The organism is Chryseobacterium gossypii, assembly GCF_041361455.1.
In the GTDB taxonomy this organism is placed as follows: domain Bacteria; phylum Bacteroidota; class Bacteroidia; order Flavobacteriales; family Weeksellaceae; genus Chryseobacterium; species Chryseobacterium gossypii.
Window position 1 is genome coordinate 1 of record NZ_JBGCUR010000014.1, and the last position, 81,591, is coordinate 81,591.

79 protein-coding genes and 1 tRNA gene are annotated in these 81,591 nt (G+C 39.8%); 51 read left to right on the top strand and 29 right to left on the bottom strand.

Annotation, left to right across the window (positions count from 1 at the left end; genetic code table 11):
• Nucleotides 1-352: 352 nt before the first annotated feature.
• Nucleotides 353-426, bottom strand: a tRNA-Ile gene (locus ABMQ40_RS09240).
• Between the two features lie 62 nt (nt 427-488).
• Nucleotides 489-887, bottom strand: a complete 399-nt coding sequence (gene mce, locus ABMQ40_RS09245; RefSeq protein ID WP_370898831.1) for a methylmalonyl-CoA epimerase — start codon at nt 885-887, stop codon at nt 489-491.
• Nucleotides 888-977: 90 nt separating this feature from the next.
• Between mce and rbfA the strand changes: the two genes are divergently transcribed.
• The 8 genes from rbfA to ABMQ40_RS09285 all read left to right on the top strand — a co-directional run bounded on the left by rbfA (nt 978) and on the right by ABMQ40_RS09285 (nt 9,128).
• Entirely contained in the window at nt 978-1,337 is a 360-nt protein-coding gene (gene rbfA, locus ABMQ40_RS09250) for a 30S ribosome-binding factor RbfA (RefSeq protein WP_370898833.1), read from the top strand.
• A gap of 2 nt (nt 1,338-1,339) precedes the next feature.
• Nucleotides 1,340-2,545, top strand: coding sequence for an ABC transporter permease (locus tag ABMQ40_RS09255; protein ID WP_370898835.1), 1,206 nt, complete (start codon nt 1,340-1,342; stop codon nt 2,543-2,545).
• A gap of 49 nt (nt 2,546-2,594) precedes the next feature.
• Entirely contained in the window at nt 2,595-4,373 is a 1,779-nt protein-coding gene (locus ABMQ40_RS09260; RefSeq protein WP_370898837.1) for an endonuclease, read from the top strand.
• A gap of 61 nt (nt 4,374-4,434) precedes the next feature.
• Nucleotides 4,435-5,172, top strand: a complete 738-nt coding sequence (locus ABMQ40_RS09265; protein ID WP_370898839.1) for a shikimate dehydrogenase family protein — start codon at nt 4,435-4,437, stop codon at nt 5,170-5,172.
• 73 nt (nt 5,173-5,245) lie between these two features.
• A complete protein-coding gene (locus ABMQ40_RS09270; RefSeq protein ID WP_370898842.1) occupies nt 5,246-7,051 on the top strand; it encodes a DUF349 domain-containing protein in 1,806 nt (601 codons plus the stop codon).
• A gap of 61 nt (nt 7,052-7,112) precedes the next feature.
• Nucleotides 7,113-8,138, top strand: coding sequence for a bifunctional diaminohydroxyphosphoribosylaminopyrimidine deaminase/5-amino-6-(5-phosphoribosylamino)uracil reductase RibD (gene ribD / locus ABMQ40_RS09275; protein WP_370898844.1), 1,026 nt, complete (start codon nt 7,113-7,115; stop codon nt 8,136-8,138).
• A gap of 131 nt (nt 8,139-8,269) precedes the next feature.
• The gene (locus tag ABMQ40_RS09280; protein ID WP_370898845.1) at nt 8,270-8,416 is read left to right on the top strand and encodes a hypothetical protein; all 147 of its coding nucleotides are present in this window, start codon (nt 8,270-8,272) and stop codon (nt 8,414-8,416) included.
• Nucleotides 8,417-8,522: 106 nt separating this feature from the next.
• The gene (locus tag ABMQ40_RS09285; RefSeq protein WP_503128619.1) at nt 8,523-9,128 is read left to right on the top strand and encodes an IMPACT family protein; all 606 of its coding nucleotides are present in this window, start codon (nt 8,523-8,525) and stop codon (nt 9,126-9,128) included.
• Nucleotide 9,129: 1 nt separating this feature from the next.
• Here the strand turns inward: ABMQ40_RS09285 and ABMQ40_RS09290 are convergent, their stop codons facing one another.
• Nucleotides 9,130-9,840 carry a zinc metallopeptidase gene (locus tag ABMQ40_RS09290; protein ID WP_370898849.1) on the bottom strand — a complete coding sequence of 237 codons (711 nt, stop codon included), beginning with the start codon at nt 9,838-9,840 and terminating at the stop codon, nt 9,130-9,132.
• 107 nt (nt 9,841-9,947) lie between these two features.
• Here ABMQ40_RS09290 and ABMQ40_RS09295 point away from each other — a divergent pair, with 107 nt between their 5' ends.
• The 18 genes from ABMQ40_RS09295 to ABMQ40_RS09380 all read left to right on the top strand — a co-directional run bounded on the left by ABMQ40_RS09295 (nt 9,948) and on the right by ABMQ40_RS09380 (nt 28,020).
• On the top strand, nt 9,948-11,084 hold the full coding sequence (locus tag ABMQ40_RS09295; protein ID WP_370898851.1) for a GNAT family N-acetyltransferase: 1,137 nt from the start codon (nt 9,948-9,950) through the stop codon (nt 11,082-11,084).
• A 79-nt stretch (nt 11,085-11,163) separates the two neighbouring features.
• Entirely contained in the window at nt 11,164-11,340 is a 177-nt protein-coding gene (locus ABMQ40_RS09300; RefSeq protein ID WP_370898853.1) for a hypothetical protein, read from the top strand.
• 121 nt (nt 11,341-11,461) lie between these two features.
• Complete coding sequence (locus ABMQ40_RS09305) at nt 11,462-11,833, top strand: NADH-quinone oxidoreductase subunit A (protein WP_370898855.1); 372 nt, start codon at nt 11,462-11,464, stop codon at nt 11,831-11,833.
• 109 nt (nt 11,834-11,942) lie between these two features.
• Nucleotides 11,943-12,503: an NADH-quinone oxidoreductase subunit B gene (locus ABMQ40_RS09310; RefSeq protein ID WP_370898857.1), complete on the top strand. Its 561-nt coding sequence runs from the start codon at nt 11,943-11,945 to the stop codon at nt 12,501-12,503.
• 6 nt (nt 12,504-12,509) lie between these two features.
• Nucleotides 12,510-13,004 carry an NADH-quinone oxidoreductase subunit C gene (locus tag ABMQ40_RS09315; protein ID WP_370898859.1) on the top strand — a complete coding sequence of 165 codons (495 nt, stop codon included), beginning with the start codon at nt 12,510-12,512 and terminating at the stop codon, nt 13,002-13,004.
• Between the two features lie 65 nt (nt 13,005-13,069).
• A complete protein-coding gene (nuoD, locus tag ABMQ40_RS09320) occupies nt 13,070-14,293 on the top strand; it encodes an NADH dehydrogenase (quinone) subunit D (RefSeq protein ID WP_370898861.1) in 1,224 nt (407 codons plus the stop codon).
• A 114-nt stretch (nt 14,294-14,407) separates the two neighbouring features.
• Nucleotides 14,408-14,917, top strand: a complete 510-nt coding sequence (locus ABMQ40_RS09325) for an NADH-quinone oxidoreductase subunit NuoE family protein (RefSeq protein ID WP_370898863.1) — start codon at nt 14,408-14,410, stop codon at nt 14,915-14,917.
• Nucleotides 14,918-14,929: 12 nt separating this feature from the next.
• A complete protein-coding gene (gene nuoF, locus ABMQ40_RS09330; RefSeq protein WP_370898865.1) occupies nt 14,930-16,282 on the top strand; it encodes an NADH-quinone oxidoreductase subunit NuoF in 1,353 nt (450 codons plus the stop codon).
• A 46-nt stretch (nt 16,283-16,328) separates the two neighbouring features.
• Nucleotides 16,329-17,132 carry a hypothetical protein gene (locus ABMQ40_RS09335; RefSeq protein ID WP_370898867.1) on the top strand — a complete coding sequence of 268 codons (804 nt, stop codon included), beginning with the start codon at nt 16,329-16,331 and terminating at the stop codon, nt 17,130-17,132.
• 43 nt (nt 17,133-17,175) lie between these two features.
• On the top strand, nt 17,176-18,174 hold the full coding sequence (locus ABMQ40_RS09340) for an NADH-quinone oxidoreductase subunit G (RefSeq protein WP_370898869.1): 999 nt from the start codon (nt 17,176-17,178) through the stop codon (nt 18,172-18,174).
• An 80-nt stretch (nt 18,175-18,254) separates the two neighbouring features.
• Entirely contained in the window at nt 18,255-19,316 is a 1,062-nt protein-coding gene (nuoH, locus tag ABMQ40_RS09345; protein WP_370898871.1) for an NADH-quinone oxidoreductase subunit NuoH, read from the top strand.
• Between the two features lie 131 nt (nt 19,317-19,447).
• Nucleotides 19,448-20,002: a NuoI/complex I 23 kDa subunit family protein gene (locus ABMQ40_RS09350; protein ID WP_370898873.1), complete on the top strand. Its 555-nt coding sequence runs from the start codon at nt 19,448-19,450 to the stop codon at nt 20,000-20,002.
• Nucleotides 20,002-20,499, top strand: coding sequence for an NADH-quinone oxidoreductase subunit J family protein (locus ABMQ40_RS09355; protein WP_370898875.1), 498 nt, complete (start codon nt 20,002-20,004; stop codon nt 20,497-20,499). Before ABMQ40_RS09350 ends, ABMQ40_RS09355 begins: the two co-directional genes overlap by 1 nt.
• 4 nt (nt 20,500-20,503) lie before the next feature.
• A complete protein-coding gene (gene nuoK / locus ABMQ40_RS09360; protein ID WP_184191816.1) occupies nt 20,504-20,833 on the top strand; it encodes an NADH-quinone oxidoreductase subunit NuoK in 330 nt (109 codons plus the stop codon).
• 3 nt (nt 20,834-20,836) lie between these two features.
• On the top strand, nt 20,837-22,750 hold the full coding sequence (gene nuoL / locus ABMQ40_RS09365) for an NADH-quinone oxidoreductase subunit L (protein ID WP_370898877.1): 1,914 nt from the start codon (nt 20,837-20,839) through the stop codon (nt 22,748-22,750).
• A 2-nt stretch (nt 22,751-22,752) separates the two neighbouring features.
• The gene (locus tag ABMQ40_RS09370) at nt 22,753-24,246 is read left to right on the top strand and encodes a complex I subunit 4 family protein (RefSeq protein WP_370898879.1); all 1,494 of its coding nucleotides are present in this window, start codon (nt 22,753-22,755) and stop codon (nt 24,244-24,246) included.
• Nucleotides 24,247-24,263: 17 nt separating this feature from the next.
• Complete coding sequence (locus tag ABMQ40_RS09375; RefSeq protein ID WP_370898881.1) at nt 24,264-25,643, top strand: NADH-quinone oxidoreductase subunit N; 1,380 nt, start codon at nt 24,264-24,266, stop codon at nt 25,641-25,643.
• Between the two features lie 73 nt (nt 25,644-25,716).
• Complete coding sequence (locus ABMQ40_RS09380; RefSeq protein WP_370898883.1) at nt 25,717-28,020, top strand: GAF domain-containing protein; 2,304 nt, start codon at nt 25,717-25,719, stop codon at nt 28,018-28,020.
• Nucleotides 28,021-28,102: 82 nt separating this feature from the next.
• Here ABMQ40_RS09380 and ABMQ40_RS09385 read toward each other — a convergent pair whose 3' ends face one another.
• Nucleotides 28,103-29,260: a Pycsar system effector family protein gene (locus tag ABMQ40_RS09385; RefSeq protein WP_370898885.1), complete on the bottom strand. Its 1,158-nt coding sequence runs from the start codon at nt 29,258-29,260 to the stop codon at nt 28,103-28,105.
• A 26-nt stretch (nt 29,261-29,286) separates the two neighbouring features.
• Here ABMQ40_RS09385 and ABMQ40_RS09390 point away from each other — a divergent pair, with 26 nt between their 5' ends.
• The gene (locus tag ABMQ40_RS09390; protein WP_370898887.1) at nt 29,287-33,003 is read left to right on the top strand and encodes a metallophosphoesterase; all 3,717 of its coding nucleotides are present in this window, start codon (nt 29,287-29,289) and stop codon (nt 33,001-33,003) included.
• Nucleotides 33,004-33,064: 61 nt separating this feature from the next.
• Here the strand turns inward: ABMQ40_RS09390 and ABMQ40_RS09395 are convergent, their stop codons facing one another.
• The 6 genes from ABMQ40_RS09395 to ruvX form a co-directional block, all read right to left on the bottom strand.
• Nucleotides 33,065-33,628 carry a hypothetical protein gene (locus ABMQ40_RS09395; protein WP_370898889.1) on the bottom strand — a complete coding sequence of 188 codons (564 nt, stop codon included), beginning with the start codon at nt 33,626-33,628 and terminating at the stop codon, nt 33,065-33,067.
• Nucleotides 33,629-33,874: 246 nt separating this feature from the next.
• The gene (locus ABMQ40_RS09400; protein WP_370898891.1) at nt 33,875-34,756 is read right to left on the bottom strand and encodes a hypothetical protein; all 882 of its coding nucleotides are present in this window, start codon (nt 34,754-34,756) and stop codon (nt 33,875-33,877) included.
• Nucleotides 34,753-35,529 (bottom strand): nucleoside triphosphate pyrophosphohydrolase, encoded by a 777-nt coding sequence (gene mazG, locus ABMQ40_RS09405; RefSeq protein ID WP_370898893.1) that lies wholly within the window; start codon nt 35,527-35,529, stop codon nt 34,753-34,755. The genes ABMQ40_RS09400 and mazG overlap by 4 nt, the downstream gene beginning before the upstream one ends.
• A 118-nt stretch (nt 35,530-35,647) precedes the next feature.
• The gene (locus ABMQ40_RS09410; protein ID WP_370898895.1) at nt 35,648-36,208 is read right to left on the bottom strand and encodes a DUF5606 family protein; all 561 of its coding nucleotides are present in this window, start codon (nt 36,206-36,208) and stop codon (nt 35,648-35,650) included.
• Between the two features lie 76 nt (nt 36,209-36,284).
• Nucleotides 36,285-36,857, bottom strand: a complete 573-nt coding sequence (gene def, locus ABMQ40_RS09415; protein ID WP_370898897.1) for a peptide deformylase — start codon at nt 36,855-36,857, stop codon at nt 36,285-36,287.
• Nucleotides 36,854-37,270: a Holliday junction resolvase RuvX gene (gene ruvX, locus ABMQ40_RS09420; RefSeq protein ID WP_370898899.1), complete on the bottom strand. Its 417-nt coding sequence runs from the start codon at nt 37,268-37,270 to the stop codon at nt 36,854-36,856. Before ruvX ends, def begins: the two co-directional genes overlap by 4 nt.
• A gap of 113 nt (nt 37,271-37,383) precedes the next feature.
• Between ruvX and ABMQ40_RS09425 the strand changes: the two genes are divergently transcribed.
• Nucleotides 37,384-37,860 carry a SixA phosphatase family protein gene (locus ABMQ40_RS09425; RefSeq protein ID WP_370898901.1) on the top strand — a complete coding sequence of 159 codons (477 nt, stop codon included), beginning with the start codon at nt 37,384-37,386 and terminating at the stop codon, nt 37,858-37,860.
• Between the two features lie 183 nt (nt 37,861-38,043).
• On the opposite strand, the gene ABMQ40_RS09430 is transcribed toward ABMQ40_RS09425, so the two are convergent.
• A complete protein-coding gene (locus tag ABMQ40_RS09430) occupies nt 38,044-39,588 on the bottom strand; it encodes a serine hydrolase (RefSeq protein ID WP_370898903.1) in 1,545 nt (514 codons plus the stop codon).
• Nucleotides 39,589-39,788: 200 nt separating this feature from the next.
• On the opposite strand from ABMQ40_RS09430, the gene ABMQ40_RS09435 reads away from it, so the two are divergent.
• The 4 genes from ABMQ40_RS09435 (at nt 39,789) to ABMQ40_RS09450 (ending at nt 42,213) form a co-directional block, all read left to right on the top strand.
• The gene (locus tag ABMQ40_RS09435) at nt 39,789-40,289 is read left to right on the top strand and encodes a metallophosphoesterase family protein (protein ID WP_370898905.1); all 501 of its coding nucleotides are present in this window, start codon (nt 39,789-39,791) and stop codon (nt 40,287-40,289) included.
• A 66-nt stretch (nt 40,290-40,355) separates the two neighbouring features.
• Nucleotides 40,356-40,850 (top strand): DUF8465 domain-containing protein, encoded by a 495-nt coding sequence (locus tag ABMQ40_RS09440; protein WP_370898907.1) that lies wholly within the window; start codon nt 40,356-40,358, stop codon nt 40,848-40,850.
• 18 nt (nt 40,851-40,868) lie between these two features.
• Nucleotides 40,869-41,594: a DUF3822 family protein gene (locus tag ABMQ40_RS09445; RefSeq protein WP_370898909.1), complete on the top strand. Its 726-nt coding sequence runs from the start codon at nt 40,869-40,871 to the stop codon at nt 41,592-41,594.
• A 43-nt stretch (nt 41,595-41,637) separates the two neighbouring features.
• Nucleotides 41,638-42,213 (top strand): RsmD family RNA methyltransferase, encoded by a 576-nt coding sequence (locus tag ABMQ40_RS09450; RefSeq protein ID WP_370898911.1) that lies wholly within the window; start codon nt 41,638-41,640, stop codon nt 42,211-42,213.
• A 144-nt stretch (nt 42,214-42,357) separates the two neighbouring features.
• On the opposite strand, the gene murI is transcribed toward ABMQ40_RS09450, so the two are convergent.
• The 5 genes from murI to ABMQ40_RS09475 all read right to left on the bottom strand — a co-directional run bounded on the left by murI (nt 42,358) and on the right by ABMQ40_RS09475 (nt 47,657).
• Nucleotides 42,358-43,188: a glutamate racemase gene (murI, locus tag ABMQ40_RS09455; RefSeq protein ID WP_370898913.1), complete on the bottom strand. Its 831-nt coding sequence runs from the start codon at nt 43,186-43,188 to the stop codon at nt 42,358-42,360.
• 58 nt (nt 43,189-43,246) lie between these two features.
• Entirely contained in the window at nt 43,247-44,371 is a 1,125-nt protein-coding gene (gene hemW / locus ABMQ40_RS09460; RefSeq protein ID WP_370898915.1) for a radical SAM family heme chaperone HemW, read from the bottom strand.
• A 54-nt stretch (nt 44,372-44,425) separates the two neighbouring features.
• Nucleotides 44,426-45,376 carry a PorP/SprF family type IX secretion system membrane protein gene (locus ABMQ40_RS09465; RefSeq protein WP_370898917.1) on the bottom strand — a complete coding sequence of 317 codons (951 nt, stop codon included), beginning with the start codon at nt 45,374-45,376 and terminating at the stop codon, nt 44,426-44,428.
• Nucleotides 45,377-45,427: 51 nt separating this feature from the next.
• On the bottom strand, nt 45,428-46,492 hold the full coding sequence (locus tag ABMQ40_RS09470; RefSeq protein WP_370898919.1) for an RluA family pseudouridine synthase: 1,065 nt from the start codon (nt 46,490-46,492) through the stop codon (nt 45,428-45,430).
• A gap of 73 nt (nt 46,493-46,565) precedes the next feature.
• Entirely contained in the window at nt 46,566-47,657 is a 1,092-nt protein-coding gene (locus ABMQ40_RS09475; RefSeq protein ID WP_370898921.1) for a PASTA domain-containing protein, read from the bottom strand.
• Between the two features lie 159 nt (nt 47,658-47,816).
• Between ABMQ40_RS09475 and ABMQ40_RS09480 the strand changes: the two genes are divergently transcribed.
• From ABMQ40_RS09480 to ABMQ40_RS09490, 3 genes are all read left to right on the top strand, one after another.
• Nucleotides 47,817-48,809: a D-alanine--D-alanine ligase gene (locus ABMQ40_RS09480; RefSeq protein WP_370898923.1), complete on the top strand. Its 993-nt coding sequence runs from the start codon at nt 47,817-47,819 to the stop codon at nt 48,807-48,809.
• A gap of 72 nt (nt 48,810-48,881) precedes the next feature.
• Entirely contained in the window at nt 48,882-49,346 is a 465-nt protein-coding gene (gene coaD, locus ABMQ40_RS09485) for a pantetheine-phosphate adenylyltransferase (protein ID WP_370898925.1), read from the top strand.
• Nucleotides 49,347-49,547: 201 nt separating this feature from the next.
• Nucleotides 49,548-50,180 carry a trimeric intracellular cation channel family protein gene (locus ABMQ40_RS09490; protein ID WP_370898927.1) on the top strand — a complete coding sequence of 211 codons (633 nt, stop codon included), beginning with the start codon at nt 49,548-49,550 and terminating at the stop codon, nt 50,178-50,180.
• A 51-nt stretch (nt 50,181-50,231) separates the two neighbouring features.
• Here the strand turns inward: ABMQ40_RS09490 and ABMQ40_RS09495 are convergent, their stop codons facing one another.
• Both ABMQ40_RS09495 and ABMQ40_RS09500 read right to left on the bottom strand, forming a co-directional pair.
• Nucleotides 50,232-50,801, bottom strand: coding sequence for a DUF2892 domain-containing protein (locus tag ABMQ40_RS09495; protein ID WP_370898929.1), 570 nt, complete (start codon nt 50,799-50,801; stop codon nt 50,232-50,234).
• 73 nt (nt 50,802-50,874) lie between these two features.
• Complete coding sequence (locus ABMQ40_RS09500; protein WP_370898931.1) at nt 50,875-51,369, bottom strand: dihydrofolate reductase; 495 nt, start codon at nt 51,367-51,369, stop codon at nt 50,875-50,877.
• Between the two features lie 73 nt (nt 51,370-51,442).
• Between ABMQ40_RS09500 and ABMQ40_RS09505 the strand changes: the two genes are divergently transcribed.
• The 5 genes from ABMQ40_RS09505 to ABMQ40_RS09525 all read left to right on the top strand — a co-directional run bounded on the left by ABMQ40_RS09505 (nt 51,443) and on the right by ABMQ40_RS09525 (nt 55,912).
• Nucleotides 51,443-52,051: a LemA family protein gene (locus ABMQ40_RS09505; protein WP_370898933.1), complete on the top strand. Its 609-nt coding sequence runs from the start codon at nt 51,443-51,445 to the stop codon at nt 52,049-52,051.
• On the top strand, nt 52,051-52,479 hold the full coding sequence (locus tag ABMQ40_RS09510; protein WP_370898935.1) for a TPM domain-containing protein: 429 nt from the start codon (nt 52,051-52,053) through the stop codon (nt 52,477-52,479). Before ABMQ40_RS09505 ends, ABMQ40_RS09510 begins: the two co-directional genes overlap by 1 nt.
• Nucleotides 52,460-53,269 carry a TPM domain-containing protein gene (locus ABMQ40_RS09515; RefSeq protein WP_370898937.1) on the top strand — a complete coding sequence of 270 codons (810 nt, stop codon included), beginning with the start codon at nt 52,460-52,462 and terminating at the stop codon, nt 53,267-53,269. The genes ABMQ40_RS09510 and ABMQ40_RS09515 overlap by 20 nt, the downstream gene beginning before the upstream one ends.
• Before the next feature lie 235 nt (nt 53,270-53,504).
• Nucleotides 53,505-54,023, top strand: a complete 519-nt coding sequence (locus ABMQ40_RS09520) for an NAD(P)H-dependent oxidoreductase (protein WP_370898939.1) — start codon at nt 53,505-53,507, stop codon at nt 54,021-54,023.
• Between the two features lie 2 nt (nt 54,024-54,025).
• Entirely contained in the window at nt 54,026-55,912 is a 1,887-nt protein-coding gene (locus ABMQ40_RS09525; protein ID WP_370898941.1) for a monovalent cation:proton antiporter-2 (CPA2) family protein, read from the top strand.
• Here ABMQ40_RS09525 and ABMQ40_RS09530 read toward each other — a convergent pair whose 3' ends face one another.
• Nucleotides 55,913-56,725: a head GIN domain-containing protein gene (locus ABMQ40_RS09530; RefSeq protein ID WP_370898943.1), complete on the bottom strand. Its 813-nt coding sequence runs from the start codon at nt 56,723-56,725 to the stop codon at nt 55,913-55,915. It abuts the gene before it with no gap.
• A 225-nt stretch (nt 56,726-56,950) separates the two neighbouring features.
• Here ABMQ40_RS09530 and ABMQ40_RS09535 point away from each other — a divergent pair, with 225 nt between their 5' ends.
• The 3 genes from ABMQ40_RS09535 to ABMQ40_RS09545 all read left to right on the top strand — a co-directional run bounded on the left by ABMQ40_RS09535 (nt 56,951) and on the right by ABMQ40_RS09545 (nt 60,082).
• Nucleotides 56,951-57,310, top strand: coding sequence for an SPW repeat domain-containing protein (locus ABMQ40_RS09535; protein ID WP_370898945.1), 360 nt, complete (start codon nt 56,951-56,953; stop codon nt 57,308-57,310).
• A gap of 134 nt (nt 57,311-57,444) precedes the next feature.
• Nucleotides 57,445-59,583, top strand: coding sequence for a M3 family metallopeptidase (locus ABMQ40_RS09540; protein ID WP_370898947.1), 2,139 nt, complete (start codon nt 57,445-57,447; stop codon nt 59,581-59,583).
• A 121-nt stretch (nt 59,584-59,704) separates the two neighbouring features.
• A complete protein-coding gene (locus ABMQ40_RS09545) occupies nt 59,705-60,082 on the top strand; it encodes a YchJ family protein (RefSeq protein ID WP_370898949.1) in 378 nt (125 codons plus the stop codon).
• A 19-nt stretch (nt 60,083-60,101) separates the two neighbouring features.
• Here ABMQ40_RS09545 and ABMQ40_RS09550 read toward each other — a convergent pair whose 3' ends face one another.
• Entirely contained in the window at nt 60,102-60,344 is a 243-nt protein-coding gene (locus ABMQ40_RS09550; protein ID WP_370898951.1) for a VF530 family protein, read from the bottom strand.
• Nucleotides 60,345-60,650: 306 nt separating this feature from the next.
• Nucleotides 60,651-61,676 (bottom strand): LLM class flavin-dependent oxidoreductase, encoded by a 1,026-nt coding sequence (locus tag ABMQ40_RS09555; protein ID WP_370898953.1) that lies wholly within the window; start codon nt 61,674-61,676, stop codon nt 60,651-60,653.
• Nucleotides 61,677-61,824: 148 nt separating this feature from the next.
• Between ABMQ40_RS09555 and ABMQ40_RS09560 the strand changes: the two genes are divergently transcribed.
• Nucleotides 61,825-62,631 carry a hypothetical protein gene (locus tag ABMQ40_RS09560; RefSeq protein ID WP_370898955.1) on the top strand — a complete coding sequence of 269 codons (807 nt, stop codon included), beginning with the start codon at nt 61,825-61,827 and terminating at the stop codon, nt 62,629-62,631.
• Between the two features lie 133 nt (nt 62,632-62,764).
• On the opposite strand, the gene ABMQ40_RS09565 is transcribed toward ABMQ40_RS09560, so the two are convergent.
• Entirely contained in the window at nt 62,765-64,903 is a 2,139-nt protein-coding gene (locus tag ABMQ40_RS09565; RefSeq protein ID WP_370898957.1) for a S9 family peptidase, read from the bottom strand.
• A gap of 245 nt (nt 64,904-65,148) precedes the next feature.
• On the opposite strand from ABMQ40_RS09565, the gene ABMQ40_RS09570 reads away from it, so the two are divergent.
• The 3 genes from ABMQ40_RS09570 (at nt 65,149) to ABMQ40_RS09580 (ending at nt 67,771) form a co-directional block, all read left to right on the top strand.
• Nucleotides 65,149-65,661, top strand: coding sequence for a YceI family protein (locus tag ABMQ40_RS09570; RefSeq protein WP_370898959.1), 513 nt, complete (start codon nt 65,149-65,151; stop codon nt 65,659-65,661).
• 67 nt (nt 65,662-65,728) lie between these two features.
• A complete protein-coding gene (gene ygiD / locus ABMQ40_RS09575; protein WP_370898961.1) occupies nt 65,729-66,556 on the top strand; it encodes a 4,5-DOPA-extradiol-dioxygenase in 828 nt (275 codons plus the stop codon).
• A 51-nt stretch (nt 66,557-66,607) separates the two neighbouring features.
• Nucleotides 66,608-67,771, top strand: a complete 1,164-nt coding sequence (locus ABMQ40_RS09580) for a carboxypeptidase-like regulatory domain-containing protein (protein WP_370898963.1) — start codon at nt 66,608-66,610, stop codon at nt 67,769-67,771.
• A 66-nt stretch (nt 67,772-67,837) separates the two neighbouring features.
• Here ABMQ40_RS09580 and ABMQ40_RS09585 read toward each other — a convergent pair whose 3' ends face one another.
• On the bottom strand, nt 67,838-68,284 hold the full coding sequence (locus ABMQ40_RS09585; RefSeq protein WP_370898965.1) for a GNAT family N-acetyltransferase: 447 nt from the start codon (nt 68,282-68,284) through the stop codon (nt 67,838-67,840).
• 106 nt (nt 68,285-68,390) lie between these two features.
• Nucleotides 68,391-69,881 carry a histidine ammonia-lyase gene (gene hutH / locus ABMQ40_RS09590; protein WP_370898967.1) on the bottom strand — a complete coding sequence of 497 codons (1,491 nt, stop codon included), beginning with the start codon at nt 69,879-69,881 and terminating at the stop codon, nt 68,391-68,393.
• Between the two features lie 223 nt (nt 69,882-70,104).
• Between hutH and uvrC the strand changes: the two genes are divergently transcribed.
• Both uvrC and ABMQ40_RS09600 read left to right on the top strand, forming a co-directional pair.
• Nucleotides 70,105-71,895, top strand: a complete 1,791-nt coding sequence (uvrC, locus tag ABMQ40_RS09595; RefSeq protein ID WP_370898969.1) for an excinuclease ABC subunit UvrC — start codon at nt 70,105-70,107, stop codon at nt 71,893-71,895.
• A gap of 133 nt (nt 71,896-72,028) precedes the next feature.
• Nucleotides 72,029-72,817 (top strand): T9SS type A sorting domain-containing protein, encoded by a 789-nt coding sequence (locus tag ABMQ40_RS09600; protein ID WP_370898971.1) that lies wholly within the window; start codon nt 72,029-72,031, stop codon nt 72,815-72,817.
• Nucleotides 72,818-72,896: 79 nt separating this feature from the next.
• Here ABMQ40_RS09600 and ABMQ40_RS09605 read toward each other — a convergent pair whose 3' ends face one another.
• From ABMQ40_RS09605 to ABMQ40_RS09615, 3 genes are read right to left on the bottom strand one after another with little or no spacing between them, the layout of a single operon-like run.
• Nucleotides 72,897-73,640, bottom strand: a complete 744-nt coding sequence (locus ABMQ40_RS09605) for a hypothetical protein (RefSeq protein WP_370898973.1) — start codon at nt 73,638-73,640, stop codon at nt 72,897-72,899.
• A gap of 11 nt (nt 73,641-73,651) precedes the next feature.
• Nucleotides 73,652-74,731, bottom strand: coding sequence for a putative type IX sorting system protein PorV2 (locus ABMQ40_RS09610; protein ID WP_503128620.1), 1,080 nt, complete (start codon nt 74,729-74,731; stop codon nt 73,652-73,654).
• A gap of 15 nt (nt 74,732-74,746) precedes the next feature.
• Nucleotides 74,747-75,625: a DMT family transporter gene (locus ABMQ40_RS09615; protein ID WP_370898977.1), complete on the bottom strand. Its 879-nt coding sequence runs from the start codon at nt 75,623-75,625 to the stop codon at nt 74,747-74,749.
• Between the two features lie 95 nt (nt 75,626-75,720).
• On the opposite strand from ABMQ40_RS09615, the gene ABMQ40_RS09620 reads away from it, so the two are divergent.
• Complete coding sequence (locus tag ABMQ40_RS09620; RefSeq protein ID WP_370898979.1) at nt 75,721-76,533, top strand: TerC family protein; 813 nt, start codon at nt 75,721-75,723, stop codon at nt 76,531-76,533.
• Nucleotides 76,534-76,784: 251 nt separating this feature from the next.
• Nucleotides 76,785-78,413: an acyl-CoA carboxylase subunit beta gene (locus ABMQ40_RS09625; protein ID WP_370898981.1), complete on the top strand. Its 1,629-nt coding sequence runs from the start codon at nt 76,785-76,787 to the stop codon at nt 78,411-78,413.
• An 87-nt stretch (nt 78,414-78,500) separates the two neighbouring features.
• Here ABMQ40_RS09625 and ABMQ40_RS09630 read toward each other — a convergent pair whose 3' ends face one another.
• Both ABMQ40_RS09630 and ABMQ40_RS09635 read right to left on the bottom strand, forming a co-directional pair.
• Nucleotides 78,501-79,952, bottom strand: a complete 1,452-nt coding sequence (locus ABMQ40_RS09630; protein WP_370898983.1) for an AAA family ATPase — start codon at nt 79,950-79,952, stop codon at nt 78,501-78,503.
• A gap of 54 nt (nt 79,953-80,006) precedes the next feature.
• Nucleotides 80,007-81,128 (bottom strand): vWA domain-containing protein, encoded by a 1,122-nt coding sequence (locus ABMQ40_RS09635; RefSeq protein WP_370898985.1) that lies wholly within the window; start codon nt 81,126-81,128, stop codon nt 80,007-80,009.
• Between the last annotated feature and the right edge of the window lie 463 nt (nt 81,129-81,591).

Sequence of the window (81,591 nt, forward strand, 5' to 3'; positions counted from 1 at the left end):
ATCCTTTTTTGCATAGTTTAAACTATTTAATCCATTGTTTAAATAAGTACCAATTCAAATTCTCTGATTATTTACATTCCAATATTTCGGGTTGATTTTTTGTGTAGTGGAAATTTTTGACCTTTTCCATTTAGACTAACAGTAACAAAGATTAGTGACTCTTTTGTCGAGTCAGGTTCTTTTAAATAGAAATTAATTTTCATAATAATTACATTTAGGGACACTAAAAGAGACACTAATATAATTGGACAATCTTAAAAGTAAATATACAAAAAAACCTCGTATTACTTATGAATACAAGGATTTTACGTTTAACTGTGTTCAGTTGTTTTTAACTGTTTTCAGTTGTATGTGGTCCCACCTGGGCTCGAACCAGGGACCACCTGATTATGAGTCAGGTGCTCTAACCAACTGAGCTATAGGACCTCAAAATTTGGTTGAATTTTGTGACTGCAAAAATAGCAAAATTTATTTCACTACAAAATTTTTTATCGCTTTTCTTGACAAAGTTCTACCAGCACTCCATTCGTAGATTTAGGATGGAGGAATACAACCAGTTTGTTATCAGCACCTTCTTTCGGATCTTCGGAAATAAACTGGAAGCCTTCTTTTTTTAATCGTTCTATCTCTTCAGAAATATTTTCCACCCCAAAAGCCAGATGATGAATACCTTCGCCTTTCTTATCTATAAATTTTGAAATGGCGCTCTCAGGATTACTGGCCTCCAACAGTTCTATTTTGCTTTCCCCGGTTGCGTAGAATGAGGTGACTACCCCTTCTCTTTCCACGGTTTCCTTTTTATAGGATTCCTTTCCCAAAAGCTTCGTAAAAAGTTCATCGGAAATCCCCAAAGATTTCACGGCAATGCCGATATGTTCTAACTTCATAAATAAAAAAATATAATTAATTCATAAATTTGATACCAGACTCAAATTTCAAATAGCAATTCAAACAAAAGTACTAAATTTGCAGAACTTATGGAAAGTAACAGACAAAGAAAAGTAGCACAGATTATACAGGAAGATTTTGCGGAACTTTTCCGCAAACAGGCCGCAGACAGCAAACAAAGTATTTTAATAACTGTTTCGGATGTAAAGGTTACTGCCGATTTAGGAATTGCTAAAATTTATCTGAGTATTTTTCCTCAGGAATTCCGTTCTGCCATTATGAAGGAGATTGAAGAAAACAAGGCCCAGTACAGAAACTTTCTCGGCCAGAAGATGGCCAAGCAGGTCCGTGTGATCCCTCAGCTTAACTTTTACCTGGATACTACCCTTGACGATGTGGAAAAACTTGACAGAGAACTAAGAGGCGAAGGCGATAATCCTGTTTTATAACTTTGGAAAACATTGCATTTTACATAGCATCAAGATACCTTTTAGCTAAAAAAGGTAGTACTGCCGTCACCTTTATTACGTGGCTGGCCGTTGGGGCAATGACGGTGGCCGTCACGGCAATGTTTGTCATTATTTCCGTCTTTTCAGGCCTTGAAGATTTAAATAAGGAATTAATTTCCAACCTTCATGCCGATCTCACCATTAAAAGCACCTCAGGAAAAACATTAAAGGATTTCAATAAAATAGCTGCTGTTTTAAAAAGCAATAAAGAGATCAGCAGCTTTTCCCGCGTTATTGAAGAAAAAGTATACATCAGCTACAACGGAAAAGGGGATATCGCTTATCTGAGAGGAGTAGACTCTGCATATATAAGGGTAAACCCTATTGACAAGGATGTTTTTTACGGAGCATATCCCGGCTTTGAATATTCCAATGAAGTTTTAATGGAAAATTCCCTGGATAACCGTTTATCGATTCCGGTAGCTTCAGATAAGGGTTTCGCAACGGTTTTCATGCCTAAACCAGGTACGGGGATCATCAATAAAGAAGAAGACATCTACAATAAAAAGGATATTCTTGTTACAGGAATATTTCCGGGAAAAGATCAGTTAGACAACTATATCATCGCTCCCATCGAGCTTACGGAAGAGCTGCTGAACCTTCCCAGGAAATCAGCCTACCAGATTGTCATTAAACTAAATAATCCGGAAAATGCGGATAATGTAAAGCAACAGCTTCTGACCTCATTGGGAAAAAATGTTGAAATAAAAACCAAAGAAGAAGAAAATGCCGCTTTCTGGAAAATGATCAATACCGAAAAATTATTCATCTATCTGATCTTTGCCCTGGTCATCTTCATTACCACTTTCAACCTGGCCGGTGCGATCATTATCCTGCAGCTTGACAAAAAAGAACAGGCAAGATCCCTCATCTCCTTAGGGCTGCCTTTAAGCCAGCTGAGAAAAATATATTTCTATACAGGAGTTTTAATTGTGACCTCCGGGATCATTTCGGGACTTATCCTGGGAACGGCATTATGCTATTTCCAGCAATACACTGAATTTTTCAAAGCTAATGAAACATTGCCGTTCCCGGTAAGAATCGTAGGTAAAAACTACCTTATTGTTGCCCTCACCGCTTCTGTTTTCGGGCTTGCCATTTCATGGTTTTTCTCAAAAATAAGCAAGGAATATATTACTAAAAATTAACACTGCTCATTTTCATTTTTTTTTACCTTTATCGCCCAATTTTTTTAAAATGAAGCGAATTTTACTTATTATTTTACTAAGCTTTACATGTTTTGATGTATTTGCCCAGATCCCTGCGGGATATTATGACGGAACGGCAGGCCTTACAGGTGCAGCCCTGAAAACGAAACTGAAACAGATCATCACCAATGGACATATCGACCATGGCTATGGCGGATTGTGGAACGGCTACCTGACAACGGACGTAGACAACTTTTATGAAAATGACGGGACCGTTTTAGATATGTATTCCGAAAACCCGGCCGGGGCAGATCCTTATAATTTTACTCCCGGAAACAATCAGTGTGGGAATTACAGTAACGAAGGCGACTGCTATAACAGGGAACATATTGTACCCCAGAGCCTGTTCAACAGCAATTCTCCGATGGTGGCAGACATCCATTTCATCAGACCTACAGATGGTAAGGTGAACGGAATGAGATCCAACTACCCTTACGGTAAAGTCGGAACCCCAACATTCACCTCACTGAACGGATCAAAGCTTGGAAATTCCATTTCTCCCGGATATACGGGAACCGTTTTTGAGCCGATCGATGCTTTTAAAGGCGATATAGCCAGGATGATCTTCTATTTCGTGACAAGGTATGAATCCCAATTATCTGGCTTTGGAACAGGATATATGCTTGGAGGCTCTTCCTTTCCGGGTTTACAGCAATGGGAACTCAATCAGCTGCTTGAGTGGAATACGCTTGATCCCGTGTCCCCTGAGGAGATCGCCAGAAATAACGCATCGTATCTATATCAGGGAAACAGAAACCCTTATATTGATCATCCGGAATACGTTACCCTGGTGTGGGGAGCACCGGTGGTAGATACCGAAGCACCCACCGCAGCTACCAATCTGATATCTACTGGTGCCACATCCAACTCCATTTCTCTAAGCTGGACTGTCGCTACAGACAATATCGGGATTAGCGGTTATGACGTCTATGTCAACGGAACTTTCTATACAACTGTTCCCGGGACTACGGCAACCGTTTCCGGGTTAGCACCGTCTACAACATACAGCTTTTATGTGATCGCTAAGGATGCCGCAGGAAACGCTTCCCCGCAAAGCAACACCGTTTCGGGAACAACCCTCGCAGGACAGGTAGGCGGAAGCTGTGGTGCAGAAGATTTTGAGAGCATCACCGTCATTCAGAACTCTTATGGAAACAGATCATGGACAAACAATAATATTACCTGGACGGCAACTGACGCCAGAACTGACCTGACAATTAACGGAAAAGCCATAACCATAAGAAACGGAAATCTTACCAGCTCAGCAATTTCAGGAGGTATTCAAAGCCTGACCTTAACAACCCAGATGAAATTCACTTCAGGGACTCCAAGCCACCTGAACCTTGAGATCAACGGCTCCGTTGTGGGGACCGTGCCTTATGACTTTAATGTCAATACGGTAACAATCAGCAATATCAATATCAGCGGAAATATCGTAATCAAATTGATCAACCCTACATCTGGCAACAGGGTGGCTATTGATGACCTCAGTTGGACATGCTACAGCAGCACCCTGGGAACCGCTGAAACCACAAAAACAAAAGCCTTTAGCATTTACCCGAATCCGGTCCGAAACAACGAGATTTCCGTAAAAGGTGAAAACCTGGGCAACATACCAAAAGCTGAAATTTATGACCTGTCCGGAAAACTGATCGAAACGATTACAAACCCTTTTAAAACATCCAATAAAATCAATCTTAAAGGGCTTATCAAAGGAACTTATATCCTTAACACCGACAGATTCTCCACAAAGTTCATCGTAGAATAAAACTTTAAAAATATTTTACATTAAAGATCGATTTATTCGGTCTTTTTTTTATTTTTGATACATGGATTCCAATAAAAAACTAGGTTTGATAGGAAGAAATATTTCATATTCCTTCTCAAAAAAATTTTTTGATGACAAGTTCCAAAAGCTAATGCTTAAGGACTTTTCCTATAACATTTTTGACCTGAATGAAATTGCCGAAGTTGAAGATCTTTTTTCCACACCCGGGCTCCTGGGCTTCAATGTTACCATCCCTTATAAAGAGAAGATCATTGATTACCTTGATGAGCTGAGTGATGAAGCCGGGAAAATAGGAGCTGTCAACTGCGTTTTGATTCAAAACGGTAAAAAAACAGGATATAACACCGATGCTTTTGGCTTCGAGAAAACTTTGCTCCTTCATAAAAAGCCCCACCAGGATTCGGCTTTGATTTTGGGAAAGGGAGGCGCCGCAAAAGCTGTAAAATACGTTCTGGATAAAAATGGCATCCCTTCAGAAACAGTTTCGAGAAATTCTGAGATCAATTTTGAGAACCTGGATAAAAAAACCGTTCTGGATCATAAGATCATCGTTCAATGCACCCCGGTGGGAACATTCCCGAATGTGGAAGATTGTCTTGATTTTCCTTTTGAGGGAATTACCCCGGAACATCTGATCATTGACCTGATCTATAACCCAAACTATACACAATTCATTATTAATGCTTCAAAAAAAGGAGCGAAAACTGCAAACGGTTATTATATGTTTGAACAGCAAGCAGAAAAAGCTTGGGAAATTTGGAATTTTCAAAAAAATTGACATAAATTAGTACTTTAATTGGCATTTTGCTATATTTAAAAGATATTAACGCCACTCACATAAAAGATTTGCTATGACTACAGAAAACAACCTTTCTGAAAACGAAGAAAAGAAAAATTCTACCGAAGAATCTCAAAAGGAAACATCAGAAAAGGCCGTTCCTCATGATAATCCGCAGGAAGAAGATGCCGAACATCTAGAGGATGAAGTGATAAATAATGACATTTCCCTGGCTGATGCTTTAAAGGAAATGGAAAAGATCATTAATGCTCCTAATGCGGGTGAGAATTTTAAAAAATTCAATCAACTGAAGGAAAAAGCAAGTCATCACATCCATGATGAGGTGGAAGACAAAAAGCATGAGTATGTAGAAGCCGGAAACCCTCCTGAGAACTTCAGCTATGAGCACCCTTCACAGGCCAGGCTTTCCGCATTGGTCAATATCTTTAAAGAGAAGCACGAGGCTTTCCAGAAAAGTCAGGAAGAAGAACAGAGAAAAAACCTGGAACACCGCCAAAACATCATCGAGAGGCTTAAAAATCTTTATACCAATTCTGAACCGGGAACCAACCTCTTCAAATCCATCCGTGAGATAAAAGAAGACTGGTCAAAGGCCGGACAGGTTGCAAAATCCGAATTTAAGATCCTTAACAACAACTATTTCCATCATCTGAACCAATTCTATCAGATGCTGGATTTAAACAAGGAATTCCTGGAGCAGGAATACAGCCACAACCTTGAAAAAAGATACCATATCATTGCCAGGGCTAAAGAGCTGGAAAATGAGCCTGTTATTCAGAAAGCTTTGAATGAGCTGCAGTATCTTCATAAGCTGTGGAAGGAAGAGGCAGAACCCGTTGCAGAAGAATTTCGTGAAAAGACCTGGGAAGAGTTTAAGGAGATCTCCAACAAAATCCATGAAAGAAAATCTGAACTTTCCGCAGCGATAGAGGCTGAGCAAAATGCCAACCTTGAAAAGAAGAATCAGATCATTGCCGAAATTAAAAAGCTCACAGAACCTTCTGAAACACCCAACCATAATTATTGGCAAAATGCAATCAGAAGAGTTGAAGATCTGCGTTCAGAATTCTTAAAAACCGGAAGTGTTCCCAGAAAGCTGTCTAACCAGAACTGGAATGATTTTAAAACAACCCTCAGAGCTTTCAATACCACTAAGAACAGTTATTATAAATCCTTAAAAGGGTCTCAACAGACCAATCTTGAAGAGAAACTGAAGCTTATCCAGACAGCAAAGGACAATATGAATAATGAGGACTGGGATATCGCTGTTCCCCTGTTCAAAAAATTACAGGAAGACTGGAAAAAAATCGGGCATGTTCCGAAAAGCATGACCAATAAAATCTGGGATGAATTCCGGGATGCCTGCAATGCCTTTTTTAATAATTACAGGGAGAAAAGCAATGTATCCACTGATAACTGGAAAGAGAATTATAAGCAGAAAAAAGCACTTCTTGACGAGCTGAAAACGGTTACCGATGAAGAAGGAAGCATAGAAAGGATCGAGGCCATAAAAACTGCATGGAATAATATCGGAAAAGTTCCCAGAGACAAAATTTCCATCAACTCCGAGTTCAACAAGACCCTGAGGGAAAAACTAAAGCTGAACAAGATCAATGAACTTGAGCTGAAAGAAGAAGGCTTATCGGAAAACCAGCTTACAGACAAAGCGAGAAAGATCAAGAGTCAGATCTCTGATTTAGAGGCCGAAATTGTAAAACTGGAAAATAACCTGGCCTTTTTCAACAATCCGTCAAGAGAAAATCCTCTGTTGAGAGATACCTACAATACCATTGATGACAAAAAAGCTCATCTTGAAGCATTAAAACAAAATCTTCACAGCATTATCTCTGGAGAATAAATAATTTAAGAACCTTTAAAGGGCGGAGCAAAGAAATTTGGCTTCGCTTTTTTCTTTCAGTATGCAAGACGAATTATATATAAAAAGATGTATCGAGCTGGCCCAAAAAGCTTTAGGCAAAACCTATCCTAACCCTCTAGTAGGAAGCGTGATCGTTCATAACGGAAAAATCATCGGTGAAGGATACCACCATAAAGCCGGGGAAAACCATGCGGAGATCAATGCCATCAACAATGTAAAGGATAAATCATTGATCCCCGAGTCTACCATTTATGTCTCACTGGAGCCCTGCGCACATTATGGAAAAACCCCGCCTTGCGCCTTAAAAATCAAAGAACTGGGATTCAAAAAAGTAGTTATCGGTGCCATGGATTCTCATGATAAGGTAAACGGAAAAGGAAAAAAAATCATTCAGGATGCGGGGATTGAAGTTGTTTCAGGCATTCTGGAAAAAGAGTGCATCGAGCTGAATAAAAGATTCTTTACCTATCATGAAAAGAAAAGGCCTTATATCCTGCTGAAGTGGGCGGAATCCGGAGACGGATTTATAGACAAAGATTTCAGGCCCGTTCAAATCTCAAATCCCCTGGTCAATCAGTTTGTTCACCAGCTAAGGGCGGATGAACATGCCATTCTGGTAGGCACACAAACCGCCCTGAATGATAATCCGGGCCTTACCGTAAGAAATGTTCAGGGGACAAATCCCGTAAGGATTTTGATCGATTTTGACTTAAAAGTCCCTCAGGACTTCACCATTTATAATGAAGCATCAACTACCTTGGTCTTTAATAGCATTAAAGAAGGAACTAAAAATAATATCCGGTTCATCAGGATCGAAAAGGACAATTTTCTGCCGGACTTAATGGATGCTTTATACAGGGAGCAGATACAATCCGTAATTATTGAAGGAGGAAGTTTTACCTTACAGCAATTCATCAATGAGGGCCTGTGGGATGAAGCCATTGTGATAAAAAATAAGGATCTGAAACTTGGGAACGGTACAAAAGCGCCTGAACTGGATCATAAGATCTTTAAGACCGAAGATTTCAGGGATAATTCCATCGCCTTTTATATAGCCAATTCATAAAACTAAAAATTTTCCCGGCCTTATCAGAATTTTTAAATATTTTTATTAATTTAGTATATATTTTAGAACATCAACAAAGGTTTTAAAATATCTAAACTAAATACTAAAATACTATGAAAAATTCAAAGAAAATGAAAACTCTGACAAGAGAAGATCTGAAGAAAATTTCCGGTGCTGTAAAAGCTCCGTGGGTAGAAGACGGCTGTCCGTGGCCGCTATGCATGAATCAATTTGGAAGATGCTCCGCTTTTGCATGCGGTGGCGTCGAGCAGATTTAAAAACATATTGGTAAAACAGTAAAGAGCTTTCGGGCTCTTTTTTTATTTCAACCAGATATGGTTAATGAATCGTAAAACGTATTTTTGCAGATATAAAGCCGTAACAGTGACCTTCGAATATAAAACCATAGAAAAACCTGTAGAAAATACATTACTAAAAGAAAAAGGAAGCAAATTCATAGGTTTTGCCTATCCTGTGCATAATGATGAAGAGCTTAAGAATGCTTTGGAAAAAGTCAGGATGGAACATCCTAAGGCCACCCATCATTGTTATGCTTTCAGAATGGGCTTACATGGGGAAAATTACCGGGCCAATGATGACGGGGAACCATCCGGAAGTGCAGGGCTGCCCATTTATAATCAACTGCTGGCCAATGATATCACCAATGTGTTACTTATTGTCGTCCGATATTACGGCGGAACCAAATTAGGCGTTTCCGGATTGGTAAAAGCATATAAGGAATCTGCCAAAATCACGCTGGAGGAAGCCCATATCATCACCAAAGAATTGGAAACAAAAATAGAGATACGGTTCAGTTTCAATCAACAAAACACGATCTTCACCCTGTTGTCTAAATTTGATGCCAGGGTACTGAATTTCGATGCTGATGAGAATTGTGTTCTGTCGGCATCTTTACGAACTGCTCAAAAAGAAAGCATCTCGGAAAAATTATCCGAGATGCAGCATATTTCTTTTGAATTTAAAGATTAGATCAATCTCTTCTTCCGCCCAATAATAAGGAGCCCCAATAAAGGAGCTGGGCCAGTGAACCGATAGCCGCTACCACGTAAGTTCTTGCTGCCCATTTCAGGCTATCCTTTACCCCTGCATACTCTTCCGTAGTCACGGTACCTGTATCTTTCAGCCATTTCATAGCCCTGTTGCTTGCATCATATTCCACAGGAAGAGTGATAAAGGCAAAAAGTGTTGTCACGGCAAACATAGCCACCCCTATCGCTAAAACCGTCGTATTCCCGTTAGGATCCTCAATAGTCCTGGTTGCTGCCATTACGGCGAGCCCTGCCAGGATCACAAACTGCATCAGGTTGGAGCTTATATTCACAACCGGAACCAGTTTGGAACGAAGCTGTAACATCGAATAGCCTACGGCATGTTGCACGGCATGGCCACATTCATGGGCGGCTACTGCCGCAGCCGCAGCATTCCTTTGCATATAGACCCCTTCTGATAAGTTTACAGTTTTATCTGCGGGATTATAATGATCCGTCAGCTGTCCCGGAACCGAGATCACCTGAACATCGTTAATACCGTTATCTCTCAACATTTTTTCCGCAACTTCTTTTCCGGAAAGTCCATTTTTAAGATGGACATTGGAATAATATTCAAATTTCGATTTCAACCTCCATGAAACATACCAGCTGGCCAGCATCGAAATAATAATTATGATATAATAACCTGTCATTTTTACTGAAAATTTTAGTGTATATTTTTAACCTTATGATGTAAAAACTGTGCCAAAGTATAATATTTAATTATTTATATTTGCTCCCTAATTACCCTCATAAAGACATGTCAAAAGTTTCAGTTATTGAAGTAAGAACAGCTGATCAGTTAAAACAGTTTGTAAAGCTTCCGATGGATTTATACAAAAACAATCCATACTATGTTCCTTCTTTCATAAATGATGAAATCAATATTTGGAATCCTGCCGAGAATCCGGCATTACAATATTCAGAATCAAAGCAGTTCCTTGCCTTTAAAGACAATAAAATTGTCGGAAGAATCGCGGTGATCATCAATCATAAAGAAGAAAAGGAATTAGGGATCAGAAAAGTACGCTTCGGATGGATAGATTTTATTGATGACGAAGAGGTTTCCCGGGCCCTGATCCAAAAAGCCATTGAATACGCGAAAGAAAAAAACATTGACAAAATTGAAGGCCCCATGGGTTTTACCAACCTTGACAAAGCCGGAATGCTTATAATGGGTTTTGATAAACTGGCCACCATGATCGGGATCTACAATCATGATTACTATCCTAAGCATCTCGAAAAGCTGGGAATGGTAAAAGAAAAAGAGTGGGTAGAATTTGAAATCGTATTCCCGGAATCATTACCGGATAAGATCATTAAATTCAATGAGCTGATCACACAAAAATACCAGCTTAAAGTTTTAAAGTTTAAAACCAAGGAAGAAATCCTGCAATATGTGGATCCCATGTTCGACCTCCTGGATGAGACGTACAAGCATCTTTCCACCTATACTCCCATTTCCGAGGAGCAGCGCAGAACATACAAAGAAAAGTATTTCAAACTAATTGACAAGGATTTCATTGTCTGCATCACGGATGCCGGCAATAATCTTATTTCCTTTGCCATCACGATGCCTTCTTACTCAAAAGCGTTGCAGAAATCAAAAGGAAAGCTTCTTCCGTTCGGGTGGTGGCATTTCCTGAAAGCCGGCAGAAAGAATGACAGGGCCAATTTTTACCTGATCGGGATACATCCTGACTTTCAGCGAAGGGGTGTTACTTCCATCATTTTCAAGGAGATCTTTGACACCTTCAAGAAGAAGGGAGTAAAATTTCTGGAAACCAATCCGGAACTGGAAGAAAATAAAAGCATTCAGCTTCTGTGGCAGGACTACAACCCTGTAAACCATAAGAGAAGAAGAACTTACTCACTGACAGTAGGTGGGAACGATTAAAAGCCGAGTTTAGTTATAAGTTATAGTTATAATTCATTACTCATATTCCTTTTTCCCCGCTTATTCCTATCTTTACAGCATGAAACCGCAATTAATCATTTTTGCCATTTTAATCGCAGGATTTATCGTTTATAATTTCTTCTTTCGGATCGAGGATGACAGGATCAATACAGTCATTAATATTCTGTATGCAAGTATCCTTTTTGGATATATTGCGTTCATGGCCCTGTCTCTCCTTAAAAAAATGAAGAAATAGGCGTTATTTTTATTAATTCTAAATTATACATTTTCCCCAATTTAATCATATTTTAAAGGTGATAAATTTCATGCTTTCTTGTTTATTCTGTAAATTTGCAAATTGAGATAATAATGCAAAAATGAATTTACCTGAAAGTTATATTCCAATCCTTATACAAGCTGGGGTGGCTGTTGCTTTTGTAGCCGTTTCATTGCTTGGCGCCCACTTTTTAGGCCCGAAACAGAAAAAAGGAAATTCTGTAAAGAACCAGAGCTGGGAATGTGGGGTTCCTGTTGAAGGAAATGCAAGAACACCGTTCTCGATTAAATATTTCCTAACCGCAGTGTTGTTTGTACTTTTTGATATTGAAATCGTATTTTTTTATCCATACGCTGTAAACTTCAGAGAATTTGGGATCCAGGGATTCCTTGCTGTGCTTACATTCGTTGCCATTTTCTTTGTAGCCTTCTTTTATGTTTGGAAACGCGGCGCATTAGATTGGGATAAATAAAGAAATTATAACAATTTTAAATTACAAATTTTGGATGCTGCATTTTGGATTAAATCAATTTTCAAAAGCTAACATCTAAAATTTAAAATCAAATTTAACCATCTTCAAGATGTCAGATAAAAAACCAGTAATAAGAACAGATGCACCTGCTCCCGAAGGATTTGAAGGAGAAGGATTTTTCGCAACGAAACTGAGCAGTGTAATCGGGATGGCCAGAAAATATTCTCTTTGGCCACTACCCTTTGCCACCTCTTGTTGCGGTATCGAGTTTATGGCTACCCTGAACCCTACGTATGATGCTTCCAGATTTGGTATGGAAAGGAACTCTTTCTCACCAAGACAGGCAGATATGCTGATGGTTTGCGGAACTATATCCAAGAAATTAGGACCTGTCCTAAAAGAAGTTTACACCCAGATGGCTGAGCCGAAATGGGTGGTTGCAGTTGGAGCTTGCGCTTCCAGCGGTGGTATTTTTGATACTTATTCCGTACTGCAGGGAATCGATAAGATCATTCCGGTAGATGTATACGTTCCCGGATGTCCTCCGAGACCTGAGCAGATCATTGAAGGAGTAATGCAGGTTCAGGCTCTAGCAGAAAGCGAAAGCATCAGAAGAAGAGATATGCCTGAATATCAGAAACTATTGGATTCTTACAACATAAGCAACTAAAACGGAATGACGAACGAATTTGTATTAGAAGCAATCATAAGAGAATTTCCGGAATCTGTAATTGCCAGCTCGGAGCCTTACGGAATGCTGACTGTTGAAGTTAGAAAAGAAGATCTTAAAAAGATCGTTCATTACCTCAAAGATTCATCTCTCGAGATCAACTTCCTTACCGATATTTGCGGAATCCATTACCCGGAATTCCCGGATAAGGAAATAGGTGTTATCTATCATCTGCATAATATGATGACCAATTTCCGTATCCGTCTGAAAATTTTCATGTCAAGAGATGATATTGAGGTAGATTCTCTTGTGGATTTATATGCCGGGGCCAACTGGATGGAAAGGGAAACCTATGATTTCTACGGGATTAAATTTAAAGGCCATCCGGATCTGAGGCCTATCCTCAATATGGAAGATCTGGGCTACCACCCGATGCTGAAGGAATATCGTCTTGAAGATGGCACCAGAACGGATAAGGACGATAGCATGTTCGGAAGATAAAATATAAATGATGATGGATAATTGATCCCATATCAATTATCACTATCAATTATCTACTAAATATTATGAAAGATAACTCATTATCTAATATACTTAACCAGTACGAAAGTAAGGAGCAGATTGACGGACAATTATATACCCTCAATCTGGGACCCACCCACCCCGCTACTCACGGGATTTTCCAGAATATCTTAACAATGGATGGGGAAAGGATCCTTCATGCTGAACAGACGGTAGGATATATCCACAGAGCATTTGAAAAAATTTCTGAAAGAAGGAATTATGCTCAGATCACTACCCTTACAGATCGTATGAATTACTGTTCTGCTCCTATCAACAACTTAGGCTGGCATATGACAGTGGAGAAACTTATCGGGATAGAAGTTCCTAAACGTGTAGATTACATGCGTGTGATCCTTATGGAATTGGCAAGGATCGGTGATCATCTGATCTGCAATGGTGTAACAGGAATGGACTCCGGAGCAATCACCGGTCTTACCTATATGTTCATAGAAAGAGAACGTATCTATGACATGTATGAGCAGATCTGTGGTGCCAGAATGACTACCAATATGGGAAGAATAGGAGGCTTTGAAAGAGATTTCACTCCAAAATTCCACGAGCTGATCAAGGATTTCCTGAAAACCTTCCCGCCTAGATATCAGGAGTTCTGTAATCTTCTGGAGAGAAACAGAATCTTCATGGACAGAACCATAGGTGCAGGGGCTATTTCTGCTGAAAGAGCCTTAAGTTACGGATTTACAGGCCCGAATTTAAGAGCCACAGGAGTAGACTATGACGTGAGAGTCGCGCAACCGTATTCTTCTTACCAGGATTTTGATTTCATCATTCCTGTAGGAACCTCCGGAGATACTTACGACCGTTTCATGGTTCGTCAGCAGGAGGTTTGGGAATCCATTAAAATCATCAAACAGGCCTACGAAAATCTTCCGGAAGGAGATTTCCATGCTGATGTTCCGGATTTTTATCTGCCGGAAAAAGCTGATGTATACAGCAAAATGGAAGCCCTGATCTATCATTTCAAAATCGTGATGGGAGAAACCGATGTTCCTAAAGGAGAAGTTTACCATGCTGTAGAAGGAGGAAACGGAGAATTAGGTTTCTACCTGGTGAGTGATGGTGGAAGAAGCCCTTACAGACTGCATTTCAGAAGACCATGCTTCATCTATTACCAGGCATACCCGGAAATGATCACCGGATCTGTAATTTCAGATGCGATCGTAACGATGTGCAGTATGAATATCATCGCGGGAGAACTGGACGCATAATTTAGAAAAAAGATGGAAGAATAAAACTTTCATCACCCAATATAAAACGAATTTAGAATAATGAACTTTAGAATCTTTTTTCTTTGTTCTTTAGTCTTTAATCTTAGATAAAAAATGAGCGAAACAATAGCTTTTAAACCGGAAAGTTTAGAACAGGTACAAAAAATTATCGCAAGATATCCTGAAGGAAGACAAAAGTCTGCCCTGATTCCGGTATTGCATTTGGCACAAAAAGAATTCGGAGGATGGCTGGATGTTCCGGTGATGGATTATGTAGCCGGATTACTGGATATCAAGCCGATTGAAGTATACGAAGTAGCTACTTTTTATACGATGTTCAACATGAAGCCGGTAGGTAAATACGTTCTGGAGGTCTGCCGAACGGGGCCTTGCATGGTTCGTGGCAGCGAAAAGATCTTAAACCACATCAGAACGAAGCTGAACATTAAAGACGGAGAAACTACGGAAGATGGCATGTTTACCTTAAAACCTGCCGAATGTCTTGGGGCCTGCGGATATGCACCAATGATGCAGCTGGGAAAATTCTTTCATGAAAATTTAACGATAGAAAAAGTGGATGAGATCCTTGATCTTTGCAGACAGGGACAAATTGCTTTGGATTAATTAAAATATACAATGAGTAAAAAACTTTTACTTAAAGACGCACATATAGAGGGCATCCGCTACTTTGAGACCTACCGTAGACAGGGAGGGTACACAGCAGCTGAGAAAGCCTTGAAAATGACACCTGACGAAATTCTGGAAGAAGTAAAAACTTCAGGACTTCGAGGACGTGGTGGTGCAGGTTTCCCGACAGGAATGAAATGGAGTTTCCTTGCCAAGCCTGAAGGAATCCCGAGACACCTTGTGGTAAATGCCGATGAATCTGAGCCGGGAACTTTCAAAGACAGATACCTGATGGAATATATTCCCCATTTGTTGATCGAGGGGATGCTCATTTCATCATATTGCTTAGGTTCAAATACCTCCTATATTTACATTCGTGGAGAATATTCATGGATCCCTGATATTCTGGAGCAGGCGATTGACGAAGCCAAAGCTGCGGGATTTTTAGGAAAAAATATCCTGGGGACCGGTTTTGATCTGGAGATTTACGTCCAGAGAGGTGCCGGGGCATATATCTGCGGTGAAGAGACCGCACTGCTTGAATCCCTTGAAGGAAAAAGAGGAAATCCAAGATTAAAGCCACCGTTCCCTGCCGTAAAAGGGCTTTGGGAAAGGCCTACAGTGGTAAATAATGTTGAATCCATCGCTGCGGTAGTTCCTATCATTGATATTTCAGGTGCAGAATATGCTAAAATCGGGGTTGGAAGATCTACAGGGACAAAACTGATCTCTGCCTGCGGGAATATCAACAAACCGGGAGTATACGAAATTGATATGACGATCACCGTTGAGGAGTTCATCTATTCCGATGAATACTGCGGAGGGATCCCGAACGGGAAAAGGCTAAAAGCATGTATCCCCGGAGGCAGCTCAGTGCCTATCGTACCGGCCAATTTATTGCTCAAAACCGTAAATGGTGAGCCAAGATATATGAATTATGAATCCTTAGCAGACGGTGGTTTTGCAACCGGAACCATGATGGGTTCAGGAGGATTCATCGTTTTAGATGAAGATCAGTGTATCGTAGAACATACCATGACTTTGGCGAGATTTTACAATCACGAAAGTTGCGGACAATGTACGCCTTGCCGGGAGGGGACTGGCTGGATGTACAAAATTTTAAAGAAAATTGAAAACGGGCAGGGGAAAATGGAGGATATTGATCTGCTTTGGGATATCCAGAGAAAGATCGAGGGGAATACCATTTGTCCATTAGGGGATGCTGCAGCTTGGCCTGTTGCTGCGGCGATACGTCATTTTAGGGATGAATTTGAGTGGCACGTAAAAAATCCGGAATTGTGCTTGACACAAAATTATGGTTTGGCTCATTATGCCGACCCTATTCCGGCGCCTTCAATGTAGTTCCTGGTTTAAAAAAGTACAAGTCAAATTGAAAAAAAAATTTTTATTGCTGTTTTTATTAGCAGCAACCTTGAGCGTTAAGGCTCAAAGAGAAGCGTTCAAAAAAGGTTCAGTAATGGTATTTTGGGGATGGAACAGAGGCTGGTATTCTGATTCTGACATTCATTTTTATGGTCAGGATTATAATTTCACCTTGAATAATGTGTCTGCACATGACAGGCCAACTCCCATACGGAACTTTAATCATTATATAGACCCTACGAAGATTTCTATTCCACAGGTGAACTATAATGTCACTTACTTCATTAAGGATAATTTAGGACTTTCCTTTGGAATAGATCATATGAAGTATGTAATGGATCAAAACCAGGTGGTTGATTTCAACGGTTATATCAATGACCCGAAATATGCCGCTATGGTCCATAATGGTAAAGTAGATCTTAGTGACGGAGAGTTTTTAAAATATGAGCATACCAACGGTTTGAATTATCTTAACTTTGGGATCCAGCAATACCAACACATTCTTAACAAGAATAAGTTTGATATATTCTGGGGCTATGGTTTAGGAACCGGAGTTTTGATCCCTAAAACCGATGCTACACTGATGGGAAAAGCGGAAAGTGATCATTTCCATCTGGCAGGATTCGGTCTGGATGCAAGAACAAGTGTTAACGTGGTATTATGGAATCACATTGTTGCCAAAGCCGACCTGAAGTATGGATACATCAATTTACCGAGCGTGAGGACCACCCAGGAGAATGTAAAAATTGATAAGGCCATACAGGATTTCACGTTTTGTGAACTTGTATTTGGGATCGGATATACATTTAATACAAAAAAGTATAATTAAAATAGCTTAGTTGCTTTAAAAGCATAAGCAAAAAGCATAGAATATGAGCGAAGAGGTTAAAAAATTCAAAATAACTATAGACGGACAAACTACCGAAGTTTTGCCCGGAACTTCCATTCTGGAAGCGGCAAGACAAATCGGTGGTAAATCTGTTCCTCCTGCAATGTGCTATTACAGCAAGCTGGAAACCAGCGGAGGAAGATGCAGAACCTGCCTGGTGGAAGTTTCCAAAGGATCTGATGCGGATCCCCGTCCTATGCCTAAATTAGTGGCAAGCTGCCGAACTAATGTAATGGATGGTATGGAAGTGAAAAATCTTACTTCCGAAAAAGCTCAGGAAGGCAGGAAAGCGGTTACCGAGTTTCTGCTGGTTAATCACCCTTTGGATTGCCCTATCTGTGATCAGGCCGGCGAATGCCACCTTCAGGATCTGGGATACGAGCACGGCGTTGCCAATACGAGAACTGAGTTTGAAAGAAACACCTATGATGCAGACGATCTTGGTCCGAACATCAAACTGAATATGGACCGTTGTATTCTTTGCGCAAGATGTGTCATTACTGCAAATCAGCTCACAGAGAAAAGGGAACACGGGATCTTGTTCAGAGGGGATCATGCCGAGATCTCAACTTATCTTAATAAAGCATTGGATAATGATTTCATAGGCAATATCATCGATGTTTGCCCGGTAGGAGCCTTAACGGACAGAACAGCCCGCTTTGCCAGCAGGGTCTGGTTTACAAATCCTATGAATGCTACCTGCAACTGTGATAAATGTTCAGGAAAAGCTGTTCTTTGGATGAAGGGAGATGAAATCATCAGGGTTACCGCAAGAAAAGACCAGTGGGGCGAAGTGGAAGAGTTTATCTGCGATACCTGCCGTTTCCACAGAAAAGATCTGAAGTACTGGAATATCGAAGGGCCTAGACATATCGACAGACATTCGGTGATCTCGCTGAATCATTATGAAAAGCCTAAAGACGAGCTCAGGGTTTTGGATAATCCGATGGCAAAGGAGATCAGTGAAAAAGACGAAAAATAATTTTAATTAAAAGACATCAGATCTCAGACATTAGACCGCGTTTGCTAATATCTGATTCTCATATCTAATATAATAACAAAATGGATTTAATAATATTTAAACTTATACTTGTATTAGCGCTTTTCCTGCTGTCATTAACAGTAGCGGCCTACTCTACCTGGGCAGAAAGAAAAGTGGCTGCCGTTATGCAGGACAGGATCGGGCCAAACAGAGCCGGGCCATTCGCAATACTACAACCACTGGCTGATGGTGGTAAATTCTTTTTCAAGGAAGACTTTACTCCTGCCAATGCGGAAAAATTCCTCTTTGTATTAGGGCCGGCGCTGGTGATGTTCATATCACTGATCACCGGAGCGGTCATTCCATGGGGTAAAAGTTTAAATATCGGCGGCACTTCTTTTGACCTTCAGGTAGCCAATATTGACGTGGGGGTACTTTATATCATCGGAATGGCTTCCATTGGGGTTTACGGAATTATGATCGGAGGCTGGGCATCCAACAATAAATATTCGTTAATCGGAGCTATCCGTGCCTCTTCTCAGATGATCTCCTACGAACTGGCCATGGGATTGGCCCTGCTTTCTATCATCATGATGACAGGAAGCCTGGATCTGAAGGTGATTTCTGAAAATCAGGCCACAGGAAAGCTTTGGGGGCTTATCCATATCGACGGGATGAACTGGAATATCTTCTATCAGCCCATCGCATTCCTTGTATTCATCGTAGCCGCTTTGGCTGAAACCAACAGGCATCCTTTCGATTTACCGGAATGTGAATCTGAGCTGGTAACCGGATATTCCACTGAATATTCTTCAATGAAACTGGGGCTGTATATGTTCGGGGAATATGTGAATATGTTTATTTCAAATGCATTCATGGTTGTTCTTTTCTTTGGTGGATACAATTACCCGGGAATTGAATGGGTAACTCAAAACTGGGGTGAAAATACCGCAGGTATTCTGAGCATTGTGGCATTTTTATTAAAGACAATAATCGGAATCCTGATCTTTATGTGGATCAGATGGACGCTTCCAAGATTCAGATACGACCAGCTTATGCATTTAGGATGGAAAACCTTAATTCCTATGGCATTGGTAAATCTTTTGATTACCGGAGCTGTAATTTTGGCCGTAGGAAATTGATTGGAGAATGAAAGGAGAAGCGAAAGGTAAAACCGGATCCGCTTCCTGTTCAAACATAAAATAGCAAAAAATTAAGATAACAGACAAGATTAGTCTAAATCTAATGTCTAACATCTAACATCTATAATTAAATGAAACTTACAAACAGATCAAAAGTTGTTTCAAATAAAGAAATGACCCTTGCTGAGAAAATCTACCTGCCTGCGATATTCAAGGGTATGGGGATTACATTTAAGCACGCTGTAAAAAATATTGTAAAAGGCCCGCCCACTTACTCCTATCCTGAGGTTCAGAAGCCTCGGGCAAAGGTATGGAGAGGCCTTCATGTACTGAAAAGAGATGAAGAAGGCAGGGAAAGATGTACGGCTTGCGGACTGTGTGCCGTGGCGTGTCCCGCAGAAGCCATTACCATGACCGCCGCTGAAAGAACCAAAGAGGAAAAGCATCTTTACAGGGAAGAAAAATATGCCGCAGTATATGAGATCAATATGCTGAGATGCATTTTCTGCGGAATGTGTGAGGAAGCCTGTCCTAAATCCGCCATCTATCTTACGGACAGACTGGTGGATGTAGAGACCAACAGAGGCTCTTTTATCTATGGAAAAGATAAATTGGTAGAGAAAATAAACGAAAGGATTGATATCACAGCTAGACAATCCGAGAAACAAAGAAATGCGGTAAAATAATGGATCAGTTTTTATTTTTCTTGGTGGCGTTTTTAGCAGTTGCAAGTGCCGTTTATTTCGTATTTGCACGAAATCCTTTATATGCTATATTGTCATTAATTGTCACGATGTTTTCAATCGCCGGAATGTATATCCTTTTAAACGCACAGTTCCTGGCGATCATCCAGATTATAGTTTATGCAGGAGCGATCATGGTATTGTTCCTGTATATCCTGATGATGCTTAACCTTAATAAGGGAGACGAAAGTAAGAAGAACAATACTTTAAAATTTGTTGGGGTTTTTACGGCCGGTCTTTTATTGATCGGGGTTCTGGGAGTATTCAGAGGCGTACAGGAAAACCACATCGTTGTTGAAAATGTTGACCGTGGTGTTGGCCTTACAAAGAATCTGGGAAGACTTTTGTTTAATGAATATGTTTTACCGTTTGAACTTGCTTCCATCCTCATTTTGGCAGGTATTGTAGGTGCGGTATTAATCGGTAAAAAAGATCTATAAAATTATGGGAGAAGTAAATACATTTATACAAAGCATCCCTTTGGAGTACTTTATCATCCTCTCTTCAGTATTGTTCTGTCTGGGAGTTTTAGGAGTGCTGCTAAGAAAAAATGCTATTGTAATTTTAGGTTGTGTAGAGCTTATGCTGAATTCTGTAAACCTTTTATTGGCTGCCTTTTCGGCATACAAAGGAAACGGTGACGGACAACTTCTGGTTTTCTTCATTATGGTGGTTGCTGCCGCAGAAGTGGCAGTAGGTCTGGCAATTATTGCTATGCTGTATAGAAATACCCGTTCTGTAGATGTAAGTATATTTAATAAATTAAGAGGATAAGGAATGGAAAATTTAGTGTATGCAATAGTACTTTTACCACTTTTAGGGTTTCTTATTAACGGTTTATTCGGGAAAAATCTTCCAAAAATATTGGTGGGTGGCCTCGCTACGGCAGTAGTTTTCGGATCTTTCTGTATTGCCGTAAGCCTTTTTATGAATTTTGATTCTGAAAGCCAGCCCGTAATCGTAAAGGCTTTTGAATGGTTCAGGGTAAATGGTGTTCAGATCAATTTCGGATTCCAGATCGATCAGCTATCATTGATGATGATCATGATCATTACCGGAATCGGGTCTCTGATTCATCTGTACTCCATAGGATATATGAGCCACGATAAAGGTTTTTACAAGTTTTTCACTTACCTGAACCTTTTTATCTTCTCCATGCTGCTCCTGGTAATGGGAAGCAATTACCTGATCCTGTTTATCGGATGGGAAGGCGTAGGGCTTTGCTCTTACCTGTTGATCGGATTCTGGTATACCAATGAAGAATATGGCAAGGCGGCAAGAAAAGCCTTCATTATGAACAGAATTGGTGACCTGGCTTTGCTGATCGGTATTTTTACCATTGCTGCCCAGACCAATGCCGTAGACTATATTTCTGTAGCACAGAATGCATCAAAATTTGAATTGGACGGAACCGTGATCATTTTTATCACAGCGAGCTTATTTATCGGTGCCACCGGTAAATCCGCTCAGGTTCCTTTATATACCTGGCTACCGGACGCAATGGCCGGGCCTACACCCGTATCAGCGCTCATCCACGCAGCAACAATGGTTACCGCAGGTATTTATCTGGTAGTAAGATCCAATTTCTTATTTACCCTGGCACCTACCGTTCAGGGAGGAATTTTATTCATTGGATTCTTGACTGCCGCTCTGGCCGGATTCTATGCGCTCCGTCAGAATGACATCAAAAAAGTATTGGCCTACTCTACCGTTTCCCAGCTTGGGTTTATGTTCATTGCTTTAGGCCTTGGCGCTTATACAACGGCTATGTTCCATGTAATGACCCATGCTTTCTTTAAAGCTTTATTGTTCCTGGGTGCAGGTTCTGTGATTCATGCCATGAGTGGTGAGCAGGATATGCGATTCATGGGCGGCCTTAAAAAGGTGATCCCGGTTACCCACGCAACCTTCCTTATCGGAACTTTGGCTATTTCCGGATTTCCTTTGCTTTCCGGGATGATCTCCAAAGACGAGATATTGGTGGCCGCTTTTGCCAAAAACCCTGTTTACTGGGTAATGTTATTTATTTTGGCTGCGGTAACGGCAACATACATGTTCAGATTGTATTATCTGACTTTCCACGGAGAGTTCAGAGGTACCGAGGAGCAAAAACATCATTTGCATGAAAGCCCGGCCAATATGACACTTCCACTGATCGTACTGGCTATTCTTTCTGTAATAGGAGGTTTCATCAATCTTCCCCACTTCATCGGCCACGGACATTACGCCAGGTTAATGGAATGGCTGAAGCCGGTACTTACCGATGAGAGCTTCAAACAAATGGAAGCAACACTTTCAGGAGTTGAATTTAATACTGAAATGATCCTTCTGGCAGCTACGGTGATCATGTTCTTCGCCGTATGGTTCATCGTTAAAAATACGTATGTAAACAAGAAGAAGAGAGCCGTTGCAGAAGAAAACTATACGGGATGGGAAAAGCTTTCTGCCAGAAAATTATATGTAGACGAACTTTACAATGCGATTATTGTAAAAACTGTTGAAGGATTAGGACGCGGAGGAAAAATGTTTGATAAGGGTATATTGGACCGCTTTGTGGATTTTGTGGGTGATGGTGCTGAAGACAGCGGAAGGTCCATGAAACGCATCCAAAACGGAAATGTGGAAAATTACATCCTTATCATGTCTTTAGCTGTGGGAATTATATTAATTGTTAACTTTTTATTACAATAATAATGTCGTATTTACTATTAACATTATTACTTTTACCTCTTGTAGGTTCGGGATTAGTTTTTGCCTGGAAGAATAATTCCAGCAAATATTTGGCGCTAGGAATTGCATTGATACAGATGCTGCTCACTTTTTATGCACTTTCGGATTTTAATTTTGCTCCGACGGTAGACAGTGTGTTGCAGTATGAAATCAATTATCCATGGTCTCAATATATCAAAAGCTCCCTTCATTTCGGGATTGACGGAATGAGCATGCTGCTTTTGCTGCTGACCAACATTTTAACGCCAATCATCATTTTATCTTCTTTCAATGAGAATGTAAGCTACAGAAATTCTTTCTACGGATTGATTCTGTTGATGCAATTCGGGCTCGTAGGGGTTTTCACCTCTCTGGACGGATTATTATTCTACATTTTCTGGGAAGTAACTCTGATACCGATTTGGTTCATTGCCGGACTTTGGGGACAGGAAAATAAAAGGTTGGAATTTACTACGAAATTCTTCGTATATACATTTGTGGGGTCATTGTTTATGCTGGCAGGATTGATCTATGTTTACAATCATTCTGCATCATTTGCCTTAACTGACCTGTACAATGCGCAGCTTAATGAAACGCAACAGACAGTGGTATTCTGGTTCATATTCTTTGCCTTTGCAGTGAAATTACCGGTATTCCCATTCCATACATGGCAGCCTGATACTTATACCTACTCTCCTACTCAGGGATCAATGTTGCTATCAGGGATTATGCTTAAGATGGCAGTATATGGAGTAATACGTTACTTATTGCCGGTTACTCCGGTTCCGATCGCAGGGATCTCAGGGCAGATCGTCATTATCCTTGCCATTATAGGAGTAGTTCATGGTGCTTTGATTGCCATCGTGCAGACGGATATGAAAAGAATCATTGCTTACTCTTCTTTCTCCCACGTCGGACTGATCGTTGCAGGTATCTTTGCTTCAGCAGTGATCTCCTTGAGGGGAACATTCAATATTGAAGGAGCTGAAGGGGCTTTGGTACAGACATTTGCTCACGGTATCAACGTAGCCGGTCTGTTCTACTGCTGTGATATTCTGTACAAGAGATTTAAATCAAGAGATATCAGACAGATGGGTGGTTTGGCCAAAGTGGCTCCGAAGTTTGCCATACTCTTTCTGATCATTATACTGGGCTCAATGGGAGTTCCGCTAACCAATGGATTCATCGGGGAGTTTATCCTGCTGAAATCAGTGTATGATTTCAATGGAACCGCAGCCATAATAGCGGGTCTTACCGTGATCTTTGCCGCTGTTTATCTGTTAAGATTTTATGGAAAAGCAATGTTCGGGGAGGGTAATGAAGCGGTATTGAGCACTGCCAGAGATCTATCAGGAGCCGAATTTTCAGTATTGGCAAGCTTGGCGGTCTTCGTGATCCTGCTAGGGATTTTCCCACAACCGGTAATCGAAATGGTGAATAGTTCGTTGAAGTTTATCTACCAATCAATGGTAAGTTAATTTGATATTTTAGAGAAATGAGTGTTTTAATTATTGTTTTCCTAACGGCAGTTATTGCGTTATTTTCAGGAGTTTTTGAACAGGGGAAATTCGCAAGATACATTGGGATTTTGGGATTAATCATCGCATTATATGTAAGCTTTATGCCAGAATGTTCGTTTTTCGAACAATACAGACATATGTATGATTACAGTGCAAATACTGCATTATTCACTAAGATATCAATTGTAACCACTTTATTGCTATTCTTCCTGGGAGGTTTTGCATTCAGCAATCACAGAAGCCACCAGTCTGAATTATATGCATTGATGCTTTTTGCCCTATGTGGGGGGATCATCCTTTTCGGATACCAGAATATGGTTACCCTGTTTTTAGGTGTGGAAATTCTTTCCATTCCTCTCTATGTAATGGCAGGAGCCAATAAAACCGACCTTAGGTCCAACGAAGCTTCGATCAAATATTTCTTGATGGGTGCATTTGCAACCGGCTTCCTGTTATTCGGTATTGCGTTTATCTATGGAAGTGCTGGAAGCTTTGATATTTATAAGATCCATGATTTCGGTACGGCTAACCCTTCCAATGTGATGTTCATCCTGGGAGTTCTGCTGATCCTTTGCGCACTGGCGTTCAAGGTGGCATTAGCGCCTTTCCATATGTGGAGCCCTGATGTTTATTATGGAGCACCTTCGCTGATCACGGCCTTTATGGCAAGCGTTGTAAAGATCTCTGGGTTCTTTGCCCTGTTCAGACTGATGACCATAAGCTTCGCGGGAGTTACCCACGAATGGATTAACGTTCTGGGAGTATTCATAATCATTACATTGCTGCTGGCAAACGTTATGGGTCTTGCCCAGACAAATGCAAAAAGAATGCTGGCCTATTCATCCGTTTCGCATGCAGGATATATCGGATTGGTATTCTTCGGAATGACGAATCTCTCCACCTATAATCTGGCATTTTACCTATTTGCTTATTCCTTATCTACAGTAGGTGTATTCATGTGTCTGATCTGGGTGGAAAAACTAAAAAGAGAAACTTCTTTCGGGGCTTTCAAAGGATTGGCAAAATCTGAACCTCTACTGGCCACAACAGCTGCCATTTCAATGCTTTCTATGGCAGGAGTTCCGCTGACTGCAGGTTTTATGGGTAAATTTGCATTATTCTCACAGGCCATGAACGGCGCTGCATTCCTGGTTCTGATTGCGGTTTTAGGTTCCGCCCTTTCGATCGCTTATTACCTGAGATTAATCATAGCCATGTTCTTTTTCAAGGAAACTACCTTCAAATCCTCAGAAAGAGTTACCCTTACCTATAATATTGTAGCCGCGTTCGTTATTGCTTCAATAATCATTCTCGGAATTTTCCCTGATCTGTTTGCCACACAATTCGGATTATAAAAGCCCGCTAAAATAATATAAGCACAACCGAAAAGTTGTGCTTTTTTTATAACTTTACTTTAAATTTCAGCTTTTGGCAAATCTTTACAAAAAGGACTCCCCATTTCAGGTTTATATTTCATTCAAAAAATATTTGGATGTGCTTGAGCATATCCGCTATAATGACCGTTTGGAATACCGGGTTAACTATGCAGAATCTCTTATCAATAAAACGAAGAACTTCCGGGAACTGAAGGACGGGTTTCAGGATCTCTCATTGCTGGAAAAATATGAAGACCTCATCAAACTCCTTCTGGCGGATCTGTTCCCTACAGGATTAACCAATAATGAGATTAAAGCTGCCAGCAGTCCGCTGTCAAATATCACCTTCAATTATACTGAAAGATTCAAAAATATTCTTAAGGATGCTGGAAAAGATTTTGAAATAGAGCTCCGTAATATTGATGATGACGAGTTCTATGTGTTTTGCTGCTGCCTTATTTTGCAAAGCTATTTCAAAAAGGATATCAAGACCACCCTTCCTTTTTATTATGACATTCCTAATAAGCAGGGGATCATAAAACACTACAAGATCACGGTAAATTCAGATTTTACAGAAATTTATCCTACAGATAAGGCCAAAATCCCCTCCGATGATGTAATAGATATGCTCCTGGAAAACCTGGACGACTTCAAACTATGGAAAAAGTACTTTCCATCCCAATCCTGGGTTTTAAAAGGTTTCAGTATCATTTCCCTTGTCGACTGTACTTCAGAAGTGGCATTGTCTGATTTAAAGTCAAGCATGATACAGATCGATCCGGAAAATCTTTCTCCGGACGGGAATCTGACTGAGATCTTTAAATCTTATTTTGACGTGGCCGAGCTTAATTTCGGTCTAATGCTCTTCAACAAGAAAGACCAGAGACTGGAAAAGATCCCGATCTATGAAAATCTTTTTACCAATCATATCCTGGATTTCTGGATCAATGCCTTTGATGAGGAAACCCGTAAGAACACATTCAATAATCTGAACCACAATTCAAAACCTATTGTGATTTCCAATGTGAATAATCTGGACGAGGAAATAAAAAGGCGGCCCTCTTTCTCCATTCTCAAAGAGAACAATATCAACAGCTTTATGGTAATCCCCATTGTAAAAGATAATGAGCTGCTGGCTATCATGGAATTTACTTCTCCTCTGGCTAACAGCTTCAATGGCTTAAAGCTTAAGAAAATGGAGTTTTTTACCGATATGATTCTTTTCTCACTCAACCGGTTCAATTTTGAGAAAAATTATCAGATTGAAGCTATCATTCAACGGGAATACACTTCGATTCATGACAGTGTAGTCTGGAAATTCAGGAATGAGGCGGAAAAATACTTCAATGCTTCGTTGTCTAAAAAAATATACACCCTAAAGCAGATATCGTTTAAAAATCTTACTCCTCTTTTTGGTTTTTCAGATATCCGTTCTTCTTCAGAAAAGCGGTTCAGCCTGATGCTGGAAGACCTTAACCAGCAGATAGACTGCCTACATGATATTTTCTCCATGATCAATTCGGATTCAGAAAAATATTTACTTGCCCTGGATATTTTTGAGAATGAACTGAACAACGAGATTAAAGCGGATACGGAACAACGGTTCCAAAGACTTTTGAGGGAAGAAATCCATCCCTACCTTCAGGGAAAACTGGAAGTGAAGACCACAAAAGAAATAAAAGCAAAGATCAAAGATTATTTTTCGCAGGTTTTTATTCAAAATGACCTCTTTTACGCTAAAAGGAAAAGCCTTGATGATTCCATTACCCTGGTCAACAGAAAACTCGCGGACATGCTTGATGAGAGCCAGGTAAAAGCCCAGCAGATTTTTCCCCATTATTATGAGAGGTTTAAATCTGATGGTGTGGAGCACAATTTATACATAGGCCATAATATTGCTCCGGATCTGCACTATACCTCAAAAGTGGTTCATAAATTGAGATACTGGCAGCTGAAAACCATCTGCAATATGGAGCGTGAATTTCAAAGCTTTAAGGTAGGTCTTCCGATCCCTTTGGATATCGCCTCACTGATCTTTGTGTATAATGAAAAAATCGACATCCGTTTCCGCATGGATGAAAAACGCTTTGATGTAGACGGAGCCTATAATTCCTATTACGAGATCATAAAGAAAAGGCTGGATAAAGCCCATATAAAAGATTCCACAGAAAGGATCACCTGCCCGGGGAAGATCACCATTGTCTATTTCGGAATGGAGAACCAGAAAGAGTACCTGGAATACATTGCCAAGCTTCAGAAGAAAAATGTTCTTAAGAACGATATTGAATTTTTAAAAGTCGAAGATCTCCAGGGCATCACCGGGCTACTGGCACTGAGGGTATCCCTGGTAGTGTAAATAAGACCAATGGCAGCACAGCCATGCCCGTCATCCGATAAGTACTCTAAACTCTTGTCAAAAGTCCAGACCATGGCAGTAATTAAAGTGACAGAAATGCATACCCAAAGGATAATACGGAAATAATGATTCCTGCCATAAAGATCTTATAGGTAGTGGACAACAGCCTGTACTTCCTGTCCAGAACTTTCCCCAGATAATATAAATCCTTCACCATAGAATCATAAATATAATCCCTGTCTTTGATAAGAACCTTCATGGCGTCGTTATACTCATCAAAGATCATCCTGTTAAAGTTTCCAAAGAATAAAAGATTGACCTTTCTGTCTGCGACATCCTGAGGGGTGAACCTTGCCTTGGTGACGTTGGGCTTCGTGGATAGAATCGCAAAAATAATGGTCAGAACACTTGAAGCCAGCAAAATAAAGCTTGGAATGATCAGATGTGAATTTTTAGGTGTATCCAGTTTGGGAACAAGTACGGAAAGGCATACGGAAATAATGATTGCATTTACCGAAAGAAGAATGTTGGCTTTACTGTCGGCAATATCGCTTAGCCTTGTATGGTTGCTCAAAGTCACCCTGAACAGCGTATCTACGCTTCTGTCCGATTTTTCTTTTTTATTTTCAGAATTGTCTTTTTTCTCCTCTTCTTTTTCCAGCTTTTTCTCGATTTTCCTGATGTTTTTCTTTTTCAGGGGCTCCCAGTTTTCTTTTGCGTATTCGGTGTAGAACTTGTGCTTATTCTTAAGCATATCAAGATTTCCTTCATTCCATTCATCATTGGAAAAACACTTTACGTTGGTAAGCTCCCATTCCTTTCTCAGGGCATCTGAAATATCACTGTAATTATAGCTTGCGAAATGGCTGCAATCTGCATCCTTTGCAATTTTTTCAAGAAGATTCTGCGGCTCATAACCAATTTTGGTTGCCAGAATCAACCGGGCAATATCTTCAATATCATTTTCAGGATAATTTTCGTTCTGTAAAAATCTCGTCATAATTTCAACACCCTTTTCCTCATGATCCTTAGGGCTTTCCACATAACCCGTATCATGAAACCACAGAGCCAGCAGTACTTTTTCCTGATCCTTTTCAGAAACAGGCGTATTTTTCATAATTTCCTCTGCCTTGTTTACTGTATAGGTGGTATGGATAAAATTATGATAAAAATATACAGAAGATAGCTTATCTTTGAATAATGTTTCAACATAATTTTTAGCTTTGTGTAAAATACTCATTCCTGAATTTTTGTTAATGTAAATTTATGAATTTATCCTTTAATACATCCCTAAAAATAATTTCAGCACCGATCAGATTTTTACTGGTTCCGGGACTTTTATATTCTTGTGCAACCTATAACGTTAAAAAGGGTAAAAACTTATCTGAAATAAAAAATTCTGAAATAAAATCTGAAAATAATTTCACGATTTTCCTGATCGGGGATGCCGGGAATGCAGACGAGCCCCATGCGAAGCACACTTTAAGTTTACTTAAGAACAAGCTGGATTCGGCGGATCAAAATTCCATGCTGATTTTACTTGGGGATAACATTTACCCTTCAGGGATGCCGAAGGAAACGGATAAGGAGTATGCCCTGGCCAGGCAAAAGCTGGAAACCCAGCTAGCGATCACAAAAAACTTTAAGGGAAAAACACTCGTAATCCCGGGAAATCATGACTGGTATAACGATCTCGACGGCCTAAAGGCTCAGGAGGAGTTTGTAAAAAGCTATCTGAACAATAAAAAGGCTTTTCTTCCCAAAGGTTCATGCCCGATTGATGATATTAGCCTTACCCCCGATATCAAACTTATCGTTATCGATACGGAATGGGCTTTGGTCAACTGGAACAAATATCCGGGGATCAACAAGAACTGCGATATCAAAACCCGGGAAGATCTTTTTACCGAATTTAAAGATATCATTAATAAAAACCAGGATAAGAAGATCATCGTAGCCCTACACCATCCGGTGGTCAGTAGCGGTACGCACGCGGGATATACGTCCGCAAGATCCCACCTTTTCCCGTTTCAGGGTAAAGTGCCTCTTCCCGGTGTGGCTACCATAGTAAACGTCCTGAGGAGCTCGTCCGGAGCCAATCCTGAGGATATTAATAATCAGCATTATGCAGATCTGGCCAACAGGCTGAAAAGCATCGTCCAGGAAAAGGATAATATTATTTTTGTTTCCGGGCATGACCATAATCTGCAATATCATAAAAACAGGAATATCAGGCAGATCATCAGCGGATCCGGATCAAAAAGAGATCCTTCCACCATAGCGGAGAAAACAGACTTTTCTTATGGCGGAAGCGGTTTTGCCATACTCAATATCAGGAAAGATGAAAGCGCTGATGTGGATTTTTTTTCAACAGAGGGAGGTCAACAAAAAAAGCTGACCCAGATAACAGTCATTGAAAAGCCCAAGGAATTTATAAACAATTACCCGGATACTTTCCCGGCTACAGTTACCTCAACCATATACCCTAAAGAACTAACCGAAAAAGGCAGGGTGTACCGATGGCTCTGGGGTGAGCATTACAGAAAATATTACGGAATCCCTGTTGAAGCGCCTGTTGCCAATATCTCCGAGCTGGATGGAGGCTATATCCCTTTCAGGGAAGGCGGTGGAAACCAATCAAATAGTTTGCGGTTAAAAGCTAAGGATGGGCAGGAATTCGTGATGAGAGGCGTTAAAAAAAGCGCAGTCCGTTTTCTTAATAATATGGCGTTCAAAAAAAATACTTTCGGGAATGAGCTTAAGAATACTTTCCCGGAGAAATTTTTATTGGATTTCTATACAACCAATCACCCCTTCACCCCTTTTTCGGTGGGAAACCTGGCTGATAAGCTCAACATATATCACAGCAATCCAAGGTTATATTATATCCCGAAACAGAAAGCTCTGGGGGTATATAATGAAAACTACGGCGACGAAATGTATATGATTGAAGAACGCTTCTCCTCCGACCCTAAAACGCTGGAGTCCTTCGGCAATGCCAGCGATATTGTTTCCACCGATGATGTTTTAAAAAATCTTACCAAAAACTATAAATATTCCGTAGATAAAGAATCTTACATCAGGGCAAGAATCTTTGATATGCTTATCGGTGACTGGGACCGGCATTCCGATCAGTGGAAATGGGCGGAATATAAAAATGGTGATAAGGTAACTTATAAACCGATACCCCGGGACAGGGATCAGGCTTTCAGCAAATATGACGGCGCCGCATTTAAGATCATTATGAATATCCCGGCTATCCGTCACATGAAAACTTTCAGGGAAGATATCAAAAACGTGAAATGGATGAATATGGAGCCTTATCCATTGGATTTAATATTTCTGAAAGGTTCTGCCAGAGAAGAATGGGTGGCCCAGGCCCAATATATTCAGGAATATCTGACGGATAAGGATATTGATGAAGCTTTCAACAACCTGCCAAAAGAGGTGAAGGATGAAACGATTGCCGATATCCAGGCAAAGCTTAAAGTCCGGAAAACAAAATTACAGGATTATGCATCCGAATATTATGAGGTCTTACAGAAAAAAGTTCCTTTGGCCGGAACGGTGGACCCGGATAAGTTCGTAATCATTAAAAAAGGAAATACCGTTACAGTTCAGCAATATAAATTAGACAAGAACAAACAAAATCCGGAACTGGTTTTTGAAAAAACGTATGCGGATTCTGAGACAAAAGAACTTTGGATTTATGGTCTGGAAGACGATGATATTTACGAGGTTTCCGGAGAAGGTAAACCGAAAATGAATATCAGGCTGATAGGAGGCTACAATCACGACACCTACAATATTGCCAACGGAAGCCGGGTGAAGATTTATGATTTCAGGTCTCAAAAAAATACTTATAATGCGGCTTCCGCAAAGAAAAGGATTTCCGATGATTATGATATCAACACCTATGACTATAAGCATCCGAAATATAATTTTGTTGCAGGCTATCCCAATGCAGATTATAATCCTGATGACGGGGTGATCATTGGTGTCCTGGCCAATTATACGGTAAACAATTTCATCCGGGCACCCTATACCCAAAAGCATAGCTTAAAGGCTAACTTTTATACCGCAACAGCCGGATTCAACCTTATTTACAAAGGAATTTTCAAAAAAGCGATCTCAGGGTGGGATCTCAATCTCGATGCGGCCTATACCACCCCTCGTTTTGCTGAAAATTTCTTTGGCTTATCCAATGAAAGTGAGTATGATAAAGCGGATACGGAAAGAAAATATAACAGAGCAAGGATTTCAAAATTCAGTTTTGCCCCGTCTGTTTCTAAAAAAAGCTGGATGAACCTATCGCATCAGTTTCAGCTGACCTTCGAAAACAATAAGGTGCAGAGAAACGGCAACCGCTTCGTAGATGTTTCCCCGGATGTAAGGCCGGAAGTATTCCAAAGCCAGCAATTTGGAGGAGCCAATTACACATTCAGCTATAAAAACCTCGATAATAATGCTTTTCCTACTTTAGGCATGGAATTTACCGTAAATGCCGACTGGAAAGCTAATCTTACAGATTTCAACAGGAATTTCCTGGCGCTTACCGGAACGCTGGCCTTTGACCACAGAATCGATAAAAAGGGGTATTTTGTATTTGCCAATGCCAGCAATGGTATGTGGATCAATAACAATAATTTCGAATTTTATCAGGCGGCAAGCATAGGAGGTAATAACGGATTGAGGGCGTTCAGAAATGACAGGTTCTCCGGCAAATCTTATTTTACAAATAACTCTGAAATACGATGGGATTTTGGCAGGGTTCCCAACAATATTATTCCTGCCAATATGGGCATTCTGGTAGGCTACGATATCGGCAGGGTGTGGAATGACCATGAAGATTCCCGGAAATGGCATCAGTCAGTGGGTGCCGGATTCTGGTTAAGTATTGTGGAAATGTTCTCCGCCAGACTCAATTATTTTTACGGATCTGATGGCGGAAGGATTTCAGGTGGTGTGGGAATGACTTTTTAGATGTAATGAACTGTACATTTTACATAAAAAACCGCAGAAAGTTCTGCGGTTTTTATTTTTTTTATTGCAATTTCAGGATTACCTGCCCGTCCGAACCATAGGAATAGGTCCATTCTGAATGTCCATTTCCAAGAGGGAACTGTGTATTCTGAAGGTCCTGGACTGTATAATCTATCTTTCGATAATTGTTTTTTGATAAGCTTTTTTCGTAAAAGTTATCATTACATAAATATAATTTTTTAAAAGGATTTTTTGCAGTATCGAAATTTGAATAAAAAGTTGTTGTAAGTTTAGAATCTATACCTCCCGACTTTTCTAATTTTTCGCTTTTAATTAAATTTTGGTTTGAGTCAAAGAAATATGTTGTAAAATATTCCCAGGTATATTTCTTTTCATCTACAATAACCTTGTCTGCCTGGTAAGCGTACGTTTTCTCTGAAAACAGGAAATCTGAACCATCATACAAATACCTGCTTTTAAGCTTTCCGTTCTCCATATTACAGATTTCTTTCTTGGCACCATTATCTGCTATTTCTGAATGCTGAATAGATATCTTATCATTATTGTAAGAAAACAAAGAATATGGGGCTGTCATAAAAATGGTAATGCCCGGAGTTGGTGACATAATTTTACCGGAAGCCTTTTTTAGAAGACCATTTTCATATGAAAATTCGTAATTAAGATGCGGGGCAAGTGAAGAATAGGTTTTAGGAAGTGAAGCTATAAAAACGGAAATTTTTTCTGGTTATAAATCCTGTTCAGCAGCAATTATACTCTCATCATTACTACATGAAAAAAATATTCCTATAATACATAAAAAAGTTTTTTCATAGTTATTTTTCAGTCGCAAAAATACAATTTCCTGCACAACTTACAAAGAAAGCCTATATACATTCCCACCCTCTTTTCCATCCTTTTCATCGGCAATGAGAAGTGTTTTATCATCAAGGAAAACAACCGCTTCTTTTTGGGAATTATGGTTTAAAGAAACTTTCTGAATATTTACTTTGCTGAAATCGTCCGCTGAAAAGCCGGTTAAAACCTGAACATTTTTATGATTTAACAGAACGATTTTATCCTTGGTGCTGTTAATCGCTGCAGAAGTAATCGCGGCATCGCTGTAACCGCCCTGAAGCTTTAATTTACCGATAAGCTTAGCTTCAAAGTCACCTTCCTGATTGGGAATTTTAAAAACCAGGAAAGTACCATCAAAGCCTTTGCTTCTGTTTTTTGTAAAAAGATAAAATTGGCCGTCCATTTCTACAAAAGCTTCACAATCATACAGCCAGTAGGATTTCTTGGGCGGAAATTCCGTCTGTCCTTCATAATGGAATGTTGTGGTCTGGGTAACTTTTGTGGATTTCTGGGAAGCATCTTTTAGATCAACTTTTAAAATCGATAAATCCTGCCGGTCGTTCTCATTATTTCCAAAATCTCCGATATAGATATTTCCCTGAGTATCTGCTGTGATATCTTCCCAGTCGTGGTTTTCCGCGTTTTCCACCAGGACATCGCCAATCAGATTTCCTTTACGATCAAGGCCGTAAATGACATTTTTATTTCCCTGATCTTCGATTCCCCAGATTGTTTTACCATCTTTTGAAAGTGCTATTCCCGAAATTTCCTTCAGTTTTTTAGGCAGCGAAAATTCCGGCCGGATAGGATCTTCTTTTTTCAGTTGTTCATTCTGATTCTTCGGATTGCATCCCATTAACAAAAGGGATACAAGCGTACCAATAATATGCATTTTCATCTGTTTTTATTTAATATTTTCACTTCATCCCACAGAAGATCCATTTCTTCCAGGGGCATCTCCGAAAGCTTCAGGCCTCTTTCATTAGCCAGCCCTTCCATCTGCTGGAATCTGGATATGAATTTCAGATTGGTTCTTTCCAAAGCCGAATCCGGATTGATTCCTGAGATTCTTGCATAGTTGATCAATGAAAAAAATACATCTCCCAGCTCCTGTTCTTTTTTATCCGGATCTGTTTCCGCATGAAATTCGCGGATCTCTTCGTCTACCTTCTTCCAGGCATCTTCCGCATCATGAAATTCAAAGCCAATCCCTTTTACTTTATCCTGTATCCGGAAGGCTTTTACCAGGCTCGGTAGGCTTTTGGGAACTCCTCCCAGGATAGATTTATTTCCTTCCTTCAACTTTAGCTTTTCCCAGTTTTGTTTTACTTCTTCCTCATCCTTTACTTCCGTATCCCCGTAAATATGCGGATGCCGGAAAATCAGTTTTTCATTAAGGGAATTGATCACGTCAGCAATGTCAAAACTTTCTTTTTCAGAACCTATCTTAGCATAAAAAACAAGATGAAGCAGAACGTCTCCCAGTTCTTTTTTGATTTCCTGCAGATCTTCCTGTAAAATAGCATCTGAAAGCTCATAAGTTTCTTCAAGGGTCAGATGACGGAGTGATTGCAGGGTCTGCTTCTGATCCCACGGGCATTTTTCACGCAGATCATCCATTATGTCCAGCAGCCTTCCGAAGGCTTCCAGTTTTTCCTGTTTGGTATTCATAAGATAAAGGGTTCAAAGTAGTACAAATGTAAGGCAAACTTTATTAATTTTCTAATAAGAAAAACCCTGCCGGCGAGAATGCTGGCAAGGCTTTGTTTATCCGGGAATTCAAAATGAATTATCCTTTTTTCGTGTGGGTGCTTTTCGGAGCGGATTTGGCCGCAGAGGTCGCCTTTACTTTTGGAGTCGCAGGCTTTTCAGCTTTAGGGGCTGCTGCTTTTTTAGGAGCTTCCTTTTCTATGCTTACTTCCTCTCTGGCAGGTTCCAATGTTTCAGGCTCAGCCTTTGCAAAGCTCTCAGGAGTAATATATCCTGACTTTTGGAGAATATTATACCATTGCGCCAATTTTTTGATGTCAGAAATATATACTCTTTCCGTATCATAATTAGGAAGGGAGGCCGACATGAACTCTCTCAGCTCGGCATCACCGGATTTATGCGAAATCGTTTCCTTATAATCATGATTTTTTGCAATATTTTCAAAAACTTCGAACAAAGGAACTTCTTTATCAAAAGTAAACATGGCGATATTATCCAGCAAGCTTACCTGGCTGGAGTTTCCTATGCTTACTTTTTTCTTTGTAGTAACATCTTCAATAATAAACCCGTTTCTTAATTGAGAAACTAATTTGTAAAGTCCTGGTTTTCCGGAAATTGAAATTATTTTTTCTAACAGCATAATTTTATTTTTTGTCAATTATACAATCAGCCTTTGGCTTTTTGTTCTTTATTCTATTTATTTAATGTTTAATATTTTATTTTGGAAATCTCATTTTATAATTGATGCTTACGTCACCCTGAGAAATCTTTGTCAGCTTCCCTTTTACCAGCTTTTTTTTCAGTGCACTGAGATGGTCAGTAAACAAGATTCCTTCAATGTGATCATATTCATGCTGAATTACGCGGGCTCTAATATCGGAAAAAGTTTCTGTATGTTTCACAAAATTTTCGTCATAATATTCTATGACTATTGTTCCTTTTCTTTTTACGTCTTCCCTCACATCCGGAATAGAAAGGCAACCTTCATTGAACTTCCATTCTTCCCCCGATTCTTCAAGAATTCTGGCATTAATAAAAACTTTTTTAAACTCTGCCAGCTCATCTCTGATGTCCTCGTAATCTTCATCTTCCGCCAAAGGAGAGATATCCACTATAAACAAACGGATATCCAAACCAATCTGAGGTGCTGCCAATCCTATGCCATTGGCACTGTACATGGTTTCAAACATGTTGTCTATAAGTTCCTGCAAATCCGGATAGTTCTTATCTATATCCTTGCCTACCTTCCTTAAAATAGGATCTCCAAATGCTCTTATCGGTAAAATCATCTTGTTCTTTGTTCTAAAAAATTCTGCAATATAATGGTTGCACTTACTTTATCAATCAAACCTTTCTCTTGTCTTTGTTTTTTATTTTTGCCGCTTTGGGAAATAAAAAACGAAGCCATTTTGGAGGTAAACCTTTCATCGAAGCGGTGAACCGGAAGAGCCGGAAACTCTTTTGTCAACTCTTCAATAAATTTTAAAATATCGGTCTCCACCTCTGAAATATTTCCTTTTAAATCCACAGGGAGTCCTATTACCACCTCATCCACATTATTTTTACTGAAATATTTTTTAAGAAATTCCAGTAAGGATCGGGTCTCCACTGTATCAACACTACTGGCAACAATCTGCATATCATCGGTTGCAGCAATGCCACAACGTGCCTTTCCATAGTCTATTGCAAGGATCTGTCCCATAGGTTTGCAAATTTAGTAAATTTTAATGATTTTATTCCCTACACAGTTTTTTTTCTAAATCATGTTTTATTCCATTATTTTTTTTATAATTTTAATTCTCTAAAAAACGAATTATGAAGAAACTCATTCTCGTAAGACATGCCAAAAGTGACTGGCCGGAAGAAACAGAAGATTTTGACAGACCTTTGGCGGACAAAGGATTGGAAGAAGCCATGAATATGTCCAGATTCATGAAAAATAATAATATTTCCATAGATTATTTTGTTTCCAGCCCGGCAGTTCGCGCACTGAACACATGCAAGATTTTTAATCAGGCATACCAGCTCAGCATTATTACGAATGAGAAGCTTTATAACCCTTCTGAAAATAATTTTCACTCGGTCATTTATGATCTGGATGACAATCATGATTCCGTCGCTTTTTTCTCGCATAACAACGGAATCTCCAATTTTGCCAATTCCATTTCGGAAGATATTTTCCACTTTCCTACCTGCGGAGTCGCAGGCTTTGAAATAGACTGTAATTCCTGGTCTGAATTTGATGGCGCCCGTAAAAAGCTTCTGTTCTTTTATGAGCCTGGGAAAATTTGAACTCAATTTAAAGTTCTTCTTATATCAGAAGAAAGAAAGCTATTTTCCAACTTCAAATCCAGTTATATCCAATAGTAAAAACGTTTGCCGGAGTTTATTAAGCTGCTATATTAGGCAGGCATCACCGCCCACGCAGAATAAATAAAACGGGCCAAAGCCCGTTTTCTATATCTGTCAATAACTCTATTTTCTCCTCAGGTCAAGATCGCCAAAATCAAAGCTGAAATCCGTGACCTCTGATATTGGCTTCAGGGTGGCAGATTGTGCCTTGCCGTTCTCATCATAACTGAAAATAATGTAAGCATCAGCATCATAGCTTCTGTCGTCCCATCTGATGATAAAAGAATTATTGGAATATGGCAGCAGCTCTCCTTTTAATCTCGGAGAGTTGGCACACGATATCCGGTAGACATTTCCCTGCCGGGATATATCAACGTCTCCAAACCAGAGATCGTGGTACTTACCCGTAAACTGTTCGGCTTTCGGCTGCAGGCCTGTCTCCTTTTTGAAAGCTTCTGCCTTTGAAAAAGCTTCTTTTTTCTGTTTCTCAAATTCAGCATTCAATTTTGCCATCCTTTCGCTGTATGTTTTCAGCCAGTTCCTGTCTGCAATTCCAAGATATGAATCCTTTACCGTATTGGTAATGGTATTGAATGCCGTTCCCGATTGCTGATTGGTTAATACAATGATTCCGAGCTTCAGATCCGGGATAAGGGTAAACTGCGTCACAGTCCCGATCAGTCCGCCTGTGTGCTGGATCTGCTTGTATCCTTTGACATCACTTAAGAACCACCCCATCCCATAGCCGTAAAAACTGGTATCATAAGGATTTTTAGGTGCCACCGTATCTGGTATCTGCAAACTCCAAAGCTGCTGGATCTGCTTATCGGACACCAGTTTTTTACCTTCTTTGGTAGTGAAGTTGTTCAGCAGAAATTCTGCCCAGGTGCTCATATCCTTGATATTGCTCATAATCCCGCCGGCTGCATTGGCGGTTTCACTCCAGTCATGCGGAACGGCAATCGCTTTTCCGTCAACAGGAGCATGGGCATCAATTTTATTTGCCACAGCTTTTGCCCTACTGTAGCTTCCGAAACTGGAAGTCATTCCCACCGGCTTCATGATTCTCTGCTCTATAAATTCCGCCCAGCTTAATCCCGAAACTCTGTGAATCACTTCTCCTGCTACGATAAACATAATGTTGTTATAATCCAGGGTAGTTCTGAAAGGATTTTCAGGCTTCAAATACCTTACATTGTGGATAATATCATTTACCGTTAAGCTGCCACCCTCGGGAAAAAACATCAGATCACCCTGTCCGAGGCCTAATCCTGCCCGGTGTGTCACCAGATCTTTAATTGTGACATTTTGAGATACATACGGATCATACATCTGAAACTCAGGTATGTACTTGGAAACCTTGTCATCCCAATCCAGTTTGCCTTCATCCGCCAGAATTGTCAAAGCCGTACAGGTAAAACCCTTGGAGTTTGAAGCAATACCCACCAGGGTATTTTCATCCATAGGTTGTTTTGTGACCAGGGAACGTACCCCGAAACCTTTTGAATAAATAATTTTCCCGTCTTTTACAATTCCAACCGACATGCCCGGAACATCAAAGGTTTTCAGGGTATTCTGAATTAACCCATCCAGCTTTTTTTCTTCAATCTGCGCATTGAATAAAGCAACCACTATAAGAAAAAGGAAAAAGGAAATTTTCTGCTTCATTTTTTTCTAATTTTTTCAAAGGTAATAAATATTGCATGATCCGTTCAGTTATTGCTGAAAACCGTTTATCCACGAATGAATGAGTCCGAAGCAGGACTGCTGATGAATATTAAAAAAGAGATGGGCCAGATTCAGCAAAAAAAGTCTGCAACACGTATCTTTGCAAAATTACCGGATAATAAATTGAAAAAATTCAGACAATGACCAGAATACTACTCCTTTCCGATTCCCATTCCTATATTGATTCCCGCATCTTAGAGTATGCCGGACTAGCAGACGAGATCTGGCATTGTGGGGATTTCGGAAGCATGGATGTTATTGAACAGCTTGAAAAGATCAAACCGCTTAAAGGGGTCTACGGCAATATAGACAATGCTAAGATCCGCTCTGAGTTTCCGGAAGTGAACAGGTTTTTCTGTGAGGATGTTGAGGTTTTGATGATCCATATTGGCGGATATCCGGGAAGGTATTCTCCTTTAGCCAGAAAAGAAATCACCGAGAAAGCTCCTAAACTTTTTATCTCGGGGCATTCCCATATTCTGAAAGTCATGTTTGATGATAAGAACAATCTGCTTCATCTGAACCCCGGAGCCTGTGGCAAACAGGGCTGGCATAAAATGAGGACTATGATGCGTTTTGTGATTGACGGACAGGAAATAAAGGACCTGGAAGTTATTGAATTAGGACCTAAAATGGAATAAGAAGCACTTCCACTTCAGAATTGTTATTAATGTGTAAATTTAATTAAATCCAGGTTTCTGAATACTATGAAAATTGGCGATAAAGTTTCCGTAGTGGATGAAGATTTAAGCGGAGTGGTAACTTCCGTTAAAGGAAATACAGTAGTCTTTAAAGACGGCTATGGGTTTACCCATCAATATCCCAAAGAGAAGCTTGTCCCTAAAAATGCGGATATTTATGAAAACATAAGGATAATAGAAAAAGCTGAGCCCAAAAAGATTGTTTCTAAAAAGCATCAGAAGAATCATCTCGTCCTCGATCTGCATTTCCATAATCTGGTTAAAAATCCTGATGACTACGATAGTTTTGAAAGGCTTTTCATTCAGAAAGAAAAGTTGCTGGAAACACTGGACCTCTGCAGGAAGAATCATCTGAAAAAGCTGGAAATAGTTCACGGAATCGGTGACGGCACCCTTCAAAAGATGGTTTGGGAAGTCCTGGAGAGCCAGACCCGTATCGATTTTTACAATAAGGAGATACTTCATCATCAATCGGGCGCGGTAATGGTAGAATTTCACTAAATTTGCAGCAATTGAAATATGAACGTACTTAATTTACTTTTTACCAAAGACGGATTAATCTATCAAATCGCCCGGAATAAAAGCATTCTGGAAGAAAAGTCTTATTTCGTTACGGAAGAATCTCCGGAGAACTTCATTGCCGATGAGCTTGAAAAAGTTTTAATAAAACAGAGGTTTGATGAAATTTCTGTTGTTTCGGCCCTCAATCATTTCACTTTAATGCCTGAAGGGTTTTCCGAACATGAGGCAGGTTTTGATCTGATAGCATTCAATGCACCTGTTGACAAAGAAAAGGAAGAGCTGATGCTTTCCATCAACAGAAAATACAAAGTGCAGTTTTATTATACTTTTCCAAAGAATTACTACAGAAAAATTAAAGACCTGGCTATTCCGGTACATTTCAATTTTTCAGGGGAAAAGTTCTTAAATTCAATCCACACTAAAAATAATAAGGAGATCCATATTAATCTTTATCATAACCAGTGTGAATTTTTGGCAATTGACAATAAACAGATCATCCTGTACAATAACCTGGATGTAAATTCAGAAGTGGATTTTCTTTATTTCATCATGTTTACTTTGAGTAAAATAGGATTTGGGATTAATGACACGAACTTTTTTGCTTACGGAGAAACCACCGAAAATGAAACTTTTCTCTCCGAATTGCAGAAGTTTGTGAAGCATCTTAAAATTGTATACGATAATATTCCTAATAAAAATTTTATACTGAATCAGGTAGGATAAGAGCAATAGCTCGTCCCGTTTGGTTCCTAACACTAATAAACATATGTACAGAATAATTTCCGGAAGATGGAAGGCAAAAAAAATAGCTGCTCCCAAGAATTTTGATGTAAGGCCTACTACAGACTTTGCCAAGGAAGCTCTATTCAGTATTCTGGAGAATAAGTATGACATGCAGTCTGTCTCCGTATTGGATCTTTTTGCGGGGATCGGCTCCATTTCACTGGAATTTGCTTCAAGAGGATGTCAGGACGTCACTTCTGTAGAAATAAACCCCAAGCATACCGGCTTTATCCATTCTACAGCTTCCGATCTGGATATGGCCTTACAGGTGAATGTACAAAGAGGCGATGTCTTCGATTGGCTGAAAAAGTTCCGGAATAAAAAATCTTTTGAAATTGTATTTGCGGATGCACCTTTTGAAACCGAAGAAAAGAAATACTATGAAATGATCTCTCTGATTCTGAATAATAAGTATTTAAAAGAAAACAGCGTCCTTATAGTGGAGCACCAAAGCCGGCTAAAACTCCAGCATCCCAACTTAACCGACACCAGAAAGTACGGCAATGTAAGCTTCAGTTTTTTTGAAGCAAATAAAGAAGGGGATAATCAGGAACTATAATCTTATATTCCAGATAACCGTCACTTCGAGTAGCGGAACGAAGTGAAGCGTATCGAGAAGTTGCACAATCCGGCTCCAAAATCATGAAGAAAACCGGACTTTACTGATATTATAAAACAGGCTGCCCGATTGAGGCAGCCTGTTTTATAATACTTTTAATTCTAAATCAATACTTTTCCCAAAAATTTTTTTAGATATCCTTTCAAAGTTCTTGGTAAGATCCGAAAGATAGAAATGATAGCTCGGATTCGGATTATTGTCATTTAAAAGGCCATATTTATCCAGGATGATCTTCAGATGATTGGCCACAATATTAGGGGAATCTATCACCCTGACCCTGTTTCCGTAATATTGCCTGATCTCATCAATCAGCAATGGGTAATGGGTACATCCCAGGATTAGGGTTTCGATATTTTTCAGCTTATTATTGCTGAGATAATTGTAGATGATCGCATGGGTAATGGGATGGTTTTTGAAACCTTCTTCAATGGCAGGCACCAGCAGCGGGGTTGCCAGCTCATCAACCTTAATGAATTTATTATGCTTCCGGATGCTTTTTTTATATAATCCGGAATTTACTGTTGCCTTTGTAGCAATTACCCCAATATTATTATGAATCTCATAAGCTACTTTTTCCGCGACAGGATTGATCACATCGATAACGGGCACTTTACCTGCAACGGATTCTACTACTTCATCCAGGGCATTGGCTGTTGCGGTATTGCAGGCAATCACAATGGCCTTACAATTCTGTTCCAACAGGAAATTGGTGATTTTTGTAGAATATTCAATAATGGCTTCTTTTGACTTTTCACCATACGGAAGATGCTTTGTATCCCCAAAGTATATCAGGTCTTCATTGGGAAGAAGTCTTTTTATTTCTTTGGCATTGGTTAAACCACCTACCCCGCTATCAAAAATTCCGATAGGCTGTTTTGGTGAAAGATGCGAATAATCTTGTTTCTTAGTTTTCAAATGAGCTGAAATTTTATACAAAAATAATGAATTTTAATTGATTGATTAAATGCTTCAACTATATCAGGAACAAATCAGAAGCTATCCCGTCAGCCATAAACCAATGCTTTTCAGGGATCTTTAAATGGTCATTTTCAATAAGTAACACTCCTTCCTCCAGTTTAGGTTTTACTTCATTCCGGAAATGCTCAAGGATCCGGTCATTGAACTTAGACTTTAAACTTCCCAGTTCTACGCCCCAGGCTGTCCTCAGCCCGATCATGATCATTTCATTAAACCGGTCCTCCTGAGACAGGATCTCTTCTTCTTTGGCAAGGGAACCGGAGCCCAGCTGTTTCAGGTATTGCTGGTTATTGGCTACATTCCAGCTTCTTGTATCAAAGCCGTTATAAGAATGGGCAGACGGCCCGATCCCTAAATATTCCCTGTATTTCCAATAGGCTGAATTGTGTCTGGAATAGAATCCCGGTTTTGCAAAATTGGAGATCTCATAATGTTCAAACCCTTTGTCTTTCAGGAAATCTGACAGATAGTAAAACTCTCTATTCTGCTCCTCTTCTTTGGGGCCGGAAAGCCTGCCTTTGGCGATCCAGTCATTCAAAGCTGTTTTAGGCTCAACGGTTAAAGCGTAGGACGAAATATGGGGCACTTCCAGGGCAACTGTTTTATTTAAATTCTCTTTCCAGATCTCCAGGTTGGAAGTTGGTGAACCATAGATAAGGTCTATGCTTAAGTTTTCAAATCCCGAATCCTGTGCTCTTTTAATCGATCCTTCCGCTTCCGAAGCATTATGAGCCCGGTTCATCAGTTTCAGATCTTTATCAAAGAAGCTCTGCGTCCCTATTGATAAACGATTCACAGGAGACTGGCTCAATCTCTTCAGAAAATTTTTATCGAGATCATCCGGATTGGCCTCAAGTGTAATCTCGATATCTTTCTCAAAGCTAAAATACTTCAGAACCTCATCTATCAGTGAATCTATTTCATCGGCAGAAAGAATGGAAGGTGTTCCGCCACCGAAGTATAAAGATTGTAATGACCTGTTCTGCAACTCATCTTTTCTTAAAAAGATCTCTTTTTTCATTGCAGCAAGCATTTCATCTTTAAGATTTAAAGAGGTTGAAAAGTGAAAATTGCAGTAACTGCACTTTTGCTTACAGAACGGAATATGGATGTAAATCATAAATAAAAAAAAGCCCTGAAAAATCAGAGCTCAAATTTATTTAATTTTAATGGATTAATATCTATATCCTCTGCGATTAATAAAGTTATCGAAATTATATCCTAATCCGACCATAAAGCTGTTTCCACCATAATCCTGGATATCAGATAACCCGATGTTGTAAGTAGCACCCACCATAAATTTGTTGAATCTTACTTTCACCACAGGAGCGATCTGTAACTGTTGGCTGTCAAATCTGTTTTGAACGGATCTGTAGTTTACCCCAAAAGAGAATGAATTGATATCATTAAAGAAGGTAGCCATTAAGTTATAATCAATGGTTCTTGTGGAATTGGTATTTAGGTTGATCAAGGCAGATGGAGTTAAATACATATTGTCTGCAAAATGCCAGTCGTATCCTAAATTTAAGAAGAATTTGATCGGAGAAGGCTCACGTCCGTTCACGATGGCATCATCATTGGTTAGAGCAATATCATTTACAGAAACCGCTGCGAAGATATTTCTGTAGGTAGCCGCCACCCCGAAGTTGGCATAGGCCATGAAAATATTACTTTCACTTCCCTGTAATAACGGGTCGGAAGCATCTTCGGTATTAATTTTTGAATAATCAAAATTCATATTGTAGAAGCTGACACTTGTACCGAAAGAGAACTGGTCTTTTCTGTCTCCTTCGCTGCTAAGAGGAATAAAATATGAAGCACCAGCTGTAATACCTCCTGCAGAAATAGGCCCGTTACTATCTCTGAAAACAGAAATACCTGCCCCTACTCTATCAAAAATGTTAGCATTGATCCCCACAGATTGTACATTTGGAGATTCGCTGAACTTGGTAAATTGTTGTTGGTAGTTGAGATTTAGCTGAACATAGTCTGTTTTTCCGTATTGTGCTGGGTTGAACAGAAACTCACCATCCAAAAGATATTGTTGATAGTATGGTAGTGTTTCTTGTGCTTTGTATGCATTTGACAAAAGAGCTAAACATACGATAGCATATAGTTTTCTCATAACAAATCTTGATTTCAATTCAACAAATATAAAAAAATTCTCAATATATTTTTAGTTTTCCAAATATTTTCTCCATTTTTTTACAGCATCCGCCATATCTTTAGGCATTGGACTCTCAAAATATAATTCTTTTCTGGTCGTGGGGTGTATAAATCCTAAAGTATGGGCATGAAGGGCATGTCTGGGGAGAATTTCAAAAACATTTTTTATAAACTGCCTGTATTTCGGCAGGTTAACTCCTCTTAGCGCAGTATGGCCTTCATATCTTTCGTCATTAAACAAGGTATGCCCGATATGCTTAAAGTGCGCACGGATCTGGTGCGTTCTTCCCGTTTCCAGCTTGCACTCTACCCACGTCATATACTTAAAACGCTCGATTACCTTATAATGGGTAACGGCATGTTTTCCCTGGCTGCCATCTTCATATACAGACATTTGCATTCTGTTTTTGGGATGCCTTCCGATATGCCCCCTTATCGTCCCTTCATCGTCCTGTAGATTTCCCCACACAAAAGCCCAGTACAGCCTTTTCGTGGTTCTTTCAAAAAACTGTTTGGCCAGAAAGCTCAGGGCAAATTCATTTTTAGCAATCACTAATAATCCGGAAGTATCCTTATCTATCCTGTGGACAAGACCTACCCGGTCCAAATCTGATTTTTCCCCGTTTTTCTCGAAATGGTAAGCCAGAGCGTTGACCAATGTTCCATCCCAGTTGCCGAATCCCGGATGTACAACCATACCTGCCTCTTTATCCACAACCACCAGGTCTTCATCTTCATAAACGATATTAATAGGAATATCTTGTGGAATAATCACATTTTCCCTTGGAGGATGTGTCAACAGCACTGATATCTGATCGCCGGGCTTTACCCGGTAATTCTGCTTTACGGGATTCCCGTTTACAATAACGTTTCCTGCCCGGCAGGTTTGGGAGATCTTATTTCTGGAAGAATTCTGACGGTATATTAATAAGAATTTATCTATTCTTAAAGGCTCCTGTTTGCTGTCAACAGTGATATTAAGATGCTCATACAGCCCTTTATTTTCCTCGTCAATATCCAGATTGACGGGATCCAGCAATCCGTCATCCAAAAAATCCTCGTTATCTTCTGTCATTTTTTTATCTTTTTACACAAAAGGCTTCAACGCTGTTATGTTGAAGCCAGTAATTTTTATGATCGGCAAAGCTCTATTCTACTACTACTTTTTTAGCTTTTGGTTTTTGAGTCTGCTGTGCAGAGGTTGCCATTTTATTTGAGGTATTATTATCACCGGAGCCATTACCGGCAGTATTGCCTGTCCTGGATCTGTTCTCTGTAGCCACCGGCTTTGTGCCTGCTGGCTTAGGAGCATCTGTTTTTGCAGGCGGATCTACAGGCTTCGGAGTATCTTTCTTTGGAACCGTAGAAGGAACAGGCTCATAAACCGGTTCTTTGTAAACAGGCACTTCTTCATACCTTATCGGTGGCAGGCTTGTATCTTCTTTCATTCGATATATAGAATTAAGCTGCTCGATTCTGGCACTTAATTCGGCAGGGGTTTTCTTACTGGCCCACAGATCCATCTGCATACCCTGGTCCCGGATGTCTCCAGCTGCCGGATCCTGATAATAAACGATATCGGATTCATCTTTTCCACCATCTTCGTGCTCTACCAGTCCCACTTCAAATAAGCTTCTGGCAATAACACCCCTTGCTTCTTTTACCGTTAATCCTACTACATTAGGAATTGAAATATTCCTCATCGGGCCAGAGCCTACCACTACATCGATTACTGAAAATCTTGGTACCAGCGATCCTGGTTTTACGGCATTTCCTTTATATAGTATTCTAAGGATAGCATCCTTTTGGATACTCGGCTCAAAAATAGTGTCCCCCACTTTTAAGCCCACCTGGTCCAGCCTCTGGAAAGCAAGCCCCGAATATTTATTGATAACATCAGGGATGGCAACCGGGGCCCAGGATCTCGGGTTAACCATCAGTTGAATAGCTCTTCCGTCTTTTACACGGGAACCTGATGACGGAGACATTTTAAGAACCTGAAAAGATTTATATTTAGGATCATATTTCGCACTGTCCACCTCATATTCCAAACCTGCATCTTCCAATATTTTTACAGCTTCATATACGGATTTGTTCACCACATTGGGAACAGGTATTTCCTGACCATGATTGGTATGATATTCTAACCAACGGAATGTAAGCCAAACCAACCCTATAAAAACACCAATGGCCAATAATAAGTTCAGTAAAACTTTCCAATTGAAAAGTGATTTAAGCATACTTAAAAAATACTATAATTATGACAGCAAATATAATTAATAATTTTAGAATGTGATTTTTATTTAACACATTTCACTTTTGGCTCCAAAATTTCGGATTTTCCCCTATCGCATTATATAAAATGATTAAATTTGCCTCAATTGATACTATATATGGTTATGAGCAAAAAAAGTGTTGCCGTAGTTATGGGAGGCTATTCGGACGAATACGTGGTTTCATTGAAAAGCGGCCAGTTGATCTATGATTCTTTAGACAGGAACTTATATGATGTATATAAAATAGTCATCCTTAAAGACGAATGGTATTTTTTAAGTGATGATGATAAAAAATACCCTATCAACAGAGGGGATTTCTCAGTAACCCTGGAAGACGGCACACTTCTAAAATTTGATGTCTGCTTCAATATTATTCACGGAACACCGGGCGAAAACGGAATTCTTCAGGCTTATTGGGACGCCATCGGGCAGATCTATACCGGATGTAATTTTTATCAAAGCGCCTTAACCTTCAATAAAAAGGACACCCTTGCCGTACTGTCTAAGTATGGCATTCCTTCAGCAAAAAGTGTATACCTTAAAAAAGGAGAAGAGATCAATGCGGATGAAATTGTGGAATATCTTGGTCTCCCGCTCTTTGTAAAGCCGAACCAGTCCGGCTCGTCTTTGGGAATTTCAAAGGTAAAGGAAAAATCAGAGCTTATCCCTGCTACTGAGGTTGCTTTTAAAGAAGATCATGAGATCCTGATTGAAAGCTTTCTGAACGGAATGGAAGTTTCCGTAGGTGTTGTTGATTACAAGGGAGAAACCATTGTTTTAGGAATTACTGAAATTGTACCTAAGAATGAATTTTTTGATTACGAAGCCAAATATGAAGGTGCTTCTGAAGAAATTACACCTGCAAGAATAGATGAGGAAACAAGAATGAGAGTAGAAGAAATTGCCAAAAGAGCCTACAATTCATTAGGTATGAGCGGTTTTTCACGCAGTGAGTATATTCTGATGGATGGCATTCCGTATATGCTGGAAATGAATACAAATCCCGGATTCTCTCCGGCAAGCCTTCTACCTCAGCAAGCAAGGTATTACGGAATTTCCATAACCGATCTTTGCGGAAATGAAGTTGAAAAAGCTTTAGATAAGAAAAGAAATTAGAACTCAGAGATCAGAAGTTAGAATACAGATCCGGGATCATACTTATAACTCATACCTGTAAACTCATACAACATGAAAATTGCTGTTTTCCCGGGATCGTTTGATCCCATCACATTAGGACATTATGATATTATAGAAAGAGCTGCGCCGCTCTTTGACAAACTGATCATCGCCATCGGGCAGAATTCCCAAAAGAAATACATGTTCCCTCTTGAAAAAAGAATGGAATTCATTCAAAATTCAGTAGCAGAGTTTCCTAACGTGGAAGTGGACTATTTTGAAGGTCTGACCGTTGATTACTGCTTTGAAAAAAATGCGCAATTCATCTTACGCGGCCTTAGAAACCCTGCCGATTTTGAATTTGAAAAAGCAATTGCCCATACCAACAGAACCTTGGCCCACAAAAAGCTGGAAACCGTATTTCTGCTGACCTCATCAGGAAAATCTTTCATCAGCAGCAGCATTGTGCGGGAAATCATCAATCATGGCGGTGAGTATGAGTTACTGGTACCGGACTCTGTGAGAGTGGAAAAATAAATAGTAACGAGTGATAAGTATAAATCATGAGTTAAGAGAATAATCTTTATGCATTTTTTATCACAGTACTAACTTTATCTTTATCTACTATATTTAAATCCAAAGTACGGAAGCATTGCAAGTATAAATTCAGACCAATGTTTAAATGGCATAATTTTTTATTACCCATCCCTCATAACTCATTATTTATCCCTCTAAAATATGCATGAACAGTTCAATTTTGCCATAGAAGTACTCGGAACCGTTTCATTTTCAATGTCGGGAAGTTTTGCAGCAATGCAGAAACGCCTGGATCCTTTCGGGGTCCTTATCATTGCCTTTGTAACCTCTGTAGGAGGAGGTACTGTAAGGGATCTGCTGTTGGATATCCCTGTTTTCTGGATGCATGATTTATTAACCTGTGCCGTTATCCTGATCACCAGTATTTTTTCCATGATTTTCAAATCCCTTGAAAAAAACTTTAAGGTTACATTATTTATTTTCGACAGCTTCGGCCTCGGGCTGTTTACCATCATTGGAATCCAGAAGGGGCTGAATGTAAATATCCATCCTCTGATATGTATTGGGCTGGGGACCATTACCGGCTGTTTCGGTGGTATCATCCGGGATATATTGCTTAACAGGATCCCGCTGATTTTCAGAAAAGAGATCTATGCCACCGCGTGCATCGTAGGAGGAGCCGCATTTCTGCTGATGACCCAATTTACTTCATTATCCTATACTTTTGTACAGATCTTTACCATTTTACTGATTGTTGCAATCAGAACATTGGCCGTAAAATACCATTGGCAGATCCCGAAATTTTATGGAAATGACCATAATTCTGAGATATAACTGATCTTAAAAAATAAAAGCCTGAATTGAATTCAGGCTTTTATTTATCTTTTAAAAAAATTTACCGCGCTGCCTCATATTAGGATTATGCATATGCTTTTGCATGGACGGCATCTTCAGCTGATCTTTCATCATTTTGATCTGGTCCGTCATCATTCCGGCGCTGTCAAGTCTTTTTGCTTCTTCCAGCAATTTCTGTCCTTCCTGTTTTCTTCCTTTTGATATGGCTGCTGCTGCAAGATTCAGAGTAGCCATCGCCCTGTCATGCTTCATATTCAAACCATATTCCAGTGCTTTCTTCATTAAAGGTTCTACTTTTGTCGGATGCTCCTGGGCCAGAGTTAGCCCCTGTAAATAGTGAAAATATCCGTATTGGGATCTATGCAGCTGAGCCTGATAATTGTTGATCCCTTTTAGCCATTCCGCTGCTTTTTCCATATTTTGCTTTCTAAGCTGCCAGAACGCCAGAAGGATATATTCATTTTTAAAGAAAAGTAAAATAGGCACTGATGCCAGCAGGAAAATCACGATACCCCAACCCAGATTCCGGGTAAAGATCATCATATAAAGTCCTGTGAGTATAAGAACTGCCGCAATTACAATTTTTACGTACTTATTCATGAGTAAGATTTAGAAGTGCAAAGATAAAGAATTTAGAGGTTAGAAGCTAGAGACCAGAAGCCAGATTTTGAGACTACTCGCTCTTTATTCTTTCATAAGTCTGAAAGCAGAAACCGTATTGATTTTTTTCATCTTTTTCGTGACAGGTTTCATCTGTTTTCATCCAGACTTTTTCATCAATAGCCGGAAAGAACGTATCTGCCTCCAGATCCGCTTTCACCCGTGTAATTTCAAGTTTGTCGGCAATATCCATTGTCTGCTCGTAAATATTTCCTCCCCCGATAATAAAGATATCCTCATCGATCTTTTTCGCAAACTTTACGGCTTCCTTAATACTTCCCACAATTAGAATCCCTTCCTCGAACCAGTCTTCCTGCCTTGAGACAACAATATTGGTACGGTTAGGAAGAGGTTTACCTATGCTCTCATAGGTCTTTCTTCCCATAATGACCGGATGTCCTGAAGTAATATCTTTGAAGTGTTTCAAATCTTTGGGAAGATGCCAAAGTAACTGGTTGTTAAAACCAATTTCATTCTTCTCTCCCATTGCTACCACCATTGTTATCATTAAATAATTTTTTTACAAAATTAGCACATAATTTGTATATTTGATTGACACAAAAAATTAAAAAAAATAAACTATGAAAAATAAAGGTTGCCTAAGCGCCGGAACGATCGGCATTTTTCTACTGATCATTGTTGCCGTATTATTCTTCTGGGGGAAAAGCGGCTATAATAATTTTGTAACAAAAGAGCAAAACGTCAATACAAAATGGTCTAATATAGAAACCGTTTACCAGAAAAGAGCCAATCTGATCCCGAACCTGGAAAGAACCGTAAAATCCTACTCCAAATTTGAACAGGAAACTTTAACAAAAGTAATTGAAGCCCGTTCTAAAGCAACTTCAGTCAACATAGACCCTACCAATATGACAGAAGCTGATATGGCTAAATTCCAGGCTGCACAGGGTGAGCTTAGCGGAGCCTTAAGCAGGTTGATGGCTGTAGTGGAACAATATCCGAACTTAAAGGCTGACCAGCAGTACATCAACTTCCAGAGGGAATATACCGCTATTGAAAACAGCATCAGAACTGAAACGGTTTACTATAACGAAGCCGCCCAGGATTATAATACATCGATCAAAACTTTCCCGAATAATATCCTGGCGAATTTTACAAACTTTAAAGAAAAGCCTTACTTCAAAGCAGAAGCAGGAGCCAATAAAGCCCCTGAAGTATTCTCAGAATAATGAGCAATTTTTTAACAAATCAGCAGATAGCTTCCCTTGTGGAAGCTATTCAGTCAGCAGAAGAGCATTCTACCGGCGAGATCAGGGTACATATTGATTCCAATACGGAAGCCCACAACGCAGAGACAGCATTTGAAGTTTTCAAAAGACTTTGTATGAACAAAACCGCCGATAGAAATGCCGTACTGTTTCATGTGAATTTTGAACAAAAATATCTGACCATCATTGGCGATACCGGAATTCACGAAAAGGTACTCCAGTCCTATTGGGATCACCTGCATGATTATATTACCGCTGAATTTGCCAAAGGAAATTATTATAAGGCATTAAAAAGTGCCATTCTGGAAACAGGCCTTGAATTGAAAAAACACTTTCCTGTAACCGGAGAAAATCCCAATCAGCTTTCTAATGAAATTACGTTCTCTTAAAATAGTATTTTCATTTTTATTGATCTGCCTGTACAGTCTTGTATCAGCGCAATATACCATTCCTGAGAAGCCTAAGGTTCTATACCCGGTTTTTGATGAGGCCAATCTGCTTACCCAACAGGAGAAAGATGCGCTGAATAATAAGCTCATCCGGTTTGAAGACTCCACCTCAACGGAGATCGAAGTAATTATCATCCCGTCTACTAAAGGTGAAGATGTAAACTTTCTGGCAACCATGTTCGGGGAGAAATGGGGAATTGGTAAAAAAGGGGTTGACAACGGTGTGGTCTTTTTGATCGCAACCGAGGACAGAACCATGTCTATCCAGCAGGGAAGAGCGGTTGAGCAATACCTTACGGCATCCGTTGCCGGACAAATCCTGGATTATATCGTCACACCTAATTTTAAAAAAGGTCTCTGGTACGAGGGAATTAACCGGGGAACATCCGCGATCATGGAAGCGGTTCAGGGTAAATTCAAGCCTTTAACCGACCAGGCGGACCAATCCCGTGGTAATTCAGGAGCATTCAAAATCCTCATTATTGCATTTGTCATATTCATTATCCTTGCCATTCTTTTCGGAAACAGGGGTGGCGGCGGAGGCGGAAACTATGACGATGATGATGTGATCCTTTCAAGAAGAGGCCGCAGAAATTATCCAGGCGGATTCTTCCCGTTCCCGGGCAGCTTCGGAGGCGGTGGATTTGGTGGTGGCGGCTCCGGAGGAGGATTCGGTGGATTTGGTGGAGGAGGAAGCTTCGGAGGAGGAGGTGCTTCAGGTGGCTGGTAGCATAAATTATATTATTCCGTCTCCATTCCAATAATTGGTTTTGGCTCAAAGATTCAGGATCAGCCAACGTTCTGAAATTATTAGGATGTTCATATGATCCTGCGATCCCGTTGAAACTCCATCAGATTTATAAAATTTAACATTAACAAATAAAAAGAATTATTCATTAATTTGTATTATAAAAGCGGGTGTTTATTTAATTATTTTTCATTAAATTTACTGAAAACCGGTTTTTATGAAGACGTTGGTAGTTTTTGCACATCCTTATTTAGAGCACTCCAACTCCAATGTTGAGCTCATTAATTTCTATGTCCGGCACCAGCATTTTACGCTCCGCGATCTTTATGAAGAATATCCGGACTTCCATATTGCCGCCTTCAGAGAAAGGAAAAGGCTTAAAAGCTATGACCGTTTTATCTTTCAGTTCCCTATCATCTGGTTTGGGATACCACCTTTATTAAAATTATGGATCGATGAGGTCTTCGACCGGGACTGGCTGAAAGAAGGGGCAGAAAATCCTCTCGAGGGAAAGGAAGTCCATATTCTGGTGACCACAGGCGGAAAGGAAAGATCTTTCAGCAAGACCGGAACGTATAAATACACCATAGAAGAGCTTATCAGCGGGCTCATCGTTTCTTTAAATGTTTTCAAAGCCCGGATTAAAAATATCAAAGTAGTCTACGAAGCCAATAAGCTGACAAAAAAAGAAATCATCCTGCATAAACAGGAATTTGCCGAATCCCTGAATCAGTAAATATGGAACCGACCTTAGCCATGAATACGTTAATCTTTCTGGGTGTAGCCATCATTATGGTTCCGCTGGCAAGAAAATTCGGGCTAAGCTCTGTGATCGGGTATATCATAGGAGGAATAATCATTGGCCCTTATGTATTAAGGCTTACCGGGAAGGATGTTGATGACATTATGCATGCCAGTGAGTTTGGAGTTATCATGCTTCTATTCCTGATCGGTCTGGAACTAGAGCCCAGAAAATTCTGGGAAATGAGAAAGAAAATTGTAGGTCTTGGCCTTACACAAATGCTTTTAACCATTTCTCTTCTGTTCCTCGTTTTTATCAGTGTAGGCTGGAAGCTTGACAAAGCCATTGCTATTTCCATGTGTTTTGCCCTGTCCTCCACAGCCATTGTACTGCAAACCTTACAGGAAAAAAACAACCTGAAAACAACGGCGGGAGAAGCCTCCTTTTCAACACTTCTGTTTCAGGATATTGCAGTAATCCCCATTCTGGCCATCTTACCCATTATAGCCAACTACAAGGCCAGGCATCAGGATAATGATATTCAGGTGCTGATTCAGACTCTTCCGGAATGGTTACAGGCAGGTACCGTGATTTTAGGAGTAACCATCCTGATTTTACTCGGAAGATATGTTTTTGTTCCCTTTCTGAGATATGTATCAAAATCCGGAATGACGGAATTATTAACGGCCTCTTCTCTGTTCCTTGTGATCGGTGTTTCGGAACTGATGGTCGCTATCGGGCTTTCTCCTGCGCTGGGGGCATTCCTCGCGGGGGTAATGCTTGCCAACAGTGAGTTCCGGCACGAGCTGGAAGCTCAGATCGATCCCTTTAAAGGTTTATTATTAGCTGTTTTCTTCGTCAGTGTAGGTTCTACCATAAACTTTAATATCATCCGGGAGGATCCTCTTTTTATTTTCAGCACCGTTTTTGCGGTTTTAATTGTAAAGTTCATAGTCTTATATTCAATCGGAAGATTTTTCAGGATAGATACGCCACAAAGCCTCTTTTATGCGTTTGCCCTTTCGCAGGTAGGAGAATTTGCCTTTGTACTGATCAACTATGCCTCCAGCCTATATCTCCTGGGCCCGGAACTAAACGCCCAGATGATGGCCATCACAGCAATCACCATGTGTGTTACGCCTTTTCTTCTGATTATCAATGAAAAAATCATAACTCCGAAATTTATTAAAGAAGAACCCGAAGGTGAGCATGATTTCAATATTCTGGACGGAAATATAAGCCAGAAAAAGATCATTATTGTAGGCTTCGGACACTTCGGAAGCACTGTTGGCAGGCTGTTAAAAGCAAATCAAGTCTCAGCAACCGTTCTGGACCGGGATCCTGACCGTGTAAAGCTGCTTAGAAGCTATGGCTTCAAGGTGTATTATGGTGACGCTACCAAAATTCCCATCCTAAGGGCTGCCGGAATTGAGGATGCAGAGATTCTGGTTCTTTGTCTTGATGATCCCGATGATAATAAATTCATTGCGGAACTGGTTCGTGAACATTATCCGAAAGTGAAAATTTTTGTACGGGCCAAAAACAGGCTTGATGCCTATGATTATCTTAATAACGGCATCGACAATATTTACCGGGAAACACTAGGCACAGCAGTGGACATGGCGGTTGACATCCTGCATGAAACCGGGATGAGAAAATATGCGGCAAGACGCCTGGGACAAAGATTCATGGCCATTGATAAGGAATCTGTACGGAAACTGGCCAAAATGAAAGAGGAGAATGATGATATTGTTTTATTCACCACAAAAGAAATCCTCCAGCGTGAGGAGGAATTATTGGCTTATGATAATTTGAGCTTTGATAATAAAAACTGGGAAGGCTCCTCATCTACCGAAGAAGAAGATGAGGAAGCCGGCAGTTGATTATTGGATATTTACGCTTCCCCCACTGCTTTCAGACTTATTCACGGTGGTCACGTTCCCTCTTTTATATACATTTACGCTTCCCCCGGATGATGCTTCGGCATCCACCTTCGAGGTGGCACTTATTTCAACACTGGCACCACTGGAAGCTTCTGCCTTTACATTTTCTGCAACAACATCCCTGGCCGAGATACTGCTTCCTGAAGAGGAGCTGAGATCAGCACTTTTTGCTTTACCAGAAATATCAACACTGGCTGCCGAAGATACATCAACGTCCAGCTCAACAGCCCAGACTTTCCCCCTAAAATTACTGCTGCTGTCCGCAGAAATATCAAAATCATTAGCTTCAAGATCGCCTGAAACCGTACCTGCACTTGACACCTCAATATCTGTTTTTTCCTGGGTAAATTTATCTTTTACTACAATCTTGGCTGCCGAATTGGCAATAAGCTTATGAAAATCCCTGGTATAGATCTTTGCTGAAACCCGGTTTCTATTCATTACCCTGATCCCTGGCTTATAGTGGATGTGAAGCTTTCCGGCATTGTTATCCACCAGCACTTCATTGATGATATTTTCAGGAGCAGAAATCACTACCCTTTCTGTTTCAGATTTTATAACCTCAGCGTCTATAGCCTGGGAAACTTCAATTTCGTCAAAATCGCCTTTAAATTCCCTTTCCTTGATAGGCCCGGAATCTTTACTGGTCACCTTTTCCACCCAATTTCGCTGTTCCTGATCTCTTCTGTCCTGCTTCCCATTACATGAAGCTAATAATAAAGCTGAAAAAATAAAAAGAGCTGTTGATTTCATGTTTACTGATTTTTATGATTAATTTTTATACTATAACTTAATAACAACTAAGGTATAAAAAATATTTCATCAGTCCGGAAATTTCCTATAATACCTGGCGGCAGCAGCAATCCTCGCCACGCCATCTTAAATACACTTAAAAATCAATATTTTACAGGATATTTCTGCCCCTAATGGTACAAGATTTGGACTAAAACTAGCCACACACCACAAAAAAATATTATTATGATTTCAACAAAAACTCATGCCGTCCTGGATTATCTTATGGGCGCCTTATTGATTGCCATTCCCTGGCTTTTAGGATTTGCTGATAACAGCGCTGCAACGGTACTCCCCGTTATATTGGGAGGTTCTACCCTGGTATACAGCCTTTTAACTGACTATGAGTATGCCCTGGCCCCGGTTTTTCCTTTTAAGGCCCATTTAACAATTGATTTCATGGCAGGCTTGCTGTTACTGGTATCACCATGGCTTTTTGGCTTTAGCGACAGGATCTTTTGGCCTCATGTTATTTTGGGAGCGTTTGAAATTATGGCAGTCTTGCTTACCCGCAAGACTTCTGTAACACAGCCAAAACATGTGTAATACCGAATCCGTATCATATTATTTCCTGATGAATGATATTGAAAGGCTTCCCCGATATTGTCGGGGAAGCCTTTTATTAAGGTATCCAGGTCAAATAGTTTTCATATATTTATACCTTGATAACAATTAGCTTTATGAAGAACATTTCATCAGTATTATTAATTTCTGCACTGGCATTTAATTACTCTTGTACTACAATGAAAAAAACCGATATCCAACAGGAAATTCCTGTTCCTGACGCGCTGGCATCTAATCCTTTTATAAGGAAAAGCAAACTTCAGTATGAAGCTCCCGAGTTCGATAAAATCAGGAATGAACATTTTAAACCGGCTTTTGATTTCGGCTTAAAGCAGCACGACGCCGAAATCCTGAAAATAGCCAACAATCCGGAAGCCCCTACTTTTGATAACACCATTGTGGCTTTGGAAAAAAGTGGTGAGATCCTGAAAAGAGCTATGATTGTATTTTCAAATTTGACCAGCGCAAATACCAATCCTTCTTTACAAGCCCTGGATGAGGAATATGCCCCTGTCTTTGCTGCTCATTCTGATAAGATGTATCTCAATGAAAATCTTTATAACAGAATAAAAGCCATTAAGGAAGATGACCTGGATCCTGAAAGTAAGAGGCTATTACAGTTTTACAGGCAAAATTTTGAAATCGCCGGTGCCAATCTCTCGGCATCCGACAAAGAAAAGCTGAAACAGATCAACCAGGAGCTGGCCTCACTTTCCACCCAATATTCCAATAAATTACTGGAAGCAAGGAAACAAGGCGGAATTTTCATTTCTGATGTAAAAGAACTGGACGGTCTCTCTGCTGATGAAATTGCAGCAGCAGCAACGGACGCCAAGAATGCCGGGCAGGAAGGCAAATACCTTCTGGCATTGCAAAATACCACCCAACAGCCTCTATTGCAAAATTTAAAAAACAGGGCAACCAGGGAAAAGCTTTTTAAAGCGTCATGGCTAAGAGCCGAAAAAGGTGACGGAAATGATACCCGAGAAATTATTGAAAAAATGGTGAAGCTCAGGCTGAGAAAAGCCCGGGTTTTAGGGAAGAAAAATTTTGCAGAATGGAAACTGCAGGATCAGATGGCAAAAACTCCTGAGGCAGCCATTAAGCTGATGAACCAGATTGCCACTCCTGCCGTGGAAACAGCAAGAGGTGAGGCAAAAGATATACAGGACCTGATCGACCAGCAAAATGGAGGCTTCAAACTGGAGCCATGGGACTGGAATTTTTATGCCGAACAGGTTAGAAAAGCAAAGTATGACCTGGATGAAAACCAGATCAAACCTTATTTTGAAGTTACAACAGTTTTGGAAAAAGGAGTTTTCTATGCCGCAGAAAAATTTTATGGCATCACCTTCAAGAAAAGAACCGATCTTCCTGTCTACCACCCGGATGTGGTAGCGTATGAAGTTTTTGATCATGACGGAAAATCTATCGCTATTTATTATCTTGACTTCTATACAAGAGATTCCAAAAACGGAGGGGCATGGATGAGTAATTTTGTGGAGCAGTCCTATCTATTAGGAACCAAACCTGTTATCGTTAATTGCTTCAACTATCAAAAGCCCGCACCAGGTAAACCTTCCCTTATCAGCTACGATGATGTATCTACAATGTTCCACGAATTCGGACATTCAATTCATGGCATGTTTGCCAGCCAGAAATATCCTTCTCTTTCAGGGACCAATGTTCCAAGGGATTTTGTGGAGTTTCCTTCCCAGATCAATGAGCACTGGGCTCTGGACCCCACTATTCTGAAAAATTATGCCGTTCATTATGAAACTAAGCAGCCTATACCACAGACTTTGGTGGATAAGATCAAAAAGGCGGCTACCTTCAATCAGGGATATATGACCACTGAACTGGTTTCCGCTGCTGAACTGGATATGGATTGGCATACCATTACGGACGAAAGCCAGCTGCTCCCGGTTCTGGATTTTGAAAAACAGTCTCTGACCAAACACGAATTTACCCTGGCGACAGTGCCACCAAGATATCATACTCCTTATTTTGCACATATTTGGGGTGGCGGGTATTCTTCCGGCTATTATGCATACCTATGGTCTGAAACATTGGATAATGATGCATGGGAATGGATCAAAAATAACGGAGGCTTAACCAGGGAAAATGGTGACCGCTTCAGAAAATACATCCTTTCCGTTGGAAACTCCGTAGATTTGAATCAGGCATTCAGAGATTTCACGGGACACGATCCGGATATCAAACCTTTATTGAGAAACAGAGGGTTTATTAAATAATTTTCTTAAGAAGCATTCATTAAAATTGAATGCTTCTTTTAATACAAAACAGCTAAATTAAACATCCAGCTTTTACCCTTGTAACTGTGCCTAATTCTAACTTTTTTGCAATTAAATTAAAATGATTTGTCCCTGCTGTTCAGGCAAAACCTATGAAGAATGCTGCCTGCCATATCACAAAGGTGAAAAACATGCTCCTACTGCAGAAGCACTGATGCGTTCGAGGTTTTCGGCATTTGCCATACCCAATGGAAATTATTTGATGGAAACCACTCTTCCCGGAAAACGAAAATTCCACAATAAAAAAGATTTACAGGAATGGGGAGAGATCAATCAGTGGACAAAACTGGAGATCATCAGAACCCCGGCACTGAATCAGGTTGAATTTAAGGCTTACTACATTGATCAACATGGCTGTCCGCAAATACATCATGAATTTTCAATTTTCCGGAAAATAGATGAAAGATGGTATTATGTTTCCGGAAGGTTTATAGATTAAAGTAAAAGCCACAGATGAACTATGGCTTTTTATTTTTCAATTTTTGTCTTATAACATATAAGTATAAACTTTCCACTTTAGCTCTTGCCCAGGCAGTTTTTCTCAAAAACTTTAAAGAAGAATTGATGCTGGGATTATCTGTAAAGCATTTTATTTTTATCTGTTCCCCCAGCTTTTCAAAGCCATCATAATATTCTATCAATTCTTCAAGAATGGTATCAAGCCTTTTTCCATGCAGTGGATCTTTGGATTGCTGTGACATTATTTTTTTGTAAAAGTAAGGAATATTTTAAGCTGATGGATGTTGCATGGCAGTTTAAATGGATGATTTGAAGCAATGCGGAAATCATTTATATCAAGAACTTAAGTGTATAACTTCCCGATACGCTTCACTCCGTTTCGCTACCCGAAGTGACGGGTTTCTTCCGTGATAGTATAGTTTTACGGCAGTTCGAGTGGATGGTTTGAAGCAAGCAATGCGGACAATCATTCGTATCGAGAACTGAAGTGTACAACTTCTCGATATGCTCCACTCCGTTTCGCTACTCGAAGTGACGGGTACCCTGATTTATAAAGGTCTGATAACTGGTAATACTTCCCTACCGAATAATTCAATTGATCTTGTCATAATATCATGAGCCGGATCTCCCACATCCATATGTCCGATAAATCTGGTAATTCCAAAAATATCTTTCATATATGCTATTTTATCGGCCACTTCGGCAGGACTTCCAATAAATAACGCTCCATCTTTACTTCTTCCTCCTTCGTATTGCATTTTTGTATAAGGAGCCCAGCCTCTTGAGGCACCGATCCTGTCCATTTGGGATTTATAATTGTGAAAATATCCGTCGATAACTTTCTGATCATCACTAACAAAAGTATGTGAATGAACGGCAATTTGCATTTCAGCAACGTCATGACCTGCTTTTACATATTCCTGTTTATAGAATTCAATCAAATTCCTGAACTGGATTGGCATTCCCCCGATAATAGCCACTACTAAAGGCATTCCCTGCTTTGCTGCACTTAAAACCGACTGAGGTGTTCCTCCAACTGCTCTCCAGATCGTCAGTTTTCCGTTATTTTTTGCTCTGGGGTAAACGGTCTGGTTATGCATAGGGGCCCGAAGTTGTCCTGACCAGGTAACATTTTCTTCGGAATTGATCTTTAGCAATAAATCCAATTTTTCATCAAAAAGCTGTTCATAATCATTCAAAGAATACCCGTAAAGCGGAAATGATTCAATAAAACTTCCCCTGCCCACAAATATTTCTGCTCTTCCGTCTGAAATCAGATCCAAGGTGGAAAAATCCTCGTACACTTTCACTGGTTCCGATGAGCTTAAAACTGTTACACCACTGGCCAGTTTTATATTTTTCGTAATGCTTGCAGCTGCGGCCAGCACCATTTCAGGTGATGAAACAGCGTAATCCGGGCGGTGATGTTCCCCCATTGCAAAAACATCAATTCCTACCTCATCCATCAGCTTCACCTGCTGAAGAATTTCCCTGATCTTGGTACCTGCATCTCTGTATTTTCCTGTGGCCTGGTCCAGAGCCAGATCACCGAACATGCCTATTCCTAATTCCATATTCTTAAATTTAGATAACAAAATTACAGTTATAGAAGATTAAAAGCATTGATGTTTGGTAAGATCGGTATCCAGGCAGAATAAATGAAGCCACCTTTTTGCCGCTTATCCAAACTTATCTATATTTGAGAATTATAACTTTATGAAAATGAAATATACACTGGCGTTGTTCCTGGCCCTGCTTACTAACCTTTACTCTTCACAAAACAAAACCGAGATCTACGTAATCGGAAATATACATGACAGTGTCCCGAATTATCATCCCAAAATATTGTTTGATATGCTTAGCAGAATCAAGCCTGATATTATCCTCCACGAAGTTGACAGCCAGGGAATGAAAGAATATGAAACAGATAAAAGTCTTAAGGGAAATGAAATCACTGCCAGTAATCTGTATCTTGAAAAGTTTCCGGAAACCGTAAGGCTTCCTTTTGATTTTGAAGGAAGAAACCAGTATAGAAAAGATAAAGGAATGGTTCCTACTGACAACCTGTCCGTAAAGCTGATTGACAGTTTATATAAAGCGAAACAGCTATCGTCTTCTGAATCAAAATTGTATGAAGAATTTCTGAACACGACCAAAGAATTAATGAAAACAGCCGAATTATCTCCGGAAAACTTCAACAATAAGATCACGGATAAAATTTCGGAAAAAAGACAAAATGCCCAATACAGCGGATTATTAAAAATAACAGAAACAAGAAGAGAATTTACTGACAGATTTGTCACCAAGCCTAATGGCGAGAAGATCAGCTACAGAGATGGACTTAAACTAATGTCCGGCTTTTGGGATCTCAGAAATCAAACCATGGCCCGGAATATCTACAATGCTACCCTAAAATATCCTCATAAAAGAATTGTCGTTCTGACTGGCTTTTTACACCGGTATTATTTGTTGAAAGAGCTTAATAAACTGAATAAAGGTAATTATATTCTCAAAGAGTTTTATGAGTAACTGATCATCCTCATTCAATAAAACTGAATACTGAATATAACGCTGATCTGGCAGAATGGAAGCTTGCTGGGAAATCCGCGCGCTATCAAAATAAAAGCTATCCCGATATGAGATAGCTTTATTGTAATTATTCTTATTTTTTAAGATATTGATCGAAATAATCTGTTATTTTCTGCATTAAATGCACTCTGTCTTTCCCGATCACATTATGCGGATGCCCCGGATAAACAAAATAATCCAGCTGAACACCATTATCAACTGCTGCCTTAAGGAATTTAACGGAATGCTGCCAAACTACCACATCATCCTGGGCTCCATGAATCATTAACAGCTTTCCTTTTAGATTCTGAACTTTATCCAGGAGATTGGCTGTGGCATAACCTTCAGGATTTTCCTGAGGTGTATCCATATATCTTTCACCGTACATGATTTCATACATTTTCCAATCAAGGACCGGCCCACCTGCAACGCCTACTTTAAAAACGTCTGGATGGCGAAGCATGAAACTGGTGGTCATGAATCCGCCAAAGCTCCACCCGTGAATTCCCATTCTGTCCGCATCTACATAGGGAAGTGACTTCAAATATTCCACTCCTTTCATCTGATCATTCATTTCGGTGGTCCCCGGATTCCTGAAAACAGCCTGCTCAAATTTCAATCCGCGGTTAGACGAGCCTCTTCCGTCCATAGTGAAAATTATATATCCATTCTGTGCCATATATTCATACCAAAGGTTTCCTGAGGCAGGAAAAGAATTGGTTACCAGCTGCAAATGCGGCCCGTTGTATAAATATACGATTACAGGGTATTTTTTGTTCGGGTCAAAATTGATCGGGAGAATGATTTTTCCATACAGAGGAGTTCCGTCATCGGCTTTTAATTCCACGTTTTTAATTTCAGGCCGCTGATAATTTTTCAATGTATTTTCAGCCGTAAGTATGTTACTGGATTTTAAGGTGCCGGTATTAATGATATTAACTATTCTCGGCGTATTGGCATTGCTGTAGGCATCATATAAATAATTCCCGTCACTGCTTAAGATTCCTGTATGCATGCCTTCCGCATTATCCAGCCGCTGCATTTTGAAGTTTGTCCAGTTTATTTTATATAAATGTCTTTCTAAAGGGGTATCTCTTGTAGAAACAAAATAAATTTCTTTCTTCTTATCATTAAATCCCAAAATATCAGTAACCAGCCAGTCTCCTTTTGTAATTTGAGCCACCAATCCTTTTTCCAGGCTGTAGTGGAACAGGTGATTGTATCCTGTTCTCTGACTTTGCCATATAAAATCTGTATTAGAGTTCGGGAAGAAGATAAGTGGATGCTGAGGTTCCACATATTTGGAATCAGTCTCCTCGAATAAGGTTTTTACAAAATTACCGGTGGAGGCATCATATTGGTTCATTTTTAAATGATTTTGTGCCCTGTTCAATACTCCCACAAAAATATATCTGGAATCCGGGCTCCAGGTAACTGCCGTTAAATACTGGTCTTTTTCGCCTTCCGTCTTCAGGAAAACCGTAGACTGATTTTTAAGGTTATATACTCCCAAGGTAACCTGATGGGAAGTCTGCCCTGCCATTGGATATTTGATATTGTGATTTACAGCAGGCGTTACAGACCAATCAATGACAGGATAATCGGCTACCATAGTCTGATCCATCCTGTAGAAGGCCACACTTTCAGAATTCGGAGCCGGGAAAATTCCGGTATCAATCCCGAACTCATTCCGGTGAACGGCCTGTCCGCTGATAATATTCTCATTTTCATCATTGGTTACGGCAACAGCTTTTCCATTTCTGCTTACATATAAATTATTTTTTACCGTGTAAGCCAAAGTCTGGTTATCATTAAATACTTTTAAGTTAGAAGCATTTTCATCGAGTGCTGCTGAACTTTTTACCTTCCAGTCGTTCCCGGATTTTTCAATCCAAAACATCTGTCCATCTGCATTAAAATAAGCCTGAGTATCGGAAATGAATTTAATTTGTGGAATCATTCGCAGTTTCTTGTCGGAAAAATGCCTGTTCAGCTGGGTCAAAGAAACCAGGGTATCCTGTTTATTTGTTTTCAGGTCGGTAATTAAATAACCTTTGTTAACAGCCTGAATATAGGATTTACCATCTGCTGACCATGAAAACTGGGAAATGTTTTTTACTGCAAGATTGGTTCTTAAGCCATTAACCGCTTCCGCCATTGTAAACTTTTGAGTCTGTGCAAAAACCGAGCTGCTCAAAACAGCCATCAATAAAGAATATCTGTATAATTTCATTGTATAAAATAAATTCCATCAAAAATAAGAAATAAAAAGCAACCGTTAAGAAATGTTAAAACAAAACATTGGTAAAATAATACTCAAAAAAATCCTTAACTTAATGTCAGTTTTTACAGGATGGCGATCATTCAATTCTATTTTTAGAATCAGAAAGGACATTTCATTTCTTATCCTAAATCAATGAATTGTACTTATACCTTATCATAAATTTGTCACATCAATAACAAATAAAAAATATTACAATGGCAACAAAATGGAATCTAGACCCAACGCATAGTGAAATCACCTTCAAAGTAAAACATATGATGATTTCTAACGTAAAGGGAAGCTTCAGAAACTTCACTGCAGAAATTGAAGCAGATGATGACACCTTTAAAAATGCTAAAACTACGGCAACAATCCATACTGATTCTGTATTCACCAATAATGCAGACAGGGATAATCATTTAAAATCTCCGGAATTTTTCAATGCTGAGGAACATCCGACTATTACTTTCGAATCTCAGGCCCTGAATGACCAGGTGACCGGAAACCTTACCATCAATGGTATTACAAAGCCTGTTACCTTAAATGTGAATTTCGGTGGGATCAATGTAGATCCATGGGGAAATACAAAAGCCGGGTTTTCTTTTGACGGAAAAATCAACAGGAAAGATTTTGGACTGAACTGGAATGCGGCTCTTGAAGCAGGAGGTGTAATGGTAAGCGACGAGGTAAAAATTGAAGGAGAATTAGAGTTTACAAAACAAGCATAATTTTTTAACATATCTGTAAAAGGTTCAGGGATTTTCTAAAACCTTGGACCTTTTATCTTTTTATATTATGAACCTCAACGATCTGCAAAACATAAGCGGAAATTTTAAAAGTACGCAAAAGATGCCGGTACTTTTCCTCGGGCATGGCTCTCCCATGAATGCCATTGAGGAAAACCAGTTTGTACAGGGCTTCCGAAAAGCAGCCCGGGAAATCCCAAAACCCAATGCCATTTTATGCATTTCAGCACATTGGTATACCCAGGGAACGTTTGTAACGGCTATGGATATGCCCAAAACCATTCATGATTTCTATGGGTTTCCGAGAGCTTTGTTTGAGGTACAATACCCGGCTCCGGGAGATCCCGGCCTGGCCAGGGAGACTGTTGAAATTTTAGCTCCGGTAATCGTTGAAGAAGATCATAACTGGGGATTGGATCATGGTGCCTGGTCCGTAATCAGACATATGTACCCTGATGCGGATATTCCTGTCATTCAGCTGAGCATTGATTATACAAAGCCACCCCAGTACCACTTTGATCTTGCCCAAAAACTGGATAAACTGCGGGAGAAAGGCATTCTGATCATCGGAAGCGGCAATATCATCCATAATTTAAGGTTGATCGACTGGAAAAATATCAATACGGTAGGTGCCGGATGGGATTGGGCTGTTGAAGCCCGGGAAAAAACCAACAACTGGCTGCTGGAGGGGAATTTCCAGAATATTATTGACTACCGGAAACAGGGAAGCTTTTTACAATATGCGGTCCCTACCCCTGATCATTTCTTACCGCTTATCTATACTCTGGGATTAAAGGGTAAGTCCGAAAGCCTGAGTTTGTTTAATGATGAACTAATCGGAGGGTCTCTGAGCATGACAAGCGTAAGGATCGGATAAAAAATCACTCTAATCATTTTTTCATCAAAAAATAGTAATATTGTGCCCGTCATGAGAACAGTATTACTATTTATTTTTCTTCCGTTTTATTTCTCATTTGCCCAAACCATAAAAGGGACAGTGGTAAATGATGCCGATCACAGAATACCCAATGTCAACATTTATATAGATGGAACTAAAATAGGCACCACCTCAAAGGAGGATGGCAGTTTCATCATAGAATTGCCTTCAAGGAATAAAGGAAGCCTGGTTTTCCAAAAAGAAGATTATGAAACCTTTACCACTGATATTTCAAAGGTTTACGGCAAAACCCTGAAAGTGGTACTCATTAAAACTGCCGAAATAGAAGAAGTACAGCTGATACCCTATACGGAAGAAGCTTATAAAAACCATATTTATACCTTTCTTAGCAACTTTATCGGCAGTGATAAAGAAAATGTAAAGATCAAAAATCAAAGAACCCTGAAATTCGCGTATGATAAAAAAAATAATTTTTTAAGTGTAAAAGCCCCTAAAACCTTAATTATTGAAAATAAAAAACTGGGGTACGAAATAGAATATAATCTTATAAATTTTTCATTGGATTACAATACCAATATGGTAAACTTTACCGGAACCAGTTTCTTTAGAGAAACTAAAAATACAGATAAAACAAGATTGAACCGAATGAATGCCTATGAAGGCAGCTTGTTGCACTTTTTCAGAAGCGCATATCACAATAAAGTCCATGACGCGGGATTTGTTGTCAATAAGGTCATTAAAGTTCCCAATCCAAAATATCCTACGGAGAGTGAGCTGAAGCTTCTCCGGGAGTTCCTGAGTACATTTAAACCTTCCGGAAACTTTAAAATCCCTGATAACATCAGTGATATTTCCCAAAGAAAGAATAAGGAAAAACCTTATGGAATGGCAATTGTTAAAATGAACATTCCTGAATCTGATTATATTAAAAAATCCGACGGAAGAATATTTCTTGAATTTCCGGACGTATTGCAGGTAAAATTTCTTAAGTACAACTACGAGATCCAGAATAAGGAATTTATAAAAACAAAGACTCCTGTAGGTCAACAGTCTTATTTGTATATCGAAGGCCAATCCTTTGAGATCTATGATAGCGGAAATACTTCAGATCCTGACTTGCTGATCAATCAGGGAGATTTCTCAACAAACAGGATCGAAAACATGCTTCCTCTGGATTATCAGTTAGGTGATTAAAGTTTATTGCACAGCCTGTAAGACATTGGTAGGTCCGCATCCTGATGAGCGCCGGATTGGCTGTGTTTATATCTGCTTTTCAAAACAAATACTATTTTCTATCCCTTCATATTGCCCGTAATTGGGGATTACCTCATAACCGTTTTTCTGATAAAGAGCTATGGCTTCAGGCTGATTTTTACCTGTTTCCAGAATACATTTTCCATATCCTGATTCCCTGGCCCAGGATTCAAGCTCGTACAATATCCTGGAAGCCAGCCCATTTTTTCTGTATTCAGGATGGGTATACATCCTTTTGATTTCTACACTGTCATCTGAAAAAGGTTTGAAAGCCCCGCATGCAATGGCCTTATCATTCAGATAAACCACGATACAGTTTTTCAGCGAATCAATCGTATTAAACTGATGGTAAAAAGCATGTTCATCTCCGTCGCGAACGGCTAGATCTGCATCCAGAAGCCTCACCAGACTCTGAAAGTCTTTGTCTGAAGAATCTATTCTTTTGATTATCATCTCATTATTTTTTAAAATTATAAAAGCTTCCAAAAAGGGAAGCTTTTTATTTACATATCGAATGACGGTTTATAGCAGTTCTTCTCGTCAATCAATACTTTTGCTGTCAGACTTCCACAATAAATTTCCTTTCATTGATCAGTTCCGCTATTGCCAGCATATCATTCCCTATCAGCCTGTCATCTTCCAGCTTAGCTACTTTAGACCTGAGAACAGCCAGATTCTCTTCAATGATCTTTGAACATTTGGCCGGTCTTCTGAATTCCAGCCCCTGGGCCGCAAACATCAGTTCAACAGCAAGGATATTCACTAAATTACCGAGAACCTGATTAAATTTTCTACCTGAAATACTTCCCATTGAAACATGGTCCTCCTGTCCCAAACTTGTAGGAATAGAATCTGCTGAGGCCGGGAAGCACAATGTCTTGTTTTCTGTAACCAGGGCTGCGGCGGTATATTGTGGGATCATGAATCCTGAGTTTAATCCTGAGCTTTCCGTTAATAGTCTCGGAAGTCCATATTTCCCTTCCAGCAGCAAGTAACTTCTCCTGTCTGAAATATTCCCCAGCTCTGCCGCTGCCAGTGTTGCATAATCTAAAGGTAATGCCATCAATTGCCCGTGAAAATTACCTCCTGAAATAGATTCTTCCGCACTTAGCACGATTGGGTTGTCTGTTACGGAGTTCAGCTCGGTTTCAGCCATGCTTTTAAGATGTTCAAAAGCATTTCTGCTGGCTCCGTGTACCTGAGGAACACACCTCATGGAATAAGGGTCCTGTACTCTTTCACAATCTTCATGAGCTTTCAAATTTTCAGAGTTTTTAAGGAATTTCAGCATTCTTGCCGCTACTTTCTTACTTCCTTCGAAAGGTCTGATCTCATGCAGCTCTTTTTTAAACGGACTGGCAGAACCTCTGTAAGCCTCAAGACTCATGGCAGCAGCCATATCGGCAAGATCCAGCAAATATTCGAATTTTCCTAATCCTTTAATAGCATGTGCCAGGATAAATTGTGTCCCATTAATTAATCCCAATCCTTCCTTCGGGCCCAAAATGAGCGGTTTAAGCTGGTGCTTCTCAAGTATCTCTGCTGTTTCCCGTATCTGGTCTCCTTCCCATACTTTTCCCAACCCTAAAAGTGGTAAAACCAGATGCGCCAGCGGGGCAAGGTCTCCTGAGGCCCCTACTGACCCCTGCTCCGGAACTACAGGGATAATATCTTTTTCAAGCATAAGGATCATGCGCTCTATGACTTCAAGAGAAACCCCTGAAAATCCTTTGGATAAGGCATGAATCTTAGAGATCATCATAATTTTTGAAAGCTCCTTATCTATAGGGTTTCCTACGCCTACAGCATGCGAAATAATAAGGTTATATTGTAGCTTTGCCGTTTCATCAGCAGAAATCTTAGTATCGCAAAGTGGCCCGAACCCTGTGTTGATCCCATATACACATCGGTCTGACTCTACTATTTTCTGTACATTTTTCTGAGATTTTACTATCTGTTCTTTTGCCACCTTGTTAAGCTTGGCTTTTTTAGGATTTTTGCAGATGTCCAATACATCATGGAAACTGAAAATATCTACACCGTATATCATTCTGAAAATTTTGCTTAAATTTAAGCAATTACCCATAATTGAAAAAACTAAATTTCAGCCCTCATATTTTACAGGATCAACTCTTATCTCCACAGCTTTTATCACCGGTATCCGAAGCTGTGTGATCCGGATTATTTATCCGGTAACCGGCACACCTGATTTATTTGTATTTCAGAATTACACCGCACTTTTTTTATGCCTTTAAATTCCGTAATTTTGTTATATGAATCCTTCTTTAGAATTACAGCTGAAAACTTTACCTTCTGAGCCCGGTGTTTATCGTTATTATGATAAAAACGATCAGCTTTTGTATGTGGGAAAGGCAAAAAACCTGAAAAAAAGGGTTCTCTCCTATTTTAATAAAAATCTCTCGGGATACAGGATCAAGATCATGGTCGGAAAAATCCAGCGGCTGGAGACCACCATAGTCAACAGCGAGTATGATGCTCTTTTGCTGGAAAATAATCTGATCAAAGAACATCAGCCTTTTTATAATGTAATGCTGAAGGATGACAAAACTTATCCCTGGATATGTATTAAAAATGAAGATTTTCCAAGAATTTTCCTGACAAGAACGGTAATAAAAGACGGTTCGGAATATTATGGCCCCTATGCAAAAGTGCGTCCCGCAAAAATCCTGCTGGATACGATTAAGCATATTTATAAATTAAGGACCTGTAATCTCAATCTTTCACCCGGCAAGATTGACAAAGGAAAATATAAGGTATGCCTTGAATATCACATCAAAAACTGTGAAGGACCTTGTGAAGGGCTGGAAAGCAAAGAAGATTATGATGAAAAGATCGATGCCATCCGCGGAATTATAAAGGGTGACTTCCGGAAGGCAAAGGATTATCTGGTCAATCAGATGATGAAGCATGCCGCCAGCCTTCAGTTTGAGCATGCCCAGCTTATTAAAGAAAGATTGGACGTCCTGGAAGATTACCAGGCTAAAAACACGGTGGTAAATCCAAATATTGATGATGTGGATGTTTTCGGGATGAACAGTGATGAAACTGCCGCTTATGTGAACTTCTTTAAAATAAGAAACGGAAATATTATCCAGAGTTTTACTACGGAGATCAAAAAGATCCTTGAAGAAACAGACGAGGAGATCATGGAGCAGGCCCTTATTGAAATCCGTCAAAAGTTCGGCTCTGACTCAAAGGAAATCCTGCTTCCCTTCCATCTGTCTGTGGAAATTCCGAATGTAAAACTTATTGTCCCTAAAGTAGGGGATAAAAAGCGGATCGTTGAGCTTTCGGAAAAAAATGCGAAAGAATACCGTCTGGAAAAATTAAAGCAGGTGCAAATCGTTGACCCGGAACGTCATACCAACCGGATTATGGCTGAAATGCAAAAACTGTTGAGAATGCCTGTGGAACCAAGACATATTGAAGGCTTTGACAACTCCAATATCCAGGGGACAAATCCGGTATCCGCATGTGTGGTTTTCAAAGACGGGAAGCCGAGCAAGGCCGATTACCGGATCTTTCATCCGAAAACCGTTGAGGGGCCAAACGATTTTGCGACGATGGAGGAGGTCATCTATCGCAGATACAAGAGGATGTTAGATGAGGGAGAAAGCCTTCCGCAGCTGATCCTGATTGATGGCGGAAAGGGGCAGTTGTCTTCTGCTGTAAAAAGCTTACGGTTATTGGGACTGTATGGTAAAATTACCGTCGTAGGAATCGCCAAAAGACTGGAGGAAATCTTCTTCCCTGAGGATCCGATCCCTTTATATCTCGATAAAAAATCTGAAACGTTAAAAATCCTGCAGAGGGTAAGAGATGAGGCCCACCGTTTCGGTGTGAAACATCACAGGACAAGAAGGAAGAACTCAACCATAAAATCCGAATTGGAAGACATTCCGGGAGTTGGTGATAAAACCATCGAACTCCTGCTATCTAAATTAAAGTCCGTAAAACGTATAAAGGAAGCCAGCCTGGAAACCCTGGAAGAAATACTGGGAAAAAGCAGAGCTAAGGTAGTTTATGATTTTTTCAACCATTAATTAAAATAAATATATAAGTATTATTTAGTATAAAATCGATCATATATTTTTCATTAAATTATTATTTTATCAAAATAATTTCATAGTTTATTTTTTTTTCATAATTTGGTATTAAAATCCAATACTAAAAATCATGAAATCAAACTACTTTTTTGCAAAATTTTTTGCGTTACTACTAACTTCCGCATTCATCAATGTTCTTTATTCCCAAACGTATTGTACTCCTACATACTCCAATGGATGCTCTTCCTGGAGGATTACTCAGGTGACGATCCCTTCGGCCAGCTTCGACAATACGTTCGCTTCCGGAACCTGCACCAGCGGAAGAGACAGAACTTCTGTAATTGTCAACCTCAATACAGGAGCGAGCTATGACATCAATGTTACTACAATGGGATGGATAGCTTGTGGAATGGCGATAGACTTTAATAAAGACGGGGATTTTGACGATGCAGGTGAAGCATTATTCCTGCCTGCCTATATAGCTAATGCGACCCAGACGTATAGCGGAACATTTACGATCCCTTCTTCTGTTACCACAGGGAATTATAGAATGAGAATCTGGAACCGCCTTGCCAACTCCGGAGACGGTGTACCGGCACAATCTGCATGTGGCGCATATGCTTACGGAACATGGACGGATTATACTGCAAGCATCACACAAGTACTGGGCACGGCAGAAGCTCCTTTATCAACCGCTAAAGTTTATCCTAACCCGGTTTCTGACGTATTGAACATAGAAGACACCAGAACAATAAAATCTATAGAAATATATGATCTTAACGGAAAATTACTGAAGACCGAATCTGTAAAAAGCAATAAAAATATTTCCATCAGATTATCAGATCTGGTACCGGGAACTTACACCGCAAAAATATCAAGTGATAAGGGAAATCAGGTTATTAAATTCATCAAGAAATAGATACTAAAGAGGCTGCCTAAGTTCAGGCAGCCTCATTTCTTTATATTTCTCCGTTATGCTAAACCTTCCGGATATCATCCTATTGGGGAGAGAAAGTCTCTTTAGAGTATTTCCCGGCGGATTGAGGAATTTCAATAATAATATTCCCGTTTTCAAAATATCCGATCGTAGAGTCTCCGTTCTGTAATTTAACCCTGAAGACATCCTTTTTGGTTGTAGCACTGAATGTAGCGTAAGGTACCGAGCTGTTTGAATCTGCGAGGATAAATTTTTCACTATCAATTTGTATTTTTTGGAAAGTAGCTTTTCCATTGCTGTATTTATTAGCAGCATGTTCAGATACAGCGGAGGTTGCGTTCTCCGAAGCCACATTTGTATTGACAGGAACCGCAGACTGTACAGGAACATCAGATGTAGGATTCGATACGTTTACTACTGCCAGAGCCTGATGCAGAGCATCCGGGAAACCTTCTTCATATTCTTTGATTATTGAGGTTCCTTTTGATTGCAGTATCATTTTATTATTGCAGTCCTTAAATTGTAAAATAACCTTATTTCTTAAAAGGCTTTTATCATTCAAAACATCTGCATTCAGCACCCTGCACGGGTTTTCAATAGCTTCTGCGGGCCATTGATCCCTGTTTCCTGAAAGCACTGTATATTTTTTCCCTTTCAGGGCTTTGGCCAATACTTGCTCCAGTCCAAAACTATCCTTAAAGGTCTGAAACTTTTCAGGAATGAAAACATATTTAAAATCAGATACTTTCTGCCCGAAAGCAAATAAAGAGCAAATAGTGAATATAAGTAATGGTATTTTTTTCATACGCTTTAATTTTAATCATTTCTAAACTCTCCCATGTCTAACTTAAGCGAGAAGAAATTAGAATAGAAGTTAGATCCGCCGATCCCTGAATTGGTAATCGCATAATCAAGAGTAAGCCCTCGGTACCTTATGCCGATACCGGCGCTGGGCTGGAAGGAAACTTTTCTTTTCAAATCTTCAATATCGGTAATCGACTGAAACCTGTTAACTCCCAATCTCACAAAAATCATTTTCTGATAACCTAATTCCGCCCCTGCGTATGGAGTGATACTTGCAAAATCGGTTGAAATAAGAGCAGCGGTTTTAGCAAAATCCACATTTAATCCAGCTTCAGGAAGTATATAAACACTGGTATTGATATCAAACTTCTTACTGGCACCCATATTCAGTTTGGGCATGGTAAGCTCCATTTTATCCTTTGGGGCCGGGTTAAACTCTTCTCCGTTTACTACGGTGGAAAGCTCATCCTGATTAATGCTCCAGAAGTTCACTGTTGTAGTGGCGTCACGAAGCATTCCTCCGAATTTCCAGCCATTATCCGCCTTATAAATGGCTCCCACGTCAAAACCAAAACCATATCCGCTCGCAAATTTCCCTACATTTCTATAAACGATTTTAGCATTTATCCCCACATCCAGTTTAGGGTTTCCGGCAGGATTAAAAGCATAAGAAAGTATGGCCGCATAATCCGATTGGGAGAATTTAGTGATCTTGTCATAATCAATATTTCCCTCCGCATCGATCATTTGGGTTGTATTCAGAATATTATCCACCCCCAATCTTACGATCGAAACCCCGAAAACACCTGTTTCCAGTACTTTAGCATAGGCCAGGTAATCATATTTGGCTATCGATTCAAAATATTCGGCGTGCATGGCCGCTCCCTGCCAATCCCTTTCTATGGACATTAAGCCGGCAGGATTCCACATTGGAGAATATACATCATCCTGGTTCGATATTACCGCACCTCCCATGGCCAGCCCTCTGGCTCCAGCACCAATATTTAAGAATTCATTGGAGTATTTTCTTATGATCTGAGACTGAGACATCCCGAATAACAGGGAAAATACTAATAAAAGATATTTTTTCATCATATAGATTGATGCTTAATTTAAGTTTTTCTGTTTTTTAGCTTTTATAAATCCATTGGCAATAATAGCCAGTATCATAACGGCCGATGCTATATAAAATATAGAACCCATATGTTCTGATTCCCCAAAGATAAAAAAAGCTAATATAATTCCGTAAACCGGCTCCAAATTAACTGTTAAAATTAGTGTAAAAGGCGAAATATATTTCATCAGCTTTACTGATTCCAGCATGGGAAAAGCAGTGAAAACACTTGCCAACAAGCATATTAACGCCAGATCCCTGTAGTTTATTTCATTCATTTGAAAAATTTGCCCTGATAACAAATAAAATATCAATAAAATAGACCATCCACAGAAAATTTCATAAAAAATGATGTTTTCGGGGCTTGTTTTTCCAAACATTTTCCCGTTAAATACGGAGAATATAGTCCCGCATATCGCGCACAATACCCCAAATAGGATCCCTACCTTATACTGAAACTCTGTTTTAAAGATCAGCAGGATACATGCTACGATCACTATTCCCATCACAACCTCCGATACATCGATCTTCCTTTTGAATATGACAGGCTCCAGTACAGATGCAAATAATGTTGATAATGAGAGACAGCTTAACGCAATGGAAACATTTGAAACTTTAATGGAATAAAAAAAGCAGAACCAGTGAAGGGCCATGGCAAATCCTATTGCTGCCAGCTGGAAAAATACTTTTTTAGAGACCCTTATACTTTCTTTTTTGTAGATCCTGATAAATATGAACAGGAAAACTGCGGCAAACAGCATCCTGTAAAAAACGAGGATTTGTGCATTTGCATAAATCAGTTTTCCTAAAATTGCAGTAAATCCCCACAAAAAAACAATTAAATGCAATCTGAAAAGAGCTAATTTATGCATATCTAAGCTATTGGAGTTTTTTTTAACATGCAAATTTACAAATAGCTTTTACAAATATTATAAAAAAACTAAATTTACTCTAAATAAAAGTGCCTATGGAATTTTTAGAAGTCTTTTCATCGGCAAATGCCTGGTTTGCACTGCTTACCCTTACATTTTTGGAAATTGTACTGGGTATAGATAATATCGTTTTTATTTCAATTGTTTCCAATAAAATAGAACCGGAAAATCAAAGGAAGGTACGGAATACAGGTCTTTTTCTTGCCATGCTTTTCAGGATCGCCTTACTTTTCGGTATCCAGTGGATCGTAAGCCTGAATCAGCCATTATTTAATATCAGCTGGTCATGGCTTAGCGGTTATGTTACCGGGCAGTCAATCATTATTTTTTCGGGTGGTCTATTTCTTTTATATAAATCGGTTACAGAAATCCATCATAAAATTGAAGGCGATGAGCAGCCGGATATTTCAGCTGGTAAAACTTCACTTTGGGGATCTATATTTCAGATCGCCCTTCTGAATATAGTGTTTTCTTTTGATAGCATCTTAACAGCTGTTGGCCTGGTAAGTTTCAAAGAATTTGGCAATAGCGGGGCCCTAACAATCATGACCACGTCGGTGGTCATTTCTATTGGCATCATGATGCTTTTTGCAGGTCCTGTAAGCAAGTTTGTAGGCGGACATCCCACAATCCAGATCCTGGGACTTTCCTTTCTGCTGTTGATCGGGGTAATGCTTTTGGCTGAGGCCTCTCATTTAGGACATTTCAGTCTCTTTGGCCAGGAAGTCGGTATTATTCCTAAAGGCTATCTGTATTTTGCCATTTTTTTCTCTTTAATGGTAGAATTTATCAACATGAAGATGAGAAAGAATATTAAACTTCTGAATAACAGCCATAAAAAACCCTGAAAGTTTGTTCAACTTTCAGGGCCTTCAAATAATAAACTATTAAAAAAATAAACTAGGAACTTAGAGTATTTACATAGAGAATACCTCTCTATTACTCTGATGTAAAGTTAGAAAAAATATCACTTATTTAAAAATATTTTTTTGTTAAAAATTTCACAAATTTCTGATAACCAACAAATTAAACACTTGTTTATTTCAGTCTGAAATTCCTTATAAAAATAGTATCTTTAAACGAAAAAATTGAAAGTTTTATGGACATTGAATTCAACAAACGAGAAGATCAAAACCGATTAAAATTATCAGAAATAAATCGAATACTCGCCGATATCAAAAAGGGAGGCGGGGAAAAAAGGCTTCAAAAACTTCATGAGGAAGGGAAAATGACAGCAAGAGAAAGAATTGAATATCTTCTTGACAAAGATTCAGATTCCATAGAGATCGGGGCTTTTGCAGGCTATGAAATGTATGAAGAGCACGGTGGATGCCCAAGCGGAGGTGTGGTCGTGGTTGTCGGATATGTTTCCGGAAGACAGTGTATTGTTGTTGCCAATGACGCTTCAGTAAAGGCCGGCGCCTGGTTCCCCATCACGGGAAAGAAAAACCTGAGGGCTCAGGAAATAGCGATGGAAAACCGGTTGCCAATCATTTATCTAGTAGATTCTGCAGGGGTTTACCTTCCTATGCAGGATGAAATATTCCCTGATAAAGAACATTTTGGAAGGATTTTCCGGAATAATGCCAAGATGAGCTCCATGGGAATCATCCAGATTTCCGCCGTCATGGGAAGCTGCGTTGCAGGAGGAGCCTATCTGCCCATCATGAGTGATGAAGCCATGATTGTGGACAAGACAGGTTCCATCTTTTTGGCCGGAAGCTATCTTGTGAAAGCTGCAATAGGTGAAAGCATTGATAATGAAACTTTAGGAGGAGCTACCACCCATTGTTCCATTTCCGGAGTAACGGACTATAAAGCGAAAGATGACAAGGATGCCTTAGACAGGATTAAAAATATCATGAAGTCTATCGGAAGTACTGAAAAAGCGGGCTTTGACAGGATTGAAAGCTTTCCTCCAAAGGAAAACCCGGATAATATCTTCGGTATTATGCCTGCTTCCAGAGCCGAGCAATATGATACCTATGAAATCATAAAGTGTCTGGTAGACCAGTCAGAATATGAAGAATATAAGCCAGATTATGGCAAAACTATCATCTGCGCTACAGCCAGAATTGACGGATGGTCTGTAGGAATCGTGGCCAATCAAAGAAAAATGGTGAAAAGCGGAAAAGGAGAAATGCAGTTTGGCGGTGTGATCTATTCGGATTCTGCAGATAAGGCAACCAGGTTTATTGCCAATTGTAATCAAAGAAAGATACCTTTGGTCTTCCTTCAGGATGTCACGGGATTCATGGTAGGCTCAAAATCTGAGCATGGAGGGATCATCAAGGACGGTGCCAAAATGGTAAATGCCGTTTCCAATTCCGTTGTACCTAAATTTACTGTTATTACCGGGAATTCTTACGGAGCAGGAAATTACGCCATGTGTGGAAAAGCTTATGATCCCCGGCTAATCGTTGCCTGGCCCTGGGCAGAATTGGCAGTAATGGGTGGAGCTCAGGCTGCCAAGGTTTTAGCTCAAATCCAGGAAGCCACTCTAAAAAAGCAGGGAAAGGAAATATCTGAAGAGGAACATAATGAGATCCTGGATACCATTTCTAAAAGATATCAGAAACAAACGGAAGCTACGTATTCTGCAGCAAGACTTTGGACAGACGCCATAATCAACCCGGTTGACACCAGAAAATGGATATCCATGGGAATTGAAGCTGCCAATCATTCTCCTATTACTGAAAAATTCAATTTGGGAGTGATTCAGGTATGACGACACTGACCAACCTCATTAATAACGATAAAAGAAAGCTGTGAATATGATATCCACAGCTTTCTTTATGAAACAAACGTCAGGCTATTATGAAAAAAACACTCCTGTTCTGAATCTTTCTTTATTCAGCTTTTTATTTACCGCAAGCCCCCAAAGGATAAATTCTTTAAGGAACAGAATATCCTCCTGCTTTGTATCCGGCTGATATTTCTCTATGATACTGTTGAGCGGAGCTATACGATTAAGATTTTTCGCATACGTTTCGTCCGGAGATTCGTCTGTGATTTCCAAAAAGCCATTATCTTCCAGGAACCAGTCGGTAACCTGGTGATATGGACCCCGCACATCTTTTTTTTCCAGCTTTTCAACTTTTGGAAAATATGATGTGAACAGGGTTTTTACAGCATTATCGATCAGCATTTCGGCTACCGCTTCTGCACCTTCCTGTTCTCCTTCATACACCAGCTCAACCTTCCCTGTAATGGCCGGAATTACTCCTGCGAAATCACTTAACCTTACGGTAGTTTTTTCGTCTCCTGTCAATAAAGACCTTCGTTCTGCCGTGCTTAATAAATTTTCAAATGCGGTTATGCTCATCCGGGCGCTAACTCCGCTTTTGGAATCTACATACTCACTGTCACGGGCCTCAAAGCCAATCTGCTCTAAAAGGTCCTTAGCCAGTGAAGGTACATATATTGTATTTTCCAGACGGCTATCCAGACTTAATTCATATTTTGTAATTTCTTTGGAAATATGGATATTTTCAGGATAGTGCGTAAGGATCTGTGATCCGATACGGTCTTTAAGCGGAGTGACAATGCTCCCCCTGTTGGTATAATCTTCGGGATTAGCCGTGAATACAAACTGAATGTCCAAAGGCATTCTAACTTTAAAGCCCCGGATCTGTACATCACCTTCCTGAAGGATATTAAATAAAGAAACCTGTATACGTGCCTGAAGGTCCGGCAGCTCATTGATAACAAAAATACATCTGTTAGCACGGGGGATCATTCCAAAGTGAATGACACGATCATCAGCATAAGAAAGCTTTAAGTTGGCTGCTTTGATCGGATCAACATCACCGATAAGGTCTGCAACCGTCACATCCGGAGTAGCCAGCTTCTCAAAAAAACGTTCATCTCGGTGCAACCATTCTATAGGAGTATCATCACCTTTCGTTTCAATAAGCTCTTTAGCATAACGTGAGATCGGGTTGAATGGATCATCATTGATCTCGCTGCCTCCAACAAAAGGAATCCATTCATCCAGCAGTGTCGTCATCATTCTCGCAAGCCGGGTTTTAGCCTGGCCTCTCAAGCCTAATAAATTGATATTATGCCGGCTGAGAATAGCATGTTCCAGCTGAGGAATAACCGTATTCTCATATCCGAAGATGCCTTCAAATACTGTTTCCTTATTGCGGATCTTCTCTCTTAAATTATCCCTTAATTCATCCTTAATGCTTTTTACTTTATACCCTGCTGTTTTTAACGAACCTAATGTTTTTATATCCGGTCTTTCAGTCATTTTATAATTCATTATTTATAATTATTGATATCCCTGTTGCTTTAAATATCAATTTTAGTGTTTATATTAACGTATTCTTTTTTTACGGTTAGCCTCATAATCCTCAAAAATCATCTGTCCTAAACCGTTAAGGCCTGTGTAAAAGGCTTTTCCCTGGTTGGCTTCCGTAAACTCTCTCACAAAATATTGGAGATAAGGGTCCTGGGCAATCATAAAGGTGGTGATGGGAATATGCAACCTCCGGGCCTGAGCTGCCATGTTATAGCATTTTTGAACGACATACTCATCCAGACCATAGGAATTCATATAATAGGTGCCATCCGGCTGACGTACACAACTGGGTTTTCCGTCAGTGATCATGAAGATCTGTTTATTGGTATTCCGCTTTCTTCGCAGGATATCCATAGCCAACTGAAGACCTACGACCGTATTGGTATGATATGGACCTACCTGCAAATACGGCAAATCTTTTATTTTAACAGGCCAGGCATCATCCCCGAAAACAATGATATCCAGGGTATCTTTCGGATAGCGTGTAGTAATAAGTTCCGCCAGTGCCATTGCTACCTTTTTGGCAGGAGTTATCCGGTCTTCCCCGTATAGGATCATACTATGGCTGATGTCGATCATCAAAACGGTGCTCATCTGAGACTGGTGAATGCTATCTTCCACAACCAGGTCATCCTCGGTAAGCTGGAAGTCACCGATTCCATTATTGATCTGTGCGTTTTTTAAGCTTTCTGTTATAGAAATTTTTTCTACAGGATCGCCAAAATGGTAATTCCGAAATTCTCCTGTTGTATCATCGCCTGACCCGCTTTTGTTAGTTTTATGATTTCCGTTTCCACTTTTCTCCAGATTCCCAAAGATTTGGTTAAGTGCATGCTTACGAATGTTCTGTTCCATTTTCGCACTTAAGCGTATTCCATTTCCACCGCCATTAGGGTCTACTTCCTCACGGATGTATCCCTTTTTCTTAAGATCTTCGATAAAATCATCTATAGTATAGTCTGGTGTGGTAAGCTCATATTCTTCATCCAGCATCCTAAGCCAGTCTATGGCTTCATCAAAATCCCCTGAGGTATGGGTCAACAAATCTGTAAAAATTTCCAGCAGCCGGTCAAACACGGATAGTTCCGGTGGTCTGTAAGTTTCAAATCTGAAGCCTCTCACAATATGCTTTTTCATAACATAAAATTACAATATAAATCGAGAGGTCACTAAAGATTTGTTCTATTTTAATATTTATTAATAAAAATAATCTATTGGGTTTCATTGAAAGAAGATCAGTATTGTTTTCCAGGTCATAGGGGATCATATCATACGGAACCACCTGGTGGTTCAGGGCCTGTTATTCTTTATTCACGGGTCTCTTACAGCTGATCTGTCAGTATGATGGGGGTTTGCAGTACAGAAAAGAGCAGGGAAGAACGAGGAACAGCAGCAATAAGAATCAGCTCCAACCATCGTAACCTACCTTTACTACTCAATAACATCACACCATCACCTGCATCAGCAACCTAAATAATAAAATAAAACAAGATAAAGATAAAAGGTAAGAGATAAAGGTAAAAGGTAAAACAAAATAAATAAAATAAAAAAACCTCATACATGGCTGTATGAGGTTTATTATAAAAACTGGCGGTGACCT

Coding starts and splice junctions, on each gene's coding strand:
- ABMQ40_RS09425 (WP_370898901.1), top strand. CDS start 37,384: ATGAAGAAACTCATTCTCGTAAGACATGCCAAAAGTGACTGGCCGGAA.
- def (WP_370898897.1), bottom strand. CDS start 36,857: ATGATTTTACCGATAAGAGCATTTGGAGATCCTATTTTAAGGAAGGTA.
- ABMQ40_RS09295 (WP_370898851.1), top strand. CDS start 9,948: ATGTCAAAAGTTTCAGTTATTGAAGTAAGAACAGCTGATCAGTTAAAA.
- ABMQ40_RS09535 (WP_370898945.1), top strand. CDS start 56,951: ATGATTTCAACAAAAACTCATGCCGTCCTGGATTATCTTATGGGCGCC.
- ABMQ40_RS09410 (WP_370898895.1), bottom strand. CDS start 36,208: ATGCTGTTAGAAAAAATAATTTCAATTTCCGGAAAACCAGGACTTTAC.
- ABMQ40_RS09470 (WP_370898919.1), bottom strand. CDS start 46,492: ATGACAGAAGATAACGAGGATTTTTTGGATGACGGATTGCTGGATCCC.
- ABMQ40_RS09305 (WP_370898855.1), top strand. CDS start 11,462: ATGAATTTACCTGAAAGTTATATTCCAATCCTTATACAAGCTGGGGTG.
- ABMQ40_RS09605 (WP_370898973.1), bottom strand. CDS start 73,640: ATGAAAAAAATACCATTACTTATATTCACTATTTGCTCTTTATTTGCT.
- ABMQ40_RS09375 (WP_370898881.1), top strand. CDS start 24,264: ATGAGTGTTTTAATTATTGTTTTCCTAACGGCAGTTATTGCGTTATTT.
- ABMQ40_RS09560 (WP_370898955.1), top strand. CDS start 61,825: ATGAAATATACACTGGCGTTGTTCCTGGCCCTGCTTACTAACCTTTAC.
- ABMQ40_RS09565 (WP_370898957.1), bottom strand. CDS start 64,903: ATGAAATTATACAGATATTCTTTATTGATGGCTGTTTTGAGCAGCTCG.
- ABMQ40_RS09340 (WP_370898869.1), top strand. CDS start 17,176: ATGAGCGAAGAGGTTAAAAAATTCAAAATAACTATAGACGGACAAACT.
- ABMQ40_RS09300 (WP_370898853.1), top strand. CDS start 11,164: ATGAAACCGCAATTAATCATTTTTGCCATTTTAATCGCAGGATTTATC.
- nuoF (WP_370898865.1), top strand. CDS start 14,930: ATGAGTAAAAAACTTTTACTTAAAGACGCACATATAGAGGGCATCCGC.
- ABMQ40_RS09385 (WP_370898885.1), bottom strand. CDS start 29,260: ATGAGTATTTTACACAAAGCTAAAAATTATGTTGAAACATTATTCAAA.
- ABMQ40_RS09260 (WP_370898837.1), top strand. CDS start 2,595: ATGAAGCGAATTTTACTTATTATTTTACTAAGCTTTACATGTTTTGAT.
- mazG (WP_370898893.1), bottom strand. CDS start 35,529: ATGAATACCAAACAGGAAAAACTGGAAGCCTTCGGAAGGCTGCTGGAC.
- ABMQ40_RS09395 (WP_370898889.1), bottom strand. CDS start 33,628: ATGTCACCAACTCCGGGCATTACCATTTTTATGACAGCCCCATATTCT.
- ABMQ40_RS09270 (WP_370898842.1), top strand. CDS start 5,246: ATGACTACAGAAAACAACCTTTCTGAAAACGAAGAAAAGAAAAATTCT.
- ABMQ40_RS09355 (WP_370898875.1), top strand. CDS start 20,002: ATGGATCAGTTTTTATTTTTCTTGGTGGCGTTTTTAGCAGTTGCAAGT.
- ABMQ40_RS09525 (WP_370898941.1), top strand. CDS start 54,026: ATGGAACCGACCTTAGCCATGAATACGTTAATCTTTCTGGGTGTAGCC.
- ABMQ40_RS09630 (WP_370898983.1), bottom strand. CDS start 79,952: ATGAATTATAAAATGACTGAAAGACCGGATATAAAAACATTAGGTTCG.
- mce (WP_370898831.1), bottom strand. CDS start 887: ATGAAGTTAGAACATATCGGCATTGCCGTGAAATCTTTGGGGATTTCC.
- ABMQ40_RS09540 (WP_370898947.1), top strand. CDS start 57,445: ATGAAGAACATTTCATCAGTATTATTAATTTCTGCACTGGCATTTAAT.
- ABMQ40_RS09450 (WP_370898911.1), top strand. CDS start 41,638: ATGTACAGAATAATTTCCGGAAGATGGAAGGCAAAAAAAATAGCTGCT.
- rbfA (WP_370898833.1), top strand. CDS start 978: ATGGAAAGTAACAGACAAAGAAAAGTAGCACAGATTATACAGGAAGAT.
- ABMQ40_RS09435 (WP_370898905.1), top strand. CDS start 39,789: ATGACCAGAATACTACTCCTTTCCGATTCCCATTCCTATATTGATTCC.
- ygiD (WP_370898961.1), top strand. CDS start 65,729: ATGAACCTCAACGATCTGCAAAACATAAGCGGAAATTTTAAAAGTACG.
- ABMQ40_RS09370 (WP_370898879.1), top strand. CDS start 22,753: ATGTCGTATTTACTATTAACATTATTACTTTTACCTCTTGTAGGTTCG.
- ABMQ40_RS09505 (WP_370898933.1), top strand. CDS start 51,443: ATGAAAAATAAAGGTTGCCTAAGCGCCGGAACGATCGGCATTTTTCTA.
- ruvX (WP_370898899.1), bottom strand. CDS start 37,270: ATGGGACAGATCCTTGCAATAGACTATGGAAAGGCACGTTGTGGCATT.
- hutH (WP_370898967.1), bottom strand. CDS start 69,881: ATGATATACGGTGTAGATATTTTCAGTTTCCATGATGTATTGGACATC.
- uvrC (WP_370898969.1), top strand. CDS start 70,105: ATGAATCCTTCTTTAGAATTACAGCTGAAAACTTTACCTTCTGAGCCC.
- ABMQ40_RS09400 (WP_370898891.1), bottom strand. CDS start 34,756: ATGAAAATGCATATTATTGGTACGCTTGTATCCCTTTTGTTAATGGGA.
- ABMQ40_RS09610 (WP_503128620.1), bottom strand. CDS start 74,731: ATGAAAAAATATCTTTTATTAGTATTTTCCCTGTTATTCGGGATGTCT.
- ABMQ40_RS09325 (WP_370898863.1), top strand. CDS start 14,408: ATGAGCGAAACAATAGCTTTTAAACCGGAAAGTTTAGAACAGGTACAA.
- ABMQ40_RS09515 (WP_370898937.1), top strand. CDS start 52,460: ATGAAATTACGTTCTCTTAAAATAGTATTTTCATTTTTATTGATCTGC.
- ABMQ40_RS09290 (WP_370898849.1), bottom strand. CDS start 9,840: ATGACAGGTTATTATATCATAATTATTATTTCGATGCTGGCCAGCTGG.
- ABMQ40_RS09265 (WP_370898839.1), top strand. CDS start 4,435: ATGGATTCCAATAAAAAACTAGGTTTGATAGGAAGAAATATTTCATAT.
- ABMQ40_RS09600 (WP_370898971.1), top strand. CDS start 72,029: ATGAAATCAAACTACTTTTTTGCAAAATTTTTTGCGTTACTACTAACT.
- ABMQ40_RS09570 (WP_370898959.1), top strand. CDS start 65,149: ATGGCAACAAAATGGAATCTAGACCCAACGCATAGTGAAATCACCTTC.
- nuoH (WP_370898871.1), top strand. CDS start 18,255: ATGGATTTAATAATATTTAAACTTATACTTGTATTAGCGCTTTTCCTG.
- ABMQ40_RS09440 (WP_370898907.1), top strand. CDS start 40,356: ATGAAAATTGGCGATAAAGTTTCCGTAGTGGATGAAGATTTAAGCGGA.
- ABMQ40_RS09585 (WP_370898965.1), bottom strand. CDS start 68,284: ATGATAATCAAAAGAATAGATTCTTCAGACAAAGACTTTCAGAGTCTG.
- hemW (WP_370898915.1), bottom strand. CDS start 44,371: ATGATTTACATCCATATTCCGTTCTGTAAGCAAAAGTGCAGTTACTGC.
- ABMQ40_RS09615 (WP_370898977.1), bottom strand. CDS start 75,625: ATGCATAAATTAGCTCTTTTCAGATTGCATTTAATTGTTTTTTTGTGG.
- ABMQ40_RS09545 (WP_370898949.1), top strand. CDS start 59,705: ATGATTTGTCCCTGCTGTTCAGGCAAAACCTATGAAGAATGCTGCCTG.
- ABMQ40_RS09635 (WP_370898985.1), bottom strand. CDS start 81,128: ATGAAAAAGCATATTGTGAGAGGCTTCAGATTTGAAACTTACAGACCA.
- ABMQ40_RS09475 (WP_370898921.1), bottom strand. CDS start 47,657: ATGCTTAAATCACTTTTCAATTGGAAAGTTTTACTGAACTTATTATTG.
- ABMQ40_RS09550 (WP_370898951.1), bottom strand. CDS start 60,344: ATGTCACAGCAATCCAAAGATCCACTGCATGGAAAAAGGCTTGATACC.
- nuoK (WP_184191816.1), top strand. CDS start 20,504: ATGGGAGAAGTAAATACATTTATACAAAGCATCCCTTTGGAGTACTTT.
- ABMQ40_RS09480 (WP_370898923.1), top strand. CDS start 47,817: ATGAGCAAAAAAAGTGTTGCCGTAGTTATGGGAGGCTATTCGGACGAA.
- ABMQ40_RS09495 (WP_370898929.1), bottom strand. CDS start 50,801: ATGAATAAGTACGTAAAAATTGTAATTGCGGCAGTTCTTATACTCACA.
- ABMQ40_RS09350 (WP_370898873.1), top strand. CDS start 19,448: ATGAAACTTACAAACAGATCAAAAGTTGTTTCAAATAAAGAAATGACC.
- ABMQ40_RS09430 (WP_370898903.1), bottom strand. CDS start 39,588: ATGAAGCAGAAAATTTCCTTTTTCCTTTTTCTTATAGTGGTTGCTTTA.
- ABMQ40_RS09555 (WP_370898953.1), bottom strand. CDS start 61,676: ATGGAATTAGGAATAGGCATGTTCGGTGATCTGGCTCTGGACCAGGCC.
- ABMQ40_RS09390 (WP_370898887.1), top strand. CDS start 29,287: ATGAATTTATCCTTTAATACATCCCTAAAAATAATTTCAGCACCGATC.
- ABMQ40_RS09625 (WP_370898981.1), top strand. CDS start 76,785: ATGGACATTGAATTCAACAAACGAGAAGATCAAAACCGATTAAAATTA.
- ABMQ40_RS09445 (WP_370898909.1), top strand. CDS start 40,869: ATGAACGTACTTAATTTACTTTTTACCAAAGACGGATTAATCTATCAA.
- nuoL (WP_370898877.1), top strand. CDS start 20,837: ATGGAAAATTTAGTGTATGCAATAGTACTTTTACCACTTTTAGGGTTT.
- ABMQ40_RS09310 (WP_370898857.1), top strand. CDS start 11,943: ATGTCAGATAAAAAACCAGTAATAAGAACAGATGCACCTGCTCCCGAA.
- ABMQ40_RS09490 (WP_370898927.1), top strand. CDS start 49,548: ATGCATGAACAGTTCAATTTTGCCATAGAAGTACTCGGAACCGTTTCA.
- ABMQ40_RS09620 (WP_370898979.1), top strand. CDS start 75,721: ATGGAATTTTTAGAAGTCTTTTCATCGGCAAATGCCTGGTTTGCACTG.
- ABMQ40_RS09315 (WP_370898859.1), top strand. CDS start 12,510: ATGACGAACGAATTTGTATTAGAAGCAATCATAAGAGAATTTCCGGAA.
- ABMQ40_RS09580 (WP_370898963.1), top strand. CDS start 66,608: ATGAGAACAGTATTACTATTTATTTTTCTTCCGTTTTATTTCTCATTT.
- ABMQ40_RS09510 (WP_370898935.1), top strand. CDS start 52,051: ATGAGCAATTTTTTAACAAATCAGCAGATAGCTTCCCTTGTGGAAGCT.
- ABMQ40_RS09280 (WP_370898845.1), top strand. CDS start 8,270: ATGAAAACTCTGACAAGAGAAGATCTGAAGAAAATTTCCGGTGCTGTA.
- ABMQ40_RS09520 (WP_370898939.1), top strand. CDS start 53,505: ATGAAGACGTTGGTAGTTTTTGCACATCCTTATTTAGAGCACTCCAAC.
- ABMQ40_RS09530 (WP_370898943.1), bottom strand. CDS start 56,725: ATGAAATCAACAGCTCTTTTTATTTTTTCAGCTTTATTATTAGCTTCA.
- ABMQ40_RS09500 (WP_370898931.1), bottom strand. CDS start 51,369: ATGATAACAATGGTGGTAGCAATGGGAGAGAAGAATGAAATTGGTTTT.
- ABMQ40_RS09465 (WP_370898917.1), bottom strand. CDS start 45,376: ATGAGAAAACTATATGCTATCGTATGTTTAGCTCTTTTGTCAAATGCA.
- coaD (WP_370898925.1), top strand. CDS start 48,882: ATGAAAATTGCTGTTTTCCCGGGATCGTTTGATCCCATCACATTAGGA.
- ribD (WP_370898844.1), top strand. CDS start 7,113: ATGCAAGACGAATTATATATAAAAAGATGTATCGAGCTGGCCCAAAAA.
- nuoD (WP_370898861.1), top strand. CDS start 13,070: ATGAAAGATAACTCATTATCTAATATACTTAACCAGTACGAAAGTAAG.